Here is a 112,146-nt window from a genome sequence, read left to right on the forward strand (position 1 = left end):
TCACGAACTGATCAATCAGCTCCTTCGGTATCGCCGGCATCGCCGCCACTGCGGCCAGCGCCGCCTTCGTCGTCTTCCTGCTTGGCATACATGCTCCTTCTTCTCATGCTATGCCTCGCACACAAAATCCCGGATAGGCTCCGATCAGACCGGGGACTCGCTCTGGCTCAAACTCGACCAGCAAATCCAGGTCGCTGTCAGGACGGGCGGTACCTTTCAGCCGCGAGCCAAACAAGGCCAGCCGCTGAATACCGTGACGCTGGCAAATCTGAGTCAGTTCATCCGGCATCAGCGATCGGCCTGCGTACCATGCGCCAGTGTCAGGTGAAGCCCCAGCGCACGAAACACGGCCCACAACGTCTTCGCTGTCGGATTGCCACGAGGCGACAAGGCGCGGTACAGGCTTTCGCGAGGAAGGCCGGCCCGGTCGGCCACGGCGCTCATGCCCTGAGCCTCTGCGACGTGGCGCAGCACCGCCAGCAAGGCAACGTGCCCGCCTGGCTCATTCGCCTCATCCAGAGCAGCCGCCAGATACTCTTGGGTGAACGACGGATCGGCCTTGAGCAGTTCCACGACGGCTTCGTCGTGCGAGCGGCTGGCGGGTGATGCCTTCATGTCGCTTTCCTTCTGCGCTGCTGCCAGTCGTTCCAGTAGTCGAGCGCGGTGTTGATGTCAGCCTGTTGCTTGCGCTTGTCGCCCCCGACCAGCAGCAGCACCAGACACTTGCCGGCCATCGCGTAGTACACGCGGTAGCCCGGTCCCCAATCGATGCGCAGTTCCCACACGCCATCCGAAAGCGGCTTGCAGTCTCCGAGGTTCCCTGCACCCATTCGCGCCACTCGGACCAAGATGCGGGCGCGGGCTTGGCGGTCTGCCAGGGCCGACAGCCACTGTGCGTAAGGATCGCGTCCATCGGTGGTCAGGTAGTTCTGGATGTCGTACATGGGAGTCTGTGAACTATACGTTACAGATGACGTGTGTTGGCGAGAAGATGACAAGCCCGGCTGGTCAGCATCTGTTGGCGCGGATCGGGTGCCCGTTTGCTGATCCCGGCGCTGAGTGATCTGGGGTGGCATATGTGTCCTCCGTGTGATGGACACATTGCACCTGCAACGGCCGGATGAGTCACTGACATCAACTCAGGGGGCGTTTTTGTCAGCGGTCAAGGGATCAAGCGAGGCCAGAGATTTCTGAATGTCGATCATGCGCTGACGATTTTTTTCTAGAGCGGCACTGGATCGCGGGGACCAATTGAATCCATCAATAGACCGGAGAATAAATTCCCCTCTCATTGCGTAGGTCGTCAGCGCATGTTCATGGACCTCTATTTCATAATTCAATGCTTCCTTGGATATGGCATTTTCTTGATCCACCAGGGAATTGCATCGATCCACATGCAGTTGTCTTGTAATTGCATAAATATTTCTTGCACGAGCCTCAATATTTTGCGCGTGCTCTTCGAGCATTTCATCCACCATCCGCAATAACTCACGCGCCATGGCAACTGTAATCCAGCCACCATCTGGCATCCTGAATACATTTTCATCATCACGCGGCACACGATGAAACATCATTTTTCCATTGCGATCACGAACCTCCATGCGGCAAGTTGCGAGATAAAGACGGCGCAAGCCATCGGCCATCCGAAAATTTTCAGATTGCTTCTCTTCTGCGATCAGGAACATCTCTTCCCAGAACCGATGCTTTTCGATGTATCGCATCGCATTGCGCTCACTGGTGCAGCATATATCGCACGCAACTGCGATGGCGTTTTTGTGTCCGGCCCCTGATCTCATTTTCATCAGGTATTCTCGTGTCGCTTGGCGTCTTTTCTCCAGGGGCACCCCTTTTCCGGCGGGGCGACCTGTTTTTCTCCTTGGCGCTCGCCCATCCTCCAAAGCCGCCGCAGTAATTTCTATATACGTATCCCGAAGACGATCCGGAATATTCCTGCCATTTTTTCGGAGTAGCAGAAACTCCTCAATCACCAAGTTCTCTTCTTGGATCTGCCCGGCCTCCCATTGAGATACTAGGTAATCAGCCTTGGTTCTGAATATGGTCATGAGAGGAGAAGACCTGCGCCAGCAGCCGCGCCGGCAGTTCGTGGATCGCTTGCTGCTGCGCCACCAGACCGATTTGCATGGCTTCAACTTCCGCAATGGCGGCTTTGAGACGCGAGGCAATCAGCCGTTGCCTTGAGAGGTCTGGCAGCGGGATACCAAACGTGCTCAGCATTTGCCCGTTCAGATTGGCTTGGTTGCCGCCTCTGCCCTCGGAAAGGCTCCGCAGTTCTTGATAGGAATGACGCAGCCAGAATTGCAGGTACTCCGGTTCATGCCGGTCGCTGGGCAAGATGGCAAAACATGCCTGATTGGTGGTCGCCGCTACCTCCAGCACAGCCGATTGCCCACGAGTCCTGCCCTGGCCATACATCGCCACCAGCACCGTGCCCGGTGGCAGCACCGTAAGCGAGCATTCCTTCAATGCAAGCTCCGAAATGGCTTCCTCGCTTTTTCGGATGGGGGCGTTGGCTACCTCTCCTGTCTTAATCCAAGGGTAGACGGCGGGTACCCAATAGTCCGCATGGCTGCGCGATGGTGTGGTGCCGCTGCAGGTTCGCGCGATGCGGCTGATCTGTTCACTAGGTATGCCACCAAGTTCGCCGAACGTGCTGCGGAGAATGGCGATTGTGATCTGTGCAGCCTCGTCTACCTGCGCCTGCGCCGCCTGCCGCGCCTCTTCAACCACCGCAAGCTGGGATTTCAGATGCGCGGCAATGCGCTGCTGTTCTTCCAGCGGCGGGGACAACAACGGAAACGACCCGAGAACCTGTTGGTTGATCGAAGCGATGCCCGTCGTTTTCTTGGCATGCGCAAAGAAATAGGCTTTGCCGTAGCCAGACCCAATCTGAAGCGACACGAAATCAGGGTCGTAGCGATCGACCGGAAACCGCACCCGAAAAATATGGTTCTGGTGGATGCACAGCGGCAACTGCTCACGCCAGCAAGTGCCGCGCCCCAACTTGTCCAGATCGCCGCCTTCCGTCAGAAGCAAATCCCCATCGCGCAAGCGCCACTTCTCGATTTCCCGTCGAGTGGCCTGCACGGTCTTGATTTCCGACAGATCGAGACTGCCATCCTGCACATTCGCGACGCGCAGATACGGTACCGACACGAGTTCGGATTCTTTTGTTTTGCGTCCCAGCGTGATGCCAGCAGAAATTTCAGCGACATCCCGCAGTGGAACAACCGGCCAATTCGTCATACCCCAAACAACCTCATCTTCACATCCATCACCACCTCCGCCGCCCGCCCCAGCGGCTTCAGCGCCGCCAAGCCGCCAGCGCGCTTGATTTCCGGGACGTTCCACAGCTCGGACGACTCCAGCGCCAGCGTGCCCCCCGCCGCGAACTGGTGGCCGAAGCCGCGCAGCACGGTGGCCGGCTTGTCGTCCATCGACGCGAACCACGGCGCCTGCGCACGCAGGAATGCCTGTGCCCGCTCCGCCTGCGTCAGCGCCTTCGCCTGATACCCGTGGTGAGCGAGCAGGTCGAAGGTGTCGCACGCCTTCATGCCGGTCAGCTCGCGCACCGTCTCGGGCGAGTAGTGCGCGCCGAGCAAGTGGTCGATCAGCGCCCGCCGCCGCCGTGCCTCGACCCACAGGCCCCGGAAGTCCTGCAAGGTCGCCGCCTCCTTCAGCATCCGCTCGACCATGCCCTGTCGGTACTCGTCCAGCGGCACCTTCACGTCGCGCATCACCCCATCGACCTCGCGCGCCTGCAGGATGTAGCGCCCGACCTGATCGACCGTGACCGCATCGCCCGTGCGCAGTTCCGGCAGCGGTGGCCCGTCGCGGTCGTCGTCGTCCTGATCACCACCGTCCGTCCCGTCGCCATCCCCGCCCAGCCGCACACGCGGCTTGCGCACCACCGTCAGGAACTCGGTGCCGAACAGGTCCGTCACCCCGGTGTAGTCGTAGAGCCAGAACTTGAACTTGCGCGTCGGCTCGTGCAGCCGCGTGCCACGCCCGACCATCTGATAGAACAGGATGCCCGACGCCAGCGAGCGGAAGAACACCACCGCGTTGAGCCGCTCGATGTCCACGCCGGTCGCCAGCAGATCGACCGTGCAGGCGATGAAACACCGCTCGCCCGAGCCGCGCATCGGCTCCAGCAGTTCGGCGCCTCCGCTGGCCGTGCATTTGAAGGCGTAGTGCTCTTTCGGCGCCCTGCCCTGCTGCGCACACCAGTCGGCGTACAGCCGCTGCATCTGCAGGGCCACCCGGTCGGCGTGCAGGTCGCGGGTGCAGAAGATGATGGCCTTCTGCTCCGGCCCGCCACACGCGCACAGCCGTGCGAACAGGTCGGCGCACATCGCCTCGATGCGCTCGGGCAGGATCAAATCGTCGTCGAACTGGCGCGCCCCGTACTGGGCCTTGAGTTCCTCGATCGGCAGCGCCTGCCCGGTGCGCACGTCGGTCACGCCGATCGCCTCGATCTCCTCGCGGGTGAAGATGCGCCCGTCGATCGACGGTTTCAGCCTCACCATCTCGCAGGCCGACAGGTAGCCGTCCTCCTGCGCCTGGATCAGCGTGTACTCGTAGACCGGCGCCCCGAAATAGGCGAGGTTGTTCGCGGTGATGCGCTCGTCCTCGGCCGTGGCCTCGGCAATGGCGGGCGCCTGCGGCCCGTGCTGACGCGGCGCACGCAACTGGCGCGGCGTGGCGGTCAGGCCGATCTGGATCGCCTGTGGATTGCGCCGCAGCACCTCCGACCAGCGCCCCCAGGCCGAGCGGTGGCACTCGTCGATGACGATGACCGAAAAGGCGTCCTCGCCGTAGTGGCGGCTCAGGAAGCTGTCGACCCCCGGCGCGCCGTCGTCGCCCGGCTCGCCGTCGATGCCCAGCGTCTGGTAGGTGGCAACGTGGACGCGCGCGTTGCGGGCGACGTTCTCGCCCTGCTCGGTGCGCACCGCCCGCACGCTGCCCTTCGGAAACGCCCGGCCGAGCTTGTCCATCGCCTGTTCGCGCAGCTCGTCGCGGTCGCACAGGAACAGCGCCGGCTTGGCCAGCCGCCCGGCTTCGTGCAGCCGCCACAGCAGGTTCGCGGCAATCACCGTCTTGCCGGCGCCGGTGGCGAGGCTCATCAGCACCCGCGCCGGATCGCCCGCCTGCTCGCTGCGCAGGATCTTCTCGAACGCAGACCGGATGGCGGCGTCCTGGTAGTAGCGCGGCCGGTCAAACGCGGGGCTGTCGGGCTGGAACAGGATGGCGGCGCCGGGCGAGGCCAGATCGACACCGCTGTCGCGCCCGTAGCGTGCGGTCAGCTCGGCGTGCGTCGGGAACTCGTCGAGCGGGCGCACGTCGCCGGGCTGCTGCGTGGTGCGGTCGAACTCGGCGTAGCGGTGACCGTTGGTGCTGAACACATAGCGCACCGTGTGGCGGGCGGCGGTGCCACTGTAGTAGCCCTTGGCTTGCTGCATGCCCTTGAGCGGGTCGGCGTTCTCGGCCTTGGCTTCGATCACGCCGACCGGCAGCGGCACGGGTGCGCCGGGCGGATGGATGCACAGCAGATAGTCGGTGCGGCCCTTGCCGGAACGGCGTCGGCCCTTCAGGTCGTCGGTCGAAGGCTCGACCGGCGCGGGGGTCTCCAACCGCATCTTCCAGGATGCGTCGTAACCCTTGCTCCTCAGCACCGGGTCGATGCGCCACAGGCGCGTTTCCGCTTCGTTATGGTGCTCTGCCATGTCCGATCACCCCCTTCATTCTTTCTTGTCTTCTTTGCCTGCGGGCGCAGATGCCTAGAATCGGTCCATGCCCACCATCGCCATTTTCTTCGGCATCGTTGTGCGCATGTGGCACGACGACCATCCACCTGCCCACATCCATGCGGAGTATCAGGGCTTCGAAGCGCTGATCGCCATCGAGACCGGAGAAGTGGTCCAGGGCAACCTGCCGCGCAAGGTGGCAGCTATCCTCAAGGAATGGTGTGCCACCCACCGCGACGAACTGCGCGCCAACTGGGATCGGGCACAACGCTTCGAACCACTGGAACGCATCCAAGGAGCTGACCGTGATTAAGATTCTCACCATCGACCATGCTGGAGACCTCCAACTGGTCCTGACCTTCTCGAACGGTGCGCGAGGACGTTTCGACGGCAGTGCCTATCTGTCCGCACGCCATGGCCCGCTGCTGGAGCCTCTGCGTCAGGCCGACTACTTCCGGCGCTGCTTCGTCGAAGCGGGTGCCATCTGCTGGCCGAACGGTCTGGAACTGAGTGGGGCGCGGGTGTTCGAACTCAGCCAGCCGCTCAGCCTAGCGGCCTGAACCGCCAGAAGCTTTCTCAGCCCACAGCCCGCTTCGCCAGAATCTCGAACGCCGGCAAGGTCTTCCCCTCCAGCACTTCAAGGAACGCCCCGCCGCCAGTCGAGATATAGCCCACGTCCTTCTCGATCCCGTACTTGGCGATCGCCGCCAGCGTGTCGCCACCGCCCGCGATCGAGAACGCATCGCTCTCGGCCACCGCGCGCGCGACCGTTTCCGTGCCATGCGAGAAGGCGTCGAACTCGAACACGCCGACCGGGCCGTTCCACACGATGGTGCCGGCCGCCTTGAGCTGCGCGGCCAGGATGGCGGCGGTCTGCGGGCCGATGTCGAGGATCAGGTCATCGTCGGCCACGTCGGTCGCGGCCTTGATGGTGGCTTCCGCGGTCGGCGAGAAGGTCTTGGCGCACACCACGTCCACGGGGATCGGCACCGCCGCGCCACGCGCCTTCATCGCCTCGATCACGGCCACGGCCTGCGCGACAAGATCCGGCTCGGCCAGCGACTTGCCGATCTTCAGCCCCGCCGCCAGCATGAAGGTGTTGGCGATGCCGCCGCCGACGATCAGGCCGTCCACGTTGGCCGACAGCGCCTTCAGGATGGTCAGCTTGGTGCTCACCTTCGAGCCGGCGACGATCGCCACCAGCGGGCGCTTCGGGTTGGCCAGCGCCTTGCTGATCGCGTCGATCTCGGCCGCAAGCAGCGGGCCGGCGCAGGCGACCTTGGCGTACTGGGCGATGCCGTAGGTGCTGGCCTCGGCGCGGTGGGCGGTGCCGAAGGCGTCATGCACGAACACGTCGCACAGCGCGGCCATCTTCTGCGCCAGCTCGGCGTTGTTCTTCTTCTCGCCCTTGTTCAGGCGGCAGTTTTCCAGCATCACGAGCTGGCCCGGCGCCACGTCCACACCGTCCACCCAGTTGGCGATGACGGGGATCTCGCGGCCCATCAGCTCGCCCATGCGCTGGGCGACCGGCGCCAGCGAGTCGGCGGGCTTGAATTCGCCCTCGGTCGGGCGGCCCAGGTGGCTGGTGACCATCACGGCAGCGCCGGCCTTCAGCGTCATCTCGATGCAGGGGATCGAGGCGCGGATGCGGGTGTCTTCGGTGATGTGGCCGGCGTCGTCCTGCGGCACGTTCAGGTCGGCGCGGATGAACACGCGCTGGCCGGCGATCTTGCCGGCGGCGATCAGGTCTTGAAGGCGAAGGACGTTCATGTGGATAACTCCTTGATGTGAAAGCGAAAAGAGAATTCTTTGGCGCTACCAGCCCAGGCCGATGCGCAGGGGAAGGAACACGGCCATGCCCACCACGATGGTGCCGAGGATGCCGCGCCGCCAGAAGTAATACGCCAGACCGACCGCCGCGCCCAGCAGCCGTGCATCGGCCAGCGTCCCGATCAGCGCACCACGCGTCAGCAGCACCTCGGGCACGATGATGGCCACCAGCGCGGCCAGCGGCGCGTACTTCAACGCCCGCTTGGCCCAGGCGGGGATCGGCACTTCCTCGCGCGGCAGCATCAGCAGGCTGCGCGTCAGCACGGTGACCAGCGCCAGCCCGACGATGGTGAGGGCCGCTTCCCAGGTGTTCATGGCTCGGACCTCCGACCCGCCGCCGCCAACCGCCCGCCACCACCGCCGGGCCGCTCCATCATCAGACCCGCAGCCACGGCAGCCGCCACCGCAACGACGATGTGCAACTTGTACGGCAACGCAAACGCCGCCACCGCCGCCAGGGCGGCCACCGCAGCGCAGATCCATGTCGCCCGGTCCACCAGCAGCGAGCAGGTCAGCCCGATCAGCGCCAGCGTGCCGGCGAAGCCCAGGCCCCACTGCGGCGGGATTGCATCGGCGAGCACGATGCCGACGATCGACGGGATCTGCCAGCCGACCCAGACCACCACGGCGCCGCTGACGAAGTATTCGATCTGGCCGGGGCGCGGCTCCGGCTCGGGCCAGGCTTTCACGAACAGGGCGTAGTTGATGTCGGCGGCCAGATAGCTCAGGGCCACACGCTGGCCACGCGGGAGGTGGCCGAAGTACCAGCGCCACTGCGCGCTGTAGATGACGAAGCGCAGGTTGACGATGCAGGCGGTCAGCAGCACGACCCAGATCGGCGCGCCGGTGGTGATCAGCGGCAGCGAGGCGAGCTGCGAGGAGCCGGCAAACACCGTCAGCGACATCAACAGCGCCAGCCACGGATCGAGGCCACTCTTGACCATGGCCACGCCGGTGACGAGTCCCCAGGCAGCCATGCCGGGCACCATGGGCAGCATGTCACGCACGCCCCGCCGCCCCTCAGGGTGCAGGAAGACGTGGCGCAGGCGCTGGATCAGCGTGGCAGGAGGCAGTGCAGTGCCGGGACATGACATCCCAGCATTCTCCCATCGCCCGCCGGTCAGTGGGCTGGCTTGGCGTGGGCCTTGGCCGGGGCTTCCTTGGGCTCGTCGATGACGTCTTCGGCGGCTGCGGCGGGTTTTTTCCTGGCCGCGGGATCGGGCCGGGGGACGACAGGGGCGACGCCTTCGAGCTTGTTCTCGCGCATGTACTCGTCCATCTCGCGCCAGCCGGTGTAGGCCGCTGCCTTGTCCGCCTTGGGGTTGAGGGTGTAGCAGTCCTCGATGGCGCGCAAGGCGTGGCGGCAGGCACTGCCGATGGCCTTGGCGTCGGCGTCGGTGCGGGCGCGGGTGTCGCTGGCGGACTCGATGCCGAGCTGGTCGCAGCCCGCCAGCAAGCCGGAGGCGATCAGGGCGAAGGCGATGGCAGGAACTGGATGGCGCATGGCTGAACTCGGGGTGTCGTCCCCAGCGCTATCGTCGTCCGGCTGCGCGACTTGAGCCGCGCCCCGCTCAGCCGAGCCGCTCGCCAACGCCGATGGCACAGCTCCGCAGGACATCGCGCACCGGCTGGCGGCGCCCGCCCGGCCGCTGCAGACTGGCCAAGGCCAGCGCACCTGCACCGCAAGCGACGACGAGGCGGTCGCCATCCACCTCCAGCACCGTGCCCGGCACACCCTGCCCTGCCACGGCCTGCGCCTGCCAGACCTTGAACGTCTCGCCTCCATGGCTGAAGCTGGCGCCGGGAAACGGGTCGAACGCCCGGACGCGCCGCGCCAGCACCTCGGCGGGCAGCGTCCAATCGAGCGCCGCTTCGCGCTTGTCGATCTTGTGGGCGTAGGTGACGCCATCGGCGGGCTGCGGCGTCGCGGTCAGACCACCGCGCCCGGCCAGGGCGAGCGCCTCGACGATCAACCGGCCGCCGAGCGTAGCGAGCCGGTCGTGCAGCGCGGCGGTGGTGTCGTCCGGGCGGATCGGCTCGGGAGTGACCAGCAGCATGTCGCCCGTGTCCAGCCCCGCGTCCATCTGCATGATGGTGATGCCGGTGTCCGCGTCACCGGCCTCGATGGCGCGGTGGATCGGTGCCGCCCCGCGCCAGCGCGGCAGCAGCGAGCCGTGGATGTTCAGGCAGCCCAGGCGCGGCAGGTCCAGCACCCATTGCGGCAGGATCAGCCCGTAGGCGGCGACCACCAGCACATCGAGTTGCGCCACCTGCAGCGCGGCGCGGGCAGCGGCGGCTTCCTCGGGATGGCGGCCGTCAAGCTTCAGGCTGGTCGGCTGCACGACCGGCAACCCATGCTGCAGCGCGCACTGCTTCACCGCGGAAGGCTGCAGCTTCATGCCGCGGCCAGCGGGGCGGTCCGGCTGCGTCAGCACCAGCGGGACGGCGTGGCCAGCGGCCAGGATCGCCGCCAGCGCCTCGGCGGCGAATTCCGGCGTTCCGGCAAAACCGACGCGCAGTGCAGCGCCCGCCACGGCCATCACTCCTCGTCCTCGTCTTCGCGCAGGCGCTTGACCATCTTGCTGCGGATGCGGTTGCGCTTGAGCGGCGAGAGGTATTCGACGAAGACCTTGCCCATCAGATGGTCCATTTCGTGCTGCACGCAGACGGCCAGCAGCCCTTCGGCCTCGAACTCGTAGGTCTGGCCATCCCGGTTCATGGCCCGAACCGCCACGGTGGCGTAGCGTTCAACCTTGTCATAAATGGTCGGAACTGACAGACAGCCCTCGTCGCTCACCACACGCTCCTCGCTGTGCGCGATGATGACGGGATTGATCAAAACGAGCTGGTCGGATTTGTCCTCCGAGGCGTCGATCACAATCAGCCGCTCATGCACATCGACCTGCGTGGCGGCCAGGCCGATGCCGCGGGACTTGTACATCGTCTCGAACATGTCGTCGATCAGCCGGCGCAGCCGGTCATCGACGGTCGCAACAGGCTTGGCGATCTTGTTCAGGCGGGGATCGGGGTAACGAAGGATGGTCAGCAGGCTCATGTTCGGGAACAACGCCATCGGCGCCACGGCCGGTTTCGTTGCAGCATCAAGGGTTTAGGGGCAGAATTTATGAGATTGATTGAAGAGTTTCGCGCGGGCCGGATCGGTCGGCGCACGGAGATGCGCTCGATGATCCTGTGCCACGGCCAACTGGCTCCCCTTCAGCGCGCAAGCGCCAGGGCCGCAAGCCTCCTGACCCTCGCCATGCTCGGCCTGTCAATCTCGGCGGCCCATGCATTCCCCGATTATCCAATCACTGGCGCCCAGCGGGGCACAGCGCAAAAAGTCGCCGAAACCGGTGTGCCCTTGTCGGAGCTGGCGCCGAACGCGCCCGACAGCTACACGGTCAAGCGCGGTGACACGCTGTGGGATATCTCCAAGCTGTTCCTGCGCAGCCCCTGGCGCTGGCCGGAGCTGTGGGGCATGAACCTGCAGGACATCCGCAACCCGCACCTGATCTACCCCGGCCAGTTGTTGACGCTGGTCAAGAGTGGCGGCCGTGCGCGGCTGGTGTTCGGCGGCAGCAGCGACGGCACGGTCAGGCTATCGCCGCGCGTGCGGGCCGGCGACACGGATCTGGGGCCGATTGCCTCGATCCCGCTGCACCTGATCGAACCTTTCCTGAACGACGCGGTGGTGCTCGACAGCGACACCTTGGCCCGCGCCCCCCGCATCGTGGCCGGCCGCGAGGGGCGGGTGTTGCTCAGCCGCGGCGACGTGGCCTATGTGCGCGGCGAGATGCCGGCCACGCGCGACTGGCGGATCTTCCGCGAGGCGCGGCCGCTGCGGGATCCGGTCAGTGGCGAGATCCTCGGCTACGAGGCCGCGTTTGTCGGCAACGCCGAATACGTGCGCGCCGGTGAAACGCGCACCGACGCCCAAGGTGCCACGGAAATCGTGCCGGCCACCTTCACGCTGAATTCCTTGCGCCAGGAGGCCGGCATCGGCGACCGCATCGCGCAGGCCCCCATCCGCGACAACCGCAACTACGTGCCCCACGCCCCGAGCAAGCCGATCGAGGGGCGCATCGTCTCGATCTACGGCGACGGCCTGTCCGCAGGCCAGAACCAGATCGTGGCGCTCAACCGCGGCGAGCGCGAAGGCATGGAGCGCGGCCATGTGCTGGCGGTGCTGCGCACGGGCGAGCGGATACAGGACAAGGCCGATCCGCTGAAAACCGCGCTGAAGCTGCCCGACGAAGCACATGGCCAGCTCTTCGTCTTTCGGGTGTTCGACCGGGTGTCCTATGCCCTGATCCTGAGCGCCGAGACCGCCGTGCGCCCGGGCGACCGCTTCACGCCGCCGTGACGGTGGCCGACCTCCACACGGCCACGGCCGCGCTGGCCCGCGACGAACTCGCGGCGTGGCTGCGCTTGCTGGAAACCCCTGGCATCGGCCGCCAGCGCGCGCGCCGGCTGCTGCGGGCGTTTGGCGGGCCGCGGGAGGTCTTCGAGGCGTCGCCGGCCGCGTGGCGCGAGGTGCTCGACGGCCACAAGGTCAGCGAGGCATTGGCGCGTCCACCTGAAGGCCACGACGCGCTGGTAGAGCGCACAGTGCAGTGGCTGGAGCAACCCGGCTGTCACCTGCTGGTGCTCGGCGATCCGGTGTTTCCGTCCAGCTGGATGGAGCTGGTCGATCCGCCGCTGGTGCTGCATGCCCGGGGTCGGCTGGAGCTGCTGGGCATTGACGCGCTGGCCATCGTCGGCAGCCGCCATCCAACGCCGCAGGGGGCCGACAACGCCTTCCAGTTCGCGGCAGCACTGAGTGAAGCGGGGATGGTGGTCGTGTCCGGGCTGGCGCAGGGCATCGATGGGGCCGCGCACGAAGGCGCACTGAGTGGCCCCTCCGGCACCATCGCCATCGTCGGCACCGGGCTGGACCGGGTCTATCCGCGCCAGCACCACGCACTCGCCGGGCGGATTGCCACCGAAGGGCTGATGCTGTCCGAACACGTGCTCGGCACCCCGCCGCTGGCGCCGCATTTTCCGCAGCGCAACCGCCTGATCGCTGGCCTGGGCCGCGGCACGCTGGTCGTCGAGGCAGCGTTGCAGTCCGGCTCGCTGATCACCGCGCGGCTGGCGATGGAGTGCGGGCGCGAGGTGTTCGCCATCCCCGGCTCCATCCACAGCCCGCAGGTCAAGGGCTGCCACAAGCTGATCAAGGACGGCGCCAAGCTGGTCGAGACCACGCAGGACATCCTCGACGAACTGCACTGGGGCACCAGCACCACGGTCCGTCCAGCCAAGGACCAGGCGGCACCACTGAAGGTCGCTGACGACCAGCCGGAAGACCCGCTGCTGCAGGCTCTCGGCTGGACACCCACCACGCTCGACGCACTGCAGGCCCGCACCGGATGGCCCACGTCGGAACTCAACATCCGCCTGCTGGAACTGGAGCTGTCCAGTCAGGTGATCCGCCTGCCGGGTCAGCTGTTTCAGCGCCAGTCGAACGCGTGACTCCATGCACGGGGGGCGCGGGCACAGGGCGGGTGCACACCCGCCATCCCTGGGTCGCTCAGGTATAGTGGATTCATGTTCGACGTGCTCGTTTATCTTTACGAAAACTATTGGCGGCCCGACGCTTGTCCGGAACACGCCCAGCTTTCGCGCAAGCTCACTTCCGTGGGTTTCGAGAGCGACGAGATCGAGGACGCCCTCAGCTGGCTGGACGGTCTGGCCAACGTGGCCGAATCCCAGGCCAAGGCGCAGAGCCCCCTGTCCCTGCGTGTCTATACCCCCGCGGAGCAGGACCACCTGGGCACCGCATCGATTGCCTTCCTGAGTTTCCTCGAATCGGCCGGCGTCCTGCCTGCGCCCATGCGCGAGATCGCCGTCGACCGGGCCATGGCGACCACCGGCGCGCTCGCGCTGGAAGACCTGAAGATCATCGTGCTGATGGTGTTCTGGAGCATCGGCGAAGAACCCGATGCGCTGATCCTCGACGAGCTGTTCGTCGATGCCGAGGACCGGCTGATCCACTGAATCCGCTGCAGCACGGCTGCCGCACGCGGCCTCTCAGTGCAGCAGGCGCCCCGGGTCGGCGTCGAGCTTGGCCAATGCATCGCGCGTGGCACGCACGGTCAGCGATTCTTCTTCCACCGGCACCAGCAGCCCCGCTTGCAGGAAGGCCGCCAGACGGTGCTTCTGGAACAGGATGCCGCGCCCCTGCGGTGACACGAACAGGCTGAACTGCTTGCGCGTGCCTTGCCAGGCGAGCTGCACATTGGCGATGGTGTCGCGGTAGTCCAACCGGAACCAGCTGCCCACGCTCAGGTTGTTCGACCAGGCGACCATCGCCGGTGTGGGCATCGAGCCGCCCTCGGCCACGACCTCCAGGTCCTTGGTCTCGTGGCCGGAGAGATCGCGCACCATCGACTCGTCGATCTCGATGTGGTCCACGTCCGGCAGCATGTCCTCCAGCGTCTCCAGCTGCATCATCAGCTCGTTGAGACGCTCGGTCGGGATGGTGGCGCTGCGGGCCGAGAACGCTGCCTGCAGTGCGTTGTTCAGCGCCTGGATGTACTCGTCCTGGCGCGGCACTGGCACGCCGGCCGACACCATGCCCTCGCGCAGCTTTTTCAGCAGCGGCGACAGTCGACGGATCGCCTCGGACCGCTCCTCGCGCGACACCTTGGCACTCGCCAGCCAGATCAGGTCGGCCGCGGCCTTGCGCATGGCCTTGGTCGGCTCGCTGGCCTGTCCGGCCTTGACCGCCGTCGTTGCCAGCACATCCGCCCAGACGTGGAACAGGAACTCGCGCACACCGTCGTGGACCGGCACCTCGTTGAGCATCTTGCGCAGCTCGATCGTGTACTGGATCGCCAGCGTCTCGCGCTGCTCGATCTGCTGGGCCAGCGACACGCCCTTGCTCGCAGCGAGGTGGGCGGACTTGAAGTAGTCCTCCAGGAAACGCTCGAACTCGGTCAGCACGGTCTGGAACACACGCCGCCCGGTATCCGGATACGCCTCGACCACCTGCACGACCCGCTTGATCTCGCGCTCCATCGGTTCGCTCACACCAGCGCTGCCCGCCTCGAACCCCATCACACAGGCGCCCATGCGGTCGATCAGCTTGCGCGTCGGGTGGTCGATGGTGGCGAAGAAGTCCGGCTCGGCAATCGCCACGCGCAGCACCGGCATCTGCAGCCGCGCAAACCACACCCGCACCGCGGCCGGAATGCGCTCCTCGGTCAGCAGGCTCTGGAACATGAGTGCGACCACCTCGATGGTGGCGCGCTCGACCGGCGTGGTCGCGGCCTGCTTGAGGGCCGCCTTGCGCGCTTGCAGCTCCTGCAGCAGACCCGGCGTGCTGACCGCCGCCGACTGCGACAGCACCGGCACGTTGCCACGGGCATCCGGGCTTGGATCGAATCGGTGCTGCACGGCGGCCTGCACCTCGTTGATCGCTGCGCGCAAGCCGGCCGATGCGGGCGGATGCGGCTGCGCAATCGTCGAGCTGTAGAAATCGGGCACCTGGCGCGACACCAGCCGGTTGAGCCGGCCGAGCACCGCCTCGGCCTGCTCGATGCTGCGCAGCAAGCCGGGCGACCGCGTCATCATCCGGGTCTCTTCCTGCACGTCGCCGCGCCCGGTCAGGTCGGCATCCGCCCCCCCGGCGGCACCACCGGAACGCCTCAGGTCGGCCATGGCGGTCGGTGCGTACTGGTGGGCGTTCTCGGGCGTCATGCCCTGGTAGCCACCGGCACCCGAACCCGCGCGCGGCTGCAGACTCGGCGGTGACGGGAAACGCTCTCCCCGCGCCGCGACCGGCGCAACCGGCGCGGAGTGGCTGCCCCCAGAACCCCCCGGCGTGGCGCGTGCGCCAGCAAGCGCGCTGCCGCCACGTTCAGCACCACCAGCCACGATCGACTGGGCTGGCGTCGGCCCGGCATCCCGGCTGCGCCGGATGAACTGGCGCAGATTGACTTCCGGACACACGCCCTGGCCGATCAGCCAGCGGTTGGTCTCGTGGTAGGCCTCGTGGACCAGTCCGGCAAATTCTTCGTGGAGCAGTGTCTGGACCAGGCGCCAGTGTTCGACCGACAGCCCTGCCGTGCGCCAGCTGTCCACAGCGGCACGCGCCAGCGCGTGCGGACGCAGCACATCGTGCGGGTCCATCTCGTCGCGCCGGTCCAGCGCCGACATGCGGTAGCGCAGGTCGGAGAACTCCCAGCTCGCCTTGTCCATCATGGCCAGTGCCATGCGCGAGACGAGGATCTCGAGATCGATCGTGGAGTCATCGACCAGCGCCAGTTCCCCCGCGCGGGTCGCCGTGGGCCGGGCACCATGCGCCGGCGCCGGATGGCCTGCGAGGACCGTGGCCAGATAAGCCACGAACGACTGTTGCCAACTCGCCGCCTGGCGCGGCAGATCGACCAGCAGATCACGGCGCTTGAGCATCACGTCCGGTGTGCCGACCTGGGTGCACTGCTCGCGCAGGCGGTCGATGACGGCGCGCACCGTGCGGCTCAGGCTGCGGGACACCTGATCGCAGTAGAGACGGCGGGCCTGCGCAGCAAGAACCGAGGACGGGGCAGCAGCGGAGGCCATGGGTATCGAGCCGGAGTCCGTGCGAACGGATCAGTAAATGAAAGAACCTTCTACTCTACACCAGCCCTGCACAGCCCAGAACAGCCTCCGTCAGACGACGGCACCAGAATTCGGATCGTTCGGATCCTGGTCCTTGCGGGCGCCACTGATCAGATCTTCGCGTTTGACGCCCAGCCACATGGCGATGGCCGCGGCCACGAACACCGACGAGTAGATGCCGAACAGGATGCCGATCGTCAGCGCCAGCGCGAAGTAGTGCAGCGTCGGGCCACCGAACAGCAGCATCGACAGCACCATCATCTGGGTGCAGCCGTGGGTGATGATGGTGCGGCTCATCGTGCTGGTGATGGCGTGGTCGATCACCTCGGGCGTCGTCATCTTGCGGAACTTGCGGAAGGCCTCGCGGATCCGGTCGAAGATCACCACCGACTCGTTGACCGAGTAGCCCAGCACCGCCAGCACCGCCGCCAGCACCGACAGCGAGAACTCCCACTGGAAGAAGGCGAAGAAGCCCAGGATGATGATCACGTCGTGCAGGTTCGCGATGATCGCGGCGACCGCGAACTTCCACTCGAAGCGGATTGCCAGATAGGCCATGATCCCGATGACCACGAAGGCCAGCGCCTTCAGGCCGTCTTCCGCCAGCTCCTTGCCGACCTGCGGGCCGACGAACTCGCTGCGGTTGAGCTTGAGCGGCTCGGTGGCCGTGGCGCCTGAACCGGCTTCGCAGGCCTGGCGGCTGATCGTCTCGCCCTTGGCAGTCGTCGTCTGCACCGGCTTGAGCAGGCCGCCTTCGGCCGCGCAGAGCTGGGCGTAGACACGGCCGACCACTTCGGATTGCTTCACGTCACCGCGCAACGGCAGGCGGATCAGCACGTCGTGCGAGGTGCCGAACTTCTGCACCTGCACCTCGCCGAAGTGCATCGCCTCGACCGTGGCGCGCACCTTGGCGATGTCGGCGCTCTGGGCGTATTCGGTCTCGATGACCGTGCCGCCCGTGAACTCGATCGACAGGTGCAGCCCGCGGGTGAACAGGAACAGCACCGCCAGCGCGAAGGTCAGGAACGAGATGGCATTGAAGACCAGCGCATGCCGCATGAACGGGATGTCGCGCTGGAGTCGGAAAAATTCCATGGCGGAGTCCTGTCAGGCTTTGGGGGTGGTGACGGCGGTCGAGGTCGAGGGCGAATCAGTCCCGGGCCTGGCGGCCGGTTTCCAGACCTGCCCGATCGAGACGCCCTGCAGCTTCTTCTTGCCGCCGTACCAGAAGTTCACCAGCCCGCGCGAGAAGAACACGGCCGAGAACATCGAGGTCAGGATGCCCAGGCAATGCACGACCGCGAAGCCACGCACTGGCCCCGAGCCGAAGGCCAGCAGCGCGATGCCCGCGATCAGCGTCGTCACGTTCGAATCCAGGATGGTCGCGAAAGCGCGCTCGTAGCCAAGGTGGATGGACATCTGCGCCGAGGTGCCGTTGCGCAGTTCCTCGCGCACACGCTCGTTGATCAGCACGTTGGCGTCGATCGCCATACCCAGCACGAGCGCGATGGCGGCGATGCCCGGCAGCGTGAGCGTGGCCTGCATCATCGACAGGATCGCCACCAGCAACAGCAGGTTCACCGCCAGCGACAGCGTCGAGAACACGCCGAAGAGCATGTAGTAGGCGCACATGAAGACGGCGATCGCGAGGAAGCCGTACAGCACGCTGTCGAAGCCCTTGGCGATGTTCTCGGCGCCCAGGCTCGGGCCGATCAGGCGCTCCTCGATGATCTCCATCGGTGCGGCCAGCGAGCCGGCGCGCAGCAGCAGCGCGGTGTCGGCCGACTCGATCGGCGTCATCGAACCCGAGATCTGCACCCGGCCGCCGCCGATTTCCGAGCGGATCACCGGCGCGGTCACGACCTCGCCCTTGCCCTTCTCGAACAGCAGGATGGCCATGCGCTTGCCGATGCTCTCGCGGGTCACGTCACGGAAGATGCGCGAACCACGGGCATCCAGCGACAGGTGAACGGCGGGCTGGTGGTTGTCGTCGAAGCCGGCCTGCGCGTCGGTGAGGTTCTCGCCGGTCAGCACCACCTGGCGCTTGACGATGATGGGCACACCGCCGCGTTCCAGGAACTTCTCGGTGCCGAAGGGCACCGGGCCACCGCCGGTCAGCGCGGCTTGCGCCTCGGCGCTGTCGTCGACCATGCGCACTTCGAGCGTCGCCGTGCGGCCGATGATGTCCTTGGCCTTGGCGACATCCTGCACCCCTGGCAACTGCACGACCACGCGGTCGGCGCCCTGCTGCTGGATCACCGGCTCGGACACGCCCAGCTCGTTGATGCGGTTGTGCAGGGTGTTGATGTTCTGCGTCAGCGCCTGCTGGCCGACGTTGCGCACCGCCTCGGGCTTGATGCGGCCGGTCAGCTTCAGCTCGGTCGGGTCGGTGCCTTCGGTCCAGGCCATGTCGGCCTGGGCATCGGTCAGCGCGAGGCGGGCCTTGTCGAGCGTTTCACGGTCACGCAGGCGCACTTCGACCGTGTCACCGCTGCGCTGGATGCCGCTGTGGCGGATTGACTTGTCGCGCAGCAGCGTGCGCACGTCGCCCGTCAGCGACTCGGTCTTCTTGGTCAGCGCTGCGGCCATGTCGACCTGCATCAGGAAATGCACGCCCCCGCGCAGGTCCAGACCCAGGTACATCGGCAGCGCGTGCAGGCTGGTCAGCCACTGCGGCGAACGCGAGACCAGGTTCAGCGCAACGATGTACGCCGGGTCGGCCGGATCGGGGTTGAGCGCCTTGACGATCGCGTCACGTGCCTTGAGCTGCGCATCGGTGTCGGCCAGACGGGCCCGCACCGACAGGCCTTCGAGCTGCACGAAGTCCGGCTGGAGACCGGCCGCCTTGACCGCCTGTTCGACGCGCGGAACCATGCCGGCATCGATCTTGACGGTCGCCCGGGCACTGGAGACCTGGATGGCCGGTGCCTCGCCGAAAAAATTGGGCAGGGTGTACAACAACCCCACCACCACGGCGATGGCAAGGACCAGGTACTTCCACCAGGGATAGCGGTTCATCGTGCTGACTTCGGACGGGGTTTACTTGATCGTGCCCTTGGGCAGAACCTGGACCACCGCGCTGCGCTGGAGCTGCACGACGACATTGCCGGCGATCTCGACCGACACGTACTGCTCGTCCACCTTGGTGATGCGGCCCAGCAGCCCCCCGCCGGTGACCACTTCGTCGCCCTTGCCGATCGCGTCGATCATGGCCTTGTGCTCCTTCTGCTTCTTCATCTGGGGACGGATCATGATGAAGTACAGCACCACGAACATCAGCACCAGCGGCAGCATCTGCGTCAGGGACGACATGCCGCCAGCGGCGGCGCCTGCGGTCTGTGCGTAGGCATTGGAAATGAACACGATCAAGCTCCTTGACGGGGAAGGACAGGGGTTGTCAGATGAGACAAAGCGTTGGATTGTAGGGCCCCGGCACGGTGCCCGCCAAAGGGCTGGACCCGCGGGGATCAAGCCCGCTCAGGTGCCTCCGATAAGAGGACATGGTTTCCTCCTCCCTGCCCCCCGCCAGAGGACCGGCGGCGTACCGCGCCGCGCCGCCGCTCCTGGATGCCGCACGCCGTGATGACGGTGACGCCACCCCGCTGCGGGTGCTGCTGCAGGTAGACCATCCCTGGCGGGCGACGCTGGCCAGCGCCCTGCTCGACCACGGCCTGCAACCCGTGTTGCCGAGCGACGATGGTCAGGCCCCGGCGGACGTGGTGGTGCGGGAGTTCAGCAGCCGGCTGGCGCCCGGCAGCGCCCGCCGCCCTGCCTCGGCGGCCAGTCAACCCATGATCGCCTGGCTGAACTTGCGCCCCGGCGACGACGCTTCGGCGCTGCGCCACCGGGCGCTTGATGCCGGCGCGGTGTCGCTGGTCCAGGCCAGCCACCACCCCGACGAACTGGTCCGCGTCACCGCCCACCTGGGTCGGCTGCGGCCCGACCATGCAGCGGCCGGCGGCCCCATGCTCCCGACACTGCACGCTGCACTGGCCCGCGTGCTGCAACAGGCCAGTACCCGTACCGACCTCGGCGCCCTGGTGCTGCTGGACTTGCAGCGTTTCGACGAGGTCGTGCTGACGCTCGGCCCCAGCCTGCGCGACCCGCTGCTGCGGGCGATCGAACACCGCCTGCAGATGGCGCTGATCGCCATCAGGGCCCGCCATGCCGGCCGCCTGCGGGCGCAGTTGACCCGCCACGAGGAGGGTCTGGCGGTCATCGCCAGCCCGCTGCTGCGCTCGGCCGACGCGCAAGCGCTGGCCTGCGAGTTGCTGCAGCGGCTGGACGACCCGGTCGATGTGGGTGACCACCGGATCGTCGTCGGCGGCCACGCCGGCGTGGCCGTGTTTCCGCACGACGGCCACCAGCCCGAGGTGCTGGTCCGCCACGCCACGCTCGCGCTGCACGAGGCGCGCCGACAGGGCCGCAACGGCTGTGTCGTCTACAGCCCGGTACTGGGCCGCGGGGCCATGCGCCGGCTGCAACTGGAAGGTGCCCTGCGCCGGGCGCTGGCGCAATCGGCCTTCACGCTGCAGTTCCAGCCGCAGGCCGACCTGCACACCGGCGCGCTCACCGGCGCCGAGGTGCTGCTGCGCTGGCACGACCGCGACCTCGGTCGGGTCGAACCGACCGAGTTCATCGCGCTCGCCGAAGACACCGGCCTGATCACCCGGATCGGCGCCTGGGTGCTGCAACACACCTGCCAGCAGATCCGCCAATGGCGCGACCAGGGGCTGGACGTGCCGCGCATTGCCGTCAACGTGTCGCGGCTGGAAGTGGTGCAGCCGGGATTCGTGGCCGGTGTGCTCCAGGCCCTGGTGGACCACGGTTTGCCCGGCGGCACGCTGACGCTGGAGCTGACCGAACCGGCGCTGATGCACGACCCCGAGCGCCTCGGCGAGCGCCTGCAGGCACTGCGGGCGGCCGGTGTGCGGATCGCGGTGGACGATTTCGGGAGTGGCTATTCGTCACTGGCCCGCTTGAGCCAGCTGCCGCTGGACGAGCTGAAGATCGACCGCGTCTTCCTCGCCACACTGGAGGGCAACGGCGCCAAGGTGGCCGCCGCGGTCATCGGGATGGGCCATTCGCTGGGGCTGCGTGTGCTCGCCGAAGGCGTCGAGCGCGAGGACCAGCTCGATTTCCTGCGCCGCCACGGCTGTGACGAGTTCCAGGGCCACCTGCTGTCCCACCCGCTCGACGCCGCCACGATGGGCCAGGTGCTGAGCCACGCCCGCATCCAGCACCGGCTGGTGATGGACACGTTCTCGCCGGCACCCGCGCCGGCGCCGCCGACACGGATGCCGCCGTTCCCGAGCCTGCCCACCCTGCCCATGCAGGAAACTGAAACCGCGGGCGGACGCGACCGGTAACGGACCACACCCGCGGCCGGGGTTACTGCTGCAGCAGGTTCAGCACGTACTTGCCGCTCGTCGCCCCGGTACCGCCAGCGGCATACAGCACCCGCACGCGGTACAGCTGCGCGACGGTGGTCGTGTTGGTCACCTTGACCGTTTCCGGCAGACCGGCCGCATTGGCGCTGCTCGCGACCAGCGCGCCCGCAGGGTTGTACAGGGAGAGCTGGTAGTTCTGAGTCGCGGCCGCCATGTTGAGCGTGGCCGACAGCGTCTTCCCCGGTGCGACGGACACCATGTAGTAATCGGTGTCCGACGCAGACGCCATCGTGCCACCCACCACGGCATGGGTGGGCGTGATCGCCTGCGCCGTCGCGAAGGTCTCGTTGGGTTCGATCCCGGTCACCGCCGTCGGCAGCGAGGCCATCGCCGTGTCCACCGCCTTCTTCGCGTCCAGGATGCCCGCACCGCCACCGCCGGAGAACGCCACCGGGAAGGGCTTGGCCGAACTCTTGATCATCGCCTCGACCTGGTCGGGCGTGAGCGCCGCGTTCTTCGACAGCATCAACGCCGCCACACCCGCCACGTGAGGCGCGGCCATCGACGTGCCCTGGTAATAGACGTAGTTGTCAGCGCCCGGCGTGCTGGTGCCGGCGTTCAGCGTCGAGAGGATGCCGTCCGCGCCCGGTGCGGAGATGTCCACCGCCGTGCCGTAGTTGGAGAACGAAGCCTTTGTCCCGGTGCGGGTGGTGGCCCCGACCGCGATGACCCCCACGCAGTTCGCCGGCGAGAACAGCGACACATTCGCGTTGGAGTTGCCTGCCGAGACCACGACCACCGTGCTGCGGGCACGTGCCGAGTTGATCGCGTTCTGCAGCGTCGCGCCGCAGGTGGACTGGCCGCCCAGCGACATGTTGATCACGCGCACCGGGTTGGCGTTGGTCGGCACGCCGGTGACAGCGCCACCCGAGGTCCAGACGATCGCGTCGGCGATGTCCGAGGTGTAGCCACCGCAGCGCCCCAGCACCCGGGCCGGGACAATCTTGGCGCCGTAGGCCACACCCGCCACGCCGGCCCCGTTGTTGCTGACGGCAGCAATGGTGCCGGCGACGTGCGTGCCGTGCCAGCTGCTGCTGGATGCGCCAGAGCCCGTGCCGCAACCCCCCGCCACGCTCCAGTCACCCGGGTCCCGGGGGTCGGTGTCACGGCCGGTGCCGTCGTTCGACACGGCCGTGTTGATGATGAAGTCGTAGCCGGGCAGGATGTTGGCCGCCAGATCGGCATGCGGCCGGTAACCTGTGTCGATCACGGCCACCTTGATGCCCGCGCCAGTCGCCCGGTCCCAGGCGGCCGGCAGGTTGATGCCGGCCACCGCCTCGTAGTAGTGCCACTGGTTGGCGAAGTAGGTGTCGGTCGGCACGAACTGTGGCTGCATGCGCACGTCGGGCTCGATCGACTCGATCGACGCATCGGTGGCCATCAGGTCGGCGGCCAGTGCGCGGATCTGGGATTCCGGCAGCGCGCGGTCCATGCGCATCACGCTGGCCCCGTTGAACACGGTCCGGTGGTGCCGGACCACCACGCCCGCGCGCTTGCCGGCGCGGTCGGCCCGGTCACGCCGGCCCGTTTCGTCGGCCGCATCGCTGGTGCGGTACTTGACGATGAACTGGTCGGTGAACTGCCCCACTGCCGTGGCGGTCGGTATCGACGGCCCGCCCGCCTGTGCCCAAGGCACGCACACCACCGCGGCTGCGGCCGCCACCAGCATCAGGCGCAGGCCTGAGTTGATCCGATTCGACATGAAAAGACTCCCTGAAGACATCACTCGACGTAGCGCGGGCAACGCCCGGCACCGAATTCTGATCCGATGTGAAATTATTCGCGAAACTCGAATTTGCAACCAACGGGGACAATCGTCAGCAATTTATCTCAGGCGGGTGGCTTGCCTGCCTGCGCAGCCCGCGCCGCGAACGCTGCGCGCTGCGCCGCGATCCGGTCGCGCGGGTTCTCCTTGACAACCCGCTCGTCGAGCTTCATCTCCCCGATGAACCGGCTCGGGAAGGCCCGCTTCATCTCGCGCCCGCGCTTTTGCCGCAACAACGTGGACACCAGCAGCGTGCGCCGGGCGCGGGTAATGCCCACGTACATCAGGCGGCGTTCCTCCTCCAGACGCTCGGCGGTCATGTCTTCCTCGTCGCGCTTGAAGGGCAGCGTGCCCTCGTTGACGCCGACCAGCACGACGTGTGGCCACTCCAGCCCCTTGCTGGCGTGCAGCGTGGACAGGGTGACCATGTTCTGGTCCTGGTCACCACGCTCGGCCAGGCTCAGGATCACGCTGATCGACTGCGCCACCTCCAGCACGCTCTTCTTCTGCGTCTCCACGGTCATGCCGCCGTCGTTGTCGATCTCGCCGCCGCAGCGCTTGGCCACCCAGTCGATGAAGTCGATCACGTTCGACCAGCGCGCCGCGGCGACCTTGGGGTTCTCCTCGTTGTCGAGCAGGTGCTGCTCGTAGCCGATGTCGGTGAGCCACTCCATCAGCATCGGCCGGGCCGCTTCCGCGCCGACGGTCTGGCGGGCGCGGTATTCGAGGTCGTTCACGGTGCGGCCGAACTCGTGCAGCGAGCCGACCGCCTTGGCGCTCAACGCCGTGCCAAGCGACTCCTGGAACAGCGCCTCGAACAGGCTCACGCGCCATTTGCCGGCGAAATCGCTCAGCGCGGCCAGCGTCGTGTGGCCGATGCCGCGCTTGGGCGTGGTCACGGCGCGCAGGAAGGCGGGGTCGTCGTCCTGGTTCACCAGCAGCCGCAGCCAGCCGCACAGATCCTTGATTTCCGCGCGGTCGAAGAAACTCTGGCCGCCAGAGACCTTGTAGGGAATCTGGGCCTTGCGCAGCGCCTCTTCGAGCTTGCGGCTCTGGTGGTTGGCGCGGTAGAGGATGGCGAAATCCTTCCACTCGGTGATGCCGGTGTACTCGCCCGTGGTGTTGGCCCGAATCACCATGATCCGGGTCACGGCGCGCTCGGCCTCGTGCTCTTCCTGGTCGGATTCGACCACCTTGACCGGCTCGCCCTCGCCCAGGTCGCTCCAGAGCTTCTTCTGGAAGATCTTGGGATTCAGCGCGATGACATTGTTGGCGGCGGTCAGGATGGCGCCGGTCGAGCGGTAGTTCTGCTCCAGCGGGATGACCTTGAGGTTCGGATAGTCCAGCGGCAGGCGTTTCAGGTTCTCGATCGTCGCGCCGCGCCAGCCGTAGATGCTCTGGTCGTCGTCGCCCACGGCGGTGAAGAGGCCGTCCTGCCCGACCAGCGCCTTGAGCAGGTCATATTGGGTCGCGTTGGTGTCCTGGTATTCATCGACGAGGACGTGGCGCAGTTTGCGCTGCCACTTCAGGCGGGTTTCCTCGTCGGTCTGCAGCAGCCTCAAAGGCAGGCTGATCAGGTCGTCGAAATCCACCGCCGAATACGCCGCCAGCCGCTCTTCGTAGAGTTTCATCACGCGGGCGGCGATGCGCTCGTCGTCGTCCTTCGCGGCGGCCTCGGCCTGTTCGTGGCTGAGGCCGTTGTTCTTCCACAGGCTGATGGTCCACTGCCAGCGCCGGGCGAGCTTGGCGTCGGTGGTGGCACCCGCATCGCGCAGCACGCCGAGCACGTCGTCCGCGTCCAGGATCGAGAACTTCGGCTTCAGCCCGAGCCGCTCGCCATCCTCGCGCAGCAGCCGCACGCCGAGGCTGTGGAAGGTCGCGATCAGCAGATCCTTCGACGCCCGCGCCCCCACCAGCACCCGCGCCCGCTCGCGCATTTCCTGCGCCGCCTTGTTGGTGAAGGTGATGGCGCCGATCTGCGACGGCGCGATGCCCTCCTGCAGCAGTCGCGCGATCTTGTGCGTGATCACCCGCGTCTTGCCCGAGCCGGCGCCCGCCAGCACGAGGCAGGGGCTGTGCAGGTGGTAGACGGCCTGGAGCTGGGCGGGGTTGAGGGTGGCGGGGGCTTCGGCCATGGGGGACGCGCGGGGAGCGCGGAATGGAGCAAGCGGGGGCGGATGATAGCGAGGCGAGAAACCCCGTCGAGCGAAGCCCCACAGGCAGAATCCCGCCGATGCACGATCCCGCCACCCCTGCCCCGCCAGCGGCTCCGTCCGCCCAGCCCCGCAACCCGCTCCACGGCCTGACCCTGGAGCACATCGTCACCACGCTGGCCGACCACTACGGCTGGGACGGGCTGAACGAGCGCGTGCCGGCGCGCTGTTTCGCCAGCAACCCGAGCGTCAAGTCGAGCCTGAAATTCCTGCGGCAGACGCCCTGGGCGCGGGAGAAGGTCGAGAGCCTGTACCTCTACCTGCAGCGGGAAGTGCGTCGGCAGCAGCGTTGAGTTCCCTCAGAACGTGTAACCCGTCTTGACCTCGACGTTCTCCAGCGCCTCCAGCAGCCGCGACAGCGGGCGCAGCACCGAGTAACGCGACGCCACGTGGTGGGCGTTGCGCCAGACCAGCGGGATGTCCTTCAGGTAGCCGTCCTTGCCATCGCGGTGGTGCAGGCGCGAGAAGATGCCGAGCACCTTGAGGTGGCGCTGCAGCCCCATCCATTCGTAGTCGCGCCAGAAGGTGCCGAAGTCGTCGGCGACCGGCAAGCCCGCCTTGCGCGCACGCTCCCAGTAGCGCACGGCCCAGTCGATCTGGATGGATTCGTCCCACTCGATGTAGGCGTCACGCAGCAGCGACACCACGTCATACGTCACCGGCCCCCACACGGCGTCCTGGAAGTCGAGCACGCCCGGTGCGGCCGGATCGGCGCCCACCATCAGGTTGCGGCTGTGGAAATCGCGGTGGACCAGCACGCAGGGCTGCGCCTCGCAGACGCGGGTGATGGTCTGCAGCGCCTCTTCGAGCACCTGGCGCTGCGTGTCGTCGAGCGTGAAACCACGGTGGCGGGCGATGTACCACTCGGGGAACAGGTCCAGCTCGCGGCGCAGCAGCGCGGCGTCATAGGCCGGCACCTGGCCCTCCGCCGGAATCTGCTGCAGGCGGACCAGGGTGTCGAGCGCACCCTGGTAATGCGCGTCGGCGACCTTCAGGCCGGCGGCGGTGGTGAAGTCCTGCGCCTGCAACTCGGCCAGCAAGGTGCGCTCGCCCAGATCGGACAGCAGCAGAAAACCCTGCGCCTCGTCCCACGCCAGCACCTCGGGCGCGTTCAGCCCGCCCTGGCGCAGCAGGCCGGCGACCTGGACGAAGGGGCGGCTGTCCTCGCGGTCGGGCGGGGCGTCCATGACGATGCACGCCACCTCGCCACGGGCACTGTCAACGCGGAAGTAGCGCCGGAAGCTCGCGTCGGCGCTGGCCGGGCGCAGGCTGTCGGGGCGCAGGCCGTGGGCGTCGGCCTGCGCCGCCAGCCAGGTGTCGAACGCGGTGCGGCGCTGGTCGTCGGGCCAGTGGATGGAAGTCGGAGCGTCAGCAGGGGTCACGGGGGCCATCTCGGAGCATGAAATAATCGATCGATTCTAGCGAGCTGCCCCTGGGGCACCCCACTGCCTTCCGTGCCGAACCGACCTGCTCCTGCCGATGTCCGCCGCTCCTGGTCGGGCCGCGCCTGCCCGCTGGTGCTGGTGTGGATTGCGGCGCTGGTGCCCGTCGCGGTCGCCGCCCAGTCCTGCGTGGCACGCGCGCCCGAATGGGCCACGCAGGGCCTGCGGCTGCCGGTGGTGGAGGGCGCGACAGCTGGCGCACCCGACGATGACCGCGTCCACCTGGAAGCGGACCACCTCAGCGGTCAGACCGGTGAGTCGTTGATCGCCGATGGCCGCGCCCAATTGCGCCGCGGTCTGCTGACCTTGCAGGCCGAGCACCTCGAATACCGCCAGCGCGACGACCGCGTCAAAGCCTCCGGGCAGGTGCTGCTGGTGCGCGGCGACGACCGCTACGAGGGCAGCGAGCTGACGCTGAACACCGAACACCAGGAGGGTTACTTCCTGGATCCGCGCTTCTACCTCGGCCGCAACCAGGCGGGCGGCCGTGCAGAACGGGTCGATTTCATCGGCAAGAACCGCATGGTGGTGCGCGGCGCCGCGTACAGCAGCTGCGAGCTGGTCGATGGCGAAACGACCCCGTGGGTGCTGACGACCCGGCGCGTGCGGCTGGACTTCGACGCCAACGAGGGCGTGGCCGAAGGCGCCGTGCTGCGCTTCTACGGCGTGCCGATCCTGGCCGTGCCGGTGCTGAGCTTTCCGGTGACGGACGCGCGCAAGTCGGGCTGGTTGCCTCCGCTGATCACCACGTCGAGCAACAACGGTGTGGGGCTGTCGGTGCCCTACTACTGGAACATCGCGCCCGAGCTGGACGCCACGCTGACGCCCACGCTGCTGAGCAAGCGCGGCGCCGGTCTGGACAGCGAATTCCGCTATCTGCAGCCACGGTGGCGTGGCGAGGTCAACGGCTTCTGGCTGCCGCACGACCTGACCGCTGGCGGCAGCCGCTGGGCCGCCCGCTGGACCCAGCAGGGCGAGCTGCCCGACGACCTGCGCTACGACTGGCACCTGCTGCGCGTCTCCGACGACAACTACTGGAAGGACGGTCTGCGCGGCGCCGAGTCGCTCACGCCGCGCCTGCTGTCGAGCACGGCCCAGGCGCAGCAGCGCCGCCTGCTGCAGGTGCGCGGTCTGGGCGAGGTCGAGCAGCAGCTTTATGCGCGTCTGCAGCAGTGGCAGGCGCTGCAGGACACCGACCCCGCCGTCCGCATCGACGCGCCCTACCAGCGCACGCCGCAGCTCGGCGTCCTGTGGAGCAACCACGGCGGACCACTGCAGTGGTCGTTGCAGACCGAGTTCAACCACTTCACCCACACCGATCCGGCCCGCATCGGCGGCAGCCGAATCCACGCGCTGGGCCAAGTGGCGCTGCCGCTGGGTGACGAAGGCTGGCGGCTGACCCCCAAGGCCAGCTTCAATGCCGCCGGCTACCAGGTCGACCAGCCGCTGAGCGATGGCCGCACCCGCGCCGGTCGGGTGATCCCGAGTGTCAGCCTGGACAGCGCCTGGTCACTCGACCGCGAGACCCGCGGCTTCGGCCGTGACCTGACCCAGACGCTGGAGCCACGGCTGCTCTACGCCTACACGCCGTGGCGCGACCAGTCGGCCCTGCCGAACTTCGACAGCGCCGCCCTCGACTTCAACGCCACCACGGTGTTCTCGGAGAACGTGTTCTCGGGCGTGGACCGCGTCTCCGACGCCCACCAGATCACCGGCGGCCTGACCACGCGCTACCTCGACCGCCGCAGCGGCGCCGAGCTGGCGCGCCTGGGTGTGGCGCAACGCTACCGACTCGCCGACCAGCGCATCACCGCCGACGGGGACACGGCAACCAGCCGCTTCTCGGACGTGCTGGTGCAAGGCTCCATCACGGCAATCCCGCACTGGACGCTGGACAGCTCGCTGCAGTTCAACACCGACACCGACCGCGTGGTGCGCACCATCACCAGCGTGCGCTACTCGCCCGGGCCGCTGCGCACGCTCTATGCAAGCCACCGTCTGAAACGCGACGCCAGCGAGCAGCTCGCGCTGGGCTGGCAGTGGCCGATCGACGGGCTGCTGGCGCCGCTGGCCCGCCTGATCGATGCGCCGGCCGCGGACAGTCCGGTCCGCGCGGCGCGCAGCAGCACCTCGTCCTGTGACGGCCGCCTCTACGGCGTCGGCGCGCTCGACTACAGCCTGAAGGACCGGCGCATCAGCGGCGCCATCGTCGGCGTCGAATACGATGCGGGTTGCTGGATCGGCCGCGTGGTCGCCCGGCGCCAGTCCACCAGCCTGCAGGCCGCGTCGACGCAACTGATGGTGCAGCTGGAGCTGGTGGGGCTGTCCCGCCTCAATGCCGGCACCAACCCGCTGGCGGTCTTGAAGGACAATATCCCCGGCTACCAGCTGCTGCGCGACCCCAAGGCCGCTGCCGCCTCTGCCGTCCACCCACCCGCCACCGGTGGCGACACCGACACCCCATGACCGAGCTGCAGACACTGTCCCCCGACGCGCGTGCCGCGCGCTCCGCCTTGATGACGCCGCGCCTCAGTCAGGCGCTGGCCTTGACGCTGCTGCTGGCGGCCAGCCTGCTGTGCGGCCCCATCGACGCCCTGGCCCAGACCGCACGCCGCAGCGGCGACTACATCGTGGCAGTGGTCAATCAGGAACTCGTCACCAACAGCGAAGTGCAGCAACGTCTGTTGCGCGCCGAGCAGGAAGCCGCCAGCAGCAACACGCGGCTGCCGGACCGCGACACGCTGATGCGCGAGCTGCTCGACCAGCTGATCGACGAACGCGCCCAGCTCGGCGCGGCCCGGGATGGTGGCGTGCGCGTGGACGAGACGGAAATCGACCGGGCTGTCACCAACGTCGCGGCGCAGAACAAGGTCACCGTGCCGCAGCTGCGCGAGCGTCTGCGCACCGAGGGCATGGACTTCGTCCGCTTCCGCAACAACCTGCGTGACCAGATCCTGCTGGAGCGGGTGCGCGAACGCGAAGTGCAGAGCCGCATCCGCATCAACGACGCCGACATCGAGGCCTGGCTGGCCGAGCAGCGGGAGAAGAACGGGGCCGCGACGGAATACAACATCGCCCAGATTCTGCTGTCGGTGCCGGAAAACGCCGCACCGGCCATCGTCACGCAGCGCCGCCAGCAAGGCGTGGCGCTGCTGCAGCGCTTGCGCTCAGGGGAGGATTTCGCGGCGCTGGTGCGCGAGGCCTCCGATGGCAGCAAGGACCGCAGCGGCGAGATCGGCCTGCGCCGCGCCGACAAGCTGCCCGACGCGTTCGTGGATGCGGTCGGTCCGCTGCGGGCGGGTGAGGTGGCACCGCAGGTACTGCGCTCGGGCGCGGGCTTCCATGTACTCAAGCTGGTCGAGCGCCGTGAAGCCGCGCTGACCGTGGCGCAGCAGCATGCACGCCACATACTGCTGCGCCCCGGCCCGAAGCTGACGCAGGACGCGGCCATCCGCCGCCTGGCCGGCTACAAGCGCCAGATCGAAGCCGGCACCGCCAAGTTCGACGACCTCGCCCGCCAGCACTCGGAAGATGGCAGTGCGGCCAACGGCGGCGACCTCGGCTGGGCGTCGCCGGGCCAGTTCGTGCCGGAGTTTGAACAGACGATGTCGGCGCTGCGACCGGGCTCGATGGCCGATCCGGTCGTCTCGCGCTTTGGCGTGCACCTGATCCAGCTGCTGGAGCGCCGCGACCAGCGCCTGGAGCCGCGCGAACAGCGCGAGATGGCCCGCGCCGCGCTGCGCGAGCAGAAATCTGAAGATGCCTACAGCGACTGGGCCCGCGAGGTGCGCGCCCGCGCCTACGTCGAGCTGCGCGATCCGCCCGGCCAGTGATTCCCCGCCTCCACGAGTCCATCCCCTTTGAAACACATTCCCCGCAAGCGCTTCGGCCAGCATTTCCTCACCGACGGCGCCGTGCTCTCGGCCATCGTGCGCGCCATCGATCCGCGACCCGGTGAGGCGGTGGTCGAGATCGGCCCGGGCATGGGGGCGATGACCGATCCGATCGTCGAATGCTGCAAGCACCTGACGGTGGTCGAACTCGACCGCGATCTGGCCGCCCGACTGCGCAAGCGGCCCGAGCTGACGGTGATCGAATCCGATGTGCTGAAGGTCGATTTCCGGGAGATCGCCCGCCTCGCCCGCGCCACTTATGGCGAGGCGCACAAGCTGCGTGTGGTCGGCAACCTGCCGTACAACATCTCCAGCCCGATCCTGTTCCACCTGCTCGACTTCGTCGATGTGGTGGAGGACCAGCACTTCATGCTGCAAAAGGAAGTCGTCGCCCGCATGGCCGCTTCGCCGGGCAGGAAGGACTTCGGTCGGCTGTCGGTGATGCTGCAGTGGCGCTATGACATCGAGTCGCTGATCGACGTGCCGCCGGAGTGCTTCGATCCGCCGCCACGGGTGGATTCGGCCGTCGTGCGGATGACGCCGCTGCAACACCCGCCGGCGGTGGACGTGGCGCTGCTCAGCGAGCTGGTGGCGGTGGCGTTCTCGCAGCGCCGCAAGATGCTGCGCAACACGCTGGGCCATTGGCTGAACGAGCGCTGCGGCGACGATGTGCCGGTGTTCGATCTGCAGCGGCGCGCCGAAGAGGTACCGGTGGCGGATTACGTGGCACTGGTGGCCGCCGTGGGTCAGCGAGACGCCGCCTCGACAGCACCATGAAAGAAGCCCGCACGGGGCGGGCTTCTTGTGGTCGTCAGGGACGCTGTGGCGTGCTGCCGTCTGAGTCTGTCTTCATGCCGCAGCCGCGAGGGCTGAGGTGTCGAAGGCACTGCTCATCAGTGGCATGTGCGGCGCGAAGGCCGGTGCAGCGTTCTTGCTCGGTTTCGGTGGCGGCTTCACAGGTTCCGCCGGGGCTCCATCAGCCCGCTCCCATTGCCCTTGGTCCTGGGAGCGGGCTACTGAAAAGAATAGAAACATCGGAAGGGTATCTTCCGTTCTCCCCAGTAGTCGGAGGCATCGCGGAACACGTCGAGCAGTTGCTCGCGGGCCTCGCGGTCGAACTTGGCGTTGTCCGGCAACTGCTCCAGCACAAGGACAAACCCTGCCTGCGCCCCGGACTTGTTGACCAGATCGGTCATGCAGTCGTAGAGCGCGTCGAGGTTCTTGCCGAAGTGGGCCGGGAACAGGAACGCCTTGGCAATCGACTCCAGCACTTCCGGTTTGGAAGACGCTTCGGCCAGATTGGCGTAGAGAAAGTGGTGGCCCAGGTCTTGGGCCGCCGACATGAGGTCGTCCACTCGGAAGGCCCGGATGGCCTGCACGATGTTCGGACGCACGGTCTGCATAAGCATGGTGGATGGTCCCTTAGGGCTCTCGATCCTCGTCGAAGTCACGGTGCGATGCGGCGAAAGCTCGCGTAGTGGTCTTGCGTGTAGAAACAAACATCCGGGGTCGTCGGCTCCCGTCCACCGCAGATGATGCGCCGCGCTCCCCGGTCGCGCGATCCTGCCGTCGGGACGGTATATTCTCTGTAGTATCCTCGGGTCTCCCGCGGCAGAAGCCGCTCCCGATTGCCGAACACCGAGCCGTCCTTGCTCGGATATCGGAACGGGCCTCCGGTCAGAATTCGTCGATGGGTATCGGCGGCTTCTGGTGGAAGTTCGGAGAGCCGAGCCACCGTGTCGGAGTCGCCCCGTGCCAACACTGGCTGCGACACCCCCAGCCCGGCGCCCAGAAACACGGCCACCAGTGACGCCAGTGCCACCCTTTTGACCAGATTTAACACGGGTTTTCCTGAATTCTGAAGGGGGCGATGGTACCGAATCAGGGCGCCAAGCTCAAGCGTTTGCCTCAATTTTCAGCAGAACATCAGGGCCATCCGCGCAAGTAAGCGGGTACGAACTCCCGGCGGAGGCCCTGCAGTGCCGACTCGGGCCGGCACTGGGGGCGTTTTCAGCGCACCGCGTTGGCGTCGGCCACCGTCAGCGCCGTCATGTTGACGATGCGCCGCACCGTCGCCGACGGGGTCAGCACATGCACTGGCTTGGCCGCCCCCAGCAGCACCGGGCCGATCGCGATGCCCCCACCGGCGGTCGTCTTCAGCAGGTTGTAGCTGATGTTGGCTGCGTCGATGTTGGGCAGCACCAGCAGGTTGGCCTCGCCCGTGAGCGTGCTGCGCGGCATCATCTCGGCGCGGTAGGCCGGATTGAGCGCGGTGTCTCCGTGCATCTCGCCATCCACCTCCAGCCAAGGGGCGGCCTCGCGGATCAGCGCCAGTGCCTCGCGCATCTTCACGGCAGAAGGCTCGTTGCTCGATCCGAAGTTCGAATGCGAGAGCAGCGCCGCCTTGGGCTGCAGACCGAAGCGGCGCATCTCCTCGGCCGCCAGGATCGTGATCTCGCAGAGCTGCTCGGCGGTCGGGTCGTAGTTGACGTGGGTATCGACCAGGAAGATCTGGCGGCCCGGCAGCACCAGCCCGTTCATGCAGGCATAGGTGTTGACGCCCTTGCGCCGGCCGATGACCTGGTCGATGTACTTCAGGTGGTACGAGGTCGAACTCCAGGTGCCGCAGATCATGCCGTCCACCTCACCGGTGTGCAGCAGCATCGCCGCGATCAGCGTCAGGCGCCGGCGCATCTCGATCTTGGCGAGTTGCTCGGTCACGCCCTGGCGGTCCGTCATGGCGTGGTACAGCTCCCAGAAGTGGCGGTAGCGGGCGTCGTCATCGATGTTGACGATCTCGTAGTCGCGGCCTTCTTCCAGACGCAGCCCCAGCTTGACGATGCGGGTGCGGATGACGTTGCCACGCCCGACCAGCACGGGATAGGCCAGGCCCTCGTCCACCACCACCTGCACGGCACGCAGCACACGGCGGTCTTCGCCCTCGGCATAGGCGACACGCCGCGCCTTGGCGCGCTTGGCCACCGCGTAGATCGGCTTCATCACCGTGCCGGCGGCATAGACGAATGCGCGCAGCTTCTCGACGTAGGCATCCATGTCGGCGATCGGGCGCGCGGCCACGCCGCACTCGGCCGCCGCCCGCGCGACAGCCGGTGCGATCTGCATCATCAGGCGCGGGTCGAAGGGCTTCGGGATCAGGTATTCCGGGCCGAAGGACAGCGTGGCGCCGCCATAGGCCGCCGCGACCACATCGTTCTGCTCCGCCTGCGCCAGCTCGGCGATGGCGCGCACCGCGGCGATCTCCATCTCGTCGGTGATCGTCGTCGCGCCACAATCCAGCGCGCCACGGAAGATGTAGGGAAAACACAGGACGTTGTTGACCTGGTTCGGGTAGTCCGAGCGGCCGGTGGCCATGATCGCGTCGTCGCGCACCGCCTTGACCTCTTCCGGCATGATTTCCGGCGTCGGGTTGGCCAGCGCGAAGATCAGCGGGTTGGCCGCCATCGTCGCCACCATGTCAGCCTTGAGCACGCCGCCCGCCGACAGCCCCAGGAAGATGTCGGCGCCGACGATGGCCTCGCGCAGCGTGCGCTGGTCCGTGGCTTGCGCGAACTCGGCCTTGTCCGGGTCCATCAGCTCGGTGCGGCCTTGGTAGACGACACCGACCAGGTCCGTCACCCAGATGTTTTCCCGCGGCAGGCCCATCTTGACCAGCAGGTTCAGGCAGGCCAGCGCTGCCGCCCCCGCGCCCGAGGACACCAGCTTGACCTGCTGCATGTCCTTGCCGTTGACCTTCAGTCCGTTCAGCAACGCCGCCCCGACGACGATGGCCGTGCCGTGCTGGTCGTCGTGGAACACGGGGATCTTCATGCGCTCGCGCAGCTTGCGCTCGACGTAGAAGCAGTCCGGCGCCTTGATGTCTTCGAGGTTGATGCCGCCGAAGGTCGGCTCCAGCGACGCGATGATGTCCACCAGCTTGTCGACGTCGTTCTCGGCGATCTCCAGGTCGAACACGTCGATGCCGGCGAACTTCTTGAACAGCACCGCCTTGCCCTCCATCACCGGCTTGGACGCCAGCGGGCCGATGTTGCCCAGACCCAGCACCGCGGTGCCGTTGGTCACCACCGCGACGAGGTTGCCGCGCGAGGTGTAGCGGAAGGCGTTGGCCGGATCGTCCACGATCTCCTCGCAAGCGGCGGCCACCCCCGGCGAATACGCCAGCGCCAGGTCGTGCTGGTTGACCAGTTGCTTGGTCGCGGCGATGGCGATCTTGCCTGGCGTCGGGAACTCGTGGTATTCGAGCGCAGCGCGGCGCAATTCGGCTTGCTTCTGTTCGGAGGTGGTCATGGGCGGATCGTCAGAATGGCGAAAGGAAAGGCGGAAGGGCTGGCGATTGTAGGAAGGGGACAGCCCCTGTGCGCGCGGATGGCTACCCTATCGCAGCATGGGGCCATGCGTGTCCTGCATGGGTGGACATGGTCGGCTTGAACCCGGCCACTGTCATGCGCGAAACTGCGTAGCGCCCGGCGGGTCCGGCGCTCGATACTGACCCCATGTCTGCCGCCCCGCCACCGCCGCCTTCGTCGCCCACCGCCCTGTCCTCGCTGCTGGCCAATGTCTCACGGCGCTGGCAGGGCGCGCCCCTGTGGGTGGCGCTGGTGGCACTGGTGATCACGGTGCAGGCGGCCTTGCTCTGGCTCACCTGGCAGCAGGAGCAGAGCAAGCGCCAGGAAGACACCGAAACCGCGGCACTGGCCGTCGCTGCCGATGTGCGCCAGCGGCTGCTGGACGATGCCCAGACCTTGCAGCGCTTGCTCTGGGAGCAAAGCAGACCGGACACCTGGCGCCCGCAGGCCGAGCAACTGCTGCGCGAGCGGCCCGAACTGCTGCGCATCGAACGCCGCGGCCCCGGTTTCTCCATCGAAGAAGTCGTCGCCTCGGCCGCCTATCCCGCGCAGTTCCAGACCATCCCGCGCGCGGGCATGTCGGTCGATGCAGAAATCGCCTGCGCCACCGCCCGCCGCTTTGCCGCGCCCGCCTACTCGCGCACCTACTTCCTGCCCAACCCGAATGGCCTGGGGCTGGAGGTGGTCGATCTGTGCATCCCGCTGGCCCATGCCACAGGGGCGGCCGATGCCGTGGTGGTCACGCTGGCGCTGTCGGACCTGCTGCAGGTGGCCATTCCGGCGGACGTCGTGCGCCGCCACGAGGTTCTGCTGGTCGAGGCAGACGGCACCCGGCTGGCGCGGATCGGCTCGCGGCGCGGCGCGGGTGTGTACATCGCCGACCGGTTGATCGACATCTCGGGCTTCACCGCCGTGCTGCGGCTGGACAGCCTGCAGGGCGTGCCGCGGCTGATCCCGAACCTGAGCGCAGCGCTGGTGGTGGCCCTGTCGGTGGCGCTCGGCGTGGTGATCCTGCTGCTGGTCCATGACGTGCGCCGGCGCTCGGCGGCCGAGCAGGCGCTGGCCGAGGCACTGACCTTTCGCAAGGCCATGGAGGACTCGCTCGTCACCGGCCTGCGCGCCCGCACCACCGATGGCCGCATCACCTACGTCAACCCCGCCTTCTGCCAGATGGTCGGCTACGACGCCGACGAGTTGCTGCAGGCCGAGACGCCGCCGTACTGGCCGCCCGAGATGGCCGCGCTCTACACCGAGCGCCAGCGCGAGCGCAACGCCGGCAACGCCCCGCCGCGCGAGGGGCACGAGACCGTGTTCATGCGCCGCGACGGCGAACGCTTCCCGGTCCTGATCTTCGAGGCGCCGCTGGTCGACGCCCGCGGCCGGCCCGGTGGCTGGATGAGCACGGTGCTCGATGTCAGCGCCCAGCGCCGCATGGAAGAACTCTCGCGCCAGCAGCAGGACAAGCTCCAGGCCGCGGCCCGGCTGGCGACGATGGGCGAGATGGCCACCCTGCTCAGCCACGAGCTGAACCAGCCGCTGGCCGCCATCGCCAGCTTCGCCACCGGCAGCCTCAACCTGATGCCGGAGACCCCGGACGACCCGCCCGCCGACCTCGACACCCAGCTGATGATCCGCCAGGCCGTTGCCCGCATCGCCGAACAGGCCGAACGCGCCGGCCGCGTCATCCGCAGCGTCCACCAGTTCGTGCGCCGGCGCGATCGGCTGCGCGAGAACGTGCGGGCGGGCGAGCTGATCGAGGCGGTGCTGCCGCTGGTGCGCCTGACCGCACGGCGCAGCCACACCCGCATCGAGGTCGATGTGCCCGAACCACCGCCGCGCGTGTCCTGCGACCGGACCATGGTGGAGCAGGTGCTGCTGAACCTGGCCCGCAACGGCATCCAGGCCATGGAAGAGGACGAGGCCCTGCCGCTGAACCAGCGCACGCTGCGGCTGGAGGTGCGCCAGACCAGCGAGCGCTGGGTCACCTTCCGGCTGATCGACCACGGTCCCGGCATCCCCGAGGCGGTGGCGCGCCAGCTCTTCACGCCCTTCTTCAGCACCAAGCCCGAGGGCATGGGCATCGGGCTGGCGATGTGCCGCACCGTGATCGAGCAGCACGGCGGCGCGCTCGACTTCAACCCCGGCCCGGATGGCCACGGCACCACGTTCCGGTTTACGCTCCCGTCTTCGTCGCACCCCTCCACGAGTCCCGCACCATGACCGCACGCGTCCAGTCCCAGCACGGCACCGTCTTTGTCGTCGATGACGAAGAAGTGCTGCGCGATGCCCTGTCGTGGCTGCTGCGCTCGCGCCGGCTGCTGCCGCGCGCCTATGCGTCGGCCGATGCGTTCTGGGCCGCGATCGAGCAGAACGACGTGCGCCCCGATTCGCCGGGCTGCCTGCTGCTGGACATGCGCATGCCCGGCATGAACGGCATGGCGCTGTTCGAGCGGCTGATCGAGCGCGGCTGGCTTGACCTGCTGCCGGTGATCTTCCTGACCGGCCACGCCGACGTGGCCACTGCGGTGCTGGCGGTCAAGCGGGGCGCTTTCGATTTTGTGGAAAAACCGTTCTCGGACAATGCGCTGGTGGACCGTGTGGTCGAAGCCTTGGGCCGCAGCGCCGACGCCCTCGCCTTGCTGCACGAACGCGACGGCCTGCGCCGGCATCTGGCCGAGCTGACCGAACGCGAGCTGGAGGTGATGCGCCTGGTGATCGCCGGCCGTGCCAACAAGCAGATCGCCGACGAGCTGGACATCAGCGTGCGCACCGTGGAGGTCCACCGCGCGCGGGTGTTCGACAAGATGGATGTGAAATCGGCGGTCGAGCTGGCCAATGTGCTGCGCGGCGCCGGACTGGAATGAACCAAGCAGCGCAGCGCCCCATGCCCCTCGGAGAATTCGACCTCATCGCCCGCCACTTCACGCGCCCCGCCCGGCGCAACCCGCTCGGGGTGGGCGACGACTGCGCGCTGATCGCCCCGGCCCCCGGCATGCAGCTCGCGGTGTCGAGCGACATGCTGGTCGAGGGCCGGCACTTCCTGTCCACCGTCGCGCCCGAGCGGCTCGGCCACAAGGCGCTGGCGGTGAACCTGTCGGACCTGGCCGCCTGCGGCGCGAAGCCGCTGGCCTACACGCTGGCCCTCGCCCTGCCCCGGGCCGATGACACCTTCCTCGCCGGCCTCGCCCGCGGCCTGCACACGCTGGCCGACCGCCACGACCTCGACCTCGTCGGCGGCGACACGACCGCCGGGCCGCTGAACCTGTGCCTCACCATCTTCGGCGAAGTGCCCCCCGGCGCCGCCCTGCTGCGCAGCGGGGCGCGGGCGGGCGACGAACTCTGGGTCAGTCACCCGCTGGGCGAGGACGAACCCGGCTGGCTCGGCGACGCGCGGCTGGCGCTGGAGGTGTTCCGTGGCACGCCGGGCCTGCGTGTGCCGGGTGCCGCCTTCGACCACCTGCGGCTGGCGATGGAGTGCCCGGAGCCGCGCGTGGCGCTCGGGCTGGCGCTGCGCGGCGTGGCGACCAGCGCGATCGACGTGTCGGACGGCCTGCTCGGTGACCTGCAGCACGTGCTGCGCCGCTCGGGCCAGGACGGCCGGGCACTGGGCGTGGTGATCCACGCCGACGCCCTGCCCCGCAGCCCGCTGATGCGCGCACAGACCGAGGCGCTGCAGCGCGAATGCCTGCTCGCCGGCGGCGACGACTACGAGCTGCTCTTCACCGCCGCGCCCGCCGACCACGCCGCCGTGCTCGACGCCGGTGACCGCAGCGCCACCGGCGTGCGCTGCATCGGCCGCCTCACCACCGAGGGCGGGACCACGGTCGTCGACCGCCACGGCGCCCGTGTGGCCACGCCGTGGGCCTCGTTTGACCATTTCGCACCATGACGACCCCCACGCCCCCACCGCAGACCCGCATCGGCCCGCAGTTCCTGTTGCGCCACCCGGCGCACTTCATCGCCCTCGGCGGTGGCAGCGGACTCAGCCCTCTCGCACCGGGCACCGCCGGCACGCTGTGGGCCTGGGTGGCGTTCGCGGTGCTGAACGTCTGGCTGGACAGCGCCGGCTGGGGCTGGGTGCTGCTGGGTGGCTTCTTCGTCGGCTGGTGGGCCTGCACCGTGGCCGCGACCAACGCCGGCATCGCCGACCCGGGCTTCATCGTCTGGGACGAGGTGCTCGCGTTCTGGCTCATCCTGTGGGTGCTGACGCCCGCCAGCCTGGGGCTGCAGACCACCGCGTTTGCGCTGTTCCGCTACTTCGACGCCGCCAAGCCCGGCCCGGTGCGCTGGGCCGACCAGCACTTCAAGGGCGGCGGCTGGCGCGGGGGGTTCGGCATCCTGTTCGACGATCTGGTCGCTGCGGGCTGCACGCTGTTCACCATTGCCATCGGCGTGGCGCTGATGCGCTTCGTCCAGGGAGTCGCCTGATGTCCACTGTCCATGCACTCGCCGACCTGCTGCGCAGCCTCGGTTGGCACCTCACCACCGCGGAAAGCTGCACCGGCGGGATGATCGCCGCGGCCTGCACCGACCTGGCCGGGTCGAGCGACTGGTTCGACCGCGGCTTCGTCACCTACAGCAACGAAGCGAAGTCCGAGATGCTCGGCGTGGACTCGGCGCTGATCGCCAGCGACGGCGCGGTCAGCGAAGCCGTGGCACGCGCGATGGCGGCCGGCGCGCAGCGCGAGGCGGGCGTCGAAGCAGCGGTGGCCGTCACCGGTGTGGCCGGACCGAGCGGGGGCAGCGAGGCCAAGCCGGTCGGCGCGGTCTGGTTCGCCTGGGCGCTGCCGGGCTGGGTCTGGGCCGAATGCCGGCATTTCGAGGGCGACCGCGCCGCCGTGCGCACCCAGACACGCGACCACGCGCTGGCGGTGCTGGTGTCGGCGCTGCAGGCGATGCCGTGAGCACCACCGCCGGGGCCATTGCGCTGGTCTGTCGCTTCGACGCGCAGGAGTGGGCCGAGTGGCTGCCTGCACTGACCGCCGCACTGCCCGGTGAAACCCTGGTGCGTGCCGAGGACGACCACGACCCGGCAGCGGTCGAGATCGCCATCGTCGCCAACCCGCCCGCCGGTGCGCTGCGGCGCTACCCGCGGCTGCGGCTGGTCCAGTCGCTGTGGGCGGGGGTCGACAAGCTGCTGGCCGATCCGACGATACCGACCGACCTGCCGATCGTGCGCATGGTCGATCCGGCGATGAACGCCGCGATGGCGGAAACCGCGCTGTGGGCGGTGCTGACGCTGCACCGCGGTTTCCACGTCTACGCCCGCCAGCAGCGCGACAGTCGCTGGCAGCCACACGCGCAGCGCAGCGCCGACGCGGTGCACGTCGGTGTGCTGGGTCAGGGACAGATGGGCGGCGAGGTGAGCCGGCAACTGCGGACGCTGGGTTACCGCGTCACCGGCTGGCGGCGCGGGGAGCCGCTCGGGCCGGTGCTGGCGGACAGCGAGATCCTGGTCAACCTGCTGCCGCTGACACCCGACACGCGCGGGCTGCTCGACACGGCGCGGCTGCGGCAGTTGCCACGCGGCGCGGCGCTGGTCAATCTGGCGCGCGGCGCACAGGTGGTCGATGCCGATCTGCTCGCCGCGCTCGACGACGGGCACCTGTCCCATGCCGTGCTGGACGTGTTCCACCAGGAGCCGCTGCCCGCCGACCACCGCTACTGGTCGCACCCGGCGGTCACCGTGCTGCCGCATGTGGCGGCGCAGACCGACGCCCGCTCGGCGGCACGGGTCGTGGCGCAGAACCTGGCCGCCTGGCGCCGCGGTGAAGCGCTGGCGCACCAGGTGGACCGGCGCGCCGGCTACTGATCCGCCGGGCTCAGAGCATCTGCGCAAAATCGGTGTCGACGTGCAGCGCCTCGTTGGACGGCGCCTGCCAGTGGCGCACCCAGCCGAGGAACTCGTCCGACGGCATGGGCCGGCCGATGCCGAAGCCCTGGCCTTCGTCGCAGCCGAGCCGCGCCAGCAGCGCCCACGCCTTGTCCGTCTCCACCCCTTCGGCCACCACCGTCAGCCCCAGGTTGTGCGCCAGTCCGATGGTGGACTGCACGATGCGTGCATCGTCCAGATCGCGCTCCATGTTGGTGACGAAGCTGCGGTCGATCTTCAGCTCGTCCACCGGCAGCCGCTTCAGGTAGGCCAGCGAGGAATAGCCGGTACCGAAGTCGTCGATCGACAGGTGCACACCGAGTTCGTGCAGCTTCTGCAGCGTCTGCAGCGCCCGCACGGGGTCGTCCATGATCGCGCTCTCGGTGATCTCCAGGCACAGCCGCGCGGCCGAAACCCGGTGCCGGTCGAGCAGGTGGCGCACACGGTCCGTCAGCTCGGGGTCGAGCAGGTCGCGGGTCGAGAGGTTGATGCTGAGCTTGAGCACCAGTCCGGCCTCCTGCCAGTCCTGCAAGGCCTGCACGCCCGCGGTCAGCATCCAGGTGGTGATCTGGCGGATGAAGCCGGTCTGCTCGGCAAACGGGATGAACTGCATCGGCGGCACCAGCCCGCGCTGCGGATGCAGCCAGCGCACCAGCGCCTCGCCGCCGAGCACGCGGCCCGTCTTCAACTCCACCTTGGGCTGCACGTACAGGCGCAGCTCCTGCCGCTCGATGGCCTGGCGCAACTCGCTCAACAGCGACAACGAGGCGCTGCTGCGCGTGTCCATCGAGGTGTCATAGACCAGCACCCCCAGCTGGCGGCGCTTGGCGGCGTACATCGCCACCTCGACCAGGCCGAGCAGGGCCTCCGGGTCCGCCGCGTGCTCGGGCGCGAAGGCAATGCCCAGACTGGCACTGAGGTCGATGGTGTGGTCGTCCAGCCGCATCGGCGCGTCCAGCATGCCCAGCAGTGCGCGCGCCACCGCGCTGGCGTGCTCGACACCATGGCCGCTCAGGAGCAGGCCGAACTCATCCCCGCTCAGCCGGGCCAGCACCATGTCCGCACTGCGGCAGCAGCCAGCCAGACGCTGTGCCACCTCGCACAGCAGCCGGTCGCCGAGCTGGTGGCCGAGCACGTCGTTGACATGCTTGAAACGGTCGAGGTCGAGCATCATCACGGCCAGCGGCGCCACCACACCCGCCGCGTCAGGCTGCAGCCGGCGCCGCAGCACGTCGACAAACTGCGCCCGGTTCGGCAGCTCCGTCAGCGTGTCCCAGTACGCCAGCCGGCCGATGGTGTGCTCACGGTGCTGCACGGCCTGGCGGGTCGACTCGAAGGCCCGCGCCAGCTGCACCAGCTCGTCACCGACCACCCGCTCGTCGGGCACGCGCACCGGCGTGTCGTAGTCGGCGCGGCTCAGGCGCTCGGCGGCCCGCCGCAGTCCGCGGATGGGCCCGCTCAGGCGCCGCGCCGTCACCGCGCTCCCCACCGCGAACACCGCCACCCCGACCAGCGTGAGCAACAGCAGCGTGAGCTGCAGCCGCTCGAAGGGCGCCAGCGCCTCGTCCACCGAATGCGCCAGCACCAGCCGCAACGGCGGCATGGAGCGGCCATCGGACAGCCCCGTGTCGAGCACGAACTCGCAGCTGCGCCAGCGGCTGCCCGCCTCGCGCAACTCGCGGCCGCAGGGACTGGTGACCGGATTCGGCGCCACCAGCACATCGCCAGCGGCCGTGAAGGTGGACAGCAACAGGCGCGCAGGCGGTCCGTTGAACAGCACGGCCCCGCGCAGCGCGGTGATGGCGGCCAGCTGCTGCAGCACCGAGCGGTCCAGCTCGAAGCCCATCAGCACCCAGCCCACCGTGCGCGGCGCCTTCACCGGCACGGCCACGAGCTGGTAGGCCCGGCCTTCGATCAGCGTCAGGCGCGCATTCTGCGGTCCCACGCCACCCGCCGGTCCGGCCATGGCCGCCATGCGCGCCACGGGCAACAGCACGGCGACCCTGTCCACGCTCAGGCCGGTCGAGGCCACCGGGCGCCAGGCCGGATCGGTGTAGATCACCAGCGAGGCGCCAATGCGCCGACCGTGGTTCTCCAGCGCGTCGCCCAGCGTGGCGACGTCGCGGCTGCTGACCGCCGACCGGAAACCGAAGTCGGACGCCAGCAGCGCCGCCGCCTCGGACAGGCGCTCGGCGCGCTGCTCCAGCAGCCGGGTGAACACGCGCTGGCCGATCTGCAGATCGCTGTCGATCGACCGCGTGGCGCTCTGCCCGATCGCACCGTTCACCAGCATCAGGCTGATGCCCTGCACCAGCACCAGCAACAGCAGGAAGGGCCAGACGATGCGCCGCTCCAGCCCGCTCAGGCGCCAGCCCGCCAGACGCGCCGTGAACCCGCTCATGGTGCAGCCACCACGGGCAGCTGCACCACCACGGACAGCGCCTCGGCAGCGCCGACCACCAGCCGCTGCGCCTGCAGGTCCGTGCCTTCGCGCATCCGCCCATGCCAGGTGCGCAGGCGGTGTTCCCCTGCGGGCACGTCCAGCACGACGCGGCCAGCGGCGTCCGTGCGGCCAAACAGCGGCGTATCGACCACCACCACCGTGCCGATCATCTGGTCATGGATGTTGCAGCCGAGCGCGACCACGCCGGCCCGGTCGAATACCACCGGCGCCGAGGGCCGTCCGTTGTAGAGCTTCAGCTCGAAGGTCTTGGCCGGGGAGAACGAATAGACGTGGTGGCGCACGGTGTCGAGGTTGGGAAAGTCGACCGACGCCCCGGTCTGCACCACCAGCAGGCCCGGCTCGAAGCTGCGCTGGCGCTGGCGGATCTCGGCGCGGGTGCCGGAGACCGCCACCTTGGCCACGCCGCCGACCTCGATCGCCACCACCGCCCCGGCCAGCGGCTTGCCTGCCGGGTCCAGGGTCTGCACGGTCACGGCAGCCGCCTGCACCCGGACGGACAGTCCCAGCACCACCAGTCCGACCAGCAGGAACGTCTGGCGCCAGCGCCACAGGTCCGTCACGGCGTCTTTCGGGCGGCGCCGGCCTGCACGATGTCACGGCGGTCTGTCGCCAGACGCCGCAGCAACTCGTTCTTGTCGGCGGCGGCGACGCCCTGCGCATCCAGTTCCTCCCGCAGGAAGGCCACCATCAGGTCGAACTCATGGGCCTGGATGCCCAGCTCCGTGTGCGAATTGGCCATCGTCTCGCCTTCGTACACGCAGCCGCCACCGGTCACCTTGCACAGGTAGTCGGCCAGGCTCTGCTGGAGCGGCACCAGCTTGACGCCCTCGAAGCTGCGGCGCGTGCGCGGATCGTTGGCCGTGCGCTCGATCAGGCGATCGGACAGACGGGCCACGCCCGCACGCGCGCCCAGACGCTGGTACAGCGCGCTTTCGGCCGACGGAGGCACCGCACAACCCGACAGTCCGGACACCACCGCCAGCAGCCAGCCCAGCACCGCCACCCGACGCAGAAACGAATTCCGGAACATGCGTGTCCTTTCAAGACCCATCGGAAATACCCCGACCATGATTCCCCGTGGCCGCCCCCGCCAAGGATCCAAAAACGGGGAGAAAACAGCGCTTGTTGGAACCTCTGCGGTACCGGCACGGCTGCCACGCTGGCGGCATGCGGACCACCTCACCTTCCATCGCCCTCCGATCCCTGTACGTCCGGCTCGTCCTGCTGGCCCTGCTGTCCTGTGCAGGCCTGGTGCGGGCCGGTGATCGGCTCACGGCAACCGCCGGCGTCGGCGCGGTCGAAGGCAGCGGCGGCGGCGGCTTGGTGCCCTGGGCGCTGATCGGCGGCTACGGCAGCCGCGACCAGGTCGGCGCCACAGCCCACCTCACCCGCGTGCGCACCGACGGCGGCTACACGCTGACCACCACCGCCGCCGCCATCGGCGTGCACGACACCTGGGAAGCCTCCCTGGCGCAGATGCGCTTCGGCCTGGGCGACACGGTGCCGGGGCAATCGGTGAAACTGAACGTGCTTGGCCTGAAATGGCGCGTGCTCGGCGATGCGGTCTACGACCAGGACCGCTGGTGGCCGCAGCTCAGCGTGGGCGCCCAGTTCAAGCACAACGAGGACATGGCCGTGCCCACGGCCCTCGGCGCCCGCCACGCCAGCGGCACCGATCTGTACGCCAGCGCCACCAAAATCTGGCTCGGTGGACTGGCCGGCCACAACGCGCTGGCCAATCTGACGCTGCGCAGCACGCGCGCCAACCAGTTCGGGCTGCTCGGCTTCGGCGGTGACGTGCGCGACCAGGCACAGTGGGTGCCCGAATTCTCGGGCGCGGTGCTGCTGCGCGACGACCTGGCAGTCGGGGTCGAGTGGCGCCGCAAGCCCGACAACCTGAGCGTGTTCCGCGAAGACAGTGCCCACGACGTCTTCGTCGCCTGGTGGCCGGTGCGCAACCTGAGCCTGACCGCCGCCGCCGTCCACCTGGGCAACATCGCCAACAAGGCGAGCCAGCGCGGCTGGTACGTCTCGGCCCAGGCGATCTACTGACGGAGGGCTTCAGCCCTTCAACCCTGCAGCGCCAGCTGCAGCCCCTGGCGCTGCACGGCCTGCACCGTCAGCAGCACCAGCCGCCGCAGCGCTGCCCACGGCTCGACCGGCCAGGTTGGATCGGGCACACCCTTGACGATGCCGTCCACCGTGTGCGCGGCGGCGATGAGCGCCGTGAGCGTGGCGGCATCGAGTTGCGGCACCACACGCTCGAACAGCTTTTCCTTCACGCCCCAGACCCGCGCGTCGCGCAGCGCCAGCGGCAGCGGCTTGCCCTGCAGCGTGGCGGCGTGGACGCGCTGCAGCCCGCGCAGGTCGTCGGCCAGTGTCCAGTGGACCAGCACCGCCGCCTCGCCCTCGGCCTCCAGCCCGTCGAGCATGCGCAGCGCCCGCGCCACCTGCCCCGCCAGCACCGCCTCGCCGAGCTTGAACACGTCGTAGCGCGCCACATTGAGCACCGACGACTCGATTTGCGTCTGCGTCAGCACGGTCGGTGCGCCGCGGGGATCGGCGGGGGCGTGCAGCAGCGCGAGCTTGCTGATCTCCTGGTGCGCGGCGAGCAGGTTGCCCTCGATGCGGTCGGCGAAGAAGGCCAGCGCGTGCTGCCCCGCCTCGCCGTCCTCGATGCGCAAGCCCTGCGCCGCCAGCCGCTGCGCGATCCACTGCGGCAGGGCGCGGCGCTCCACCGGGTCGATGCGCAAGCTCAGGCCAGCGCCATCGAGCGCGGTGAACCACGCGCTGGTCTGCTGCGTTCGGTCGAGTTTCGGCAGCAGGATCAGGGTGAGGTTGTCGTCGGACAGCGTCTGCACATACCGCTGCAGCGCCTCGGACCCGTCCTTGCCCGGCTTGCCTGAAGGGATGCGGATCTCGATCACGCGGCGGTCAGCGAACAGGCTCAGCGCGCTGGCCTCGCCGAGCAGGCCGGACCAGTCGAAATGCGCACCGGCGACGGTGTGGACGCTGCGCTCGCTGTAGCCGGCGGCGCGGGCGGCAGCGCGGATCGCGTCAGCCGCTTCCTGCGCCAGCAGCGGCTCGTCGCCGTGGATCACGTAGAGCGGGCGCAGGCCCTTGGCGAGGGCGGCGGGGAGTTGGTCGGCGCGGAGCTGCATGGCGAGACAGTCGGATCAACCCGGCCCGAGCGCCGCCAGCCGCCGCAGCACCTGCGCCGCCAGATCGGTGTGCATCGAGCGGAACAGCAGCGCGATCTCCTGCTCCTTGGCCAGCGCAGAGGTCTCGCTGTAGCTCACGTCGCGGCTCAGCACCAGCTCGGCCGGGGCGATCAGCTCGCGACCGGCCGGCGTGCGAGCCTTGAAGCGCAGGCGTGCCCTCAAGGTCAGCTCGCGCACCTGGCCGGCGGCGGTCGAGGCGGCGACGACCTGCTCGCGGGCGTCTTCCAGCGCATCAAGCACCACGTCCGCCTCAGCGGCGGTTTCGGTCAGCACGGCGCCGGGGCTGGCGCGCAGTTGCCGGCGCAGCTCGTCGCCCATCGGCGAGTAGGCGTCGAAGCCGGTGAGGAAGACGCGCTTGAGTTGCAGCTCCGGCGGGCGGCGCAACTGGAAGCCGCAGCCCGTCAGGACCGCGGCTGTCGCCAGCACGAACAGGCGCCGCCGCATCACGTCAGACCACCACGTTCACGAGGCGGCCGGGCACGACGATGATCTTCTTCGGCGGCTTGCCCTCGGCGAACTTCGCCACCTCGGCGCTGGCAGCCGCCACAGCCTCGATTGCCGCCTTGTCGGCGCCGGCCGGCACCGTGATGGAACCGCGGGTCTTGCCGTTGACCTGCAGCACCAGCTCGATCTCGTCCTGCACCAGCGCGGCCTCGTCCACCTGCGGCCACGGCGCGTCGAGCAGATCGCCCCACTTGGCCGCGTAGCCAAGGTCGGCCCAGAGCTTCCACGTCAGGTGCGGACACGCCGGATACAACCCGCGCAGCAGCACCGAATACCCCTCGCGCAGTACGGCGGCCGACGCATTGCTGCCGTCGTGCTTGTAGGCTTCCAGCGCGTTCAGCAGCTTCATGCCGCCGGACACGACCGTGTTGTATTGCATGCGCTCGTAGTCGTGGCTGACCTGCCGCAGCACCAGATGCACCTCGCGGCGCAACGCCTTGGCCGCGGCCGGCAGATCCCCACCGACCACGTTCGCCGCCGAGGTCAGCACGGCTTCGTTCTTCGCCGCGAAGCCCCAGACGCGCTTCAGGAACCGATGTGCGCCCTCGACGCCCGCGTCGTTCCACTCCAGCGTCTGCTCCGGCGGCGACGCGAACATCACGAACAGGCGGGCCGTGTCCGCACCCTGCAGGTTGATGAGGGCCTGCGGATCGACGCCATTGCTCTTGGACTTCGACATCGTCGTCATCTCGTAATCGAGCGGCAGGCCGTCCGCCTTCAACGTGCCGCCGATGACGACGCCGTGGTCGTTCGTCAGGACGTTGACTTCGTGTTCCCAGTAGTAGCTCTTGCCGCCACCCTCGGGTTTGCGGAAGAAGGCGCCCTTGAGCACCATGCCCTGCGTCAGCAGCTTCGTGAACGGCTCGTTGATCTTCACGAGCTTCAGGTCGCGCATCACCTTGGTCCAGAAGCGGGCGTAGAGCAGGTGCAGGATCGCGTGCTCGATGCCGCCGATGTACTGGTCCATCGGCATCCAGTAATCGGTGCCGTCGGCGACCATCGCTTCGCTGTTCTGCGCGTCGCAGTAGCGCATGAAGTACCACGACGAATCGACGAAGGTGTCCATCGTGTCCGTCTCGCGCTGCGCGGGCTTGCCGCAGCAGGGGCAGGCGACGTTCAGGAAATCGGTGCGTTTCTTGAGCGGGTTGCCCGAACCGTCCGGCACGCAGTCGATCGGCAGCACGACCGGCAGGTCGGCGGCCGGCACCGGCACCGCGCCGCAATCGTCGCAGTGGATGATCGGGATCGGCGTGCCCCAGTAGCGCTGGCGGCTGATGCCCCAGTCGCGCAGGCGCCAGGTGGTCTTCTTCTCTACTACCACCGACTCATCTCGTACCTGTAATACTTTTAGGAACCGATCAACGGCATCGCGGTATCCGACCGTAGTTTCACCTTCATCAGAGACCAGCACTGAGCGACGCTTGTCCGCATTGCTGTCGGACCAGACTTCTTCCGAGAACTCTTCTCCAGGAATAGTGACGGCCTGTTTGATCTTCAGACCGTACTTCTTGGCAAAGGCAAAGTCACGCTCGTCATGCGCCGGCACGCCCATCACGGCGCCGTCGCCGTAGCTCATCAGCACGTAGTTGCCGACCCAGACCTCGACCTGCGCGCCCGTCAGCGGGTGCGTGACGAACAAGCCCGTGGGCAGGCCCTTCTTTTCCTGCGTGGCGAGTTCGGCTTCGGTCGTGCCGCCCTGACCGCACTCGGCGATGAACGCGGCCAGCGCCGGGTTCGTCGCAGCGGCGTGCGCGGCCAGCGGGTGCTCCGGCGCCACGGCGCAGAAGGTCACCCCCATGATGGTGTCGAGACGGGTCGTGAAGACATACAGCTTGCCATCTTGGATCTTTTGTCCGTCCTCACGACGAATATCGTGCGGGAAGGCGAAGCGCACGCCCTCGCTCTTGCCGATCCAGTTCTCCTGCATCAGCCGCACGCGCTCGGGCCAGCCGCTGAGGTAGTTCGGGTCTTCCGGATTGGCGACCGCGCCCAGCAGCTCGTCGGCGTACTGGACGATGTTCAGGTAGTAGCCCGGGATCTCGCGCTTCTCGACCAGCGCGCCCGAACGCCAGCCGCGCCCGTCGATCACCTGCTCGTTCGCCAGCACGGTCTGATCGACCGGATCCCAATTCACGACCTGCGTGCGGCGCTCGGCGATGCCGGCTTCCAGCATCTTCAGGAACAGCCACTGGTTCCACTTGTAGTACGCGGGGTCGCAGGTCGCCACTTCACGCGACCAGTCGATCGCCAGCCCCATCGCCTGCATCTGGGTCTTCATGTAGGCGATGTTCTCGCGTGTCCACTGCTCGGGCGGCACGGCGTTCTTCAGCGCGGCGTTTTCCGCCGGCAGCCCGAAGGCGTCCCAGCCCATCGGCATCAGGACGTTGTAGCCCTTCATCCGCAACTGCCGGGTCAGCATGTCGTTGATGGTGTAGTTGCGCACATGGCCCATGTGCAGCTTGCCCGAGGGGTAAGGCAGCATCGAGCAGGCGTAGAACTTGGGCTTCGTCTGGTCTTCGGTGACGCGGTAGGCGTCGGCGGCGCGCCAGGCGGTCTGGGCGGCGGATTCGACGGCGGTGGGGTCGTAGCGGTCTGGGAGGCTCATGGCGGCGCGGAACTCGTGGCGGCGTGCGGGACGCTCAATCTGCGGATTATCGCGTGGCGCGCCCGCCAGGCCGGACCGTGGTCAGCGCAACAGCGCCAGCAGATGGTCGAACACCGACCCGGCCGCGGCGGTGACCGCCATCGCGATCGCCCCCCAGAAGGTCACCCGCCAGGCTCCCGTCCACACGCTGGCGCCCCCGACCTGTGCCGCCACACCGCCCAGCACGGCGAGCAGGACCAGCGCCGTGCCCGACACCCAGGCGATCACGCCCGGTCCCGCCGCCAGCGCAGTGACAGCCAGCGGCAGCGCCGCGCCGACCGCGAAACTGGCCGCGGACGCCAGCGCCGCCTGCACCGGTCGTGCACCAAGCGCTGTGGACAAGCCCAGTTCGTCGCGGGCGTGGGCGCCGAGCGCGTCGTGGGCCATCAGCTGTCCGGCCACCTCGGCGGCGAGCGCGGGTGTCAGGCCACGGGCGACGTAGAGCCCCGCCAGCTCGCGCTGTTCGGCGACTGGATCGGCCTCCAGTTCCAGCCGTTCGCGGGACAGGTCGGCCTGCTCGGTGTCGGCCTGCGAATGCACCGAAACGTACTCCCCCGCCGCCATCGACATCGCGCCCGCCACCAGCCCGGCGATGCCGGTGACCAGCAGATCGGCCGATCCGGTGCCGGCCGCCGCGACGCCCACCACGAGGCTGGCGGTCGAGATGACCCCGTCGTTGGCGCCCAGCACCGCGGCACGCAGCCAGCCGATGCGGTCGGTGCGGTGGCGTTCGCGGTGGCGTTCGTGGCGACGGCGCACCTGGCGCGGATCGGGCGTTTTGGCAGTCGGAGCGGAGGCGTCATGCATCGCGCGATTGTGTGCCGCCGGAGACGGCTGCAGCCTCACTCCGGCAGCCGGGCAAGCCGCTCATCAAACGGATACTGCGCCACCGACACCACCACCGCCTGTTGCGCCTGCGGGTGCAGTGGATTGAACAGCCGATTGAAGCTGCGCCCGACCACGGCCGACGGCACGCGCAGCAGCAAGCTGCGTCCCTGCGCCAGCCACTCGTCACCACAGTGGCGGGTGGCCTCGGCATCGGCGTGCCAATTCGGTGTCTCCGGCAACACCGCATCCTCGCTGCGCACACCGTCCGGCAAGGCGATTTCCATCAACTGGTAGTGCGCCGGCAACTCGCCCGGATGCGACACCTGCACATGCACCAGCACCTCCAGCAGCGCCGCCGCCGGGCTTTCCGCCAAGTAGACGATCGGGCGCCCCCGGTGGTGCCAGCGGCCGGGGTGCAGCACGCCGCCGGTGCCCGACAGGTCGGCGTAGTTGCTGATGCGCCAGAGGATCACGCCAGGCTCAGGCGAAGTAGCCCTGGTCGATTTCGTGCAACCACGCCTGCACCGCCTCGAAGCCGAGGGTGTCGGCCGCGAAATCCATCGGCGCGGCGCCCCCCAGGCGCTCTTTCGGGCTGTGCAGCCACGCCTGCGCGCGCGCCGCATCGCCGAAGACCAGTTCCGCCAGCGTCTGCACCCGCACCAGCCGGTACAGCCCGTCGAACTCACCGCGGCTCAGTCGGGCCTCGGCCTTGCGGCGGATCCAGGTGCGGCGCGGCACGATGCGGTAGACATCGGCGGGCGACAGCAGGTTCTGGCCGGTGAGGCTGTGCATCAGGGCCGCGCCGAGCTGCTCCCGGTCGGCGCGCGCCAGGGCCATTTCGCTCGCGCCGGACGGCAGGCCCAGCGCCTGACCCAAGGTGCGGCTGAGGGTCGATTCGAGGTTGGCGTTCATGCGGTGGACTCCTGGGGGGCGAGCCAGATTCTAGGGTGTGGTGCGCCAGTTGGCACCCATTGGTCAGGAAGACGGCGTGCCCCCGTCGTCCTTGTAGACCTTCGCAAACGTCAGGATCACCTCGCGCACCACCTTGCGCTGCGGCGCGGGCAGTTGCAGGAAGGCGTCCACCGTTTCGCGCTCCTGGTGAGTGAGCTTCTCGTCCCAGCGTTCGCGGTACTGCTTGACCGACTTGGCGATGCCTTCGCCGAAGCGGAGGATCTGCGGCTCGACCTTGAGCCATTCGGCGAGGGTCTGGAGCTTGTCCTGGGATGGGATGGCTTCACCACGCAGCCAACGCCGCACCGCCTGCACGGTCACAGATTCCCCCCAATAACGCGTGTTGAACTCGCGCTCCAGCACAGCCGGACGGGGCTTGTAGCCCGCTCGCTGCATCGCGTCATGCAGTCTTTGCGCAAATTCCAACTTGTCGTCCATGAACAAATAGTTCAGTTCCCAAGGTGAAAACATCAACTGTTTGTTCAATGAAAAATTAAACTTCCTGTTCAATCGAACTGAACAAGAAGTCATGCCGAAGTCGCTGCTGGAACAACTGCCCGAGATCGTCGCCAACGGGCGCCGCCAAGCCGAAAAGATCCTGGAAAGCCTCGAAAGCCGCCACCGTGTGAGCCTCCAGACCCGCGAATGGGTCTTGCCGTCGAAGGACAGCAGCGCCACCGACTGGATTCAGGGCGCCGCCCGACAAGACCGGCTGGCGCAGTCCGAACAGGACGCCTGGGTCAACCGCCTGATCTACGGCGACAACCTGCTGGCGATGGCCGCGCTGCTGGCCGGCGACGAGCGCACGCCGTCACTGCGCGGCCGGGTGGACCTGATCTACATCGACCCGCCGTTCGACTCGAAGGCCGACTACCGCACCAAGGTCACGCTGCCCGGTGTCGAGCTGGAGCAGAAGCCGACGGTGATCGAGCAGTTCGCCTACTCCGACACCTGGGCGGATGGCACGGCGTCGTATCTGGCGATGATCACGCCGCGGCTGATCCTGATGCGCGAGCTGCTGGCCGATACCGGGTCGATCTATGTTCACCTTGACTGGCATGTGGGGCATTACGTCAAGTTGGTGATGGATGATGTTTTTGGTAAAGATAACTTTGTCAATGAAATATCTTGGAAGCGCGCTCATGCACACGGAGATAGCGGCCAAGGATCTGCGCATTACGGGCGAGTCACAGAAGTAATTTACTTCTACGGAAAAAGCTCGTCCAGATTCTGGAGTCCACCCTACGAGGACTACACCCGAGAAATCCTTGATCGCGACTACAAATACACTGACGCTCAAGGTGAGCGATATCGTTTTATGCCGGTTGACGGCCCAGGCGGGGCGGCAAAAGGAAATCCTTACTATGATTTTTTAGGGGTAAAGGGTTATTGGCGTTATTCCCAAGAAAAAATGCAAAAACTCTGGGAGAACGGTGAAATAGTTTTATCCTCGACAGGGAAATCACTGAGCAGAAAAAGATTCCTTAGAGACGCCAAAGGAACGCCAACAACAGATTTTTGGTTTGACATTAATCGCATAAGCCCGACATCATCTGAGCGACTTGATTACCCAACACAAAAACCAGAGTCCTTGATGGAAAGAATTATCAGAACATCAAGCGATAAAGACGCACTCATAATGGATCTATTTGGTGGAAGTGGCACCACCGCCGCCGTCGCCGAAAAGCTCGGCCGCCGCTGGATCACGACTGACCTCGGCAAACCCGCCTGCATGATCATGCGCAAGCGGCTGATCGACCAGAGCGCCCGGCCCTTCCTGTACCAGGCGATCGGCGACTACCAGGTCGAAGCCGCCAAGGTGACGCTGGGCCGCGAGTTCCGCATCGGCGACCTGTCGCAGATCGTCCTGTCGCTCTACGGCGCCCAGTCGCTGCCCGCCGAATTCAACCCGCAGCGCAACCTCGGCCAGATCGCCGGCCTCGACCTCGGCCCCCGCAAAAGCAGCAAGACGCTGGTATTGGCCGACTCCCCCAACAAACTCACCGGCATCACCACGCTGAAAAAAGCCATCGCCCAGCGCGACAACCTGCTCGGCGGCTGGGACCGCGTGGTCGTGCTCGGCTGGAATTTCGAGCCGTCGATCGGCCAGGACATCACCGCGCTCAACGACAGCCGCCTCGAAGTGCTGGTGATTCCGCCCGACCTGCTCGACCGCCTGAAGAAAAAAGGCGGCATCGACAAACTGCGCGGCCAGGTCCGTTTCTCGTCGCTGCAATACCTGACGATCCACCCGGTCGAACGCGCCCACAGCGCCGCCGACGAGCACCTGACCGTCAAGCTCAGAAACTACGTCCTGCTGTCGCCCGAGGCGATCAACCTAGACGACGCCAACCGCCAGAAACTCCAGGCCGTGATGAACCAGGAGCCGCTCGCGCTGATCGAATACTGGGCCATCGATCCCGATTACGACGGAAAGGTCTTCCGCTCGGTCTGGCAGGACTACCGCGGCAACACCGCCAACGACGACGACGCGCTGCGCGTCGTCACCCACGCCCGGCTGACCGTGCCGCACAAGGCCGGCCCGCGGCGCGTGTGCGTGCGGGCGGTGGATGTGTTCGGCTTCGAGGCCGAGGTGGTCACCACGGTGGCGGAGGCCGTGCAATGAGCGCCGCCACACCGAATCCGGCCTCGGCCCCGAACCCGCTCGCGCTGTCGATCGCGCTGACCGAACACACCCGCGCCCTCTGCCAAGGTCTCGAAGACGGCTCGGCCGAGATCCTGCACCGGGTCACGCCACACACCGCCGACCTGCTGCACTGGTGGTTCAGCGACGAGATGTGCACCGTGCGCGGATCGCTGAATTTCCACGCCGGCCAGAAGCAGGCGATCCTGAACACCATCGTCGCGCACGAGGCGCTGGCATCCGGCTCGCTGCTCGACCTGTACGCGCAAGTCGCACCGCACGCGCTGACCGGCGCACGCCGCCAGGAGGTCGCGCAGCCCAAGCACGACCACCCGAAATACTGTCTCAAGATGGCGACCGGCACCGGCAAGACCTGGGTCATGCAGGCGCTGATGGTCTGGCAGTTGCTCAACCGCAGCGCCGCACAGGCCGAGGGCGTGGACGACCCGCGCTTCACGCGCCGCTTCCTCGTCGTCGCGCCGGGCCTGATCGTCTACGAGCGGTTGCTGGATGCGTTCTGCGGCCGGCTGGTCGGCAGCGGGCGCGATTTCGACACCTCGGACATCGCCCGCAACGCCGCGCTGTTCATCCCCGAGGCCCACCGCGACAGCGTGCTGGCCTTCGTGCGCGGCAACGTCTGCGCCAAGGGCGAGATCGGCCTGAAGGCGACCGGCAACGGGATGATCGCCATCACGAACTGGCACCTGCTGAACGGCGTGGACGACGAGGCCGACGCAACCGACGACGCCAGCGACACCCTGCCCCCGCTGGAAGCCCACCGCGTGATCGACGCCGTGCTGCCGCTGACACCGGGCCGCGCCGCCGGCAACAGCCTGGACATGCTCGACCGCCGCTACGCCCGCGGCGACGTGCTGGAGTACCTGAGCGCGCTGCCCGACCTGATGGTCTTCAACGACGAGGCGCACCACATCCACGAACTCAAGCGCGAGGGCGAGGCCACCGAGGTCGAGTGGCAGAAGAGCCTGTCGCGCATTGCCGCGCCGAAGGGCCAACGCTTCGTGCAGATCGATTTCTCGGCCACCCCGTACAACGACGTGGGCACGCCGAAGAACAAGCGCAAGGTCTACTTCCCGCACATCGTCACCGACTTCGACCTGAAGGACGCCATGCGCGCCGGGCTGGTGAAGTCGCTGGTGCTGGACCGGCGCAAGGAGATCGGCGCACTGCCGCTCGATTTCACCGTGGAGCGCGACGACAAGGGCCGCGCCGTCGAACTCAGCGCGGGCCAGCGCGTCATGCTGCGCGCCGGTCTGATGAAGCTGCGCAAGCTGGAAATCGACTTCGCCCGGATCGACCCGACACGCCATCCGAAGATGCTGGTCGTCTGCGAGGACACCACCGTCTCGCCGCTGGTCGCCCAGTTCCTGATCAAGGAAGAAGGGCTGACCGAGGACGCCGTGATGTCGATCGACTCGGGCAAGAAAGCCGAGCTGGGCGAGAAGGACTGGGCCATCGCACGCGAGCGGCTGTTCAGCGTCGATCACCATGCGACACCCCGCGTGATCGTCAGCGTGCTGATGCTGCGCGAAGGTTTCGACGTGAACAACATCTGCGTCATCGTGCCGCTGCGCTCGTCACAGGCGCAGATCCTGCTGGAGCAGACGATCGGGCGCGGCCTGCGGCTGATGTGGCGCGACGGCGAGTACGACAGCCTCAAGGCCGAGAACCGCCAGCGCATCGACAACGGCCAGGAGCCAGGCAGCCTGCTTGACGTGCTGACCATCGTCGAACACCCGGCGTTCAACGCGTTCTACCAGGAGCTGATGGACGAGAAGCTGGTCGGCACCACCACCGAGCAGGGCGACGGCACCCCCGGCGGCGGCGACCTGATCGCCGCCAAACTGCGCGAGGGTTTCGAGGCATTCGACTTCGCCATTCCCTTCATCCTCCAGGAAGCCGACGAGGTGATCGAGCACACCGCGCCGGACGTGTCGGCCCTGCCCGCGTTCACGGCCATGTCGCTGGAGCAGCTCACGAACCTGCTCGGCAAGGGCGACCAGTTCATCTCGCAGGACTTGCAGAGCAGCACGCTGTTCGGCGACTACCGCGTCGATGGCGCGGTGATGACGGTGACGGGTTACAACGACTACCTGTCGCGGCTGACGCGGCGCATCGGCCAGTCCCTGGGCCAGCCGCTGCCCAAGGGCAACAAGATCGCCCACCACCTCGATCTGCCGTATCTGCAGGTCCACACCGCCGAGCTGACGGGCTGGCTGGACGACTACATCTGGAGCCGGCTGTTCGGCACGCCGTTCAACCCGCACGACGGTGAACGCTGGCGCGTGCTGCTGCTGAAGCCGGTGGTCGATCACCTCACGCGCATCTTCGGCCACGCCCTGCGCGAAGCGGGCCAGTCACGCCCCGTCGGCGACACCGAGGTGCGCCACCGCCGGCTGTCGGAGGTGAAACAACTGCTGGTGCGCGAGAGCAGTTCGGTCGAGGTCGGCAAGTGCATCTACCCGCGCCTGCCCTACCCGGCACGCAATGGCGGGCTGGAAAAGCGGTTCATCCACTGGGCACAGGCCGACAGCCACGTCGAGGCGTTCTGCAAGATCAGCGAGACGCGCCACGACTTCCTGCGGCTGCGCTACGTGAAGGAGGACGGGCTGCCGGCGTTCTACTCGCCCGACTTCCTGGTCCGCACGGCCGAGGCCATCTACCTCGTCGAGACCAAGGCGCAGCAGCAGGTGGTCCATCCCGACGTGCAACGCAAGCGGCGCGCCGCCGTCGCCTGGTGCGAGCGCATCGACACGCTGCCGGCCGAGATGCGCAGCGGGCGACCGTGGCACTACGCACTGCTCGGCGAGGAGCTGGTCGCCGAATGGCAGAACAAGAGCGCACGGCTGGCGGACCTGCTCGCGGCGACACGGCTCACGCCTGCGGTGGACCGGCTGGCGCAGGGGCTGCTGCTCTGAGCGTCGCCCACGTCACACCAGCTTGCGTGGCGCTTTCGGCCTCTTCGGCTTCGGCTCGGGCAGCGCCTCTGCCGTGACCCGCAGCAGCCGGGCCAGCGCTTCCCGCTCGTCGATCAGGTCGGACGCCTGGAAATGCGGTTTCGCGCCCGGATACGGCGGCCCCATCGCGGCGTCCGGCCCGAGCAGCGCGCGGCCCGCGTCGGTCGGCTTGACGAAGAGCTGGTTGTCGCAGACCAGCGCGACGACCTTGGCGTCGAGGTAGAGCGCGTACTCGCCGAACATCTTGCGGTGCGAGAAGGCGCCGGAGCCGTGCAACTGGTCGGCGATGTGCGCCATGAAGCTGGCATCGGTCGCCATGTCAGTCGATCCCCACGACCTTGTGCATCTGCACGCTCAACCGCCACTGCGGATGTGCCATGCAGTAGGCCGTGGTCGCCCGCGTGTTCTCGGCCTGCTGCGGCCCGTCCATCGGCTGCAGGAAAAAATGCGTGAAGGCCAGCGCGGCGAACCGCTCGGGCCGCGCCAGCAGTTGCGGATAGACCAGCTTCAGCTCGTCGCCCGCCGTGATCTGCAGCGCCGCGCCCGCCTTCGGGCTGACGCAGATCCAGTCGAGACCGGCCGGCGCGGGCTGCGTGCCGTTGGTTTCCACGGCGACCTCGAAGCCGCGGGCGTGCAGCGCGTCGATCAGCGGCGCGTCCAGTTGCAGCAGCGGCTCGCCCCCGGTGCAGACCACGCAGGGCCGCCCGCCCGCGCCCGCCGGCCAGCGTGCCGCAACGGCATCGGCCAGCGCCTCGGGTGTCGTGAACTTGCCGCCGCCCGTGCCATCGGTGCCGACGAAGTCGGTGTCGCAGAAGGTGCAAACCGCGTCGGCGCGGTCCTGCTCGCGCCCGCTCCACAGGTTGCAGCCGGCGAAGCGGCAGAACACCGCCGCACGGCCCGCCTGCGCGCCCTCGCCTTGCAGCGTGTAGAACATTTCCTTGACGGTGTACGTCATACCGGCAGCAGCTCCTGCGTGACCGACGCGTCGACCACGATCGCACCGCAGCCCCGCGTTTCATACAGATCCACCCGGTCCAGCGCCGGCAGCACCGTCCGCCCCTTGTCCAGCACCCAGCGCGCCAGCGACAGCGCATCCCCGTCCGGCAGGTCGGCGATCTCGTAGAGCGGGCGGTGGTCGATGGCCTTGAAGATCGGGTCGAACTGCGTCTTCACGTCGCCGAAGTCCACCGTCCAGCCCATGACCTCGTCCAGCGGCGCGCTCAGGTGCAGCCGCAGCGTGTAGGTGTGGCCGTGCAGCGCGCCGAGCGGGTGGCCGGCCGGGGCGTGTTGCATGCGCACGGCGCTGTCGAGCGTCATTTCCTTCCAGATGCGGTAGTGCGCGCCGTCGAAGTTGGCGCCGCATGAGCCGGTCTCGTACACCGTCACCCAGGACAGTTCCGGCAAGAGCGGCTTCAGGCGCTGCCACAGCCACGAGGAGAGGACTTCGCTGGTGGGGTTGTCCAGCCCCTCGATCTCGTTGAGGCAGCGGTAGTTCAGCGCGATGTGGAACGGCGCCCAGATCGCGTCGATGCGGTCGTAGTCGATGCCGAGGTCGCGGGTGCCGATGTCCTGGTCGGCGTGCAGGATGACCTCGAAGGCGTGGCCGTGCATGCGCCCGCACTTGTGGCCGAGCGGCACGTTGGGCAGGCGGTGCGCGGCCTGGAAGCGGTAGCGGCGCCAGAGGTGGGCATGGCCGGCGCGGTCGAGATCGACGCCGGTGTGCGCGGTGCTGTGCACGCCGATCTGCACGATGCCGGGCACGTCGAACACGCTCTCCAGCCGGGTGCGGATCCAGCGGGCGATGTTCTCGTCGGTGGGCTGCGCGAGGCCGTCGATGTCGTTGAGCCGGGTGTAGTCGAGCGGCTGCACGCAGGCGTCCATGCGGCGCTGCAGCTCGGCCACCTCGCCGCCGGGGAACGCCGCCCAGCCGGCCGGCAGCTCGGCGCGCACGGTGGCGAAGAAGCTGTGGCCGTGCAGGCGGCGCGAACGGTGGCCGTCGGGCAGCAGGTCGACGTGCAGGGCGGCCTCGAAGCCGGCGGAGGCGCAGTGGAGCGGGCGTGGGGACATGGCGCTATTTTCACCGAGGCCCGCATGCGCCCGCTGATTTCACTGCCCGGTGGCGAGTGCCGGGTAATCGGTGTAGCCCTTTTCCCCCGGCGTGTAGAACGTGCCCATGTCCGGCGGGTTCATCGGCGCACCGGCCTGCATGCGCGCGACCAGATCGGGGTTCGAGAGGAAGGGCCGGCCGAAGGCGATCAGGTCGGCCTGCCGGTCGCCGAGGGCCTGCTCGGCGCTCGCGGCGTCGAAACCGCCCGCCAGGATGAACGGACCGTCGAATGCCGCCCGCAGCGCGGCCTTCAGCGTGGCCGGCACCGCAGGCGCACCCATCGCCGAGTGGTCGAGCACATGCACGTACATCAGCCCGAGCGCCGAGAGTTCGCGCACCAGCGCGAGGTACTGCGCGTCCACGTCGGCGAAGGCACCCGTGCCGTTGAACACGCCGTAGGGCGACAAACGGATGCCGACGCGCTCGGCCCCGATGGCGTCCACCGTGGCGCGCACGACTTCGAGGGCGAAGCGGTTGCGACCGGCGATGCTGCCGCCGTAGCCGTCGGTGCGGGTGTTGACGTTGGCGTTGAGGAACTGCTCGATCAGGTAGCCGTTGGCGGCGTGCAGCTCGATACCGTCGAAGCCGGCTTCGATCGCCAGCCGCGCCGCCTGCGCATATTCGCCGACCGCGTGGGCGATGTCGGCGTCGGTCATGGCGCGGGCGGGGGTGTGCGGCTGCATGCCGAGGGCGTCCACGTACATCTCGCCAGGGCAGGCGCCGTCCACCGGGCCGACCACCTCGGCACCGGCCGGCAGGTTGGCGACGTGGGTGACGCGGCCGGTGTGCATGAACTGGATGACGATCTTGCCGCCCTGGGCGTGGACGGCGTCGGTGACCAGCTTCCAGCCGGCGACCTGCGCGGCGTTGAACAGGCCGGGGATGCGGGCGTAGCCGAGGCCGTTCGGCGACGGTGACGTGCCTTCGGTGACGATCAGGCCCGCCGTGGCGCGCTGGGCGTAGTACGTGGCCATCAGCGCGTTCGGGGTGCTGGCCTCGACGGCGCGGCTGCGGGTCATCGGGGACATGACGGTGCGGTTGCGCAGGGTCAGGGTGCGCACGGAGACGGGTTCAAACAGCATGGAGATCCTTGGGGAAACGTCGTGGCGTCGTGGGTCGAACGGCGCAGATGAGGCTGCACCCACCCGGATCAACCCCGCGCTGTGCCGTTCTTTGATCCCGCCAGGTTCTCCCGCACGCGCCGCAACAGCGCGGCGAGCTGCTGCTGCTCCTCGGGGCTCATGCCCGCCACGGCCTGCGCCGCCAGGTGTCCGGACGCCTCATGCAGCGCCTCCAGCACCGCCCGCCCCTGCGCAGTGGGCGTCAGGCGGACATTGCGCCGGTCGGCCTCGTCGGCCTGTGCGTCCAGCAAACCCCGCTCGCGCAGGCCCTTGACCAGCCGGGCGAGCTGCGCCTTGTCGCGTCCGCTGTCCTGCGCGAGCGCGCTCTGGGTCGCCCCCGGATGGCGGGCAAAAAACCCCAGCACCTTGGTCTCCATGTGCGTGAGGTCGTGCGGCCCGTCGCGCAGCACCTGGTATTGCTGCGAGCGGTACTGGTGCATGACCGCGTGGATCAGCTCCAGCGGACTGTCGGGTGCTTTGTCTTGGGTATGGTTGACATTGTCCATTGATTTCCCCATCATGGATGACATTGTCAACCATGCAGCACCGGAACCCCACACCCCATGACCTCAGACAACCTCCCCCGCCGTGTCCAGCGCGTCCGCCACGAACTGCGCCGCCGCGACCTGACCATCCTGCGCGTGGACAGCCCCACGCCGGGTTTCCGCCGCATCACCTTCACGGGCGCCGACCTCGCCGGCTTCGTCAGCGCCTCGTTCGACGACCACGTCAAGCTCTTCCTCGACGCCGCGGACGGTGCGGAGCCGGTGCGCCGCGACTACACGCCCCGCCAATACGACGCCGCCGCCGGCACGCTGGCGATCGAGTTCGCGCTCCACGGCGACGGCCCCGCCGCCGCCTGGGCCGCACAGGCCACCCCCGGCCAGCGCGCCACCATCGGCGGGCCGCGCGGCTCGTTCATCATCCCCACGGACCTCGACTGGCACCTGCTGGTCGGTGACGAGACCGCCCTGCCCGCCATCGCCCGCCGGCTGGAGGAGCTGCCGGCCGGCGCCCGCGCCTTCGTCGTGCTGCAGGTGGCGGACGCGGCCGACCGGCGTGCGCTGCCCAGCGCGGCCGAGGTGCACGTGCAGTGGGTCGCCGACAGCGCGGCGCTGCTCGACGCCGTGCGGGCACGGGACCTGCCCGACGGCGAGGGCTTCGCCTGGTGCGCGGGCGAAGCGGGCGCCATGGCGGCGGTGCGGCGCGTGCTGGTGGACGAACAGGGCGTGGACCGCCACGCAGTGCGGGCCGCCGCGTACTGGAAACAGGGCGCGACGGCCCACCACGAGCACATCGACACTTGACCCCGCTTAACATGCACATTCCCTAGAACCGGAGTGGTGCCATGAGCTTGTCGAACGCATTTGCGCAGGTGGTTGCCTTGGCGGGCAGCGCCGCCATCCGCTGGCGCCGCCGACAAGGCCCCGTGCCCGCCCAGGCCGTCGGCACCGCGCCGACGATCCCCGAGGCCCGCCCGCAAGGCCGGATGCCCACGCTGAAAATGCCCACCGCCAAAGGCTGGGCGCCGGGCCACACACCGACCGCCGCACCCGGCTTGCAGGTCAACGCCTTCGCCACCGGGCTCGACCACCCGCGCTGGATGCACGTGCTGCCCAACGGCGATGTCACCGTCGCCGAGGCCTGCTTCCTGCCCGGCGAAGTGAACTCGCTGTTCGACCATGCGATGGTCAGCACGATGAAGCGCGCCGCCGCCACCGGCATCAGCCCGAACCGCATCACGCTGCTGCGCGACGCGGACGGCGACGGTGTGGCCGAGACCCGCGAGACCTTCCTGTCCGGCCTGAGCCAGCCGTTTGGCATGGCACTGCTCGGCGACACCTTCTACGTCGGCAACACCGACGGCGTGGTCGCATTCCCCTACACGCCGGGCGCCCTGCGGATCAACGCCACCGGCCGGCCGCTGATGGCGTTCAAGCCGGGCGGCCACTGGACCCGCAGCCTGCTGCCCAGCCCGGACGGCCGCACGCTCTACGCTGGGGTCGGTTCGCTGAGCAACATCGCCGAGACCGGCTTCGAGGTCGAGGAAGGCCGCGCCTGCGTCTACGCGCTGGACCTCGCCACCGGCCGCAGCCGCGTCTTCGCCAGCGGCCTGCGCAACCCGGTCGGGCTGGCCTGGGAACCGGTGACCGGCGCGCTCTGGACGGTGGTGAACGAACGCGATGGCCTGGGCGACGAGACCCCGCCGGACTACCTCACCTCCGTGCGCGAGGGCGGTTTCTACGGCTGGCCCTACAGCTACTGGGGCGGCACGGTGGACGACCGCGTGCCGCAGGACGCGGCGGCCGTGGCCCGCGCCATCGCGCCGGACTACGCGCTCGGCGGCCACACCGCCTCGCTCGGCCTGTGCTGGATGCCGGCCGGCACCCTGCCTGGCTTCCCCGACGGCATGGTCATCGGCCAGCATGGTTCGTGGAACCGCAGCACGCTCAGCGGCTACCGGGTGATCTTCATTCCCTTCGTCGGGGGCAAGCCGGCCGGCCCGCCGAGAGACATCCTGAGCGGCTTCCTCGCGCCGGACGAATCGGCCTCCTACGGGCGGCCGGTGGGCGTGACGATCGGCGCGGATGGCACCAGCCTGCTGGTCGCGGACGATGTGGGCAACGCGATCTGGCGGGTGACGGCCGCGGACCGCGGCTGAAGCCAGCACGGAATCCACACGCACGCCAACATTCCGTTCACAACAGCGCCCCACAATCTCCGAAAACTCTCCGGTGATTCCATGCAACAACCCTCCGCCACCCGCTACGACGCCCTCAGCCAGGCTTTCCACTGGATCACGGCCATTGCCGTGGTCATCGCCTTCATCCTCGGCCCGGAGCATTTCGGCCGCCTCATGCACGACGGGCTGGACCCCGCCACGCGCAGCGACATCGTCTGGCACGAATCACTCGGCCTCCTGGTGATGGTGTTGACCGTGGCGCGTTTGCTGTGGGTGGCGGTGCGGCCTGCGGCACCGACGTTCGCGATGGCCGGCTGGATGCAGCTGACCTCGAAGGTGGTGCATGGCGCGCTGTGGGTGCTGCTGCTGGCGCTGCCTGCGACCGCGCTCCTGGCCCTGGGCAGCGAAGGCCATCCGCTGACGCTGCTGGGCGGCGTGCGTGTGGACCAGATGCCGCTCATTGCCAACTCCGGCCTGGCGAATCTGGCCGACTGGGGCGAGGTCCACGGCTTCCTGGGCGACGCCATCCTGGCGCTCGCTGGCCTGCACGCGGTGGCCGCGATCTACCACCATGTAGTGCGCAAGGACGGCGTGCTGTCGTCCATGCTGCCACGCAGGGGCTGACCAGGGCCCGCTCAGCGCGCCTGCAACCGCTCGACCTCCCGGGCGACCATCCGGTCACGCAGGCCCTGTGTCTGCAGTGTGGTGAACACCACGACCCCGTGGATGGACAGCCCCAGGGCCCAGCCCCAGATCGGCAGATGGGGACCACGCTCACCGCCCGTGACGGCGTGCAGCGCAAACAAGCCCAGATGCACCAGCGTGAACACCAGCGCGTGGAGGAAGAAGCCCATCTTCAGCTTCACGCGGCGGCGTGCCTGGCGCATCAGCAGGTCGTCGGTGTTGCCCAGGGTGACGGCGGCGGTGTGCATGGCGAGCCTTTCTGGTCGGTGAGACCGTGTGCAGGAAAGAAGAAGGAATGCCTGCAGCTTAGACCTGCGCCGCGCCGCAGACCAGCCGCTTGCGACCAAGCGCCGCTGCGGGGAGCCAACGGGCGTTGGCGTGGCGCGAAATGCGCTGGTGCGTCACCGGCTCAGCGCCCGCAGGCGCTGGTGTGCCGCATCGTCCGGGTCCGGCGGCACGCTCTGTCTGGCCCGCAGGTAGCGGCTGCTGAAGACGTCCAGGTAAGCCTCCAGCGTCCGGGCCGCGTGCAGATCCCCGGCCAGGGCCAGACACAGCGCGGCCACTTCCGACGTGCAGAAGTGGTGCGCATGCGTGGAGCGGCGCAGCCGATAGCGTGACAACTGATCGGGGTGCAGGCTCAGCACCGGAAACCGGTTCAGGTACGGGCTCTTGCGGAAGATCTTGCAGGCCTCGGACCAGGTGCCGTCCAGCAGGATGAACAGCGGACGGGCCAGCGTGTCAGGCTCTGCCGGCACCAGCTCGGTCACCACCCGCTCCGGCGTGGCGAATTCACCGGGGAACACCACGTAGGGTTGCCACCGCGGATCGTCCAGCAGCGCCAGCAAGGCCGGATCCACCGCGACACGCGACCAGCCGAACGCCACGGTATCGGGCACGACATCGGCGATCAGCCAGCCCGTGTTGCTCGGCTTGAGCGGCTCGAACTCCGCCATGACCAGACACACCCCGGCGTGGGTCGGCACCACCGGGCGCAGGGCACACAGGCAGTGGCTGGGGACCAGGCGGCAGCGGGGGCAGCGTTCCTTGCGCACAGGGCCGCGGTCGAGGTGGGGGCGGGTAAGGCTGGTCGCGAGGCAGGTGGTGCGCAGACGGGCGACGGCGTGGGGCATGGCGGGGAGTCTACGGGCCGGCAGGCCGCTGGATCGATCTGCTGACTCCGTGCGCTGAAGAACAGACGCGGCGGCACCAGGCAGCGAGCATGGACCCCCATTTCCCCAAGGATCCGCCATGCCGCAAGAAGCCTGGAGCGCCAAGCGCGTGCGTCAATACGCGCACATCAAGGACAGCCTGCTCGAACATGGCAAGCCCGAGCCGCTGGCCGAGGACATCGCCGCCCGCGTCGTCAACAAGGCGCCGGTCGGTCGAACGCTGCTCCAGCTGCGCGACGAGGCGCGGCAGCGCGGCGTGAAGGGGCGCTCGACGATGAACAAGGTGCAGCTTGAAGCGGCCCTGACCCGATGAGCGCACCACTCCCTCCAGAAAGCCCGCCGGTCGCGGCGGCAGAGGCCCGTGCCGTGGCGCCCCTGCTGGTCAGCAGCATCGAAGCGGTGGCCCGTTCGCGCTTGCTGACGGTGGCCGCGGACAGCCTGCTGGTCGAGGTGGCCGCGCTGCTGTCGAGCGCGCAGATCAGCGTCGTGGTGGTGTGCGATGCCGCAGGCGCGCCGCTGGGTGTCATCACCGAGACCGTGCTGGTCCGGCGCCTGGGTCTGGGTCAGGCCGACTTCTTCACCACCGGTGCGGGCGAAGTGATGGCGCGGGAGTTTGTTGCCTGCGCGCCGGAGGACTTGCTGTCCGATGTGCTGGCCATGATGCACGCGCGCGGATTGATCCACGTGCTGCTGGTCGGCGCGGACGGCCGCCTGCTCGGCATCGTGAACGCCCGCGACGGACTGCGGGCGCTGCTGGCCGCGGGCAACCACGAAGAGGCGCTGCTGCGCAACTACGTGATGGGCATCGGCTACCAATGAACGACGAAGCACCCAGGAGAGACACATGAAGCCATCCGACACCGCAGCCGCGGACAGCGTGCACCTGCACATCGACGACAGCGGCGGCGGTGGCCGACCGCTGGTGCTGATCCACGGCTGGCCGCTGTCGGCCCAGGCCTGGGAGCCACAGGTGTCGGTGCTGCAGGCGGCCGGCTACCGCGTGGTGGCCTATGACCGCAGGGGCTTCGGCCGCTCCGACAGGCCGGCATCCGGCTATGGCTACGACACGCTGGCCGACGACCTGCAGCGCGTCATGGACCAGTGCGGACTGCAGGATGTGACGCTGGTGGGCTTCTCGATGGGCGGGGGCGAAGTGGCACGCTACATCGGCCGGCTCGGTGAATCGCGCCTGCACAGCGTGGTGTTTGCCGCGGCCGTGCCGCCGTACCTGATGCAGTCAGCCGACAACCCCGAAGGCCCGCTCACACCCGACAAGGCCCAACGCAAGAAGCAGGCGCTCGGGCAGGACCGCAGCGCCTTCTTCGAGCAGTTCACCCGGGACTTCTTCTCGGCCAACGGTGTGCTGCAGATCAGCGAGTCGCAGCGCGGCAATGCGCTTGCCCTGTGCCACCAGTCCGCGCAACACGCCGCGCTGGCGTGCATGGACGCGTTCAGCACGACCGACTTCCGCAATGACCTGGCGCAGGTGAACGTGCCCACGCTGGTGATCCACGGCGAGGCAGACGCCATAGTGCCCATCGAAGCCTCGGGCCTGCGCACCCACCGCGCCGTGCGCCACAGCGAACTGGTGCGGGTGGCCGGCGCACCACACGGGCTGAACGTGTCGCACGCGCAGGTGTTCAACGACGCACTGCTGGCGTTCCTGCGGCGCTGAAGCGGACCGGCGGGGCACGGCCATGCGATCCTTCGGCGTCGCACACCTGAACCACTGGAATCCCCATGCCACGCTGGACCCGCCGCCTTGCCCTTCTGGCCGGATGCATCGCCCTGCCCCTGTGTCAGGCCCAATCCACTCCGGCGGCCCCGACGGTGCGCGTGCGGGGCACGGTGCAGGCCGTCGGCCCCGACACCCTTTCCGTGCGGGACCGCAGCGGCGAGACCGTGGAATTGGTGTTGCCCGCGGCGCTGGTGGTGTCCGAGGTCTTTCCGATCACCCGCAGCGACATCCGCCCCGGCAGCTTCATCGGCGTCGCGGCGATGCCGCAGCCCGATGGCACCCGGCGGGCGATCGCCGTGACGGTGTTCCCTGAAGCGGCCCGTGGCGCGGGCGAAGGGGACCGGCCATTCGACCTGCTGCCACAAAGCACGATGACCAATGCCACCGTGGCGGGCGTGGCCTCGGTCACGCAGGGCCGCGAACTGCAGTTGCAGCACAAGGACGGCGAAGCACGCATCGTCGTGCCCGAAGATGCTCCGATCGTCACCTTCCTGCGTGCCGATCGCAGCCTGCTGGTGGTGGGTGCCAGCGTGTCGCTCCAGGCGCAGGTCATCGAAGGCAAGCCGACCGCGGCGCGCATCAGTGTCGGTCGTGCGGGATTCGTGCTGCCGTATTGACCGGTCGTGCCATGCGCGGGTCAGGCCGGCCTCCAGACGCACCGCCTCCCGAGATCAGGGGCCCATGTGCAGCGCGACCTCGCCCGACCAGGGTTCGGTGAGACCCCGGCCGCCCCCCAGGTCTTCGAGGATCGGGCGCAGCTTGTCGAGGTTGGCGATCATCGCGGGACGCGCGGCGGCCATCGCCTCCAGGCTGTCCCATTCGGCCACCACGATGAAGCTGCGCTCGCCCGATCGCACCAGCCAGAAATTCCGCCCGCCCGGCATGGCCCGGGGGTCCATCGCCTGGTGGATGCGGATGAATTCGTCTCCCTGGCCCGGCTTCACACGCATGTGCACCACGTTCATCGCAGTCATGGCTTGCTCCTGTGAACCGCCCCGGTATTGGAGGCGGATCCTTGTTTTGAGAAGATGGCGCTTCCACAGTTCCCGGGGCGATTCACGTTGTGAAGGCCCCTGCACACCCCAGCCTGGAGAACCGCCATGGTCAGCAAGAACACGATCTGCCTCTGGTACGACGGCACGGCCCTGGACGCCGCGCGCTTCTACGCCGAGACCTTCCCGGACAGTGCGGTGGGCGCGGTCCACCACGCGCCCAGCGACTACCCGATGGGCAAGGCGGGCGATGTCCTGACGGTGGAGTTCACCGTGATGGGGATCCCGTGCATCGGCTTGAACGGCGGCCCGATCTGTCCGCACAGCGAAGCCTTCTCGTTCCAGGTGGCGACCGATGACCAGGCCGAGACCGACCGCCTGTGGGACGCGGTCATCGGCAACGGCGGGCAGGCGAGCGCATGCGGGTGGTGCAAGGACCGGTGGGGGCTGTCGTGGCAGATCACGCCGCGGGCGCTGATCGCCGCCATCGCTGATCCGGATCAGGCTGCGGCCAAGCGGGTCTTCGAGGCGATGATGGAGATGACGAAGATCGATATCGCGGCGATTGAAGTGGCTCGGCGCGGTTGAGGGTCAAAAACAGAAAACGCCGGCGTTCACGAAACCCGGGGCGGTTCAGTAGAACCTCGTCCAGTGCGGGGCTCCCCGCACTGGCGTTCGGGTTGCCGGGCGTACAGCCAGCCCTGCCAGAGCGACTTCGTGCCGCCGCCGCTCAAGCCTTCACTTCGACCACCGGTTCGAAGCCGCCGAAGATCATGCGTTTGCCGTCGAAGGGCATGGGCGGGTTGCCGGGTGTGGACGGATCCATGCGCGGGTCTTCCATCATCTTCTTCATGCCGGCGTCGCGCGTGGCCTTGTCCGGCCATTCGACCCACGAAAAGGCCACCGTCTCATCGGCCGTGGCCTGGACGGCGCGGCGGAAATCAGTGACTTTCCCGTCGAGGACGTCGTCGCCCCAGCCCTCGATCACACGGATCGCGCCCAGCTCGATGAACAGCGAGTCGAAATGACGCGCGTGCTCGATGAACTTCTGCTTGTTGGCCGTGGGGACCGCGATCACGAAACCATCGATGTAGGACATGTCTTTGCTCCTGTGGGGTTGACCGGTCGGCGTGCCCGCCCGGGGGCACCTCGCGCCTTGGCGGGACATCGAGTCGGCAGGACCACAGGGTAGCGGTCGGTCAGTCAAGCAGGGGCTGAACGGCTGATTTCCATGACGGCAACAAGGCACGCTCGACGGACTGCTCGCCCAGGCCGTGGAAGACGTCGAGCCCCTGGGGGTGTTGGATTCGCCACGGCGGCCCACTCCTGATCAGCAACCGCGCGGGGGGTGGCCTTCGCGCCACCCCGAGATTGGCCGCAGCATGATCGGCAGCTTCACCTTTCGTAACCCGCCGGACAACGTTCTCGCCGCGTTGGCTGCCATGATCGCGCCCATGACTTCTTCCGCCCTTGCCCTGAACCGCTTCGGCCTCGGCGCGCGGCCTGACGACGCGCCTCCAGCCGACCCGCAGCGCTGGCTGCTCGCGCAGCTGGATGCCTACGAGCCGCTGCCCGCGGCCTGGAAGCCACTGCCGCGCACGTCCGCACTCATCGACGTCTGGAACAGCATGCAGCGCTCGGTGCGCGAGGCGCCCGAGGGCCAGCGCAGCGGCATCCGCGAGGGCTACCTGCGCGAAGGCAGCCGGGAGTACCAAGCCGCGGTGGGCGCGCGCACGACCAGCGCGCTGCAGACGGCCACGCCCTTCGCCGAGCGGCTGGTGCACTTCTGGTCCAACCACTTCGCGGTGTCCGTCGACAAGCTGCTGATCGTGGGCCTGGCGGGAAGCTTCGAGGCCGATGCGATCCGGCCCCACGTGCTGGGCCGATTCGAGGACCTGCTGCTGGCGGTCGTGCGGCACCCGGCGATGCTGCTGTACCTGGATCAGGCGCAGTCGACAGGCCCGGGCAGCATGATGGGCTCGCGTGGCCGGGGCCTCAACGAGAACCTCGCGCGCGAGATCCTTGAGCTGCACACCCTGGGTGTACGCAGCGGTTACACGCAGGAGGACGTGAAGGAGTTCGCGCGCGCCCTCACCGGCTGGACACTGCCCGGTGATGGTGGAACCAGCGGCGGAACCCCAGGCGGCGCCACCTTCCGTTTTGTGCCTGCGCTGCACGAGCCCGGCACGCGCACCATCCTCGGCAAGGCCTATGCCGATGGGGGCGAAGCGCAGGCGCGCGCCGTGATTCACGACCTCGTCGCGGCGCCGGCCACCGCACTGCACGTCGCGCGCAAGCTCGCACGTCACTTCGTCGCGGACGATCCTCCACAGGCATTGGTCCAGCGCCTGGCCGAGACCTTTGCGCGCACCGGCGGCGACCTCACGAGCGTCTACCGAGAATTGATCGCGTCGCCAGAGGCGTGGCAGCCGGCCGCCGCCAAGTTCAAGTCGCCCTGGGACTGGTCGATCTCCAGCCTGCGCGCGCTCGGCCGGCGCTCCATGGCGCCCATGCAGGCCGCCAACCTGATGACTCAACTGGGCCAGCCGGTGTGGCGACCCGGCTCGCCTGCCGGCTACAGCGATACCGCCGCCACCTGGGCCGCGCCCGATGCGCTGATGCGGCGTGTGGAAGTGGCACAGCGGCTCGCACAGGAAGCGGGCGACGCAGCGGACGCGCGCAGTCTGGCGCCGCAGGTACTGCCGGGCGTGCTGACCGAGGCCACCGCAACGGCGATCGCGCGCGCAGAGAGCGGCGGCACGGCACTCGCGCTGTTGCTGGTTTCCCCCGAATTCTTGAGGAGATAGGCATGCGCATGGACCGACGTGGCTTTATGGGCGCGGCCAGCCTGCTGGCTGCACCGCAGGTGCTTTTCGCACAGGCTGCGACCGAGCGACGCTTCGTCTTCATCATCCAACGCGGAGCGGCGGATGGCTTGAACATCGTCATCCCCTACGCCGAGCCGGCCTATGCCGCTCTGCGTGGCCCACTGGCCATTGACCCGGCAGCCGCCCTCAAGTTGGACGGCACGTTTGCATTGCACCCGGCACTGCCCAAGCTGCGACAGCTTTTCGCTGGCGGAGAAGCCACTTTCCTGCACGCGGTCGCGTCGCCGTACCGCGACCGCTCACATTTCGACGCGCAGAACGTGCTGGAAACGGGCGGCAAGTCACCGTACCAGCTGAAGGACGGCTGGATGAACCGGCTGCTCGGCATGCTGCCGCACAGCGGCAAAGAGGCGATCGCGTTTTCGCCAGCCGTGCCGCTGGCCATGCAGGGTGCACGCGAAGTCACGACGTATGCACCGTCCACCTTGCCAGAGGCCAACGAAGACTTGCTCGTGCGGGTGAACCAACTCTATGCGCCGGACCAGCAGTTGCATGCGCTGTGGACCTCGGCACTCGAAGCCCGCGGCATGGCGGGCGAGGGGATGGGCGGCGGCGGGAACCGACAGGATGCCGCCGCGCTCGGCCGCATCGCGGCGGGGTTCCTCGCGCGCGCTGACGGACCGCGCATCGCCATGATCGAAACCAGCGGCTGGGACACGCACAGCGGGCAAGACGCACGCCTGACCCGGCAACTGCTCGGGCTGGACGGCCTGATCGGCGCGCTGCGCGAAGGCATGGGCGCCACCTGGGCGCAGACGGTCGTCCTGGTCGCCACCGAATTCGGACGCACAGTCGCCGCCAACGGCACCGGCGGCACGGACCATGGCACCGCGGCTGCCGCCATGGTGATCGGTGGTGCAGTGCAGGGCGGTCGGATCATCACCGATTGGCCGGGCCTGGCACCCGGCCAGCTGTTCGAAGGCCGTGACCTGCGGCCCACCCTGGCGCTGGACACCGTGATCGCTTCGACGTGCGCCGAAGCGTTCAATCTGGACCCGGAGCGCACGACGCGGGTGCTGTTCCCGGACGCCGACCGGTACAAGGCGGTGCCGGGACTGCTGCTCAGATAGGCACTGAGGGCCGTCCATTTCGGGTCGATCGCGGAGCCGACTGACCGCCAATTGTTCTCGGCAATTAAAGTCGCAAACAGATCCTGAGCTGTGACAAGCACTTGCAGATGGGCAGCGATCCGGTCGACATCGACAAAGTCGTAAACAGCCACCGTCCATCACCTTTGGCGAAGCCCCGACTCCGAGGGACGTTGCTCCCAAAGCTCACCTCTTCGATGGACCAAACCCACTTGGACGTAAGCGGCCAGCACCTTCGCCTTGAACTCGGCATCGTGTACTCGCCTCATCTTGTCCTTGCTCTGCATTGCTGTCCACCAATCAAATGCTGGACACCATCGTCTCGGAGCTTTACTGCTCCTTCAATGGGGCTTGGCTGGTCGCTCACGCTGTATGGCAGGCGCACCGCGATCAGCTCAATGCCACAATCCACTGGCAGTTCACCACCGACACGGCTCGGGTCAAGCTGCGGCAGCTCTATCCGTCAATCGAGGTGTGACGCGACACACAAGGCAACGCAGTTCACATCAAGAAAGCGCAGCAACCAATGCTGGGGCGGCGGTGAAGAGGTCGGCTTCGAGGCCGTAGTCGGCGACCGAGAAGATCGGGGCCTCGGGATCCTTGTTGATCGCGACGATCACCTTGGAGTCCTTCATGCCGGCCAGGTGCTGGATCGCGCCGCTGATGCCAGCCGCGATGTACAGGCTCGGTGCCACGATCTTGCCGGTCTGCCCGACCTGCCAGTCGTTGGGCGCGTAACCCGCGTCCACCGCAGCGCGGCTGGCGCCGAGCGCTGCACCCAGCTTGTCGGCCAGCGGGATCAGCACTTCATTGAACTTGTCGCTCGAACCCAGCGCCCGACCACCGGAGACGATGATCTTGGCGGCGGTCAGCTCGGGGCGGTCGTTCTTGGTGACTTCCCGGCCGACGAACTGGCTCTTGCCCGAATCGGCCACGACGGCGACCGTTTCGACTGCGGCCGAGCCACCGGTCGTGGCGGCAGCGTCGAAGCCGGTCGTGCGCACGGTGATGACCTTGACCGCGTCCGTGCTCTGCACGGTGGCGATGGCGTTGCCGGCGTAGATCGGGCGCTCGAAGGTGTCGGCGCTGATGACCTTGGTGATGTCGGTGACCTGGGCCACATCCAGCTTGGCCGCGACGCGCGGGGCGACGTTCTTGCCGCTGGCCGTTGCCGGGAACAGCAGGTGGCTGTAGGCACCGGCCACGGCCAGCACTTGGGCCGCGAGGTTCTCGGCCAGACCATCGGCGAGGCTCGCGCCATCGGCGTGCAGCACCTTGGTCACACCGGCGATCTGGGCCGCGGCAGCCGCAGCCGCACCGGCGTTCAGGCCCGCGACCAGCACGTGGACTTCACCGAGCTGCGCCGCCGCAGTCACGGTGTTCAGCGTGGCGCCCTTGATGGACGCGTTGTCGTGTTCAGCAATGACGAGTGCAGACATCTCAGATCACCTTCGCTTCGTTCTTCAGCTTGGCGACCAGCGTCGCCACGTCCGCCACCTTGATGCCCGCGCCGCGCTTGGCCGGCTCAGCGACCTTCAGCGTCTTGATGCGCGAGGCCACGTTGACACCCAGCGCGTCCGGCTTGATCACTTCCAGCGGCTTCTTCTTCGCCTTCATGATGTTCGGCAGCGTCACGTAACGCGGCTCGTTCAGGCGCAGGTCGGTGGTGATGATCGCGGGCAGCGAGACCGACACCGTTTCCAGGCCGCCGTCCACTTCGCGGGTCACCTTGGCGCGGCCATCGGCGACTTCGACCTTCGAGGCGAACGTGGCTTGCGGCAGGTCCGCCAGCGCGGCCAGCATCTGGCCGGTCTGGTTGCAATCGTCGTCGATCGCCTGCTTGCCCAGGATCACCAGGCCCGGCTGTTCACGGTCGACCAGCGCCTTGAGCAGCTTGGCCACCGCCAGCGGCTGCAACTCGTCCACGCACTCGACCAGGATGCCCCGGTCGGCGCCGATGGCCATCGCCGTGCGCAGCGTTTCCTGGCACTGCGTGACGCCGCACGACACGGCGATGATCTCGGTGATCACGCCCTTTTCCTTCAGACGCACCGCCTCTTCGACAGCGATCTCGTCGAACGGGTTCATGCTCATCTTGACGTTGGCGATGTCCACCCCCGTGCCATCGGACTTGACGCGGACCTTGACGTTGTAGTCGACGACCCGCTTGACGGGTACGAGTGCCTTCATGGGCTTCCTTTGGAGTTGATACCGAGTTCAGGGTGGCAGCAGGTTCTCTACCGAGCACCGCCAAACGCCGCCCTGAGGGTGATCTCCGCCGTTGCCCAGAAGTGTGAGGAAAGCAAGCGAGTCGCCAACTCTGGATCACGGCCCATGGCGGCGTCCATGAGGTCCCGGTGCTCAGTGATGGTGTCGCGTTGCATCGACGCAGTGTGCTGTTCGGCCAGATTGCGATAGCGCTCCGACTTGTCATACAGCAGCCGGCACAGACGCAAAGTCCACGACGAGTTGCACCCGGCCAACAGAGCTTCATGGAACTGCCGATGCACAGTCGCCCAACCTGCATGCAACTCCAGTGACGTGGGCGGCGGTGTCTTCGACAGGCGGTGAAAGCCACTGAGCAGATTGGACTCCCAGTCAAGGTTTCCACGTTCGATCGCATGACGCAAGGCGAGGCACTCGATCTCGACCCGGGTCTGGGTCAGGTCGATCAGTTCATCACGCGACACCGGTGCCACACAAAAACCGCGCTGATCCTCTGATTCAACAAGCCCATCGGTCACCAGCCGAGACAGTGCTTCGCGAATAGCCGTCGCACCAATGCTGTAGCGCTCGCTCAAGCCCTGGATCCGCAGTCGTTCCTCTGGTCGAAGTTGTCCGGACAGGATGTCTGCGCGCAATCGCTCGAAGGCAAGAGTCGTCAGGCTCTTGGCACTGGCAGAAGTGACAGCGATTTCCATGTGTCGTGTTCAGGTCTGTTCGGTTCAGGGTGTCCGTCCAGCGACGACAGCAGGACCGTCGGCCCGAGATGGTTGACACCTTATGGCAGCGGATCTTCGTTGATCTGACAAGCAAAGTCCAATTCACGTTCTAATGGATTTCCCCATAAATTATCGATAAAAATCAATGTAGTCTATCGTTAATGATTTCGTAGAGGAAGTTGGACCATCGCGTCATGGCGCGGTGGATCAAAACGAAGGCCCAGACCAATGCGGCCACAGGAGACAGTCACATGGCTATCAAAGACAGGCGTACCCGCAGGGCGGCGTTCACGCTTCGCCCTGCAGCACTTGCGGCACTGGCGCTGCTCGCAGCGAAGTCGCATGGGGCAGAGATCGACGTAGGCAATCCGGACATCGCGATGCGATGGGACAACACGGTCAAGTACAGCCTCGGCTCACGTCTGAAGTCGGCAGACCCTGCGCTGTTGACCAATCCGAACAACGACGACGGTGACCGGAATTTCTCCAAGGGCTTGATCTCGAATCGGATCGATCTACTCAGTGAACTTGACCTCACCTGGGAGAAACGCTTCGGCGGGCGGTTGAGCGGAGCGGCGTGGAACGACACCGTCTACAACAAGGACAACGCGAATCCAGGCTTCCAGGGCGGTGCCTTCCCGAATCAGCAATCGGCGGCGTACAACCAATTCACCGATGCGACACGCAAGGTTCACGGACGCAACGCGGAAGTGCTGGACGCCTTTGTGTTCGGCAAGTTCGATCTCGGAGAAACCAGTGCGAACGTCCGAATCGGGCAACACTCGCTGCTGTGGGGTGAGAGCCTGTTCTTCGGTGCGAACGCCATCGCCGGTGGGCAGATGCCGGTCGATGTGGTGAAGCTCATGTCTGTGCCGGGCACGCAGTTCAAGGAGGCCATCCGACCGGTGCCGCAGATTTCTGGTCAATTGCAGTTGACCTCCAACATTTCGGTCGGGGCCTACGTGCAGACTGATTGGAAGTCAAACCGTGTGCCGGCCGTGGGGAGTTATTTTTCCAATGCCGACCCAGCGGTCGATGGTGGCGAAAGTCTGCTGCTAGGACCCGGTGCACCTCCTGCACTCCGCCAAGCTGATCTCAAGCCCAAAAAATCTGGGCAAGGCGGCCTGTCCCTTCGCATTCGTGGCGAAGACACGGACTTCGGCCTCTACGCGATCCGCTTTCATGCCAAGGCGCCGCAACTGGTTCCCCTGATCGGCCTCACGCCGGGTGGTCCTGCACCCGTGGGCTACAACCTCGCGTACCAGCAAGGCATCACGGCGTTCGGTGGGAGCGCCAGCAGAACCTTTGGCAATTTCAATGTCGCCATCGAAGGGTCCATCCGGCACAACCAGGATCTGGCGAGTACGCAAGGTGCTGATGCCAGCAGCCTTGCGCCGGCCGGTGTCATTCCCGCGACCAACAACACCGACAACCCAGGCTATGCCGTCGGCAAGACGGCGCACATCAATCTATCCACACTGGCTTCACTGGACTCGACACCCCTGTGGAACGAGGCAACGCTCGTCGCCGAAGTGGCATGGAACCGGATGCTCAGCATCACGAAAAATGCAGCGGCGATCGATCCAAACGGCACGCGCGACGGAGTAGCGTTGCGATTCGTGCTCGAACCGACCTACCGCGGCGTTTTCCCCGGGGTTGATCTGGGTGTGCCGATCGGGCTCGGCTGGGCCCCGAAGGGTTCGAGGCCACTGGCCATCGGTAGCCCGAATGCATGGATTCCCGAGGGAGGGGGTGACGTCAGCATCGGACTCAACGGCAGTTTTCGCGATGTCTGGCGTTTCACCCTGGCCTACACCCATTACTACGGTCAGGCAGGCACCTTCAACGACCTGACCTCCAACAACGCCTATTCCTGGAAGCAGACGCTGCGCGATCGCGACTTCATCGCCGCATCGCTGCGCTATTCCTTCTGACTGGTGACCGAAACATGACGTCCAATCAATTCAAGGCGGGTGCAGGTGCAGCCGTCACCATGGCCATGGCAGTCGCCATCGGTTTTTGCTCCAGCCTCGCCAATGCGGCGGTCAGTGCCGATGAAGCCGCCCAACTGAAATCCGGTCTCACGCCGGTGGGGGCCGAGCGCGCCGGGAACAAGGACGGAACCATTCCGGCCTGGACGGATGCCCCGACCACAGGTGCCACACTCAACGCAGCCGGGCGCCGGGCGGATCCGTTTGGAGTAGAGAAGCCTCTCTTCTCGATCAATGCCAAGAACATGGCGCAGTACGCGGAACGACTTTCGGACGGCACGAAAGCGTTGATACAGAAATACCCCGACACCTTTCGCATTGACGTCTACCCGACCCACCGCACCGCGATCGCTCCGCAGAGTGTCTATGACAACACGCTGAAGAACGCGACCAATGCGAAGCTGGTCGATGGTGGCGCCGGCCCCATGCCGCAAGGCGCTTACGGCGGAATCCCCTTCCCGATTCCGAAGTCTGGCATCGAGGTGATGTGGAACCACAAGCTCAACTGGCGCGGAGAGGCGTGGTACTGGGAGTTCAAGGGCTACCAGCTGACATCGGATGGACAGTGGATCCTCTCCGGTGACACGGCCAACGACCACTCGATGCCGTACTACGCCCCCGGCGGATCGGCCGAAAAATTTGGCGGCGAATACTGGCTGGTCCGCTCTTTGACCAAAGGCCCGGCCATCCGCGCTGGCGAGGCCATCACGGGTCGCTTGAACATGGACGAAAGCAAGTCTGCGACCTGGGTCTACCTGACCGGCCAGCGCCGCGTACGCAAGTTGCCAAACTCGTGCTGTGACACGCCAACCCCGTTTTCTGCCGGTATCACCACCTTTGACGAGGTTGAAGTCTTCAACGGCCGATTGGATCGCTTTGACTGGAAGCTCGTCGGCAAGAAGGAGGTCTTCATCCCCTACAACACCAATCGCACGTTCTCCCCGCTCAAAGACAGCGACCTGCTCGGCGCTCGTCACCTGAATCCCGACCATGTGCGCTGGGAGTTGCACCGCGTCTGGGTGGTGGACGCCACGCTCAAGGCTGGTCAACGCCACACATCTCCGAAGTCTCGCTACTACGTCGACGAGGACACTTGGCAAGCTGTCACCGCAGACCGCTTTGATGCCAACGGACAGCTTGCGCGCGTCCCGTTCGGCCTGCCGATTGTGATGTCCGACGTTCCGGCAACTTCGCTGGTCACATGGGGCGTCTATGACCTGACGGCCGGGTCTTCTTACATCAATGGCATCGTCAACGAGCGCAGGGCGGCCTACAAGCCCATGCCCGCGTACAAGGATGCCGTCTTCACACCGGATGCAATGTCCGGCGACGGGGTGCGTTAACCCGCTGGACACGCGTGATGTCCATTCCCCGGACACGCGCGTGCCCGCTCGATTTCGACCGCAATCCTTTGACCGATTCAGCTACGCGCAACTTCACATGAAGTCATCCTCTTTCGTTCGGCCACGTGCATACGCATCCGAAAACGCAACCGCATTCGCCATTGCGTTGGTCATTGCATGGGGCGCCACGGTGCAATCGGTGAAGGCTGCCGTCGTCTTTCCTGCACTTGAAAGGTCGGCTGTCCAGGTCCGCACTCCGGAGCGCTCGGTCCTTCAGGCTGCCACGATGGCAGGGGCACGGATCGTTGCGGTCGGCGAGCGGGGCATCGTGCTGCTGTCCGATGATCTGGGCGCGCATTGGCGCCAGGCAAAGGGCGTTCCCGTGAGCGTCACCCTGACCGCGGTGCGATTCGTTGACGCGAACATGGGATGGGCGGTCGGCCACGCCGGCGTGGTCCTTCACAGCGTCGATGGAGGTGAGACTTGGGTTCGTCAGACGGACGGTCTGGCACTCGCCAAACTCGCTGTCCAGGAGGCACAGGAACGCGCCCGGCTTGCCCCGAATGACCCCAAAGTCGCTCGCGACCTGAAGGCGGCCCAACTGCTGGTCAGTGATGGCCCGGACAAGCCGCTGCTCGACCTGCACTTCAGCGATGCCAAGCATGGCTTTGTCGTGGGTGCCTACAACCTGTTCTTTGAAACAAGCGATGGCGGAGCGACCTGGACGAGCGCGATGGGGCGGCTCGACAATCCCAAAGGCCTGCACCTCTACGCCATTCGGGCTCAGCGGGGCGCCGTCTACATCGTTGGTGAGCAAGGCTTGATGCTGCGCTCAGAGGATGGGGGCAAGCGCTTTGAACCGCTGGTCAGCCCTTACGTCGGAAGCTGGTTCACTCTGCTGACCATGCCCGACGGTGCATTGCTTGCCGCGGGACTGCGGGGCAATGCGTACTACTCGCGCGACCAAGGTCAGACCTGGTCTCGCATCCAGGGCGCTGCCCCGGTGTCCTTCATCTGCGCAGTGGCGTTGCCTGACGGGGCGGCACTGCTGGTGAATCAAGCCGGCCAACTGTTGACGAGTCGAACGGGCGAGCCGATGGTGGACCTCGGTGCGCCTTCGCTGCCACCATTGGCCGACGTCTTGCCGTTGCCTGGAGGTGCTGGGCTGCTCGCCATGGGCATGGGCGGCGTGATTCGCCTGCCAGCACCCACTGCGGTCGTTCCAGGGGCTGTGCGATGAATACGTCCAGTCTTGGCGCCCAGCCAATCGTCCGTGACCTGGCCGATTTCGATCGATCCTCCGGCACATGGGTCGAGCGCGCGCTGTTCAATTTCCGTGGCGCAGTGGTCGTGCTCTGCCTGTTGGTCACCGCCTTGCTGGGCTGGCAGGCCACCAAGCTGCGTTTGTCCGCGAGCTTCGAGAAGACGATCCCGACATCGCACCCCTTCGTCGTCAACTTCCTGGCGCAACAGAGCCAACTGCAGGGCCTGGGCAACGCGGTGCGTGTTGTCGTCGCGAACCCCAAGGGCACGATCTACGACGCTGCCTATCTCGACACGCTTCGCAAGATCAGCGACGAGATGTTCCTGCTGCCAGGGGTCTCGCGCCAGGGGATGAAGAGCCTTTGGACGCCGACGACGCGCTGGACCGGTGTGACAGAGGATGGCCTGGAAGGGGGGCCCGTCATCCCGGATGGCTACGACGGGTCTCTGGAGAGCTTGCGCAAGCTCGCAGCCAATATCGCCCGATCTGGTGAGATCGGCCAGATCGTCGCGCTGGACTCGAAGTCCAGTGTCATCTTCGCACCGCTGCTGTCCAGCGACAGCACGGGTGCACCCCTCGACTACAGCCGCTTTGCCCAGTCGCTCGAAGAACTGCGCACCAGGTACGAAGCCCAGGGCGTGACCATGCACATCACCGGTTTTGCCAAACTGGTGGGCGATCTGATCGATGGGGTTCGCTACGTCCTGGCCTTCTTTGCACTCGCTGTCGCGATTGCTGCCGCCATGGTGTATTGGTTCACTCGCTGCGTGCGCTCGACGCTGCTGGTGGTGGCCAGCTCGCTGGTCGCCGTGGTGTGGCAGCTCGGCCTGCTGCCGACGCTCGGCTACGCGCTCGATCCCTACTCCATGCTCGTTCCCTTCCTCGTGTTCGCCATCGGCATGAGCCACGGCGCGCAGAAGATGAACGGCATCATGCAAGACATCGGTCGTGGTACCCATCGGCTGGTGGCCGCGCGATACACCTTCCGACGGCTCTTTCTGGCCGGACTGACCGCGTTGCTGGCCGACGCTGTCGGATTCGGTGTGCTGCTGATGATCGATATCCAGGTCATTCGGGAACTGGCGGTGGCCGCCTCCATCGGCGTCGCGGCGCTCATCTTCACCAATCTGATCCTGCTGCCCGTTCTGTTGTCGTTCACTGGCGTCAGTCCGGCCGCAGCGGTGCGCAGTTTGAAGACCGAAGAGGCTGATGCACGTGGCCAGGCCAAACATCCGTTGTGGGCGTTCCTTGACCGGTTCACGCAGACTCGCTGGGCCAGGGCCGCAGTCATCGCAGGTGCGCTGCTGCTGGGACTGGGCGTCGTCATCAGCGCAAAACTGTCCATTGGGGATCTAGACCCGGGCGCGCCGGAATTGCGGACCGACAGCCGCTACAACCGCGATGTCGCCTTCGTCAATGCCGCCTATGGGGCATCGAGCGACGTCCTGGCGGTGATGGTCAAGACGCCGAACAGCCAGTGCGCCAATGTGGACACGATCCTGAAGGTAGACGAGTTGGAGTGGCAACTGCGCCAACTCGACGGCGTTGAATCGACGAATACGCTGGCACTGCTGAACCGTCGCGTGCTCACCGGCCTGAACGAGGGCAATCCGAAGTGGTACGAGATGCTGCCCAGTCAGGACATGGTCAACACCATCACGGCCAACGCGCCTCGCGGCCTGTACAACGATGCCTGCAGCCTTCTGACGGTCTACGTCTACCTTCGCGACCACAAGGCAGAGACCCTGACGCGTCTGGTCGAACACGTCCAGTCCTTTGCCGCGACGAACGACACCGAGGACGTCAGGTTCCTGCTGGCCGCCGGATCGGCGGGCATCGAGGCCGCGACCAACATCGTCGTCAAGGAAGCGTGGCACAAGATGCTTTGGCTGGTCTATGCCGCCGTCGTGGTCCTGGCCTTCATCACCTTCCGCTCCTGGCGTGCCGTGGTCGTGGCGATCGTTCCGTTGGTCGTGACGTCGTTCCTCGCCGAGGCGCTGATGGTCGCGTTGGGTATGGGTGTCAAGGTCGCCACGCTGCCGGTCATCGCGTTGGGCGTAGGCATCGGCGTGGACTACGCGCTCTACATCCTGTCGGTCATGCTGGCCCGACTGCGCGACGGCATGACGCTGTCCGAGGCTTACTACCAGGCATTGCTGTTCACCGGCAAGGTCGTGATGTTGACAGGGGTCACCCTGGCCATTGGCGTCATCACCTGGGTGGCCAGCCCCATCAAATTCCAGGCTGACATGGGCATCCTGCTGGCGTTCATGTTCCTGTGGAACATGCTCGGCGCGCTGGTGCTCGTGCCTGCGCTGGCGCACTTTCTTCTGAAGCCGCAGCGCAGCGCGGCTACCGCTTTGTCGACATGACCGCGGTTGGCGCCAGCGGGCGCATCAGTTGCGGAAATCACTGAAGGAGAACACCCACATGACAGCCGTTCAAGACATTGCATTTGTCCGCTACCAGGCCACTGACCTTGATGCCATGGAGGCGTTCCTGGTGGACTTCGGCCTGCACCGCGTCGCCCGTACAGACACTGCGCTGTACATGCGTGCCTGCGGAACAACCCACCATGTACACATCACCGAGCGTGGCGACAGCAACCGCACACTGGGCTTCGGCCTGCTGGCGAAAAGTGCGACCGACCTGGCGGCATTTGCTGGACGCATGGATGCCCAGATCGAAGAGAACCCCGAGCCAGGCGGTGGCCAGCGTGTGCGATTCACCGATCCAGACGGCTTTGTCGTTGACGTGATTCATGGTCAGGAGGCGCTGCCAGAACTCTCGCACCGCGAGCCACTGCAAATGAATGCAGCCACCGGCCGTACCCGATTGGGCAAGGTGATCCGCTTGCAGCCGCAACCATCGAGTGTGATGCGACTGGGTCACGTCGCTCTGCTGGTGTCGGATTTCCGCAAGAGCTTCCAGTTCTACAGCGAGGTGCTCGGCATGAAGGCATCGGACAGCTACTGGGCCGGTGTTCCCGAGAACACCATCGCAGCGTTCTTGCACTGTGGTCTGGGCAGCCAATGGACCGACCACCACACGGTCGCGCTGATCACCGCACAGGACGGCGTGTCCCGCTTCGACCATACCGCGTTTGAAGTGCTCGATCTGGACGACGTCGTGCAAGGTGGCGAGTACCTCAAGTCGTGTGGCCACAAGCACTCCTGGGGTGTGGGCCGACACATCCAGGGCAGCCAGCTGTTCGACTACTGGCGCGATCCGTTCGGCAACAAGATCGAACACTGGACCGACGGCGATCTCGTCAACGACGACACACCGGTAGGTCATGCACCGATCACGCCGGACGAACTCAGGCAATGGGCGCCGCCCATCACGCCCGAATTCTTCGAATGAACTGATTCAAAACCAAGACCGTGAGGAGACAAATGATGACCAAAGTCGACAGCTTTCGCGGGCGTACCGTACTCATGTTCTCGCATGTGGCGGGCATGGTCGACATGGTGGCCTTGCCACTGTGGGTCGGCGTTCTGGTGCAGCACTACAAATTCGATCCGCAGCAGGCCGGGGGCTTGGTCACGCTGTTCCTGATCGCGATCGTGCTGGCCAGCATCACACTGGCACCTCGCTTTGATCGTTTGCCACGACGGTGGATGGCCACGATGGGCTACGCCATCACAGCCGTCGCCTTTTTTGCGGCGTCAAAAAGTGTCGCGTTCCCTGTGTTGGCACTGTTGCACTTTGTCGGCGGCCTGGGCGTCGGGTGTGGACTCTCCATCACCCACGGTGTCATTGGTCGCAGCAGCAATCCGCATCGCCTGTTTGCAATGGCTCAATTTGCGCTCGGGGTCTTTGCGGTTTTGTTTTTTGGGGGCGTGCCAAAACTCATGGCGACCAATGGCGGGCAAACCTTGTTTTTGGTCTTCGCGGTATTGATGGTCATCGCAGTAATCGCAACGGGACTGTCCTTTCCTGTCGGAGAAACCCGCTCGACGGAAATGCAGGCGCATCACGATGCATCGAAGATCCCGAGCGCCGCATGGTTTGCGATCGCTGGTGTGTTACTGCTGGCCCTTAACCAGGCCATGATGTTCAGTTTCGTCGAGCGCATTGGTGTTGATCATCAATTCGGACAAGAGCGCGTCAACATGGTGCTAGTCGCGGTGGGCTTCATCAATTTGCTCCCGGCCGTCATGGCGGTTGGTATGCAGAGGATGCTTAGCGCAAAGACGGTGGGCCTGGTGGCGCCCATCCTGCAGGCGGCGCTGGCAATGACCATTACGCAGGCGGAGACTTTCGAAGTCTATGCAGCGGCGGCCAGCGTCTATGTTTTTGTCATGATCTTCACGCATGTTTTTCTCTTCGGTCTGATTGCCAAGCTGGATCCGAGCGGTCGGGCAGCTGCATCGACCCCTGCCATGAACATGACGGGTTCTGCCATCGGGCCGTTTCTCGGTGGCACGCTGGTCGTCGGGTTTGGCTACACCGCCATCGGCTACGCCATTGTCGTGATCGGCCTGATTGTGCTGTTTTGCGTGTCACGCATCAAGGTAGCCGCTGATTCCACGGTCGACCCGATGCGTCGCGCCGTTCCAATTTGAATACCCCTTAACCCTCGCAGATAGTACATCATGAAACTAGCCAGATTTTCCATTGACGGTACGACCACGATTGGTGTTGTTCAAAATAACCGCGTGATCGAACTTGCGCACCTCCTGCCCGGCGCACCAGCAACGATTCGCGAAGTGCTGGCCGCCGGCCCAGAATTATTCCAGCGGATAAAGGCCGCCTTGTCGACGCAGATCACTGGCCACGCGCTCGAAGATGTGCGCCTGGAAGCACCGATCCCCGATGCACAGAAGTACATGGCGATTGGCATGAATTACCACGACCATGCGGAGGAAGCTGCGCGCGCAGGTATTGCTGTCCCAAAGAATCAACTGTGGTTCAACAAACAGGTGAGCTGCATCACCGGTCCTTTCGACCCCATCTACAAACCGCGTGTGTCCGACAAGATGGACTACGAGGCCGAGTTGGGCGTTGTCATTGGCAAGCAGTGCCGCTATGTCAGCGAGGCCGATGCCCGCAGCGTCGTGGCAGGTTATTTCGTTTCCAATGATGTGACGGCGCGCGACTGGCAGTTCCAGAGCCCGACCTTCACGCTGGGCAAATCGTTCGACTCGCATGGTCCGATCGGCCCTTGGATCACGACGGACGACGAGGTCGCGGATCCACATGACCTACAGATGCGCCTGTGGGTCAATGGCGAGTTGCGTCAGGAGCAGAACACCGGAAAGATGATCTACAACATCTGGCAGCAAATCCATCACCTGTCCCAGGTGATGACCCTGATGCCGGGTGACCTGATCGCCACCGGAACCTGCGCCAACGTGGGCATTGCCTTGGGGAAATTTCTCCTGCCTGGCGATGTGGTGCGCGTCGAGATCGACCAGCTCGGACACATCGAGAACAAGGTCGAAGCCGAAACCGCACAAGACTACGTGCGCTGACGCGCTCGCCCCCACCCTCGTCGAATCGCACCCGGATCCTCGCCATGAAACGCGCCATTCTCCGCACCATACTTTTTGCACTGGCGCCGATGTTGAACCGGGTCGCCGGTTCGCGGCCGGCGTTCCGCGCCTTCCTCAGGCGGCATGACGCTGTTGTGCAAATCCAGCTCAAGGACGGCAGCATCGCGCGGCACTTCATCATTGCCGGCGGCAAGGTCAGGTCCGTCAACGGCCTTCATCCGAACCCGGTGGTGCGGATGGTGTTCAAGGACTTGTACACGGCGCTCACGATGATGAAACCGAACCCCGACATGGGGGAAGTGGTCCATGCGGCGAAGAACTTCAAGGTGATGGTCATGGGGCCAGACTTGCTTTGTGTGTGGTTCATGCAATTGATGAACCTCTCGCAAAGTTCCGGGCTGCAAATGGGTACACCCATGCCGGATGGCAGCACGCGCTGCACGATGTTGACCAACGGTGGTCCGCTGTTTGTGCATGTGAAGAACGGGAAGATCCTTCGCCTCACACCGATCGAGTTTGATGCCAAGGATGCGGCCGGCTGGAGCATTACCGCACGCGGCAGGCGTTTCACGCCACGACGCATCGCCACAGTATCCGCACACGCCTTGGCGATGAAGTCGGCGGTCTATTCCGACAAGCGCATTCTCCATCCGATGAAGCGGGTCGACTTTGACCCGAACGGCGAGCGCAACCCGCAAAATCGCGGCAAGAGCGGCTATGCGCGCATCAGTTGGGATGAGGCCCTGGACATCGTGTCCAAGGAAATCGTGCGCCAGAAGCAGGTACATGGGGCGGGATCGATCACCATCCCTCTGGCATCGCACCATCAGTGGGGCAATGTCGGCTACTACCTCAGTGCCTTGCTCCGCTTCGGCAACCTGATCGGTTTCACCCGGGTGGCCGCCAATCCCGACAGCTGGGAGGGTTGGTACTGGGGGGCCATGCACCACTGGGGTCACAGCCAGCGTGTCGGCGTGGCCGGTAACTACGGCACGATCGAGGACTGCCTCCAGGAAGCCGAAGTGATGGTCTTCTGGTCGAGTGATCCGGAGAGCACACACGCCGCCTACATGGGCCAGGAGGGCACCGAACGGCGCCAGTGGGCCAAGTCACTGGGTATCGAGTTCGTGCACATCGACCCGCATTTCAACCCGACGGCACAGTTATTCGGAGGTCGCTGGATTCCGATCAAGCCGACGACTGATCCAGCATTGGCGATGGCCATCATGCATGTGTGGGTCACCGAGGATCTGTACGACAAGGACTATGTCGCCACCCGGACCACGGGCTTCGAAGTTTGGCGGGATCACCTGCTGGGCGTTGACGACGGCGTGCCCAAAACGCCGGAATGGCAGGAGCCGGAGACGGGTGTACCGGCCAAGGACGTTCGGGCCTTGGCTCGCTTGTGGGGCCGCAAGAAGACCTACCTCGCTGCGGGCGCAGCCGGCAATGGCTTCGGGGGCGCCAGCCGCGGTGCCACAGGTGCGCAGTGGGCACGCTGCATGGTGATGATGATGTCCATGCAGGGCTTGGGCAAACCCGGCGTCAACATGGGGAACCTCGAATGCGGCACGCCGGTGGACATGGAGTTCTATTTCCCTGGCTATGCCGACGGCGGCATCTCGGGTGAACTGCAGTGGAACGGCAACGTGGTCAACAACTACCAGAAGATGCCGCATGTGCTCACCGTCAATCCGGTGCGGCAGTTGATCCCGAAACAGAAGTTTCCCGAGGCCATCATCGAGGGCAAGGCCAAGGGCTACCTGTGGGATGGCATGGCGCCGGAAATCCAGTTCGCGCCATTCGAATACCCTATGCCGGGATACCCGCGCGTTCGCATGATCTACAAGTACGGCGGCTCGTACTTCAGCACCTTGAGCGACTCAGGCCGCATGGTGGAGGCCTACCGCCACGAGAGCATCGAGTTTGTCGTCAACCAGTCGATCTGGATGGAAGGTGAAGCGCATTTCGCCGACATCATTCTGCCGGCCTGCACGAATTTCGAGCGCTTCGACATCGGTGAATGGGGTTCTGGCGGCGGCTATCTGCAACATGGTTTCAACGGCGTGAACCACCGTGTCATCGCGCTGCAGCACAAGTGCATCGAGCCGCTGGGTGAGTCGAAGTCCGACTACCAGATCTTCACCGACATCCTGAGTCGCCTCGGGCTGGGTGCGATGTTCACCGAGGGTTGCAGTGAACTGGACTGGGCCAAGCGTGTCTTTGATTCGTCCGATGTGGCGAAACAAATTTCCTGGAAGGAGTTCTGCAAGAAGGGCTACTACGTCGTGCCAGCCGAGACTGAAGCCATGCGTGCGCCGGTGCAGTTCCGCTGGTTCGCCGAAGACCGCATCAAGGACATCGCCGAGCCGCAGCCGCTGCCATCGCAATGGGCGGGCGAGTTCGGCAAGGGTTTGCAGACGCCCAGCGGCAAACTGGAGTTCCTGCCAGAAAACCTGCGGCGTTCTGACCCGAACAACGCGGAGCGGCCGGTGCTCAACCGCTATATCCCCGCCTGGGAAGGGCCGCACACCACCGGCCTGGTCGATCGCTTCCCGCTGCAGATGATCGCGACCCATTCGCGCTACAGCTTCCACACCAACGTGGATGGCAAAGGCAGTTTCACCAACGACATCGAAGACCACCGCTCGCTGGTCGACGGGCACTACTACTGGCTGCTGCGCATGAATGAAGCGGACGCAGTGGCGCGTGGCATCGGGCATCGCGAACTGGTCAAGGTATTCAACGACCGCGGGGCCGTGATCTGCGCGGCGGATGTGTCGCCGATGCTGACGCTGGGGGTCGTCAAATCCTTCGAGTCCAGCGCCGAGTACGAACCCATTGAAGTCGACGGCGAGATCGTCGACATCGGCGGCTGCATGAACACGCTGACACCGTCGCGTCCGCAGATGAAGGGCACCAGCAGCATGTCACCGAACTCGTGTCTGGTGCAGGTTGAAAAATGGACCAAACGCGGGACAAAGAGCAGCAATGTCCGGAAGGTGGCCTGAGATGGACAAGTGGAACCTACTCATCGACATCGCCCAGTGCGAGAACTGCAACAACTGCGTGCTTGCCGCCAAGGACGAACTGGTCGGCAACGACTTCCCCGGTTACTCGGCGCCGCATCCGGCTCAAGGCACCGGTGTGATCCGCATCGAACGCACGACCCGTGGCACCACGCCCATGGTGGATGCCGCCTACGTGCCGCGCCTGTGCAACCACTGCGACGATGCCCCTTGCCTGAAAGTTGGCGCCGACGGATCGGTGAAGAAGCGTGCGGATGGCATCGTGCTGATCGACCCGGACAAGGCCAGAGGCCGGCGCGACCTGGTCGATGCCTGCCCGTATGGCGCCATCGTCTGGAACGAAGCGGAGCAACTGCCGCAATCGTGGTTCTTCGACGCGCATTTGCTGGACGCGGGTTGGACCGCGCCGCGTTGCGTCAGCGTCTGCCCGACGCAGGCGATCACGGCGGTGAAGCTCAGCGATGCCGCCATGGTTGAGCGAGCCAGAGCCGAGGGTCTGCGGCCGTTGAAGCCCGAACTGGGCACGAAGCCGCGCGTGTATTACCGCAACCTGCACCGTGCCGACCGCTGTTTCATCGGGGGAAGCGTCACGGCCCGGATCGAGGGTCGCATCGAATGCGTCACCGGTGTCCGTGTCGAACTGTTCCGCGGCGGCATTGCGCTCGCACAAACCCACAGCGATACGTTCGGTGACTTCCGATTCGACGGCCTCGAAGGTGGAAGCGGCCGCCACGAAATCCGGATGCACCACACCACTTTGGGGCACGCCGAGCGAGCCGTCGAACTCGGCCACGCAAGCGTCGTGATCGGCGACATCTGCGTCAGCACCTGACCCGCTTCACTCCCCGTCCCCCACGAACTTTCGGGAAACCATCCCGACGGAAGCGCACCATGCAAGACACCATCATCATCACCTGCGCCATCACTGGCGCCGGTCCACTGTCCGACAATCCAGCCCAGCCGATCACACCACGACAGATTGCCGAATCGGGTCTTGAAGCCGCTGCGGCAGGCGCGGCCATTCTGCATGTGCATGTGCGTGAGCCCAAGACGGGTCAATTCTCGGGCGAGCTTGCGCTCTACGAGGAAGCCGTCGGCCTGATTCGAGAGCAGAACAAGGACGTCATCCTGAACCTCACCACCGGACTGGGTTCAGGCTTCTACCCGGCAGATCCGATGTTGCCCATTGAAGCCGGCCCGGAGACGCACATCTGGACGCCGGAAAAGCGCGTGGAGCATGTGCTCAAGCTCAAGCCCGAAATCTGTACCCTGGACCTGGTGACCGCCCAGGTGTTTGGTGGCGTCGTGATCAGTCTGGAGCCGGTTCTGATTCGCATGGCCGAGTTGGTCCGTGCCGCTGGGGTCAAGCCGGAGATCGAGTTGTTCGATGCCGGCGATGCGGTACTGGCCAAGCATTTGATCAAGAAGGGTGCACTCGACGGCCCCGGCATGTACTCGTTCGTGATGGGTTTGAACTTCACCATGCCCGCCGACACGGAAACCATGATGTATATCCGCAACCTGCTCCCCGACGGTGCGCAGTGGCAAGGCTTTGGCATCGGGCGAAATCAATACCCCATGGCCGTGCAGTCGGCGCTGCTCGGCGGTCATGTGCGTGTCGGCATGGAAGACAACGTCTACATCTCCAAGGGTGTCTTCTCCAAGAGCAATGCAGAGCAGGTGCTCAAGGCTCGACGCTTGGTGGAAGACCTGGGTCCGGCCATCGCCACGCCTGCCCAGGCGCGCAAGATCCTGGGCCTCGCTGTTCAAGCGATCTGAGCGGAAGAATGACCATGAGCAACCCTCCGGAACTTCAACTGCGCGTGGCTCGCAAGCGCGTGGAGGCGCAAGACATCTGCAGTTTCGAGCTGGTGGAGCCACAGGGCCGTCCACTGCCTGCGTTCACAGCCGGCGCGCATCTGGACGTACGGGCCAGCGTGGGGACGGTTCGCCAATACTCCTTGTGCCAGCCCTTCGATCAGGTCGGGCGTTACGTGATCGCCGTGCTGCGGGAGCCGGCCTCGCGCGGCGGTTCCAGGGCCATGCATGACGACGTGCGTGAAGGCGACCTCCTGACCGTCAGCGCGCCGAAGAATCATTTTGAACTGGCACCCGGCGCTCGCAAAAGCTTGTTGCTTGCCGGTGGCATCGGCGTCACCCCCATCCTATGCATGGCCGAAACCCTGGCTCGCACCGGGGCAGCGTTCGAGATGCACTACTGCGTACGTTCACACGAGCGGGCGGCCTTCGTGGGTCAGATGCAAGCAGCAGCCTTCGCCTCGTCCGTGCACCTGCACTGTGACGATGGCCCAGCCGAGCAGCGTGTCGACCTGCAAGCCATCCTGGATCAGCCCGACGAGCACACGCACCTTTATGTGTGCGGGCCCAAGGGCTTCATGGATGCCACCTTGTCGACGGCACGGGCCAAGGGCTGGACTGAGGATCGAATTCACTTCGAGTACTTCAGCGCTGAAGTAGTCAAGAGCACCACGGACGCGGATTTCGACGTGGTGCTGGCATCTTCGGGCAGAGTGCTGCATGTGACCCGCGACCAGACCGTGGTGCAGGCACTGGCAGCTGCCGGTGTCGAGGTGCCCACTTCGTGCGAGCAGGGGGTGTGCGGAACCTGCTTGACCCGAGTGATCGAAGGCGTGCCTGATCACAAGGACATGTACCTCACGCCGGCGGAGCAGGCCCTGAACGACCAGTTCACGCCTTGCTGCTCGCGGGCCAAATCGAAGCGGCTAGTGCTTGATCTCTAGATCGAACCTGCTACCGATGCAGCTCTCCTGGTCTGAACTGGCGGTACTGATGGAATCTCGCCGGCATGTGTCGCCCAAGTGGCTGGTCGAGCCAGGACCGACAGCTGCGCAACTGCACGGCATGTTGACGATGGCCGCCACGGCACCGGACCACGGGCGGCTCACGGCTTGGCGGTTCGTCATCGTTCCAGTCGAGAAGCGACACCTGCTGGCCGAGGCGTTCTCCTTCGCGCTCGTCGAGCGCGACCCCGACGCTTCGCCGGATCAAATGAACTCGGCGCGCGAAAAAGCATTTCGCGCCCCATTGCTGATGCTCGCCATCGCCCGCCTGGGACGCACACAACCCGACATTCCTGCGCTTGAACGAATGGTGTCGATGGGATGCGCTGTCCAGAACATCTTGCTGGCCGCGCACGCCCTGGGTTTCGGGACCGGTCTGACAAGTGGCCGAGCGATGGAATCACCCTACCTGAGCAGCTTGTTCGCCCTGGCAGGTGGAGAATTTCCCGTGTGCTTCATCAACATCGGCACCATTGGCTATTGCAAGGTAGCGTCGCCGCTGCGCCCTGATCCGGCAGATTTCACAACATCGCTCTGAGCCAACTCGCCAGTACAACAGCCGCTGCATGACAGATCGTGCCGTCCGTACCCGAGCATCAGGTGACCTACCCTGCACTGGACGAGGCACCCATCGACCGGGCCAGCATGGCCTTGTCGGTGACGCCGAGTTTGAGGTATACGGCGCGCAAATGATGCCGCACCGTGGCTGGCGCCATCATGAGTTCGCGCGCCACCTCCTTGTACGATCGGCCCGACGAGAAGGCTTCTGCCACGGCACATTCCTGCCGCGTCAGCAAATCGCGCGATTCGCGTGGCCGCAAGGTCACCAGAACATGCTCTCCTGACCACAGGGTCTGCGCGTGCAAATGGCGCCCCAGGAAGATGGTGCGATTGGCGGCGATCTGTTCCACCAATGGAGCAGGCAACTGAGGGCCCGACCAGCCTGACCACTCGCTGCGAAGCAACTCGCCGACACCGGACTCGGCCACATGCACCCAGCCTGAAGCGTCGGTCGTCAGCATGGCTTGGCGTCCGCCGTGACGCAGACTCGCCATCTGCGCGACGCAGCACAGATCCAGCGCGGCGGACAAATGCGGCATCAGCAACTCCAGCAGTTGGCTCTCACGGGTTGTGAAGGCAGGAGTGCTGGTGCGGCGGGCAATGGAAATGAAGCTCACATGCCCGGCAGGTCCGTCAAAACGGGCAATGCACAGTGCCTGCTCAATACCCATGTGCGCTGCCAGGGCTGCAGTGCTGGGCTGTTGGTCCCAGTCCTGCGGGCCGAAATACAGGGCTCGGTCAGGCGACTGGGTCGTGCGCACTGCCACCAGGTTGTCGGGGTCGCTGAGATTCAATCGCTGTGGCACATCTTCCGGCAGATCGTGCAGGTAAGAGCAATGAACCCGATGCACCTGACCATGCACCGTGGATCGCCCCCACCAGCCACGATCGAAGGGCAGCATCTCGCTGATCAAAATCATGGCCTCGCGTTGAAACGCGTGCACCGTGTTGTATCGAGCAGCCTCGTACAGCCGCAACAGTACGGTGCTGTACTCCACCAAATCAGGACTGGGTGACGATGAAAGCACTTGGTTCATCTGAACGATGCCGGCCTGTTGGGTTACTTCGAGAATGGATCGGTTCGATTCGCCTGGGCGATGCCTGTGGCGCAAAAACCGAGGACACAGTATGAGCTTTCTCAAAAATGCGTGGTACGTCGCGGCCCTGTCCGAGTCGGTGACCACGACTCCTGTCAAACGCGTGGTACTTGGCGAGAACATCGCCTTGTACCGCACCGAGTCCGGTGTGCCGGTCGCTCTGTCGGACCGATGTCCGCATCGTTTTGCTCCGTTGCACCAGGGAAAGGTCAAGGGCGATTGCATCGAGTGCCCGTACCACGGTTTGCAGTTCAACCCGGACGGGGTCTGTGCGATCAATCCGCATGGGGATCACCGGATCCCGCAGGCTGCCAAGGTCAGACACTTTGCGCTGGAAGAGCGCGACGGATTGGTCTGGATCTGGGCCGGGGAGACATCCCATGCCGACAAGAGCAAGCTGCTTGACCTGAGCGAGTTCTTTGGGCACGGCACCATGGCGCTTGTGAGCGGTGACTACATCCTCGATGCCCACTACGAACTGGTGCTGGACAACTTGCTGGACCTGAGCCACGCGCCATTTTTGCACCCCACTACGCTGGCCGATCCCGAGTCGATCAAGACCCTGCGTGTCGAGATGAAGCAGGAAGGTGACGCGGTATGGGCGTACCACTATTTCCCCGACTCACCACCAGCGCCGCAGTTCAAGCCATTTCGCCAATCCGAGAATCCCGTGTGCGATGGTCACGCCCACATGCGCTGGGATCCACCGGGGAGCCTGCAACTGGATGTGGGGGTGACGGAGTGTGGCCGCCCGACCGAGGAGGGTCTGTTCATCCACATGGTGCACATGCTGACCCCCATCGACATGCACCACACCCGCTATACCTGGATCGCCGCGCGCAATTTCCTGACTGAGGTCCAGGAGGTTTCGCTGGGGATGCAGCAGCAGATCGAGCTGGCCTTCACGACCGAAGACGAGCCGATGATCCAGTGGGTTGCAGAGAACATGGGGACGCACGATCTGTTTTCGCTCTCGCCTGTGCTGTTGCCCGGAGACGCGGCCGGTGTTCGGGCGCGCCGAATTCTCAAGCTATTGCGCGAGCAGGAGACGCAGCCCGTAGTGGTTTGATGTCAAGGGCCGACCTGCGATGATGGGAATCTGCGCGACTTTTCTGCGTAATTGATACCGTGCCCGCAACGGCCGCTCCTGTCGACGATGAATGCCAAAGCCACTACGGCGCCTGCGCGCGCCCCTCACCACCGCACCGCCATTGGACAACTGCAGCGCGCACAAACCAGAGCACGCATCATCGAGTGCGCCATCGCTGTATTCGCCGAGCACGGTCCTGACGTGCCAGTGGTTGACGATTTCATGAAGGCAGCCGGCATTGCGCGGGGCACCTTCTACAACTACTTTCAAACCACACGCGAGCTACTGCAGGCCACCCTGGAGACGCTGTCGGATGAACTGATCGAGAGCGTCGTCCCCGTGGTGCAGGACATGACCAATCCTGTGATGCGATTGGCAACGGCTGCGCGTATCTACTACCGCAAGGCCACCACCGATCCACTGTTTGGTGCCTTCTTGTCGTCCGTGTCCAGCGTGGGAACGCTGGCGTCAGAGCACATGCGCGCTGATCTGGAAGAGGCCCTGCAAGCCGGGTTGATTGCGGTGCCGGATGTGGAATTCGCCCATGCCGTCGCCACGGGTGTGATGGTCTTCGCACTCCAGTCGCCGCAGGCTCGGGAAGGGGGCGATGCGCGAGCGCTGGCAGTGGTTCGCGCCATTCTGGCTGGGCTCGGCGTCTCAAATTCGCTGATCGACGAGGCCCTGAAAGTCACCTTGCCGGAACTGATGGAAACGCCTCGCTCGATGAGACCGGTTGTCGAGCCTGGCTAGGACTTTCCCTACAATGACATTGTTGTCATTGACACTGTTGTCAGTCAACAAATAGCATTGTTTCCAAGCAACCAGGGCTGGGTGTCGCAAATCGCGCGCACCCCATCGCCCGACGAGGTTGAAAGGAGACGCAATGCTGGAAACTTCTACCGCCAAAGGCACGCTGACCGATGGCAGCCCCTGGCACATCCACTACACGGTGCAAGGCAGCGGGCCCGATGTGGTGATGCTGCACGGCGGTGGGCCTGGCGCTAACGGCGCCTCGAACTACAGCAAGAACGTTGCCGCGTTGGCCCAGCACTTTCGCTGCTGGGTGATCGACTTTCCGGGCTGGGGCCAGAGTTCCAAGAACCTCAACGCCTGGGGTGCAGAAGGCCCGTTTCAGAACGGTGGCCGTGCTGTTTTGGCCTTCATGGACGCGATGGGCATTGCCCACGCGCACCTGATCGGCAACTCCTTTGGTGGCTCGGCGGCCCTGTGCGCCGCGATGGAGCAGCCGCTGCGTGTGGACAAGCTGGTTCTGATGGGGCCGGGCGGCGGTGTGGTGCCGGGCGCCACAGGTCCCACCGAAGGCATCGTGCAACTCCTCACCTATTACCTCGGTGAAGGCCCGACGCTGGCCAAGCTGGAGGCGTTCATCCAGAACCTGGTCTACGACACCAGTGTCATCACCCCAGCCCTGCTGGAGGAACGTTTCAACGCCAGCAACGTGGCCGAGATCATCGCCAACCCGCCGCTGCTGCCGCCGCCACCCGGCACGCCACCGTCCCCAGCGATGTTCATCAGCCAGGACCCGCGCTTGGCCGATCTGCACCACCCCACGCTGTTCGTCTGGGGTCTGCAAGACAAGGTGAATCCGGTGGAAGGAATGCAGGGATTTCGCCGCATGCCCAACGCTGACTTCGTCCTGCTGAGCCGATGCGGTCACTGGGCGCAGTGGGAACACGCCGACAAATTCTACGAACTGGTGCTGGGCTTTCTGCGCCGCGCCTGACCCCACCACTGAACAGAGATGGAGACAACATGAGCCAACCGATCACCGAACTGGGCTACCTCGGCTTCGAGGTGTCCGACCTGTCCCGCTGGGATCAATTTGCCGCTGACGTGTTGGGCCTGGGCGTGCAGCCCGGCGCCACCGCCAACACCCGTTGGCTGCGCATGGACGAGCAGCACCACCGCATCATCCTCAGCCAGGGTCCTGCGGACGATTGCGCCTACGCCGGCTGGCAAGTGGCCGACGCAGCAGCGGTGGACGCCTTTGGCCGCCATCTGGACAGTCTGGGCGTGGGCTGGACCCGTGGCAGTGCCGACGAACTCGCGCTGCGGGCAGTGCAGCAGATGCTGCATTTCAAGGACCCGGAAGGTAACCGCCACGAGGTCTATTGCGGCATGGCCGCTGCCGCAACACCGTTCAAGTCCAACAAGGTGCCGGCTGGGTTTGTCACCGGCTCTGGCGGCCTGGGTCACATCGTCTACGAAGCCAACAACTACCCCGGCGTGCTGGGCTTTGCGCAGCAGGTGCTGGGCCTGCGACTGAGCGACCACATCGACTTGGCCGTGGCGCCGGGCATCAACATCGAAGTGGCCTTCTTCCACACCAACGAGCGCCATCACTCTTTCGCAGTGGCACCGCGTGCGCCAGTGCCAGGGCCCAAAAAGAGCGTCCACCACTTCATGGTGGAGGTGGCGGACGTAGCGGACGTGGGCCGCGCCCGCGACCGCTGCCTGACCATGGGCCAGGCGGTGGTCATGGACATTGGCCAGCACCCCAATGACCACATGATCTCGTTCTACGGCCAGACCCCATCAGGATTTCTGGTGGAGTTCGGCTGGGGTGGCGTGAAGGTGGATGACGCCTCATGGCAAACCATGCGCTATGACCACATGAGCGATTGGGGCCACCGCCCGGCTGTGGCGCAGGCACCGCATCTCTTGCAGTCCACAACGGCGGAGGTGCTCTGATCATGAGCAAGCCATTCGACACCGACGTCGCGATCATCGGCTACGGCCCCAGCGGCGTCAGCGCCGCCTTGTGCCTGGGCCAGTACGGCGTCAACGCCGTGGCCTTCGAGCGCGACAGCGCCATCTATCCCCGCGCCCGCGCCGTCACGGTCAACGACTGGACCATGCGCTGTTTCCAGTCGGTGGGCCTCGACCAGGCTCTGGCCCGCGACATGGACGCCACCGCTGCGTTGCGCTGGATCACCTACGAAGGCCACGAGTTGATGCGCATGGATTTTCCGCCGTCGCATCTGGGACTGCACCCACAAAGCTACTCCATCTACCAACCGGTGATGGAAGAAACCATGCGCCAAGGTGCGTTGCGCCATGCCGACCGTGTGGACGTGCGTTATGGCGTGGAAGTGACCGGCGTCGAGCAGGACGCCGACGGCGTCACCATTACGTCGCGCAACCTGGCTTCGGGCTCCATCAGCACCACTCGGGCGCGCTATGCGCTGGCGTGCGATGGCGGCTCCAGCACTACACGCGAGCGCCTGGGCGTGAAGCTACTAGGAGAGACGGTGGACACGCGGTGGCTGGTGATCGACGCCCACGTCAAGCGTTGGTGGCCTGACCGCCACATCCTGACCTTCTGGTCGGACAAGAAGCGTCCAGTGGTGGACATCGCGCTGGCACTGGGCAACCACCGTTGGGAAATCCCGATGGAGCCGCACGAGACCGAGGCCGATTTCGCCACCCACGACCAGCTCTGGCCACTGCTGAACTCTCTGGGCGTGACCAAAGACGATGTCGACATCCACCAACACGCCTTCTACAAGCACCATGTGCGTACCGCCGAGCGCTGGCGCGTGGGCCGTGTGTTCCTGCTGGGCGATGCCGGCCACCTGATGCCGCCTTGGGCCGGTTCTGGCATGCAATCGGGTGTGCGAGATGCGTTCAACATCAGCTGGAAACTGCGCGAGGTATTGGCCGGCCGGCTGCCCGACAGCCTGCTCGACAGCTACGAGGCCGAGCGGGCTCCCAACGTGGCCTTCTATACCGGCGTGGCTGTGCAACTGGGCCGCATCATCAAGCAGCAGCTGAGCGAAGAAGAGATGGCGGCGATGGTTCCGCCGCCGGATCAGCCCCCGTCCCTTCCGCCGTTGTTTTGGGCACCCACACTGGTGGCGGGGTGGATGCAGGGCACATTGCGCGACGGTTGCGCCGTCGGCCGCATGGTGCCGCAGCCTCGCGTGGCCAATGCGCAGGGCAAGCGGTGCCTGCTTGACGAGTTGCTGGGCGACGGCTTCACGTTGTTGGGCGATGGTGTGGATCCTGCCAGCCTGCTCAGCCCGCAAGAAAAAGCCGGCTGGGATGGGCTAGGCGCTCGCTATGCGACGGTGCTACCAGCCAACGCACCGGGCAGCAGCCCCAACGACATCATCGACCTGAGCGGCACGCTGCTGGATTGGCTGCGTGCCCACCACACCAGGGTAGTGGCCCTGCGGCCAGACCGTTTCGTGGCCGCTGCCGAAGGCGCCGGCCTGGGCTTGCCGGGCTAGAGCAAGACCCTGGCGTGCGAGCGCCAGGATCCCCTCGCGGCCACCCCGCCGATCTCTTTTCTCCTCCCGCAAGGCACGAGGTGCCGGCTTGCGTTCGTCCTCAAGAAGCCAAATAGATCACTGGAGACGCTTGTGAAAAAACACCCTATCCGACCCTGTGTTCCTGTCCGTACAAGGCGACTGCCTGTAGCGTTAGCCACGCTGGCCTGCCTGGCCAGCTCTGCCCATGCCTTCGAACTCGATCTGGACAATCCTGACCTGCGTGCTCGACTGGACAACACCTTCAAGTGGAGCGGCGCGGCTCGCCTGAAATCGGCAGACGCCACGCTGCTATCCAGCCCGAACCACGATGACGGTGACCGCAATTTCGGCAAGGGGGTGATCTCGAACCGGCTGGATTGGTTGTCGGAATTCGACGTGACCTATCAGCGCAACTTGGGGTTGCGCCTATCAGCGGCAGCGTTCTATGACGACGCCTATCACCGCAGCAACGACAACCCAGGCTTCGCAGGTGGCGCTTTCCCGAATCAGGGGAGTGTGGCCGCCAACCAGTTCACCAAGGAGACTCGCGCGGTGCATGGGAACAAGGCAGAGCTGCTCGACGCCTTCGTGTTCGGCAAGACCGAGCTGGGCGACAGCACCTTGTCGGGCCGCCTGGGCCGACACGGCCTGCTGTGGGGCGAAAGCCTGTTCTTTGGCGCCAATGCCATCGCTGGCGGCCAGATGCCGGTGGACATCGTGAAGCTGCTTTCGGTGCCCAACACGCAGTTCAAAGAGGCCATCCGCCCAGTGCCGCAGGTGTCAGGGCACTTGCAAATTTCTCCCGACGTATCGGTCAGCGCCTACTACCAGTTCCGTTGGGCCAAGAGCGTGGCCCCCGCCGTGGGCAGCTACTTTTCCAATGTGGACGTGGCAGTGGATGGTGCCGAATCACTGCTGCTGCCATCGCCACTGTCACCAGCACTGCGCCAGACCGACAGTCAACCCAAGAACAGCGGCCAAGGTGGCCTGCAGTTCAAGGTCCGTGCGGCCGACACGGACTTTGGTTTCTACGCGATCCGATTCCACAACAAGACACCGCAGGTCGTGCCAGTGGTGGGCTTTATCGTGCCCCCTCCCACGCCAGTGGTGGCACCACTGGGTTTCACCCACACCTACCAATCCGGCATCACTGCTTTCGGTGCGAGTGCCAGTCGGACGATAGGTGACTACAACCTGGCCGTCGAAGCGTCGATACGCCACCGCCAGGACTTGGCCAGCACCCAGGGTGCGAATGCCAGCGCGCTGGGTGGCCCTGCGCTGGGGTACGCCATAGGCAACACCGCACACGTCAACCTTTCCACGCTCGCAACGCTGCCCGGCAACCTGCTCTGGAACGAAGCCAGCCTGCTGGGCGAGATCGCCTGGAACCGGGTGTTGCATGTCACTGAAAACGCCGCAGCCGTGGACCCGAACGCCACGCGCGACGCTGTAGCCCTGCGCCTGCAGCTGGAGCCTACCTACCGTCAAGTGCTGCCAGGACTGGACGTGGGCGTGCCTGTCGGCCTCGGTTGGGCGCCTCACGGCTCGCGGTCGATGGCCCTGGGCCCGCTGGCCATGCCGTCCGATGGCGGAGGTGACATCAGCCTCGGGCTCAACGGCACCTACCTGGACGCATGGCGCTTCAGCCTGAGCCTGACGCACTACTTCGGAACGGTCGGCACCTTCCAGTCCGGCGCCAACAACGCCTACACCTACAAGCAGACGCTGAAGGACCGCGACTACGTCGCCCTCTCGGTTCGGCGCACTTTCTGATCGGAGACACCCATGACCACACGACACATCGCCGCTGCTCTCCACATCATCAGCGTCGCCATGCTGATGGTCTGTGCGGGCGCCAACGCTGGCGTCAGCGCCGACGAGGCAGCCAAGCTCAAGACCGAACTCACGCCGCTGGGCGGAGAAAAGGCCGGCAACAAGGACGGGAGCATTCCCGCTTGGACTGGCGGGCTGACGACACCCACGCCCGGATTCACCAATGGTGGCCGCCGACCTGACCCGTTTGCGGGTGAAAAGCCGCTGCTGAGCATCACTGCCAAGAACATGGCTGAGCACGCGGCCCACCTGACCGAAGGCACGAAGGAACTGCTCAAGCGCAACCCGGAGAGTTTCCGCGTCGACGTTTACAAAACCCACCGCACCGCCGCTGCACCGCAATGGGTCTATGACAACACCTTCCAGAACGCGACGCGCGCCAAGCTGGTCGATGGTGCTGCCGGACCCAAGCCAGAAAGTGTGTTTGGCGGCGTGCCATTTCCGATCCCCAAGAGCGGCCCGGAAGTGATGTGGAACCACCTGCTGCGCTGGCGCGGCGAGGCTTGGCACATGGACTTCAAGGGTTACCAGCTCACGTCAGATGGCAAGTGGGTCAACATCTCGGACGCCTCCAACGAGCATTGGATGCCCTACTACGCCAAAACCGGCTCGCTTGATAAATTCGGCGGCGAGTACTGGTTGGTTCGCTCCACCAACTCGGGTCCGCCCATCCGTGCTGGTGAGGCCATTGTTGGCCGCCTGAATCTGGACGAAGAAAAGACCGCCACCTGGGTTTACCTGACTGGCCAGCGCCGGGTGCGCAAGCTGCCCGCTTCGTGCTGCGACACGCCGGGGCCATTTTCGGCCGGCATCGTCAGCTTTGATGAGGTGGATGGCTACACCGGCCGCATGGACCGCTTCGACTGGAAGCTGGTGGGCAAGCAGGAGATCTACATCCCCTACAACACCAACCGCACGCTGCAACCCACCAAAGACAGCGACGTGCTGGGTACCCGCCACCTGAACCCCGACCATGTGCGCTGGGAGCTGCACCGCGTGTGGGTGGTGGAGGCGAACCTGAAGGCGGGCCAACGCCACACCTCACCCAAGAGCCGCTACTACGTGGACGAGGACAGTTGGATCGCCGTGCTGGCAGACCGGTGGGACGCCAAGGGCCAGCTCGCCCGCATGCCCTTCACGCTACCCATGGCCATGCCCGACCTGCCTGCCACGGCCCAGACCACCTGGGGCGTGTACGACTTCCTGGCCGGCACCGCGTTCGTGAACGTGCTCTACAACGACAAGAAAGAGCACTACAAGATTGTCACCAAGCACCCCGAGTCGGTGTTCACGCCGGATGGCATGGCTGGCGAAGGCGTGAGGTAAGCGTGGCACCCGCCCTGGACCTGTCGAGGCGCCACTGCGTGGCGACACTGGCTGGCGGCCTGCTGGCCGCGCCGTTCACGGCACACGCCGTTCCCAGCGGTGTGCCGGAAGCACTCGCCCGACCGGCCGAGCGCGTCGCAAAGCCACAGGACGCCGTGCTACTGGCCGCCGCCCGTGCTGGCGAACGATGGGTGGCGGTGGGGGAGCGCGGCTTGGTCGTGACCGCCGACGCCACCGCCCGGCGCTGGACCCAGGCGGCCCAGGTGCCGGTGAGCACCACGCTCACCGCCGTGCGTTTTATCGATACTCAGCGCGGCTGGGCCGTTGGCCACGGTGGCGTGGTGCTGTCCACCCAAGATGGCGGCGAGCACTGGTTACGCCAGCTCGACGGCCGCATGGCAGCCCAGCTCACGCAAACTCAAGCGGCCAGCAGCGTCAACCCGCGTGCCCAGGCCGAAGCCCAGCGCCTCGTCGCCGATGGGCCGGATAAACCCTTCCTAGACCTGTACTTCAGCAGTGCCCACGAAGGCTGCGTGGTGGGTGCCTACAACCTGTGCTTCCAGACCGTGGATGGTGGTGCGCACTGGGCGCCCATCAGCGAGCGACTGGACAACCCCAAGGCTCTGCACCTCTACGCCATCGCCGGCCAGGGGCAGCAGCGCTACATCGCTGGCGAGCAAGGCATGCTATTCCGCTCCGATGACGCCGGGCGCAGCTTCCAGCGCCTGACCAGCCCTTATGTGGGCAGTTGGTTTGCCCTGGCACTGCTTGACGCACAGACCCTGGTGGTGGCTGGCCTGCGCGGCCATGCCTACCTCAGCCACAACGGCGGCCAGCAATGGACCGCATTGGACGGTGCACCGCCCGTGTCCTTTGTCTCTGCCGTGGTGGCACCCGGTGGCAACGTACTACTGGCCAATCAGGCCGGTCAATTGTTCCTGTTGAAACCCGGTCAAACGACGCTGACACCGCTGCCCATGCCCGCTCTGCCTCCTACGCAGGGTGCATGGCCCCTGGGTCCAGACCAGGTTCTGGTGCTCACCGCTCAAGGCGCGCTGGCCGTGCCGCTGCAAAAAGCTGCCCCATGAGCATCCCGACCACATCCAGTCCGATGGGCGTCATGAGCCTGGCCGAGTTCGACACGCGCTCGGGCTCATGGCTCGAACGGACCTTGTTCAACCGACGCTGGTGGGTGGTGGCGCTATGCGCACTGCTGACTGCTGTTCTGGGTTGGCAGGCCACGCGGCTGGAACTCAACGCCAGCTTCGAAAAAACCATTCCAGGCTCGCATCCCTACATCGTCAATTTCCTGGCCCACCAGGGCGAGTTGCAAGGTCTGGGCAATACGGTACGCATCGCCGTGGCCAATCCACGCGGTTCGATCTATGACGCGCAGTACATGGAGACATTGCGCAAGCTCAACGACGAGGTCTTCCTGCTGCACGGTGTGAATCGCCAAGGCATGAGGAGCCTGTGGACGCCCGCCACCCGCTGGGTGGGCGTGACCGAAGACGGTCTGGAAGGCGGTCCGGTGATCCCCGACGGCTATGACGGCAGCCCTCGCAGTCTCGCCCAGTTGCAGGGCAACATCGCACGATCGGGTGAAATCGGCCAGTTGGTGGCACTGGATGCCAAGTCCAGTACCCTGTTCGTGCCGCTGCAAGCGCACGATGCCACCGGCAAGCCGCTGAACTACGCCGCGCTGTCGCAGTCGCTGGAAACATTGCGTGCCAGCTATGAACGCGAAGGCGTGACCATCCACATTACCGGTTTCGCCAAGCTGGTGGGCGACTTGATCGCAGGCATCCGTGTGGTGCTGGGCTTCTTCGCGCTGGCCGTGCTGATCGCCGCTGGCATGGTCTATTGGTACACCCGCTGTGTACGTTCGACCACGCTGGTGGTGGCCGCCTCGCTGATCGCCGTGGTCTGGCAACTGGGCCTGCTGCCCACGCTGGGGTATGCGCTGGACCCGTACTCGATGCTGGTGCCCTTCCTGGTCTTTGCCATCGGCATGAGCCACGGCGCTCAGAAGATGAACGGCATCATGCAGGACGTGGGCCGCGGAGCGCACAAGCTGGTGGCCGCACGCATGACCTTCCGACGCCTGTTCCTGGCCGGTCTGACGGCACTGGTGGCGGACGCTGTTGGCTTTGCCGTGCTGCTGGTGATCGACATCCAGGTGATCCGAGAACTGGCCATCGCCGCGTCCATCGGCGTGGCCGCGCTGATCGTCACCAACCTGATCCTGTTGCCCATCCTGCTCAGCTTCATCGGCGTGAGCGCCAGTGCCGCCAGACGCAGCCTTCAATCGGAAGAAGCAGAAGCCAGCGGTGCCGCCAAGCACCCGATGTGGGCACTGCTGGACCGCTTCACCGAGCGCCGCTGGGCCACCACCACGGTGGCTGCGGCAGGGCTGCTGTTGGCTGCAGGGTACGTGGTCAGCACGCATCTGGCCATCGGCGATCTGGACCCTGGTGCGCCGGAGCTGCGACCGGACAGCCGCTACAACCGCGATGTGGCCTTCATGAACCAGGCCTACGGTGCCAGCAGCGACGTGCTGGCCGTGATGGTCACCACGCCCGAGGCGCAGTGCGCGAGGCTGGACACCGTGCTCAAGCTGGATGCGCTGGAGTGGCAACTGCGCCAGTTGCCCGGCGTGGAGGCCACCAACACGCTGGCTCTGCTGAATCGCCGCGTGCTCACGGGCCTGAACGAAGGCAACCCCAAGTGGTATGAAGTGGTGCCAAACCAAGACATGGTCAACACCGTGACTGCGGGTGCGCCGCGCGTGCTCTACAACGAGGCTTGCAGCCTGCTCACGCTCTATGTCTACCTGAAGGACCACCGCGCCGAGACCCTGCAACGTGTGGTGGACCATGTGCAGAGCTTTGCGCAAGCCAATGACACGGCTGAGGTGAAATTCCTGCTGGCGGCGGGCAGTGCCGGCATCGAGGCGGCCACCAACATCGTGGTGCATCAAGCTTGGCGGATGATGCTGTGGCTGGTCTACGCGGCGGTGGTGGTGCTGTCGTTCATCACCTTCCGCAGTTGGCGCGCGGTGCTGGTGGCCGTGCTGCCACTGGTGCTCACCTCCTTCCTGGCCGAGGCGCTGATGGTGGCGCTGGGTATCGGCGTGAAGGTGGCCACGCTGCCAGTGATCGCGCTGGGGGTGGGCATCGGGGTGGACTACGCGCTCTACATCCTGAGCGTCACGCTGGTACATCTACGCCAAGGCACCAGCCTCTCGCTGGCCTACTACCGCGCGTTGCTGTTCACCGGCAAGGTGGTGATGCTGACCGGCTTCACGCTCGCCGTGGCGGTGCTGACCTGGGTGGTGTCGCCCATCAAATTTCAAGCTGACATGGGGCTGCTGCTGGCCTTCATGTTCCTGCTCAACATGGTGGGGGCGATGGTGCTGATTCCCGCGCTGGCTCGGCTGCTGCTCGTGCCCAGGCTGGCCGACGGCAACCTCACGCAGGCGCCCCACACCCCGCCTCACTGAACCTCACCGGAGAACCGCATGCCCCTGGACACCTCCCTCATCGAACACCTGGGCGATGAGCTATACGACGCCTTGAACGCGCGGCAGGTCGTCGCCCCGCTGACCGAACGCCATCCCGAGATCACCATCGAAGACAGTTACCGCATCCAGTTGCGCATGATCGAACGCCGCCTGCAAGCCGGCGAGAAGGTGATTGGCAAGAAGATTGGTGTCACCAGCCAGGCGGTGATGAACATGCTGGGCGTGTACCAGCCCGACTTCGGCCAGTTGCTGGATGGCATGGTCTATGGCGACGGTTCGGTCATTCCCGCCGGCACGCTGATCCAGCCTAAGGCCGAAGGCGAGATTGCCTTCGTGCTAGGGCGCGACCTGCAAGGCCCTGGCATCACCGCAGCCGACGTGCTTCGTGCCACTGACGGCGTGATGGTCTGCTTCGAGATCGTGGACTCGCGGGTACGCGACTGGAAGATCAAGATCCAGGACACCGTGGCCGACAACGCCTCCTGCGGCGCCTTCGTGCTGGGCGACCGCCTGGTGGACGTGCGGACGTTGGACCTGCGCCACTGCGGCATGGTGCTAGAGAAGAACGGCGAGGTGGTGGTAACCGGTGCAGGCGCCGCCACCATGGGTTCACCCGTGAACGCGATGGTCTGGCTGGCCAACACGCTGGGCCGGCTGGGCATGCCGCTGAAGGCCAGCGAGGTGGTGCTCTCCGGCGCCCTGGGCGCGATGGTGCCCGTCGTGCCCGGCGACCAACTGCGCGTGACCATCGGTGGCATCGGCAGTTGCTCGGTCCGCTTTGGCAAGTAACAAGCAATGGAAACCATCAACATGAGCAAAAAAATCAAGTGCGCCCTGATCGGGCCCGGCAACATCGGCACCGACCTGCTCGCCAAGCTGCAACGCTCCGCCGTGCTCGAACCCGTCTGGATGGTGGGCATCGACCCCGAATCCGACGGCCTGAAACGTGCCCGCGAGATGGGCATCAAGACCACCTCGGACGGCGTGGACGGCCTGGTGCCCCACATGAAGGCGGACGGCGTGCAGATCGTGTTCGACGCCACCAGCGCCTACGTCCACGCCGAGAACTCGCGCAAGGTGAACGAGCAAGGCGCGCTGATGATCGACCTGACGCCGGCGGCGATCGGGCCGTTCTGCGTGCCGCCGGTGAACCTGAAGGCGCACGTCGGCTCCGGCGAGATGAACGTCAACATGGTCACCTGCGGCGGGCAGGCGACGATCCCGATGGTCGCCGCGGTCAGCCGTGTGCAGACGGTCGCCTATGGCGAGATCGTCGCGACCGTGTCGAGCCGCTCGGTCGGCCCCGGCACGCGCAAGAACATCGACGAGTTCACCCGCACGACCGCGGGCGCGGTGGAGAAGGTCGGCGGCGCAAAGAAGGGCAAGGCGATCATCGTCATCAACCCGGCCGAGCCGCCGCTGATCATGCGCGACACGGTGCACTGCCTGACCGAGGACGAACCGGACCAGGCCGCCATCACCGCCTCGGTCCACGCCATGCTGGCCGAGGTGCAGAAGTACGTGCCCGGCTACCGGCTGGTCAACGGGCCGGTGTTCGACGGCAAGCGCGTGTCGGTCTACCTCGAAGTCGAAGGCCTGGGCGACTACCTGCCCAAGTACGCCGGCAACCTCGACATCATGACCGCCGCCGCCGCCCGCACCGCCGAGATGTTCGCCGAGAAGATCCTCAAGGGCGAACTGGTCCTGCGGCCCACCGCGCCCGCCGTGGCCGCCTGAAGGGAGACACCACCATGACCACGACGACCACCACTGCCCCGCTGTCGAGCCTGCACGGCAAGAAGATCACCGTCCACGACATGACGCTGCGCGACGGGATGCACCCCAAGCGCCACCTGATGACGCTCGACCAGATGCGCTCGATCGCCTGCGGGCTGGACGCGGCCGGCGTGCCGCTGATCGAGGTCACCCACGGCGACGGCCTGGGCGGCTCCAGCGTCAACTACGGCTTCCCGGCGCACACCGACGAGGAGTACCTCGGCGCGGTGATCCCGCTGATGAAGCAGGCCAAGGTCTCCGCACTGCTGCTGCCCGGCATCGGCACCGTCGAGCACCTGCAGATGGCGCATGACCTCGGCGTGCACACTATCCGCGTGGCCACCCACTGCACCGAGGCCGATGTCTCCGAGCAGCACATCACCTACGCCCGCAAGCTCGGCATGGACACGGTCGGCTTCCTGATGATGGCCCACATGGCCAGCCCGGAGAAGCTGGTCACGCAGGCGAAGCTGATGGAGAGCTACGGCGCCAACTGCCTCTACATCACCGACTCGGCCGGCTACATGCTGCCCGAGGACGTGAAGGCGCGCCTCGGCGCAGTGCGCGCGGCGCTGAAGCCCGAGACCGAACTCGGCTTCCACGGCCACCACAACCTGGCGATGGGCGTGGCGAACTCGATCGCCGCGGTCGAGGCCGGCGCGAACCGCATCGACGCGGCCGCTGCGGGTCTCGGCGCCGGCGCGGGCAACACGCCGATGGAGGTGTTCATCGCGGTCTGCGAGCGCATGGGCATCGAGACCGGCGTGGACGTGTTCAAGATCCAGGACGTGGCCGAAGACCTCGTCGTGCCGATCATGGACCACATCATCCGCATCGACCGCGACTCGCTGACGCTCGGCTACGCGGGGGTCTATTCGAGCTTCCTGCTCTTCGCCAAGCGCGCCGAGAAGAAGTACGGCATCCCCGCCCGCGACATCCTGGTCGAACTCGGCCGCCGCAAGATGGTCGGCGGCCAGGAAGACATGATCGAAGACACCGCCATCACCATGGCACGCCAGCGCACCACCATTTGATCTCGGTAAGCGGCAACAGACAGCCCATGATCTCTACGGTTTCGGCTTCGGCTTCTGCAGATGGGCGCAGGAAGGGTCGGTAAAAGCGCAGCAACATCCGGTTTGCTGCGATCGATACCGGGTCACCCGGTAGCTAGCCTGTTCGTGACGAGTTCACGTGGACACCATCGTCTCGGACCCTGCAGGCTCATTCAAGGGGGGAAGGCTGGTCGCTCACAAAGCCGACTCCTCCGCCATGGCCCGCTCCACCAGCGTGACCAGCGCACCAGCCTCATACCCCAGCGCCGGCGCCACCTTGAGGATCACGTACAGCGTCGGCTGGTTCTTCCCCCGCTCGATCCGCCCGAAGTACGAACGCTCCAGACCCGCCATGTAAGCCAGCGCCTGCTGCGAGATCCCGGCCGCGGTGCAGGTCTGGCGCACCACGCGCCCGAACACAGCAGCCGCTGCCGTCGCCGGATCGAAGCTGGTCGATCCCAGGGGACGGCCACGCTTGAGCGGGGAAGCGTCTCATCAGCTCGCGTAGATGAAAAGCTGCATGCCCCTTCAGAGAGCCAGAAACGCCTACTTGACTAACCGAGGCGGACGAGCCCTTAACAACTGCTTGGCTTCATCGCCACCACCTGTCACCACGTCCGCCTGTACGCGCTCGTCGAACACCTGCAGGAACGCTCCTGCACTGCCGCCCATTGCTTCGACCCACAGCTTCAGCTCAATCAGGTCCAAACGCCGTGACCCAGACTCGCATTTGCTCACCTCACTCTGAGGAACTTGCAACCGCTCCGCCAGCTGGGCCTGGGTCACACCGGCTTGTTTTCGGAAGTCCTTGAGCAGTTCCAGCAGTAGTTGGTATTGACGGGTGTAGAGCGTTTTTTGCATGAGCCACCTGAAGCAGGGCTCTGCACCTTGAGTTTTGCATCAAAATATCCCAAGATCGGATATTTGAACCACAAAACAACTATGCCTCGCAACCAACCCCTCCTGCCGACTCCCCGGATCCCCTCGACCGACTTCCAGCGACTGCGAGACGAAGTCTGTCGCGGCACCTTCCGCCAGGCACTCCCCCAGACACTTCCCGACGAGTGGCTGCTGTCGCTGACCCGTGACCTCTTCCTTGTCGAGCGATCCCTGCTTGCGGGTGAAGAGTCTTCCAGCGGCAATCCCGTCAGCGGCCCGTTGCTACTTGGCCTGCATCTGCTGCTCGGGCGCATCGGGGAACTTGGCCAGCCTCACCGGCCATCCCTGCAGATCGACCCCGAGCGGGTGTCGCCCTGGCTCCAGACGCTGCAGGCCTTCTGCGAGCGGGAGCTGGTCAGGCGCGTCATCGGCGTGCAGGTGGATCCGCAGGACACGGTGTCGTTCATCGCGGCGATCGATGCCGAGCTGAGGCACCTCCCGAAGTCCAGAGCCCGGTAGATCTCACCAGCCTTCCACTCCGGCCTTCCATTCCAGCCGCATCCACTTCCATCTTCTTGACAGCCATGCGCCACGCGCTACCCTGATCCCCCTGTGAGGACACCATGCACTGCCTGTTCCCCCACCAAGTCCACGACGAGCCAGTCCGCCACCTGAACGCTGTCAGCGTCGTCGGGTCCACGACGATCGTGCTGGCCGGGGTGAGTCTGGGCAAGGTACGTCGAATTCGGCCGTCGTTACCGTCCGACCGGCCGAGCGACTTGTCGCTGGGCATCGCCCTGCAGCGCACCCCGCGCACCTAGGCGACCCACAGGGCCCGAGCGCCCTGTCTCTCCTCCAGTCGGGTTCCCGCTCTGCCTCGATCTCGCGGCGACTGAACAGTCGCACCGGATCGGTGTCGGTACGGCGAACCCACTCCTGCCCCGACGCGGCTGGCCCGCGTCTCGCCGAGACGGTCATGCCTTTTGATTCCGACGATGACATGCCGCAGGCTGTCGGCCTGCCTGCACTTTCCGCCCTGTATTCCCCGGTGCTGTTGATGCTGGGCAGCGCCACGGGCCTGACGGGGACTGCATTGGATGCGGCCCGGGCCCTGCGCCTGGCCCTCGACGCGCAGGTGCCCCGCATCACCCGCCTGGACGCCCTGGGCGACTTCCTCGACGGGCTGCCCGCCGTGATCGCCGAACCGCAGGCCGTGGACAACCTGGCCCGGGAGGTGCTCGCCGCCGCCGAGCCCGGCCTGCAGGGCCCGCGGCTGACCGAGTTCCAGCTCCAGTGCGCCGCCCGCCATCGCGACCTCGACTGGCCCCGGCTGCGCGGTGGCGACTGGGACACCAGGTCCCCGAGCGGCCCTGCCCGCACCAGCCGGGCACTGACCGAGTGGCTGAGCGTGGACCTGACCCCTGCGCTGCAGCCGTTCTGGCGCGAGCCGCTGGAGCGCCAGTTGCACGACACCGAGGAAGCCGCCGCGATGATCCGGCTGCTGCGGCTGCACGTGCTGCTGACCCTGGCCACCCCGTCGGGCAGTCCACCCCAGACGACCCTCAACGACTGCGCCCGGGCGCTGGGCCTGTGGAAGGCCGTCGAGAAGCGGCTGTCGAGCGTGCTGCCCACCCGCCCCGGGGGGCCGGCGCCGCTCTACGGGGTGGACGATGCGGCGCTGCCGGACACCCCCGAGCCAGAGGACACCAGCGAGGCACGGGAGGCCCTGCTGGACGCCAGTCTCGTGGCCCGCCACCATGCGCTGAACCTGGCGGCCGGCCACGCCGACATCCGGCAGGCCGTGCAGCCCCCGCTGTCCGGGCCGCTGTCCGGGTCAACGAGCACGACCACGGCCTCGAAGCCCACGTCCTCGCTCACCGAGGCCACCATCACCGCCGCCGCCGATGCGGCCCGGTTCGCTGCGGCCGACGCACTGTTCGCGCACGAGGAGGCCCTGGCCGAACGCTTCCCGCTGCAGCCCCTGGATGTCCTGGTGGCGCACACCACCTGCCAGCTCATCGCCGAGCCGATCCCGGCGATGAGCAACCGGGAGGACCGCCTGATGCTGGCCGCCTACGAGGGACTGCGCTACTCGCTGCCGCTTGCGCTGCTGCCGGAGGTGGCCGAGCTGGAGGAGCGGCTCACCCAGTTGCACGCCGAGTTCCCCTGGGCCACCCGGGCGATCGAGGCCGTCGCCGGGGAGCTGCGGGCACGGCGGCGGCTGGGCGCGGTGAGCGTGGCCTGGGCGCCGGTGCTGCTGGTCGGCCTGCCCGGTACCGGCAAGACCCGGCTCGCCCGGCGCCTGGCCGAGGTCGTGGGCCTGCCCTTCCTGCCGCTGGGCGTGGGCGGCAGCACCGACAGCCGGATGCTCACCGGCACCAGCCGGGGCTGGGCCAGCGGCGAGCCCTCGCCGATCCTGCGGCTGCTGCGGGACCGGTGCAGCGCGCAGGCGGTGGTGCTGCTCGACGAGCTGGACAAGTGCCACCAGGGCCGCGCGAGCAACGCCGCCCCGGTCCAGGCGGCGCTGCTCGGGCTGCTGGAGCCGGAGTCGAGCCGGCGCTGGATCGACAGCTACCTGCAGGTGCCCTGTGACCTGAGCAAGCTCCTGTACATCGCCACGGCGAATCGACTGGGCACGATCGACCCGGCGCTGCTGTCGCGGCTGCGGCCGGTGCTGGTGCCGACGCCCGAGCGGCGGCATTACCCGGGGATCGTCGAACAGGTGGTGCGCGACATCGCCGGCGACTGGGGGCTGCCGCACGCGGTGATGCCCGCGCTCGACGTGTCGGGGATCAGCCGGGCGGCGGGGTCGGTGCGCGAACTCGTGCGGCTGGTGCGCCAGGAGATCGTGCGCGAGGTGACCTCGACCGGGGCGCCGCACTGACACTGAACCACGCACGCAGCGAACCCACACAACCAGGGAGACCACGATGAAGCTGCTGATCCTGTCGGACCTGCACCTGGAGTTCCACCCGATGCGGGTGCCACCAGGAGAGTTTGATGCGGTGGTGCTGGCCGGGGACATCCAGGCGCCTGGCCGCCGGGGCGTGGCCTGGGCGGCGGCGGAGCCGGCCTTCGCGGGCAAGCCGGTGCTGTACGTGCCGGGCAACCACGAGTTCTACGGGCAGATGTGGGACAAGGAGCTGGCGGCGATGCATGCCCAGGCGCAGGGCACGAACGTGCAGGTGCTGGACCGGGACGTGGTGGTGCTGGAGTCTGCGCAGGGGCCGGTGCGGGTGCTCGGGGCGACACTGTGGACGGACTTCAAGCTGCCGGTGCTCGGTGCGGATGGTCAGTGGCGGGGGGATGCGCGGCTGGCGGCGGCCGAGGCGGGGCTCGGGCTGAACGATTTCAGCGTCATCCGGATCAAGCGCGCAGCGCCGGAGTCGGGGGTGCGGCGGCTGCGGCCGGTGGACACCGTGCAGTGGCACCGGGCGGCACGGCAGTGGCTGCTGGCCACCCTTGCCGAGCCCTGGGCCGGGCGGACGGTGGTGATTACCCACCATGCGCCGCATCCTGGCTCGCTGGCGGCGTGTTTCGAGCGCAGCGGACTGAGTCCGGCCTTCGTGAATGACCTGCCGGCCGCCTGCTTCGACGGGGTGGACCTGTGGGTGCATGGGCACACGCACGACAGTTTCGACTACCCGGTGCCCCGGCCAGGCGGGGGAACCTGTCGGGTGGTGTGCAACCCCCGGGGCTATGTGCGCTGGGACGGGCGGGAAGAGAACCGGGGGTTCGATCCCGGGTGCGTGGTGGTCGTGTGAGTGCGCTTGACAGCATGAGTCCGGAGTGAGGAATTGTTCACGAGTTCAAGCATCGACAGCCGCCCCGTCGAATCGAAGACCTGAGATCAGGTAGATTCTTCGCAGTTCACAGGGAAGAGCCATATGGCCTACACAAAGATGGCG

General features: G+C 66.5%; 105 protein-coding genes. 58 read left to right on the top strand and 47 right to left on the bottom strand.

The features are described 5' to 3' along the window. Positions 1 to 103: 103 nt before the first annotated feature. From RMP06_RS14805 to RMP06_RS14830, 6 genes are all read right to left on the bottom strand, one after another. The gene (locus RMP06_RS14805; RefSeq protein ID WP_310462554.1) at positions 104 to 289 is read right to left on the bottom strand and encodes a nucleotidyltransferase family protein; all 186 of its coding nucleotides are present in this window, start codon (positions 287 to 289) and stop codon (positions 104 to 106) included. Further along, complete coding sequence (locus RMP06_RS14810; protein ID WP_310462555.1) at positions 289 to 615, bottom strand: addiction module antidote protein; 327 nt, start codon at positions 613 to 615, stop codon at positions 289 to 291. The genes RMP06_RS14805 and RMP06_RS14810 overlap by 1 nt, the downstream gene beginning before the upstream one ends. Then, positions 612 to 944: a type II toxin-antitoxin system RelE/ParE family toxin gene (locus RMP06_RS14815; RefSeq protein ID WP_310462556.1), complete on the bottom strand. Its 333-nt coding sequence runs from the start codon at positions 942 to 944 to the stop codon at positions 612 to 614. Before RMP06_RS14815 ends, RMP06_RS14810 begins: the two co-directional genes overlap by 4 nt. Positions 945 to 1,139: 195 nt before the next feature. Continuing rightward, positions 1,140 to 2,063 carry a hypothetical protein gene (locus tag RMP06_RS14820; protein WP_310462557.1) on the bottom strand — a complete coding sequence of 308 codons (924 nt, stop codon included), beginning with the start codon at positions 2,061 to 2,063 and terminating at the stop codon, positions 1,140 to 1,142. Continuing rightward, complete coding sequence (locus RMP06_RS14825) at positions 2,038 to 3,264, bottom strand: restriction endonuclease subunit S (protein WP_310462558.1); 1,227 nt, start codon at positions 3,262 to 3,264, stop codon at positions 2,038 to 2,040. The genes RMP06_RS14820 and RMP06_RS14825 overlap by 26 nt, the downstream gene beginning before the upstream one ends. Next, positions 3,261 to 5,744 (bottom strand): DEAD/DEAH box helicase family protein, encoded by a 2,484-nt coding sequence (locus RMP06_RS14830; RefSeq protein WP_310462559.1) that lies wholly within the window; start codon positions 5,742 to 5,744, stop codon positions 3,261 to 3,263. Before RMP06_RS14830 ends, RMP06_RS14825 begins: the two co-directional genes overlap by 4 nt. A gap of 67 nt (positions 5,745 to 5,811) precedes the next feature. On the opposite strand from RMP06_RS14830, the gene RMP06_RS14835 reads away from it, so the two are divergent. After that, on the top strand, positions 5,812 to 6,078 hold the full coding sequence (locus RMP06_RS14835; protein WP_310462560.1) for a DUF4160 domain-containing protein: 267 nt from the start codon (positions 5,812 to 5,814) through the stop codon (positions 6,076 to 6,078). Continuing rightward, a complete protein-coding gene (locus RMP06_RS14840) occupies positions 6,071 to 6,325 on the top strand; it encodes a DUF2442 domain-containing protein (RefSeq protein ID WP_310462561.1) in 255 nt (84 codons plus the stop codon). Before RMP06_RS14835 ends, RMP06_RS14840 begins: the two co-directional genes overlap by 8 nt. Positions 6,326 to 6,341: 16 nt before the next feature. On the opposite strand, the gene RMP06_RS14845 is transcribed toward RMP06_RS14840, so the two are convergent. From RMP06_RS14845 to def, 6 genes are all read right to left on the bottom strand, one after another. Continuing rightward, positions 6,342 to 7,535 carry a phosphoglycerate kinase gene (locus RMP06_RS14845; RefSeq protein WP_310462562.1) on the bottom strand — a complete coding sequence of 398 codons (1,194 nt, stop codon included), beginning with the start codon at positions 7,533 to 7,535 and terminating at the stop codon, positions 6,342 to 6,344. Positions 7,536 to 7,580: 45 nt separating this feature from the next. After that, positions 7,581 to 7,910: an AzlD domain-containing protein gene (locus RMP06_RS14850; RefSeq protein ID WP_310462563.1), complete on the bottom strand. Its 330-nt coding sequence runs from the start codon at positions 7,908 to 7,910 to the stop codon at positions 7,581 to 7,583. After that, the gene (locus tag RMP06_RS14855; protein ID WP_409050175.1) at positions 7,907 to 8,689 is read right to left on the bottom strand and encodes an AzlC family ABC transporter permease; all 783 of its coding nucleotides are present in this window, start codon (positions 8,687 to 8,689) and stop codon (positions 7,907 to 7,909) included. The genes RMP06_RS14850 and RMP06_RS14855 overlap by 4 nt, the downstream gene beginning before the upstream one ends. A 26-nt stretch (positions 8,690 to 8,715) precedes the next feature. Then, positions 8,716 to 9,099 carry a hypothetical protein gene (locus tag RMP06_RS14860; protein ID WP_310462564.1) on the bottom strand — a complete coding sequence of 128 codons (384 nt, stop codon included), beginning with the start codon at positions 9,097 to 9,099 and terminating at the stop codon, positions 8,716 to 8,718. A gap of 67 nt (positions 9,100 to 9,166) precedes the next feature. Then, positions 9,167 to 10,114, bottom strand: coding sequence for a methionyl-tRNA formyltransferase (gene fmt / locus RMP06_RS14865; protein ID WP_310462656.1), 948 nt, complete (start codon positions 10,112 to 10,114; stop codon positions 9,167 to 9,169). A gap of 20 nt (positions 10,115 to 10,134) precedes the next feature. Continuing rightward, the gene (gene def / locus RMP06_RS14870) at positions 10,135 to 10,650 is read right to left on the bottom strand and encodes a peptide deformylase (RefSeq protein WP_310462565.1); all 516 of its coding nucleotides are present in this window, start codon (positions 10,648 to 10,650) and stop codon (positions 10,135 to 10,137) included. Positions 10,651 to 10,779: 129 nt separating this feature from the next. Between def and RMP06_RS14875 the strand changes: the two genes are divergently transcribed. From RMP06_RS14875 to RMP06_RS14885, 3 genes are all read left to right on the top strand, one after another. Further along, complete coding sequence (locus RMP06_RS14875) at positions 10,780 to 11,958, top strand: LysM peptidoglycan-binding domain-containing protein (RefSeq protein WP_409050179.1); 1,179 nt, start codon at positions 10,780 to 10,782, stop codon at positions 11,956 to 11,958. A gap of 2 nt (positions 11,959 to 11,960) precedes the next feature. Continuing rightward, the gene (gene dprA, locus RMP06_RS14880; RefSeq protein WP_409050180.1) at positions 11,961 to 13,106 is read left to right on the top strand and encodes a DNA-processing protein DprA; all 1,146 of its coding nucleotides are present in this window, start codon (positions 11,961 to 11,963) and stop codon (positions 13,104 to 13,106) included. A gap of 75 nt (positions 13,107 to 13,181) precedes the next feature. Beyond that, positions 13,182 to 13,631, top strand: coding sequence for a Smg family protein (locus RMP06_RS14885; RefSeq protein ID WP_310462568.1), 450 nt, complete (start codon positions 13,182 to 13,184; stop codon positions 13,629 to 13,631). 33 nt (positions 13,632 to 13,664) lie between these two features. Here the strand turns inward: RMP06_RS14885 and RMP06_RS14890 are convergent, their stop codons facing one another. From RMP06_RS14890 to yajC, 4 genes are all read right to left on the bottom strand, one after another. Continuing rightward, the gene (locus RMP06_RS14890) at positions 13,665 to 16,199 is read right to left on the bottom strand and encodes a DUF1631 family protein (protein ID WP_310462569.1); all 2,535 of its coding nucleotides are present in this window, start codon (positions 16,197 to 16,199) and stop codon (positions 13,665 to 13,667) included. A 90-nt stretch (positions 16,200 to 16,289) separates the two neighbouring features. Continuing rightward, positions 16,290 to 17,333 carry a protein translocase subunit SecF gene (secF, locus tag RMP06_RS14895; protein WP_310462570.1) on the bottom strand — a complete coding sequence of 348 codons (1,044 nt, stop codon included), beginning with the start codon at positions 17,331 to 17,333 and terminating at the stop codon, positions 16,290 to 16,292. Positions 17,334 to 17,345: 12 nt separating this feature from the next. Then, complete coding sequence (gene secD, locus RMP06_RS14900) at positions 17,346 to 19,256, bottom strand: protein translocase subunit SecD (protein ID WP_310462571.1); 1,911 nt, start codon at positions 19,254 to 19,256, stop codon at positions 17,346 to 17,348. 21 nt (positions 19,257 to 19,277) lie between these two features. Then, complete coding sequence (gene yajC / locus RMP06_RS14905) at positions 19,278 to 19,601, bottom strand: preprotein translocase subunit YajC (protein WP_310462572.1); 324 nt, start codon at positions 19,599 to 19,601, stop codon at positions 19,278 to 19,280. Between the two features lie 137 nt (positions 19,602 to 19,738). Here yajC and RMP06_RS14910 point away from each other — a divergent pair, with 137 nt between their 5' ends. Further along, positions 19,739 to 21,607: a putative bifunctional diguanylate cyclase/phosphodiesterase gene (locus tag RMP06_RS14910; protein ID WP_310462573.1), complete on the top strand. Its 1,869-nt coding sequence runs from the start codon at positions 19,739 to 19,741 to the stop codon at positions 21,605 to 21,607. 22 nt (positions 21,608 to 21,629) lie between these two features. On the opposite strand, the gene RMP06_RS14915 is transcribed toward RMP06_RS14910, so the two are convergent. Next, entirely contained in the window at positions 21,630 to 23,390 is a 1,761-nt protein-coding gene (locus RMP06_RS14915; protein WP_310462574.1) for a S8 family peptidase, read from the bottom strand. 128 nt (positions 23,391 to 23,518) lie between these two features. Continuing rightward, entirely contained in the window at positions 23,519 to 25,588 is a 2,070-nt protein-coding gene (locus tag RMP06_RS14920) for an ATP-dependent helicase (RefSeq protein WP_310462575.1), read from the bottom strand. A 98-nt stretch (positions 25,589 to 25,686) separates the two neighbouring features. On the opposite strand from RMP06_RS14920, the gene RMP06_RS14925 reads away from it, so the two are divergent. Further along, the gene (locus RMP06_RS14925) at positions 25,687 to 25,959 is read left to right on the top strand and encodes a VF530 family protein (protein ID WP_310462576.1); all 273 of its coding nucleotides are present in this window, start codon (positions 25,687 to 25,689) and stop codon (positions 25,957 to 25,959) included. A gap of 6 nt (positions 25,960 to 25,965) precedes the next feature. Here RMP06_RS14925 and RMP06_RS14930 read toward each other — a convergent pair whose 3' ends face one another. Continuing rightward, positions 25,966 to 27,057 carry an aminoglycoside phosphotransferase family protein gene (locus tag RMP06_RS14930; protein WP_409050176.1) on the bottom strand — a complete coding sequence of 364 codons (1,092 nt, stop codon included), beginning with the start codon at positions 27,055 to 27,057 and terminating at the stop codon, positions 25,966 to 25,968. Between the two features lie 63 nt (positions 27,058 to 27,120). Here RMP06_RS14930 and RMP06_RS14935 point away from each other — a divergent pair, with 63 nt between their 5' ends. Genes RMP06_RS14935 through rsmA form a run of 3 tightly spaced genes read left to right on the top strand, consistent with a single transcriptional unit; the run spans position 27,121 to position 31,778 of the window. Then, on the top strand, positions 27,121 to 29,574 hold the full coding sequence (locus RMP06_RS14935; RefSeq protein ID WP_310462577.1) for an LPS-assembly protein LptD: 2,454 nt from the start codon (positions 27,121 to 27,123) through the stop codon (positions 29,572 to 29,574). Then, complete coding sequence (locus RMP06_RS14940; protein WP_310462578.1) at positions 29,571 to 30,941, top strand: peptidylprolyl isomerase; 1,371 nt, start codon at positions 29,571 to 29,573, stop codon at positions 30,939 to 30,941. Before RMP06_RS14935 ends, RMP06_RS14940 begins: the two co-directional genes overlap by 4 nt. Before the next feature lie 27 nt (positions 30,942 to 30,968). Continuing rightward, positions 30,969 to 31,778, top strand: coding sequence for a 16S rRNA (adenine(1518)-N(6)/adenine(1519)-N(6))-dimethyltransferase RsmA (gene rsmA, locus RMP06_RS14945; protein ID WP_310462579.1), 810 nt, complete (start codon positions 30,969 to 30,971; stop codon positions 31,776 to 31,778). 236 nt (positions 31,779 to 32,014) lie between these two features. Here rsmA and RMP06_RS14950 read toward each other — a convergent pair whose 3' ends face one another. The 3 genes from RMP06_RS14950 to RMP06_RS14960 all read right to left on the bottom strand — a co-directional run bounded on the left by RMP06_RS14950 (position 32,015) and on the right by RMP06_RS14960 (position 35,306). Continuing rightward, on the bottom strand, positions 32,015 to 32,533 hold the full coding sequence (locus RMP06_RS14950; protein ID WP_409050181.1) for a barstar family protein: 519 nt from the start codon (positions 32,531 to 32,533) through the stop codon (positions 32,015 to 32,017). After that, positions 32,449 to 32,844 carry a guanyl-specific ribonuclease gene (locus tag RMP06_RS14955; protein WP_409050177.1) on the bottom strand — a complete coding sequence of 132 codons (396 nt, stop codon included), beginning with the start codon at positions 32,842 to 32,844 and terminating at the stop codon, positions 32,449 to 32,451. The genes RMP06_RS14950 and RMP06_RS14955 overlap by 85 nt, the downstream gene beginning before the upstream one ends. Positions 32,845 to 33,011: 167 nt before the next feature. Continuing rightward, positions 33,012 to 35,306: an NADP-dependent malic enzyme gene (locus RMP06_RS14960; RefSeq protein WP_310462581.1), complete on the bottom strand. Its 2,295-nt coding sequence runs from the start codon at positions 35,304 to 35,306 to the stop codon at positions 33,012 to 33,014. A 206-nt stretch (positions 35,307 to 35,512) separates the two neighbouring features. Between RMP06_RS14960 and RMP06_RS14965 the strand changes: the two genes are divergently transcribed. From RMP06_RS14965 to RMP06_RS14990, 6 genes are read left to right on the top strand one after another with little or no spacing between them, the layout of a single operon-like run. Continuing rightward, entirely contained in the window at positions 35,513 to 37,585 is a 2,073-nt protein-coding gene (locus RMP06_RS14965; protein WP_310462582.1) for a sensor histidine kinase, read from the top strand. Beyond that, positions 37,582 to 38,229 (top strand): response regulator transcription factor, encoded by a 648-nt coding sequence (locus RMP06_RS14970; RefSeq protein WP_310462583.1) that lies wholly within the window; start codon positions 37,582 to 37,584, stop codon positions 38,227 to 38,229. Before RMP06_RS14965 ends, RMP06_RS14970 begins: the two co-directional genes overlap by 4 nt. A gap of 20 nt (positions 38,230 to 38,249) precedes the next feature. After that, entirely contained in the window at positions 38,250 to 39,254 is a 1,005-nt protein-coding gene (gene thiL, locus RMP06_RS14975) for a thiamine-phosphate kinase (RefSeq protein WP_310462584.1), read from the top strand. Then, a complete protein-coding gene (locus tag RMP06_RS14980; RefSeq protein WP_310462585.1) occupies positions 39,251 to 39,793 on the top strand; it encodes a phosphatidylglycerophosphatase A family protein in 543 nt (180 codons plus the stop codon). The genes thiL and RMP06_RS14980 overlap by 4 nt, the downstream gene beginning before the upstream one ends. Beyond that, on the top strand, positions 39,793 to 40,269 hold the full coding sequence (locus tag RMP06_RS14985; protein ID WP_310462586.1) for a CinA family protein: 477 nt from the start codon (positions 39,793 to 39,795) through the stop codon (positions 40,267 to 40,269). Before RMP06_RS14980 ends, RMP06_RS14985 begins: the two co-directional genes overlap by 1 nt. Then, on the top strand, positions 40,266 to 41,177 hold the full coding sequence (locus RMP06_RS14990; protein WP_310462587.1) for a 2-hydroxyacid dehydrogenase: 912 nt from the start codon (positions 40,266 to 40,268) through the stop codon (positions 41,175 to 41,177). Before RMP06_RS14985 ends, RMP06_RS14990 begins: the two co-directional genes overlap by 4 nt. Before the next feature lie 10 nt (positions 41,178 to 41,187). Here the strand turns inward: RMP06_RS14990 and RMP06_RS14995 are convergent, their stop codons facing one another. Genes RMP06_RS14995 through RMP06_RS15005 form a run of 3 tightly spaced genes read right to left on the bottom strand, consistent with a single transcriptional unit; the run spans position 41,188 to position 44,731 of the window. Beyond that, positions 41,188 to 43,638, bottom strand: a complete 2,451-nt coding sequence (locus RMP06_RS14995; protein ID WP_310462588.1) for a putative bifunctional diguanylate cyclase/phosphodiesterase — start codon at positions 43,636 to 43,638, stop codon at positions 41,188 to 41,190. Beyond that, positions 43,635 to 44,261, bottom strand: a complete 627-nt coding sequence (locus RMP06_RS15000) for a methylamine utilization protein (RefSeq protein WP_310462589.1) — start codon at positions 44,259 to 44,261, stop codon at positions 43,635 to 43,637. The genes RMP06_RS14995 and RMP06_RS15000 overlap by 4 nt, the downstream gene beginning before the upstream one ends. Further along, positions 44,258 to 44,731, bottom strand: a complete 474-nt coding sequence (locus tag RMP06_RS15005) for a group I truncated hemoglobin (RefSeq protein ID WP_310462590.1) — start codon at positions 44,729 to 44,731, stop codon at positions 44,258 to 44,260. The genes RMP06_RS15000 and RMP06_RS15005 overlap by 4 nt, the downstream gene beginning before the upstream one ends. Before the next feature lie 137 nt (positions 44,732 to 44,868). Between RMP06_RS15005 and RMP06_RS15010 the strand changes: the two genes are divergently transcribed. Further along, the gene (locus RMP06_RS15010) at positions 44,869 to 45,753 is read left to right on the top strand and encodes a DUF3034 family protein (RefSeq protein WP_310462591.1); all 885 of its coding nucleotides are present in this window, start codon (positions 44,869 to 44,871) and stop codon (positions 45,751 to 45,753) included. A gap of 17 nt (positions 45,754 to 45,770) precedes the next feature. Here the strand turns inward: RMP06_RS15010 and holA are convergent, their stop codons facing one another. The 7 genes from holA to RMP06_RS15045 form a co-directional block, all read right to left on the bottom strand. Further along, on the bottom strand, positions 45,771 to 46,862 hold the full coding sequence (gene holA / locus RMP06_RS15015) for a DNA polymerase III subunit delta (protein ID WP_310462592.1): 1,092 nt from the start codon (positions 46,860 to 46,862) through the stop codon (positions 45,771 to 45,773). 15 nt (positions 46,863 to 46,877) lie between these two features. Further along, the gene (locus tag RMP06_RS15020; protein ID WP_310462593.1) at positions 46,878 to 47,366 is read right to left on the bottom strand and encodes an LPS-assembly lipoprotein LptE; all 489 of its coding nucleotides are present in this window, start codon (positions 47,364 to 47,366) and stop codon (positions 46,878 to 46,880) included. 4 nt (positions 47,367 to 47,370) lie between these two features. Beyond that, positions 47,371 to 50,031 carry a leucine--tRNA ligase gene (leuS, locus tag RMP06_RS15025; protein WP_310462594.1) on the bottom strand — a complete coding sequence of 887 codons (2,661 nt, stop codon included), beginning with the start codon at positions 50,029 to 50,031 and terminating at the stop codon, positions 47,371 to 47,373. Between the two features lie 81 nt (positions 50,032 to 50,112). After that, positions 50,113 to 50,877, bottom strand: a complete 765-nt coding sequence (locus tag RMP06_RS15030; protein WP_310462595.1) for a VIT1/CCC1 transporter family protein — start codon at positions 50,875 to 50,877, stop codon at positions 50,113 to 50,115. A gap of 35 nt (positions 50,878 to 50,912) precedes the next feature. After that, positions 50,913 to 51,371, bottom strand: a complete 459-nt coding sequence (locus RMP06_RS15035) for an RES family NAD+ phosphorylase (protein ID WP_310462596.1) — start codon at positions 51,369 to 51,371, stop codon at positions 50,913 to 50,915. Between the two features lie 7 nt (positions 51,372 to 51,378). Further along, a complete protein-coding gene (locus RMP06_RS15040) occupies positions 51,379 to 51,810 on the bottom strand; it encodes an antitoxin Xre/MbcA/ParS toxin-binding domain-containing protein (RefSeq protein WP_310462597.1) in 432 nt (143 codons plus the stop codon). Positions 51,811 to 51,873: 63 nt separating this feature from the next. Further along, positions 51,874 to 52,287, bottom strand: coding sequence for a helix-turn-helix domain-containing protein (locus RMP06_RS15045; RefSeq protein WP_310462598.1), 414 nt, complete (start codon positions 52,285 to 52,287; stop codon positions 51,874 to 51,876). A gap of 40 nt (positions 52,288 to 52,327) precedes the next feature. Between RMP06_RS15045 and RMP06_RS15050 the strand changes: the two genes are divergently transcribed. Continuing rightward, positions 52,328 to 54,475 carry a site-specific DNA-methyltransferase gene (locus RMP06_RS15050; protein ID WP_310462599.1) on the top strand — a complete coding sequence of 716 codons (2,148 nt, stop codon included), beginning with the start codon at positions 52,328 to 52,330 and terminating at the stop codon, positions 54,473 to 54,475. Continuing rightward, positions 54,472 to 57,429, top strand: a complete 2,958-nt coding sequence (locus RMP06_RS15055; protein WP_310462600.1) for a DEAD/DEAH box helicase — start codon at positions 54,472 to 54,474, stop codon at positions 57,427 to 57,429. The genes RMP06_RS15050 and RMP06_RS15055 overlap by 4 nt, the downstream gene beginning before the upstream one ends. A gap of 12 nt (positions 57,430 to 57,441) precedes the next feature. Here the strand turns inward: RMP06_RS15055 and RMP06_RS15060 are convergent, their stop codons facing one another. The 5 genes from RMP06_RS15060 to RMP06_RS15080 all read right to left on the bottom strand — a co-directional run bounded on the left by RMP06_RS15060 (position 57,442) and on the right by RMP06_RS15080 (position 61,202). Further along, positions 57,442 to 57,786: a TfoX/Sxy family protein gene (locus RMP06_RS15060; RefSeq protein ID WP_310462601.1), complete on the bottom strand. Its 345-nt coding sequence runs from the start codon at positions 57,784 to 57,786 to the stop codon at positions 57,442 to 57,444. A gap of 1 nt (position 57,787) precedes the next feature. Beyond that, a complete protein-coding gene (gene queE / locus RMP06_RS15065; protein ID WP_310462602.1) occupies positions 57,788 to 58,423 on the bottom strand; it encodes a 7-carboxy-7-deazaguanine synthase in 636 nt (211 codons plus the stop codon). Then, positions 58,420 to 59,535 carry a 6-pyruvoyl trahydropterin synthase family protein gene (locus RMP06_RS15070; RefSeq protein WP_310462603.1) on the bottom strand — a complete coding sequence of 372 codons (1,116 nt, stop codon included), beginning with the start codon at positions 59,533 to 59,535 and terminating at the stop codon, positions 58,420 to 58,422. Before RMP06_RS15070 ends, queE begins: the two co-directional genes overlap by 4 nt. 39 nt (positions 59,536 to 59,574) lie before the next feature. Further along, positions 59,575 to 60,657, bottom strand: a complete 1,083-nt coding sequence (locus RMP06_RS15075; RefSeq protein ID WP_310462604.1) for an alkene reductase — start codon at positions 60,655 to 60,657, stop codon at positions 59,575 to 59,577. 68 nt (positions 60,658 to 60,725) lie between these two features. After that, complete coding sequence (locus RMP06_RS15080) at positions 60,726 to 61,202, bottom strand: MarR family winged helix-turn-helix transcriptional regulator (protein ID WP_310462605.1); 477 nt, start codon at positions 61,200 to 61,202, stop codon at positions 60,726 to 60,728. Between the two features lie 57 nt (positions 61,203 to 61,259). Here RMP06_RS15080 and RMP06_RS15085 point away from each other — a divergent pair, with 57 nt between their 5' ends. The 3 genes from RMP06_RS15085 to RMP06_RS15095 all read left to right on the top strand — a co-directional run bounded on the left by RMP06_RS15085 (position 61,260) and on the right by RMP06_RS15095 (position 64,003). After that, on the top strand, positions 61,260 to 62,003 hold the full coding sequence (locus tag RMP06_RS15085; protein ID WP_310462606.1) for a siderophore-interacting protein: 744 nt from the start codon (positions 61,260 to 61,262) through the stop codon (positions 62,001 to 62,003). 41 nt (positions 62,004 to 62,044) lie between these two features. After that, the gene (locus tag RMP06_RS15090; protein WP_310462607.1) at positions 62,045 to 63,358 is read left to right on the top strand and encodes a PQQ-dependent sugar dehydrogenase; all 1,314 of its coding nucleotides are present in this window, start codon (positions 62,045 to 62,047) and stop codon (positions 63,356 to 63,358) included. 81 nt (positions 63,359 to 63,439) lie between these two features. Further along, complete coding sequence (locus RMP06_RS15095) at positions 63,440 to 64,003, top strand: cytochrome b (protein ID WP_310462608.1); 564 nt, start codon at positions 63,440 to 63,442, stop codon at positions 64,001 to 64,003. 11 nt (positions 64,004 to 64,014) lie between these two features. Here the strand turns inward: RMP06_RS15095 and RMP06_RS15100 are convergent, their stop codons facing one another. Together RMP06_RS15100 and RMP06_RS15105 are read right to left on the bottom strand one after the other, a co-directional pair. After that, positions 64,015 to 64,311: a 2TM domain-containing protein gene (locus RMP06_RS15100; RefSeq protein ID WP_310462609.1), complete on the bottom strand. Its 297-nt coding sequence runs from the start codon at positions 64,309 to 64,311 to the stop codon at positions 64,015 to 64,017. A 153-nt stretch (positions 64,312 to 64,464) separates the two neighbouring features. Next, on the bottom strand, positions 64,465 to 65,193 hold the full coding sequence (locus RMP06_RS15105; protein ID WP_310462610.1) for a tRNA-uridine aminocarboxypropyltransferase: 729 nt from the start codon (positions 65,191 to 65,193) through the stop codon (positions 64,465 to 64,467). Between the two features lie 118 nt (positions 65,194 to 65,311). Between RMP06_RS15105 and RMP06_RS15110 the strand changes: the two genes are divergently transcribed. The 4 genes from RMP06_RS15110 to RMP06_RS15125 all read left to right on the top strand — a co-directional run bounded on the left by RMP06_RS15110 (position 65,312) and on the right by RMP06_RS15125 (position 67,587). Beyond that, positions 65,312 to 65,545 carry a plasmid stabilization protein gene (locus tag RMP06_RS15110; protein WP_310462611.1) on the top strand — a complete coding sequence of 78 codons (234 nt, stop codon included), beginning with the start codon at positions 65,312 to 65,314 and terminating at the stop codon, positions 65,543 to 65,545. Beyond that, positions 65,542 to 66,051, top strand: a complete 510-nt coding sequence (locus RMP06_RS15115) for a CBS domain-containing protein (RefSeq protein WP_310462612.1) — start codon at positions 65,542 to 65,544, stop codon at positions 66,049 to 66,051. Before RMP06_RS15110 ends, RMP06_RS15115 begins: the two co-directional genes overlap by 4 nt. A gap of 25 nt (positions 66,052 to 66,076) precedes the next feature. Further along, positions 66,077 to 66,907 (top strand): alpha/beta fold hydrolase, encoded by an 831-nt coding sequence (locus RMP06_RS15120; RefSeq protein WP_310462613.1) that lies wholly within the window; start codon positions 66,077 to 66,079, stop codon positions 66,905 to 66,907. 65 nt (positions 66,908 to 66,972) lie between these two features. Continuing rightward, a complete protein-coding gene (locus RMP06_RS15125; protein ID WP_310462614.1) occupies positions 66,973 to 67,587 on the top strand; it encodes a single stranded DNA-binding domain-containing protein in 615 nt (204 codons plus the stop codon). Between the two features lie 54 nt (positions 67,588 to 67,641). Here the strand turns inward: RMP06_RS15125 and RMP06_RS15130 are convergent, their stop codons facing one another. Beyond that, positions 67,642 to 67,944, bottom strand: coding sequence for a putative quinol monooxygenase (locus RMP06_RS15130; RefSeq protein WP_310462615.1), 303 nt, complete (start codon positions 67,942 to 67,944; stop codon positions 67,642 to 67,644). A gap of 126 nt (positions 67,945 to 68,070) precedes the next feature. Here RMP06_RS15130 and RMP06_RS15135 point away from each other — a divergent pair, with 126 nt between their 5' ends. Then, positions 68,071 to 68,550 carry a VOC family protein gene (locus tag RMP06_RS15135; RefSeq protein WP_310462616.1) on the top strand — a complete coding sequence of 160 codons (480 nt, stop codon included), beginning with the start codon at positions 68,071 to 68,073 and terminating at the stop codon, positions 68,548 to 68,550. Positions 68,551 to 68,692: 142 nt separating this feature from the next. Here the strand turns inward: RMP06_RS15135 and RMP06_RS15140 are convergent, their stop codons facing one another. After that, positions 68,693 to 69,061, bottom strand: a complete 369-nt coding sequence (locus RMP06_RS15140) for a DUF1428 domain-containing protein (protein ID WP_310462617.1) — start codon at positions 69,059 to 69,061, stop codon at positions 68,693 to 68,695. Positions 69,062 to 69,416: 355 nt separating this feature from the next. Here RMP06_RS15140 and RMP06_RS15145 point away from each other — a divergent pair, with 355 nt between their 5' ends. From RMP06_RS15145 to RMP06_RS15155, 3 genes are all read left to right on the top strand, one after another. Next, complete coding sequence (locus RMP06_RS15145; RefSeq protein WP_310462659.1) at positions 69,417 to 70,769, top strand: DUF1800 domain-containing protein; 1,353 nt, start codon at positions 69,417 to 69,419, stop codon at positions 70,767 to 70,769. 2 nt (positions 70,770 to 70,771) lie between these two features. Then, positions 70,772 to 71,920 carry a DUF1501 domain-containing protein gene (locus RMP06_RS15150; RefSeq protein WP_310462618.1) on the top strand — a complete coding sequence of 383 codons (1,149 nt, stop codon included), beginning with the start codon at positions 70,772 to 70,774 and terminating at the stop codon, positions 71,918 to 71,920. A gap of 322 nt (positions 71,921 to 72,242) precedes the next feature. Continuing rightward, positions 72,243 to 72,416, top strand: coding sequence for a hypothetical protein (locus RMP06_RS15155; protein ID WP_310462661.1), 174 nt, complete (start codon positions 72,243 to 72,245; stop codon positions 72,414 to 72,416). A gap of 28 nt (positions 72,417 to 72,444) precedes the next feature. On the opposite strand, the gene RMP06_RS15160 is transcribed toward RMP06_RS15155, so the two are convergent. Genes RMP06_RS15160 through RMP06_RS15170 form a run of 3 tightly spaced genes read right to left on the bottom strand, consistent with a single transcriptional unit; the run spans position 72,445 to position 74,859 of the window. Next, positions 72,445 to 73,377: an electron transfer flavoprotein subunit alpha/FixB family protein gene (locus RMP06_RS15160; protein WP_310462619.1), complete on the bottom strand. Its 933-nt coding sequence runs from the start codon at positions 73,375 to 73,377 to the stop codon at positions 72,445 to 72,447. A 1-nt stretch (position 73,378) separates the two neighbouring features. After that, positions 73,379 to 74,128, bottom strand: a complete 750-nt coding sequence (locus RMP06_RS15165; protein WP_310462620.1) for an electron transfer flavoprotein subunit beta/FixA family protein — start codon at positions 74,126 to 74,128, stop codon at positions 73,379 to 73,381. 47 nt (positions 74,129 to 74,175) lie between these two features. After that, complete coding sequence (locus RMP06_RS15170) at positions 74,176 to 74,859, bottom strand: GntR family transcriptional regulator (protein WP_310462621.1); 684 nt, start codon at positions 74,857 to 74,859, stop codon at positions 74,176 to 74,178. Between the two features lie 272 nt (positions 74,860 to 75,131). Between RMP06_RS15170 and RMP06_RS15175 the strand changes: the two genes are divergently transcribed. The 12 genes from RMP06_RS15175 (at position 75,132) to RMP06_RS15230 (ending at position 91,365) form a co-directional block, all read left to right on the top strand. Beyond that, a complete protein-coding gene (locus RMP06_RS15175) occupies positions 75,132 to 76,814 on the top strand; it encodes a DUF1302 domain-containing protein (RefSeq protein WP_310462622.1) in 1,683 nt (560 codons plus the stop codon). A 14-nt stretch (positions 76,815 to 76,828) separates the two neighbouring features. Further along, positions 76,829 to 78,214 (top strand): DUF1329 domain-containing protein, encoded by a 1,386-nt coding sequence (locus tag RMP06_RS15180; protein ID WP_310462623.1) that lies wholly within the window; start codon positions 76,829 to 76,831, stop codon positions 78,212 to 78,214. A 97-nt stretch (positions 78,215 to 78,311) separates the two neighbouring features. After that, positions 78,312 to 79,454: a WD40/YVTN/BNR-like repeat-containing protein gene (locus RMP06_RS15185; protein WP_310462624.1), complete on the top strand. Its 1,143-nt coding sequence runs from the start codon at positions 78,312 to 78,314 to the stop codon at positions 79,452 to 79,454. Next, on the top strand, positions 79,451 to 81,850 hold the full coding sequence (locus tag RMP06_RS15190; protein ID WP_310462625.1) for an efflux RND transporter permease subunit: 2,400 nt from the start codon (positions 79,451 to 79,453) through the stop codon (positions 81,848 to 81,850). Before RMP06_RS15185 ends, RMP06_RS15190 begins: the two co-directional genes overlap by 4 nt. Positions 81,851 to 81,908: 58 nt before the next feature. After that, on the top strand, positions 81,909 to 82,841 hold the full coding sequence (locus RMP06_RS15195) for a VOC family protein (protein WP_310462626.1): 933 nt from the start codon (positions 81,909 to 81,911) through the stop codon (positions 82,839 to 82,841). 35 nt (positions 82,842 to 82,876) lie between these two features. Beyond that, a complete protein-coding gene (locus tag RMP06_RS15200) occupies positions 82,877 to 84,046 on the top strand; it encodes an MFS transporter (protein ID WP_310462627.1) in 1,170 nt (389 codons plus the stop codon). 30 nt (positions 84,047 to 84,076) lie between these two features. Next, entirely contained in the window at positions 84,077 to 84,955 is an 879-nt protein-coding gene (locus RMP06_RS15205) for a fumarylacetoacetate hydrolase family protein (protein WP_310462628.1), read from the top strand. A gap of 44 nt (positions 84,956 to 84,999) precedes the next feature. Next, a complete protein-coding gene (locus RMP06_RS15210; RefSeq protein WP_310462629.1) occupies positions 85,000 to 87,987 on the top strand; it encodes a molybdopterin-dependent oxidoreductase in 2,988 nt (995 codons plus the stop codon). Position 87,988: 1 nt separating this feature from the next. Beyond that, on the top strand, positions 87,989 to 88,837 hold the full coding sequence (locus RMP06_RS15215; RefSeq protein ID WP_310462630.1) for a 4Fe-4S dicluster domain-containing protein: 849 nt from the start codon (positions 87,989 to 87,991) through the stop codon (positions 88,835 to 88,837). 59 nt (positions 88,838 to 88,896) lie between these two features. Beyond that, positions 88,897 to 89,784: a beta-keto acid cleavage family enzyme gene (locus tag RMP06_RS15220; protein WP_310462631.1), complete on the top strand. Its 888-nt coding sequence runs from the start codon at positions 88,897 to 88,899 to the stop codon at positions 89,782 to 89,784. 14 nt (positions 89,785 to 89,798) lie between these two features. After that, on the top strand, positions 89,799 to 90,767 hold the full coding sequence (locus RMP06_RS15225) for a PDR/VanB family oxidoreductase (RefSeq protein ID WP_310462632.1): 969 nt from the start codon (positions 89,799 to 89,801) through the stop codon (positions 90,765 to 90,767). Positions 90,768 to 90,783: 16 nt separating this feature from the next. Next, the gene (locus RMP06_RS15230) at positions 90,784 to 91,365 is read left to right on the top strand and encodes a nitroreductase family protein (protein WP_310462633.1); all 582 of its coding nucleotides are present in this window, start codon (positions 90,784 to 90,786) and stop codon (positions 91,363 to 91,365) included. A gap of 67 nt (positions 91,366 to 91,432) precedes the next feature. Here RMP06_RS15230 and RMP06_RS15235 read toward each other — a convergent pair whose 3' ends face one another. Then, positions 91,433 to 92,425 (bottom strand): helix-turn-helix transcriptional regulator, encoded by a 993-nt coding sequence (locus RMP06_RS15235; RefSeq protein WP_310462634.1) that lies wholly within the window; start codon positions 92,423 to 92,425, stop codon positions 91,433 to 91,435. Between the two features lie 91 nt (positions 92,426 to 92,516). Between RMP06_RS15235 and RMP06_RS15240 the strand changes: the two genes are divergently transcribed. The 12 genes from RMP06_RS15240 (at position 92,517) to dmpG (ending at position 107,341) form a co-directional block, all read left to right on the top strand. Beyond that, complete coding sequence (locus RMP06_RS15240) at positions 92,517 to 93,554, top strand: Rieske 2Fe-2S domain-containing protein (RefSeq protein WP_310462635.1); 1,038 nt, start codon at positions 92,517 to 92,519, stop codon at positions 93,552 to 93,554. Positions 93,555 to 93,641: 87 nt separating this feature from the next. Continuing rightward, the gene (locus RMP06_RS15245) at positions 93,642 to 94,325 is read left to right on the top strand and encodes a TetR/AcrR family transcriptional regulator (protein WP_310462636.1); all 684 of its coding nucleotides are present in this window, start codon (positions 93,642 to 93,644) and stop codon (positions 94,323 to 94,325) included. A gap of 133 nt (positions 94,326 to 94,458) precedes the next feature. Beyond that, positions 94,459 to 95,319, top strand: coding sequence for an alpha/beta fold hydrolase (locus RMP06_RS15250; protein WP_310462637.1), 861 nt, complete (start codon positions 94,459 to 94,461; stop codon positions 95,317 to 95,319). A 29-nt stretch (positions 95,320 to 95,348) separates the two neighbouring features. Continuing rightward, a complete protein-coding gene (locus tag RMP06_RS15255) occupies positions 95,349 to 96,287 on the top strand; it encodes a VOC family protein (RefSeq protein WP_310462638.1) in 939 nt (312 codons plus the stop codon). Between the two features lie 2 nt (positions 96,288 to 96,289). Next, positions 96,290 to 97,828: an FAD-dependent monooxygenase gene (locus RMP06_RS15260; RefSeq protein WP_310462639.1), complete on the top strand. Its 1,539-nt coding sequence runs from the start codon at positions 96,290 to 96,292 to the stop codon at positions 97,826 to 97,828. A gap of 132 nt (positions 97,829 to 97,960) precedes the next feature. Then, positions 97,961 to 99,622: a DUF1302 domain-containing protein gene (locus tag RMP06_RS15265; protein WP_310462640.1), complete on the top strand. Its 1,662-nt coding sequence runs from the start codon at positions 97,961 to 97,963 to the stop codon at positions 99,620 to 99,622. Between the two features lie 12 nt (positions 99,623 to 99,634). Next, positions 99,635 to 101,008: a DUF1329 domain-containing protein gene (locus tag RMP06_RS15270; protein ID WP_310462641.1), complete on the top strand. Its 1,374-nt coding sequence runs from the start codon at positions 99,635 to 99,637 to the stop codon at positions 101,006 to 101,008. 2 nt (positions 101,009 to 101,010) lie between these two features. After that, positions 101,011 to 102,096: a WD40/YVTN/BNR-like repeat-containing protein gene (locus RMP06_RS15275; RefSeq protein ID WP_310462642.1), complete on the top strand. Its 1,086-nt coding sequence runs from the start codon at positions 101,011 to 101,013 to the stop codon at positions 102,094 to 102,096. Beyond that, entirely contained in the window at positions 102,093 to 104,510 is a 2,418-nt protein-coding gene (locus tag RMP06_RS15280; RefSeq protein ID WP_310462643.1) for an efflux RND transporter permease subunit, read from the top strand. Before RMP06_RS15275 ends, RMP06_RS15280 begins: the two co-directional genes overlap by 4 nt. An 18-nt stretch (positions 104,511 to 104,528) precedes the next feature. Next, complete coding sequence (dmpE, locus tag RMP06_RS15285; RefSeq protein WP_409050178.1) at positions 104,529 to 105,320, top strand: 2-oxopent-4-enoate hydratase; 792 nt, start codon at positions 104,529 to 104,531, stop codon at positions 105,318 to 105,320. A 21-nt stretch (positions 105,321 to 105,341) separates the two neighbouring features. Then, positions 105,342 to 106,268 (top strand): acetaldehyde dehydrogenase (acetylating), encoded by a 927-nt coding sequence (locus RMP06_RS15290; RefSeq protein ID WP_310462644.1) that lies wholly within the window; start codon positions 105,342 to 105,344, stop codon positions 106,266 to 106,268. 14 nt (positions 106,269 to 106,282) lie between these two features. Continuing rightward, positions 106,283 to 107,341 carry a 4-hydroxy-2-oxovalerate aldolase gene (gene dmpG, locus RMP06_RS15295; protein ID WP_310462645.1) on the top strand — a complete coding sequence of 353 codons (1,059 nt, stop codon included), beginning with the start codon at positions 106,283 to 106,285 and terminating at the stop codon, positions 107,339 to 107,341. A gap of 213 nt (positions 107,342 to 107,554) precedes the next feature. Here the strand turns inward: dmpG and RMP06_RS15300 are convergent, their stop codons facing one another. Continuing rightward, a complete protein-coding gene (locus RMP06_RS15300) occupies positions 107,555 to 107,779 on the bottom strand; it encodes a helix-turn-helix domain-containing protein (protein WP_310462646.1) in 225 nt (74 codons plus the stop codon). Positions 107,780 to 107,905: 126 nt separating this feature from the next. Further along, a complete protein-coding gene (locus RMP06_RS15305) occupies positions 107,906 to 108,220 on the bottom strand; it encodes a helix-turn-helix domain-containing protein (RefSeq protein ID WP_310462647.1) in 315 nt (104 codons plus the stop codon). Between the two features lie 63 nt (positions 108,221 to 108,283). Between RMP06_RS15305 and RMP06_RS15310 the strand changes: the two genes are divergently transcribed. From RMP06_RS15310 to RMP06_RS15325, 4 genes are all read left to right on the top strand, one after another. Continuing rightward, the gene (locus RMP06_RS15310; RefSeq protein ID WP_310462648.1) at positions 108,284 to 108,757 is read left to right on the top strand and encodes a hypothetical protein; all 474 of its coding nucleotides are present in this window, start codon (positions 108,284 to 108,286) and stop codon (positions 108,755 to 108,757) included. A gap of 104 nt (positions 108,758 to 108,861) precedes the next feature. After that, entirely contained in the window at positions 108,862 to 109,059 is a 198-nt protein-coding gene (locus tag RMP06_RS15315) for a hypothetical protein (protein WP_310462649.1), read from the top strand. A 155-nt stretch (positions 109,060 to 109,214) separates the two neighbouring features. Next, positions 109,215 to 111,122: an AAA family ATPase gene (locus tag RMP06_RS15320; protein WP_310462650.1), complete on the top strand. Its 1,908-nt coding sequence runs from the start codon at positions 109,215 to 109,217 to the stop codon at positions 111,120 to 111,122. 46 nt (positions 111,123 to 111,168) lie between these two features. Then, complete coding sequence (locus tag RMP06_RS15325; protein ID WP_310462651.1) at positions 111,169 to 112,002, top strand: metallophosphoesterase; 834 nt, start codon at positions 111,169 to 111,171, stop codon at positions 112,000 to 112,002. The last annotated feature ends 144 nt before the right edge of the window (positions 112,003 to 112,146 follow it).

Source organism: Sphaerotilus sp., from assembly GCF_031429695.1.
Lineage (GTDB): Bacteria > Pseudomonadota > Gammaproteobacteria > Burkholderiales > Burkholderiaceae_C > Sphaerotilus.

What these genes read in the sequence shown, in the direction of transcription:
- RMP06_RS15045 (WP_310462598.1), bottom strand. Translation starts at nt 52,287, where the DNA reads ATGGACGACAAGTTGGAATTTGCGCAAAGACTGCATGACGCGATGCAG.
- RMP06_RS15085 (WP_310462606.1), top strand. Translation starts at nt 61,260, where the DNA reads ATGACCTCAGACAACCTCCCCCGCCGTGTCCAGCGCGTCCGCCACGAA.
- RMP06_RS14925 (WP_310462576.1), top strand. Translation starts at nt 25,687, where the DNA reads ATGCACGATCCCGCCACCCCTGCCCCGCCAGCGGCTCCGTCCGCCCAG.
- RMP06_RS15245 (WP_310462636.1), top strand. Translation starts at nt 93,642, where the DNA reads ATGAATGCCAAAGCCACTACGGCGCCTGCGCGCGCCCCTCACCACCGC.
- RMP06_RS15305 (WP_310462647.1), bottom strand. Translation starts at nt 108,220, where the DNA reads ATGCAAAAAACGCTCTACACCCGTCAATACCAACTACTGCTGGAACTG.
- RMP06_RS15005 (WP_310462590.1), bottom strand. Translation starts at nt 44,731, where the DNA reads ATGTTCCGGAATTCGTTTCTGCGTCGGGTGGCGGTGCTGGGCTGGCTG.
- secF (WP_310462570.1), bottom strand. Translation starts at nt 17,333, where the DNA reads ATGGAATTTTTCCGACTCCAGCGCGACATCCCGTTCATGCGGCATGCG.
- RMP06_RS14985 (WP_310462586.1), top strand. Translation starts at nt 39,793, where the DNA reads ATGTCCACTGTCCATGCACTCGCCGACCTGCTGCGCAGCCTCGGTTGG.
- RMP06_RS15210 (WP_310462629.1), top strand. Translation starts at nt 85,000, where the DNA reads ATGAAACGCGCCATTCTCCGCACCATACTTTTTGCACTGGCGCCGATG.
- secD (WP_310462571.1), bottom strand. Translation starts at nt 19,256, where the DNA reads ATGAACCGCTATCCCTGGTGGAAGTACCTGGTCCTTGCCATCGCCGTG.
- RMP06_RS15030 (WP_310462595.1), bottom strand. Translation starts at nt 50,877, where the DNA reads ATGCATGACGCCTCCGCTCCGACTGCCAAAACGCCCGATCCGCGCCAG.
- RMP06_RS15090 (WP_310462607.1), top strand. Translation starts at nt 62,045, where the DNA reads ATGAGCTTGTCGAACGCATTTGCGCAGGTGGTTGCCTTGGCGGGCAGC.
- queE (WP_310462602.1), bottom strand. Translation starts at nt 58,423, where the DNA reads ATGACGTACACCGTCAAGGAAATGTTCTACACGCTGCAAGGCGAGGGC.
- RMP06_RS15260 (WP_310462639.1), top strand. Translation starts at nt 96,290, where the DNA reads ATGAGCAAGCCATTCGACACCGACGTCGCGATCATCGGCTACGGCCCC.
- RMP06_RS15055 (WP_310462600.1), top strand. Translation starts at nt 54,472, where the DNA reads ATGAGCGCCGCCACACCGAATCCGGCCTCGGCCCCGAACCCGCTCGCG.
- RMP06_RS15130 (WP_310462615.1), bottom strand. Translation starts at nt 67,944, where the DNA reads ATGACTGCGATGAACGTGGTGCACATGCGTGTGAAGCCGGGCCAGGGA.
- RMP06_RS14850 (WP_310462563.1), bottom strand. Translation starts at nt 7,910, where the DNA reads ATGAACACCTGGGAAGCGGCCCTCACCATCGTCGGGCTGGCGCTGGTC.
- RMP06_RS15185 (WP_310462624.1), top strand. Translation starts at nt 78,312, where the DNA reads ATGAAGTCATCCTCTTTCGTTCGGCCACGTGCATACGCATCCGAAAAC.
- RMP06_RS15160 (WP_310462619.1), bottom strand. Translation starts at nt 73,377, where the DNA reads ATGTCTGCACTCGTCATTGCTGAACACGACAACGCGTCCATCAAGGGC.
- RMP06_RS15320 (WP_310462650.1), top strand. Translation starts at nt 109,215, where the DNA reads ATGCCTTTTGATTCCGACGATGACATGCCGCAGGCTGTCGGCCTGCCT.
- RMP06_RS15205 (WP_310462628.1), top strand. Translation starts at nt 84,077, where the DNA reads ATGAAACTAGCCAGATTTTCCATTGACGGTACGACCACGATTGGTGTT.
- RMP06_RS15240 (WP_310462635.1), top strand. Translation starts at nt 92,517, where the DNA reads ATGAGCTTTCTCAAAAATGCGTGGTACGTCGCGGCCCTGTCCGAGTCG.
- RMP06_RS14885 (WP_310462568.1), top strand. Translation starts at nt 13,182, where the DNA reads ATGTTCGACGTGCTCGTTTATCTTTACGAAAACTATTGGCGGCCCGAC.
- RMP06_RS15180 (WP_310462623.1), top strand. Translation starts at nt 76,829, where the DNA reads ATGACGTCCAATCAATTCAAGGCGGGTGCAGGTGCAGCCGTCACCATG.
- RMP06_RS15325 (WP_310462651.1), top strand. Translation starts at nt 111,169, where the DNA reads ATGAAGCTGCTGATCCTGTCGGACCTGCACCTGGAGTTCCACCCGATG.
- RMP06_RS15060 (WP_310462601.1), bottom strand. Translation starts at nt 57,786, where the DNA reads ATGGCGACCGATGCCAGCTTCATGGCGCACATCGCCGACCAGTTGCAC.
- RMP06_RS15145 (WP_310462659.1), top strand. Translation starts at nt 69,417, where the DNA reads ATGACTTCTTCCGCCCTTGCCCTGAACCGCTTCGGCCTCGGCGCGCGG.
- RMP06_RS14805 (WP_310462554.1), bottom strand. Translation starts at nt 289, where the DNA reads ATGCCGGATGAACTGACTCAGATTTGCCAGCGTCACGGTATTCAGCGG.
- dmpG (WP_310462645.1), top strand. Translation starts at nt 106,283, where the DNA reads ATGACCACGACGACCACCACTGCCCCGCTGTCGAGCCTGCACGGCAAG.
- RMP06_RS14890 (WP_310462569.1), bottom strand. Translation starts at nt 16,199, where the DNA reads ATGGCCTCCGCTGCTGCCCCGTCCTCGGTTCTTGCTGCGCAGGCCCGC.
- RMP06_RS15150 (WP_310462618.1), top strand. Translation starts at nt 70,772, where the DNA reads ATGCGCATGGACCGACGTGGCTTTATGGGCGCGGCCAGCCTGCTGGCT.
- RMP06_RS15115 (WP_310462612.1), top strand. Translation starts at nt 65,542, where the DNA reads ATGAGCGCACCACTCCCTCCAGAAAGCCCGCCGGTCGCGGCGGCAGAG.
- RMP06_RS15165 (WP_310462620.1), bottom strand. Translation starts at nt 74,128, where the DNA reads ATGAAGGCACTCGTACCCGTCAAGCGGGTCGTCGACTACAACGTCAAG.
- RMP06_RS15200 (WP_310462627.1), top strand. Translation starts at nt 82,877, where the DNA reads ATGACCAAAGTCGACAGCTTTCGCGGGCGTACCGTACTCATGTTCTCG.
- RMP06_RS14920 (WP_310462575.1), bottom strand. Translation starts at nt 25,588, where the DNA reads ATGGCCGAAGCCCCCGCCACCCTCAACCCCGCCCAGCTCCAGGCCGTC.
- RMP06_RS14820 (WP_310462557.1), bottom strand. Translation starts at nt 2,063, where the DNA reads ATGACCATATTCAGAACCAAGGCTGATTACCTAGTATCTCAATGGGAG.
- RMP06_RS14970 (WP_310462583.1), top strand. Translation starts at nt 37,582, where the DNA reads ATGACCGCACGCGTCCAGTCCCAGCACGGCACCGTCTTTGTCGTCGAT.
- RMP06_RS15255 (WP_310462638.1), top strand. Translation starts at nt 95,349, where the DNA reads ATGAGCCAACCGATCACCGAACTGGGCTACCTCGGCTTCGAGGTGTCC.
- RMP06_RS14855 (WP_409050175.1), bottom strand. Translation starts at nt 8,689, where the DNA reads ATGTCATGTCCCGGCACTGCACTGCCTCCTGCCACGCTGATCCAGCGC.
- RMP06_RS15175 (WP_310462622.1), top strand. Translation starts at nt 75,132, where the DNA reads ATGGCTATCAAAGACAGGCGTACCCGCAGGGCGGCGTTCACGCTTCGC.
- RMP06_RS15105 (WP_310462610.1), bottom strand. Translation starts at nt 65,193, where the DNA reads ATGCCCCACGCCGTCGCCCGTCTGCGCACCACCTGCCTCGCGACCAGC.
- RMP06_RS15290 (WP_310462644.1), top strand. Translation starts at nt 105,342, where the DNA reads ATGAGCAAAAAAATCAAGTGCGCCCTGATCGGGCCCGGCAACATCGGC.
- RMP06_RS14845 (WP_310462562.1), bottom strand. Translation starts at nt 7,535, where the DNA reads ATGAACGTCCTTCGCCTTCAAGACCTGATCGCCGCCGGCAAGATCGCC.
- RMP06_RS15110 (WP_310462611.1), top strand. Translation starts at nt 65,312, where the DNA reads ATGCCGCAAGAAGCCTGGAGCGCCAAGCGCGTGCGTCAATACGCGCAC.
- RMP06_RS15075 (WP_310462604.1), bottom strand. Translation starts at nt 60,657, where the DNA reads ATGCTGTTTGAACCCGTCTCCGTGCGCACCCTGACCCTGCGCAACCGC.
- RMP06_RS15280 (WP_310462643.1), top strand. Translation starts at nt 102,093, where the DNA reads ATGAGCATCCCGACCACATCCAGTCCGATGGGCGTCATGAGCCTGGCC.
- RMP06_RS14815 (WP_310462556.1), bottom strand. Translation starts at nt 944, where the DNA reads ATGTACGACATCCAGAACTACCTGACCACCGATGGACGCGATCCTTAC.
- RMP06_RS14915 (WP_310462574.1), bottom strand. Translation starts at nt 23,390, where the DNA reads ATGTCGAATCGGATCAACTCAGGCCTGCGCCTGATGCTGGTGGCGGCC.
- RMP06_RS15040 (WP_310462597.1), bottom strand. Translation starts at nt 51,810, where the DNA reads ATGAACGCCAACCTCGAATCGACCCTCAGCCGCACCTTGGGTCAGGCG.
- holA (WP_310462592.1), bottom strand. Translation starts at nt 46,862, where the DNA reads ATGCAGCTCCGCGCCGACCAACTCCCCGCCGCCCTCGCCAAGGGCCTG.
- RMP06_RS15080 (WP_310462605.1), bottom strand. Translation starts at nt 61,202, where the DNA reads ATGGACAATGTCAACCATACCCAAGACAAAGCACCCGACAGTCCGCTG.
- RMP06_RS15095 (WP_310462608.1), top strand. Translation starts at nt 63,440, where the DNA reads ATGCAACAACCCTCCGCCACCCGCTACGACGCCCTCAGCCAGGCTTTC.
- RMP06_RS15125 (WP_310462614.1), top strand. Translation starts at nt 66,973, where the DNA reads ATGCCACGCTGGACCCGCCGCCTTGCCCTTCTGGCCGGATGCATCGCC.
- RMP06_RS14830 (WP_310462559.1), bottom strand. Translation starts at nt 5,744, where the DNA reads ATGGCAGAGCACCATAACGAAGCGGAAACGCGCCTGTGGCGCATCGAC.
- RMP06_RS15230 (WP_310462633.1), top strand. Translation starts at nt 90,784, where the DNA reads ATGCAGCTCTCCTGGTCTGAACTGGCGGTACTGATGGAATCTCGCCGG.
- RMP06_RS15270 (WP_310462641.1), top strand. Translation starts at nt 99,635, where the DNA reads ATGACCACACGACACATCGCCGCTGCTCTCCACATCATCAGCGTCGCC.
- RMP06_RS14835 (WP_310462560.1), top strand. Translation starts at nt 5,812, where the DNA reads ATGCCCACCATCGCCATTTTCTTCGGCATCGTTGTGCGCATGTGGCAC.
- def (WP_310462565.1), bottom strand. Translation starts at nt 10,650, where the DNA reads ATGAGCCTGCTGACCATCCTTCGTTACCCCGATCCCCGCCTGAACAAG.
- RMP06_RS15120 (WP_310462613.1), top strand. Translation starts at nt 66,077, where the DNA reads ATGAAGCCATCCGACACCGCAGCCGCGGACAGCGTGCACCTGCACATC.
- RMP06_RS15220 (WP_310462631.1), top strand. Translation starts at nt 88,897, where the DNA reads ATGCAAGACACCATCATCATCACCTGCGCCATCACTGGCGCCGGTCCA.
- RMP06_RS14860 (WP_310462564.1), bottom strand. Translation starts at nt 9,099, where the DNA reads ATGCGCCATCCAGTTCCTGCCATCGCCTTCGCCCTGATCGCCTCCGGC.
- RMP06_RS14825 (WP_310462558.1), bottom strand. Translation starts at nt 3,264, where the DNA reads ATGACGAATTGGCCGGTTGTTCCACTGCGGGATGTCGCTGAAATTTCT.
- RMP06_RS15235 (WP_310462634.1), bottom strand. Translation starts at nt 92,425, where the DNA reads ATGAACCAAGTGCTTTCATCGTCACCCAGTCCTGATTTGGTGGAGTAC.
- RMP06_RS15195 (WP_310462626.1), top strand. Translation starts at nt 81,909, where the DNA reads ATGACAGCCGTTCAAGACATTGCATTTGTCCGCTACCAGGCCACTGAC.
- RMP06_RS14980 (WP_310462585.1), top strand. Translation starts at nt 39,251, where the DNA reads ATGACGACCCCCACGCCCCCACCGCAGACCCGCATCGGCCCGCAGTTC.
- dmpE (WP_409050178.1), top strand. Translation starts at nt 104,529, where the DNA reads ATGCCCCTGGACACCTCCCTCATCGAACACCTGGGCGATGAGCTATAC.
- RMP06_RS14995 (WP_310462588.1), bottom strand. Translation starts at nt 43,638, where the DNA reads ATGAGCGGGTTCACGGCGCGTCTGGCGGGCTGGCGCCTGAGCGGGCTG.
- RMP06_RS14875 (WP_409050179.1), top strand. Translation starts at nt 10,780, where the DNA reads ATGATCCTGTGCCACGGCCAACTGGCTCCCCTTCAGCGCGCAAGCGCC.
- RMP06_RS15100 (WP_310462609.1), bottom strand. Translation starts at nt 64,311, where the DNA reads ATGCACACCGCCGCCGTCACCCTGGGCAACACCGACGACCTGCTGATG.
- RMP06_RS15070 (WP_310462603.1), bottom strand. Translation starts at nt 59,535, where the DNA reads ATGTCCCCACGCCCGCTCCACTGCGCCTCCGCCGGCTTCGAGGCCGCC.
- RMP06_RS15020 (WP_310462593.1), bottom strand. Translation starts at nt 47,366, where the DNA reads ATGCGGCGGCGCCTGTTCGTGCTGGCGACAGCCGCGGTCCTGACGGGC.
- RMP06_RS15170 (WP_310462621.1), bottom strand. Translation starts at nt 74,859, where the DNA reads ATGGAAATCGCTGTCACTTCTGCCAGTGCCAAGAGCCTGACGACTCTT.
- RMP06_RS15155 (WP_310462661.1), top strand. Translation starts at nt 72,243, where the DNA reads ATGCTGGACACCATCGTCTCGGAGCTTTACTGCTCCTTCAATGGGGCT.
- leuS (WP_310462594.1), bottom strand. Translation starts at nt 50,031, where the DNA reads ATGAGCCTCCCAGACCGCTACGACCCCACCGCCGTCGAATCCGCCGCC.
- RMP06_RS14965 (WP_310462582.1), top strand. Translation starts at nt 35,513, where the DNA reads ATGTCTGCCGCCCCGCCACCGCCGCCTTCGTCGCCCACCGCCCTGTCC.
- RMP06_RS15140 (WP_310462617.1), bottom strand. Translation starts at nt 69,061, where the DNA reads ATGTCCTACATCGATGGTTTCGTGATCGCGGTCCCCACGGCCAACAAG.
- RMP06_RS14930 (WP_409050176.1), bottom strand. Translation starts at nt 27,057, where the DNA reads ATGGCCCCCGTGACCCCTGCTGACGCTCCGACTTCCATCCACTGGCCC.
- RMP06_RS14940 (WP_310462578.1), top strand. Translation starts at nt 29,571, where the DNA reads ATGACCGAGCTGCAGACACTGTCCCCCGACGCGCGTGCCGCGCGCTCC.
- RMP06_RS15315 (WP_310462649.1), top strand. Translation starts at nt 108,862, where the DNA reads ATGCACTGCCTGTTCCCCCACCAAGTCCACGACGAGCCAGTCCGCCAC.
- RMP06_RS14810 (WP_310462555.1), bottom strand. Translation starts at nt 615, where the DNA reads ATGAAGGCATCACCCGCCAGCCGCTCGCACGACGAAGCCGTCGTGGAA.
- RMP06_RS15225 (WP_310462632.1), top strand. Translation starts at nt 89,799, where the DNA reads ATGAGCAACCCTCCGGAACTTCAACTGCGCGTGGCTCGCAAGCGCGTG.
- RMP06_RS15135 (WP_310462616.1), top strand. Translation starts at nt 68,071, where the DNA reads ATGGTCAGCAAGAACACGATCTGCCTCTGGTACGACGGCACGGCCCTG.
- RMP06_RS15190 (WP_310462625.1), top strand. Translation starts at nt 79,451, where the DNA reads ATGAATACGTCCAGTCTTGGCGCCCAGCCAATCGTCCGTGACCTGGCC.
- RMP06_RS14960 (WP_310462581.1), bottom strand. Translation starts at nt 35,306, where the DNA reads ATGACCACCTCCGAACAGAAGCAAGCCGAATTGCGCCGCGCTGCGCTC.
- thiL (WP_310462584.1), top strand. Translation starts at nt 38,250, where the DNA reads ATGCCCCTCGGAGAATTCGACCTCATCGCCCGCCACTTCACGCGCCCC.
- RMP06_RS15250 (WP_310462637.1), top strand. Translation starts at nt 94,459, where the DNA reads ATGCTGGAAACTTCTACCGCCAAAGGCACGCTGACCGATGGCAGCCCC.
- RMP06_RS15215 (WP_310462630.1), top strand. Translation starts at nt 87,989, where the DNA reads ATGGACAAGTGGAACCTACTCATCGACATCGCCCAGTGCGAGAACTGC.
- RMP06_RS15010 (WP_310462591.1), top strand. Translation starts at nt 44,869, where the DNA reads ATGCGGACCACCTCACCTTCCATCGCCCTCCGATCCCTGTACGTCCGG.
- RMP06_RS14910 (WP_310462573.1), top strand. Translation starts at nt 19,739, where the DNA reads ATGGTTTCCTCCTCCCTGCCCCCCGCCAGAGGACCGGCGGCGTACCGC.